General features: G+C 66.0%; 105 protein-coding genes and 4 pseudogenes (2 of these 109 cut by a window edge). 76 read left to right on the forward strand and 33 right to left on the reverse strand.

Annotation, left to right across the window (positions count from 1 at the left end; translation table 11 throughout):
- The 18 genes and pseudogenes from M1M07_RS01360 to M1M07_RS01440 form a co-directional block, all read left to right on the forward strand.
- Positions 1 to 929: the 3' portion of a MaoC family dehydratase N-terminal domain-containing protein gene (locus tag M1M07_RS01360; protein WP_248673063.1), read on the forward strand. 352 nt of this gene lie to the left of the window's left edge; the window shows 929 of its 1281 coding nt (coding positions 353-1281); its start codon lies off the left edge, out of view; its stop codon occupies positions 927 to 929.
- 98 nt (positions 930 to 1027) lie between these two features.
- Positions 1028 to 1774, forward strand: a complete 747-nt coding sequence (locus tag M1M07_RS01365) for an enoyl-CoA hydratase/isomerase family protein (protein ID WP_248673064.1) — start codon at positions 1028 to 1030, stop codon at positions 1772 to 1774.
- A gap of 168 nt (positions 1775 to 1942) precedes the next feature.
- Positions 1943 to 3136, forward strand: coding sequence for a thiolase (locus tag M1M07_RS01370; protein ID WP_248673065.1), 1194 nt, complete (start codon positions 1943 to 1945; stop codon positions 3134 to 3136).
- On the forward strand, positions 3133 to 3564 hold the full coding sequence (locus M1M07_RS01375) for a Zn-ribbon domain-containing OB-fold protein (RefSeq protein WP_248673066.1): 432 nt from the start codon (positions 3133 to 3135) through the stop codon (positions 3562 to 3564). The genes M1M07_RS01370 and M1M07_RS01375 overlap by 4 nt, the downstream gene beginning before the upstream one ends.
- Positions 3565 to 3836: 272 nt before the next feature.
- Complete coding sequence (locus tag M1M07_RS01380; protein WP_282581725.1) at positions 3837 to 4772, forward strand: ABC transporter permease; 936 nt, start codon at positions 3837 to 3839, stop codon at positions 4770 to 4772.
- Complete coding sequence (locus tag M1M07_RS01385; protein ID WP_248673068.1) at positions 4769 to 5659, forward strand: ABC transporter permease; 891 nt, start codon at positions 4769 to 4771, stop codon at positions 5657 to 5659. Before M1M07_RS01380 ends, M1M07_RS01385 begins: the two co-directional genes overlap by 4 nt.
- Positions 5656 to 6678 (forward strand): ABC transporter ATP-binding protein, encoded by a 1023-nt coding sequence (locus M1M07_RS01390; protein WP_248673069.1) that lies wholly within the window; start codon positions 5656 to 5658, stop codon positions 6676 to 6678. Before M1M07_RS01385 ends, M1M07_RS01390 begins: the two co-directional genes overlap by 4 nt.
- Positions 6671 to 7558 (forward strand): ATP-binding cassette domain-containing protein, encoded by an 888-nt coding sequence (locus M1M07_RS01395; RefSeq protein ID WP_248673070.1) that lies wholly within the window; start codon positions 6671 to 6673, stop codon positions 7556 to 7558. The genes M1M07_RS01390 and M1M07_RS01395 overlap by 8 nt, the downstream gene beginning before the upstream one ends.
- Before the next feature lie 15 nt (positions 7559 to 7573).
- Complete coding sequence (locus M1M07_RS01400) at positions 7574 to 8002, forward strand: MaoC family dehydratase N-terminal domain-containing protein (protein ID WP_248673175.1); 429 nt, start codon at positions 7574 to 7576, stop codon at positions 8000 to 8002.
- Positions 7954 to 8418, forward strand: a complete 465-nt coding sequence (locus tag M1M07_RS01405; RefSeq protein WP_282581726.1) for a MaoC/PaaZ C-terminal domain-containing protein — start codon at positions 7954 to 7956, stop codon at positions 8416 to 8418. The genes M1M07_RS01400 and M1M07_RS01405 overlap by 49 nt, the downstream gene beginning before the upstream one ends.
- Before the next feature lie 361 nt (positions 8419 to 8779).
- Positions 8780 to 10165, forward strand: a complete 1386-nt coding sequence (locus M1M07_RS01410) for an ABC transporter substrate-binding protein (RefSeq protein WP_248673072.1) — start codon at positions 8780 to 8782, stop codon at positions 10163 to 10165.
- Between the two features lie 71 nt (positions 10166 to 10236).
- Positions 10237 to 11094: an SDR family NAD(P)-dependent oxidoreductase gene (locus M1M07_RS01415; RefSeq protein WP_248673073.1), complete on the forward strand. Its 858-nt coding sequence runs from the start codon at positions 10237 to 10239 to the stop codon at positions 11092 to 11094.
- 194 nt (positions 11095 to 11288) lie between these two features.
- A complete protein-coding gene (locus tag M1M07_RS33170) occupies positions 11289 to 11570 on the forward strand; it encodes an LLM class flavin-dependent oxidoreductase (protein ID WP_368862554.1) in 282 nt (93 codons plus the stop codon).
- Positions 11537 to 11830 (forward strand): hypothetical protein, encoded by a 294-nt coding sequence (locus M1M07_RS32650; RefSeq protein ID WP_308200758.1) that lies wholly within the window; start codon positions 11537 to 11539, stop codon positions 11828 to 11830. Before M1M07_RS33170 ends, M1M07_RS32650 begins: the two co-directional genes overlap by 34 nt.
- A gap of 150 nt (positions 11831 to 11980) precedes the next feature.
- The gene (locus tag M1M07_RS01425; RefSeq protein ID WP_248673074.1) at positions 11981 to 13075 is read left to right on the forward strand and encodes an ISAs1 family transposase; all 1095 of its coding nucleotides are present in this window, start codon (positions 11981 to 11983) and stop codon (positions 13073 to 13075) included.
- A gap of 63 nt (positions 13076 to 13138) precedes the next feature.
- Entirely contained in the window at positions 13139 to 13405 is a 267-nt protein-coding gene (locus M1M07_RS01430) for a hypothetical protein (RefSeq protein ID WP_248673075.1), read from the forward strand.
- 243 nt (positions 13406 to 13648) lie between these two features.
- Positions 13649 to 15027, forward strand: a pseudogene (locus tag M1M07_RS01435) (ABC transporter substrate-binding protein).
- A 135-nt stretch (positions 15028 to 15162) separates the two neighbouring features.
- Positions 15163 to 16341: a helix-turn-helix domain-containing protein gene (locus M1M07_RS01440; protein WP_248673076.1), complete on the forward strand. Its 1179-nt coding sequence runs from the start codon at positions 15163 to 15165 to the stop codon at positions 16339 to 16341.
- A gap of 5 nt (positions 16342 to 16346) precedes the next feature.
- On the opposite strand, the pseudogene M1M07_RS01445 reads toward M1M07_RS01440, so the two are convergent.
- Together M1M07_RS01445 and M1M07_RS01450 are read right to left on the reverse strand one after the other, a co-directional pair.
- Positions 16347 to 16880: pseudogene (locus M1M07_RS01445) on the reverse strand (VOC family protein); the annotation flags it as partial.
- An 82-nt stretch (positions 16881 to 16962) separates the two neighbouring features.
- Positions 16963 to 17238, reverse strand: a complete 276-nt coding sequence (locus M1M07_RS01450; protein ID WP_308200759.1) for an ATP-binding protein — start codon at positions 17236 to 17238, stop codon at positions 16963 to 16965.
- Positions 17239 to 17244: 6 nt separating this feature from the next.
- Here M1M07_RS01450 and M1M07_RS01455 point away from each other — a divergent pair.
- Positions 17245 to 18455, forward strand: a pseudogene (locus tag M1M07_RS01455) (IS3 family transposase).
- A gap of 53 nt (positions 18456 to 18508) precedes the next feature.
- On the opposite strand, the pseudogene M1M07_RS01460 reads toward M1M07_RS01455, so the two are convergent.
- Both M1M07_RS01460 and istA read right to left on the reverse strand, forming a co-directional pair.
- A pseudogene (locus tag M1M07_RS01460) lies at positions 18509 to 19039 on the reverse strand (ATP-binding protein); the annotation flags it as partial.
- 47 nt (positions 19040 to 19086) lie between these two features.
- Positions 19087 to 20637, reverse strand: a complete 1551-nt coding sequence (gene istA / locus M1M07_RS01465; RefSeq protein WP_248673077.1) for an IS21 family transposase — start codon at positions 20635 to 20637, stop codon at positions 19087 to 19089.
- A gap of 259 nt (positions 20638 to 20896) precedes the next feature.
- Between istA and M1M07_RS01470 the strand changes: the two genes are divergently transcribed.
- Positions 20897 to 22459: an ISL3 family transposase gene (locus M1M07_RS01470; RefSeq protein ID WP_248673176.1), complete on the forward strand. Its 1563-nt coding sequence runs from the start codon at positions 20897 to 20899 to the stop codon at positions 22457 to 22459.
- Here M1M07_RS01470 and M1M07_RS32965 read toward each other — a convergent pair.
- The 4 genes from M1M07_RS32965 to M1M07_RS01490 form a co-directional block, all read right to left on the reverse strand.
- Entirely contained in the window at positions 22421 to 24748 is a 2328-nt protein-coding gene (locus M1M07_RS32965) for a tyrosine-type recombinase/integrase (protein WP_248673078.1), read from the reverse strand. The two genes, M1M07_RS01470 and M1M07_RS32965, sit on opposite strands and share 39 nt — an antisense overlap.
- Positions 24745 to 25815, reverse strand: a complete 1071-nt coding sequence (locus tag M1M07_RS01480; RefSeq protein ID WP_248673079.1) for a site-specific integrase — start codon at positions 25813 to 25815, stop codon at positions 24745 to 24747. The genes M1M07_RS32965 and M1M07_RS01480 overlap by 4 nt, the downstream gene beginning before the upstream one ends.
- A gap of 408 nt (positions 25816 to 26223) precedes the next feature.
- Positions 26224 to 28665, reverse strand: coding sequence for a CaiB/BaiF CoA-transferase family protein (locus M1M07_RS01485; RefSeq protein ID WP_248673080.1), 2442 nt, complete (start codon positions 28663 to 28665; stop codon positions 26224 to 26226).
- Between the two features lie 465 nt (positions 28666 to 29130).
- Positions 29131 to 30660, reverse strand: a complete 1530-nt coding sequence (locus M1M07_RS01490) for a class I adenylate-forming enzyme family protein (RefSeq protein WP_248673081.1) — start codon at positions 30658 to 30660, stop codon at positions 29131 to 29133.
- 254 nt (positions 30661 to 30914) lie between these two features.
- On the opposite strand from M1M07_RS01490, the gene M1M07_RS01495 reads away from it, so the two are divergent.
- Together M1M07_RS01495 and M1M07_RS01500 are read left to right on the forward strand one after the other, a co-directional pair.
- Positions 30915 to 31775: an NAD(P)-dependent oxidoreductase gene (locus M1M07_RS01495; protein ID WP_248673082.1), complete on the forward strand. Its 861-nt coding sequence runs from the start codon at positions 30915 to 30917 to the stop codon at positions 31773 to 31775.
- A gap of 94 nt (positions 31776 to 31869) precedes the next feature.
- The gene (locus tag M1M07_RS01500) at positions 31870 to 32385 is read left to right on the forward strand and encodes an acyl-CoA thioesterase (protein ID WP_248673083.1); all 516 of its coding nucleotides are present in this window, start codon (positions 31870 to 31872) and stop codon (positions 32383 to 32385) included.
- 94 nt (positions 32386 to 32479) lie between these two features.
- Here the strand turns inward: M1M07_RS01500 and M1M07_RS01505 are convergent, their stop codons facing one another.
- Positions 32480 to 33472, reverse strand: coding sequence for a hypothetical protein (locus M1M07_RS01505; RefSeq protein ID WP_248673084.1), 993 nt, complete (start codon positions 33470 to 33472; stop codon positions 32480 to 32482).
- Between the two features lie 114 nt (positions 33473 to 33586).
- Between M1M07_RS01505 and M1M07_RS01510 the strand changes: the two genes are divergently transcribed.
- Entirely contained in the window at positions 33587 to 34981 is a 1395-nt protein-coding gene (locus M1M07_RS01510; protein ID WP_248673085.1) for a phosphotransferase family protein, read from the forward strand.
- Positions 34978 to 35733, forward strand: coding sequence for an SDR family NAD(P)-dependent oxidoreductase (locus M1M07_RS01515; RefSeq protein ID WP_248673086.1), 756 nt, complete (start codon positions 34978 to 34980; stop codon positions 35731 to 35733). The genes M1M07_RS01510 and M1M07_RS01515 overlap by 4 nt, the downstream gene beginning before the upstream one ends.
- Before the next feature lie 56 nt (positions 35734 to 35789).
- Here M1M07_RS01515 and M1M07_RS01520 read toward each other — a convergent pair whose 3' ends face one another.
- The gene (locus M1M07_RS01520; RefSeq protein ID WP_248673087.1) at positions 35790 to 36689 is read right to left on the reverse strand and encodes an NAD-dependent epimerase/dehydratase family protein; all 900 of its coding nucleotides are present in this window, start codon (positions 36687 to 36689) and stop codon (positions 35790 to 35792) included.
- A gap of 87 nt (positions 36690 to 36776) precedes the next feature.
- Here M1M07_RS01520 and M1M07_RS32660 point away from each other — a divergent pair, with 87 nt between their 5' ends.
- The 11 genes from M1M07_RS32660 to M1M07_RS01570 all read left to right on the forward strand — a co-directional run bounded on the left by M1M07_RS32660 (position 36777) and on the right by M1M07_RS01570 (position 50201).
- A complete protein-coding gene (locus tag M1M07_RS32660; RefSeq protein ID WP_282581727.1) occupies positions 36777 to 37109 on the forward strand; it encodes an SDR family NAD(P)-dependent oxidoreductase in 333 nt (110 codons plus the stop codon).
- Positions 37015 to 37560 (forward strand): SDR family oxidoreductase, encoded by a 546-nt coding sequence (locus M1M07_RS01525; protein ID WP_282581728.1) that lies wholly within the window; start codon positions 37015 to 37017, stop codon positions 37558 to 37560. The genes M1M07_RS32660 and M1M07_RS01525 overlap by 95 nt, the downstream gene beginning before the upstream one ends.
- A 30-nt stretch (positions 37561 to 37590) precedes the next feature.
- The gene (locus tag M1M07_RS01530) at positions 37591 to 39228 is read left to right on the forward strand and encodes a thiamine pyrophosphate-binding protein (RefSeq protein WP_248673088.1); all 1638 of its coding nucleotides are present in this window, start codon (positions 37591 to 37593) and stop codon (positions 39226 to 39228) included.
- Positions 39229 to 39314: 86 nt separating this feature from the next.
- Positions 39315 to 40097, forward strand: a complete 783-nt coding sequence (locus tag M1M07_RS01535; protein ID WP_248673089.1) for an enoyl-CoA hydratase/isomerase family protein — start codon at positions 39315 to 39317, stop codon at positions 40095 to 40097.
- 1 nt (position 40098) lies between these two features.
- Positions 40099 to 41289: an acyl-CoA dehydrogenase family protein gene (locus M1M07_RS01540; protein ID WP_248673090.1), complete on the forward strand. Its 1191-nt coding sequence runs from the start codon at positions 40099 to 40101 to the stop codon at positions 41287 to 41289.
- Positions 41290 to 41525: 236 nt separating this feature from the next.
- On the forward strand, positions 41526 to 43040 hold the full coding sequence (locus tag M1M07_RS01545; protein WP_248673091.1) for a class I adenylate-forming enzyme family protein: 1515 nt from the start codon (positions 41526 to 41528) through the stop codon (positions 43038 to 43040).
- 28 nt (positions 43041 to 43068) lie between these two features.
- The gene (locus tag M1M07_RS01550) at positions 43069 to 44223 is read left to right on the forward strand and encodes a thiolase family protein (protein ID WP_248673177.1); all 1155 of its coding nucleotides are present in this window, start codon (positions 43069 to 43071) and stop codon (positions 44221 to 44223) included.
- A 13-nt stretch (positions 44224 to 44236) separates the two neighbouring features.
- The gene (locus M1M07_RS01555; RefSeq protein WP_248673092.1) at positions 44237 to 45034 is read left to right on the forward strand and encodes a crotonase/enoyl-CoA hydratase family protein; all 798 of its coding nucleotides are present in this window, start codon (positions 44237 to 44239) and stop codon (positions 45032 to 45034) included.
- A gap of 190 nt (positions 45035 to 45224) precedes the next feature.
- The gene (locus M1M07_RS01560) at positions 45225 to 47504 is read left to right on the forward strand and encodes a CoA transferase (RefSeq protein WP_248673093.1); all 2280 of its coding nucleotides are present in this window, start codon (positions 45225 to 45227) and stop codon (positions 47502 to 47504) included.
- Positions 47504 to 48517, forward strand: a complete 1014-nt coding sequence (locus M1M07_RS01565; protein ID WP_248673094.1) for a DUF2889 domain-containing protein — start codon at positions 47504 to 47506, stop codon at positions 48515 to 48517. Before M1M07_RS01560 ends, M1M07_RS01565 begins: the two co-directional genes overlap by 1 nt.
- Before the next feature lie 127 nt (positions 48518 to 48644).
- A complete protein-coding gene (locus M1M07_RS01570; protein WP_248673095.1) occupies positions 48645 to 50201 on the forward strand; it encodes an ABC transporter substrate-binding protein in 1557 nt (518 codons plus the stop codon).
- 422 nt (positions 50202 to 50623) lie between these two features.
- Here the strand turns inward: M1M07_RS01570 and M1M07_RS01575 are convergent, their stop codons facing one another.
- From M1M07_RS01575 to M1M07_RS01585, 3 genes are all read right to left on the reverse strand, one after another.
- Complete coding sequence (locus M1M07_RS01575; protein WP_248673096.1) at positions 50624 to 51373, reverse strand: enoyl-CoA hydratase-related protein; 750 nt, start codon at positions 51371 to 51373, stop codon at positions 50624 to 50626.
- A gap of 354 nt (positions 51374 to 51727) precedes the next feature.
- The gene (locus tag M1M07_RS01580) at positions 51728 to 51937 is read right to left on the reverse strand and encodes a hypothetical protein (protein ID WP_248673097.1); all 210 of its coding nucleotides are present in this window, start codon (positions 51935 to 51937) and stop codon (positions 51728 to 51730) included.
- An 84-nt stretch (positions 51938 to 52021) separates the two neighbouring features.
- A complete protein-coding gene (locus M1M07_RS01585) occupies positions 52022 to 53176 on the reverse strand; it encodes an amidohydrolase family protein (protein WP_248673098.1) in 1155 nt (384 codons plus the stop codon).
- A gap of 174 nt (positions 53177 to 53350) precedes the next feature.
- Here M1M07_RS01585 and M1M07_RS01590 point away from each other — a divergent pair, with 174 nt between their 5' ends.
- Positions 53351 to 53959 (forward strand): TetR/AcrR family transcriptional regulator, encoded by a 609-nt coding sequence (locus tag M1M07_RS01590; RefSeq protein WP_248673099.1) that lies wholly within the window; start codon positions 53351 to 53353, stop codon positions 53957 to 53959.
- Between the two features lie 68 nt (positions 53960 to 54027).
- Here the strand turns inward: M1M07_RS01590 and M1M07_RS01595 are convergent, their stop codons facing one another.
- Positions 54028 to 55083, reverse strand: coding sequence for an acyl-CoA dehydrogenase family protein (locus tag M1M07_RS01595; protein WP_248673100.1), 1056 nt, complete (start codon positions 55081 to 55083; stop codon positions 54028 to 54030).
- Positions 55084 to 55274: 191 nt separating this feature from the next.
- On the opposite strand from M1M07_RS01595, the gene M1M07_RS01600 reads away from it, so the two are divergent.
- The 19 genes from M1M07_RS01600 (at position 55275) to M1M07_RS01690 (ending at position 70506) form a co-directional block, all read left to right on the forward strand.
- Positions 55275 to 55865 carry a PaaI family thioesterase gene (locus M1M07_RS01600; protein WP_248673101.1) on the forward strand — a complete coding sequence of 197 codons (591 nt, stop codon included), beginning with the start codon at positions 55275 to 55277 and terminating at the stop codon, positions 55863 to 55865.
- A 57-nt stretch (positions 55866 to 55922) separates the two neighbouring features.
- A complete protein-coding gene (locus M1M07_RS01605) occupies positions 55923 to 56399 on the forward strand; it encodes an enoyl-CoA hydratase-related protein (protein WP_248673102.1) in 477 nt (158 codons plus the stop codon).
- A 284-nt stretch (positions 56400 to 56683) separates the two neighbouring features.
- Entirely contained in the window at positions 56684 to 57457 is a 774-nt protein-coding gene (locus M1M07_RS01610; RefSeq protein ID WP_248673103.1) for an enoyl-CoA hydratase/isomerase family protein, read from the forward strand.
- Between the two features lie 31 nt (positions 57458 to 57488).
- The gene (locus M1M07_RS01615; RefSeq protein WP_248673104.1) at positions 57489 to 58310 is read left to right on the forward strand and encodes an acyl-CoA thioesterase II; all 822 of its coding nucleotides are present in this window, start codon (positions 57489 to 57491) and stop codon (positions 58308 to 58310) included.
- 10 nt (positions 58311 to 58320) lie between these two features.
- Positions 58321 to 58926 carry a PaaI family thioesterase gene (locus M1M07_RS01620; RefSeq protein ID WP_248673105.1) on the forward strand — a complete coding sequence of 202 codons (606 nt, stop codon included), beginning with the start codon at positions 58321 to 58323 and terminating at the stop codon, positions 58924 to 58926.
- Positions 58923 to 59573 (forward strand): PaaI family thioesterase, encoded by a 651-nt coding sequence (locus M1M07_RS32970; RefSeq protein ID WP_248673106.1) that lies wholly within the window; start codon positions 58923 to 58925, stop codon positions 59571 to 59573. Before M1M07_RS01620 ends, M1M07_RS32970 begins: the two co-directional genes overlap by 4 nt.
- Entirely contained in the window at positions 59570 to 60241 is a 672-nt protein-coding gene (locus M1M07_RS01630) for a hotdog domain-containing protein (protein WP_248673107.1), read from the forward strand. The genes M1M07_RS32970 and M1M07_RS01630 overlap by 4 nt, the downstream gene beginning before the upstream one ends.
- Positions 60242 to 60251: 10 nt before the next feature.
- Positions 60252 to 61223, forward strand: a complete 972-nt coding sequence (locus M1M07_RS01635) for an aldo/keto reductase (protein WP_248673108.1) — start codon at positions 60252 to 60254, stop codon at positions 61221 to 61223.
- A gap of 237 nt (positions 61224 to 61460) precedes the next feature.
- On the forward strand, positions 61461 to 62198 hold the full coding sequence (locus M1M07_RS01640) for an SDR family oxidoreductase (protein WP_248673109.1): 738 nt from the start codon (positions 61461 to 61463) through the stop codon (positions 62196 to 62198).
- A gap of 294 nt (positions 62199 to 62492) precedes the next feature.
- The gene (locus M1M07_RS01645; RefSeq protein WP_248673110.1) at positions 62493 to 63020 is read left to right on the forward strand and encodes a DoxX family protein; all 528 of its coding nucleotides are present in this window, start codon (positions 62493 to 62495) and stop codon (positions 63018 to 63020) included.
- Between the two features lie 2 nt (positions 63021 to 63022).
- Positions 63023 to 63217, forward strand: coding sequence for a hypothetical protein (locus M1M07_RS01650; protein ID WP_248673111.1), 195 nt, complete (start codon positions 63023 to 63025; stop codon positions 63215 to 63217).
- Positions 63214 to 63948 carry a tyrosine-protein phosphatase gene (locus M1M07_RS01655; protein ID WP_248673112.1) on the forward strand — a complete coding sequence of 245 codons (735 nt, stop codon included), beginning with the start codon at positions 63214 to 63216 and terminating at the stop codon, positions 63946 to 63948. Before M1M07_RS01650 ends, M1M07_RS01655 begins: the two co-directional genes overlap by 4 nt.
- Complete coding sequence (locus tag M1M07_RS01660; RefSeq protein WP_248673113.1) at positions 63945 to 64760, forward strand: enoyl-CoA hydratase-related protein; 816 nt, start codon at positions 63945 to 63947, stop codon at positions 64758 to 64760. Before M1M07_RS01655 ends, M1M07_RS01660 begins: the two co-directional genes overlap by 4 nt.
- Positions 64761 to 64814: 54 nt before the next feature.
- Entirely contained in the window at positions 64815 to 66440 is a 1626-nt protein-coding gene (locus M1M07_RS01665) for an AMP-binding protein (RefSeq protein ID WP_248673114.1), read from the forward strand.
- Positions 66437 to 67429 (forward strand): nitronate monooxygenase family protein, encoded by a 993-nt coding sequence (locus M1M07_RS01670; RefSeq protein WP_248673115.1) that lies wholly within the window; start codon positions 66437 to 66439, stop codon positions 67427 to 67429. The genes M1M07_RS01665 and M1M07_RS01670 overlap by 4 nt, the downstream gene beginning before the upstream one ends.
- Entirely contained in the window at positions 67426 to 67866 is a 441-nt protein-coding gene (locus M1M07_RS01675) for a PaaI family thioesterase (RefSeq protein WP_248673116.1), read from the forward strand. Before M1M07_RS01670 ends, M1M07_RS01675 begins: the two co-directional genes overlap by 4 nt.
- Positions 67863 to 68678: an enoyl-CoA hydratase/isomerase family protein gene (locus M1M07_RS01680; RefSeq protein WP_248673117.1), complete on the forward strand. Its 816-nt coding sequence runs from the start codon at positions 67863 to 67865 to the stop codon at positions 68676 to 68678. The genes M1M07_RS01675 and M1M07_RS01680 overlap by 4 nt, the downstream gene beginning before the upstream one ends.
- On the forward strand, positions 68675 to 69463 hold the full coding sequence (locus M1M07_RS01685) for an SDR family NAD(P)-dependent oxidoreductase (protein WP_248673118.1): 789 nt from the start codon (positions 68675 to 68677) through the stop codon (positions 69461 to 69463). Before M1M07_RS01680 ends, M1M07_RS01685 begins: the two co-directional genes overlap by 4 nt.
- Before the next feature lie 113 nt (positions 69464 to 69576).
- Complete coding sequence (locus M1M07_RS01690) at positions 69577 to 70506, forward strand: hypothetical protein (RefSeq protein WP_248673119.1); 930 nt, start codon at positions 69577 to 69579, stop codon at positions 70504 to 70506.
- 20 nt (positions 70507 to 70526) lie between these two features.
- Here the strand turns inward: M1M07_RS01690 and M1M07_RS01695 are convergent, their stop codons facing one another.
- Positions 70527 to 71261 carry a TetR/AcrR family transcriptional regulator gene (locus M1M07_RS01695; RefSeq protein WP_248673120.1) on the reverse strand — a complete coding sequence of 245 codons (735 nt, stop codon included), beginning with the start codon at positions 71259 to 71261 and terminating at the stop codon, positions 70527 to 70529.
- Positions 71262 to 71502: 241 nt separating this feature from the next.
- Between M1M07_RS01695 and M1M07_RS01700 the strand changes: the two genes are divergently transcribed.
- The 10 genes from M1M07_RS01700 to M1M07_RS01745 all read left to right on the forward strand — a co-directional run bounded on the left by M1M07_RS01700 (position 71503) and on the right by M1M07_RS01745 (position 82542).
- Positions 71503 to 71691, forward strand: coding sequence for a ferredoxin (locus M1M07_RS01700; RefSeq protein ID WP_248673121.1), 189 nt, complete (start codon positions 71503 to 71505; stop codon positions 71689 to 71691).
- A gap of 125 nt (positions 71692 to 71816) precedes the next feature.
- On the forward strand, positions 71817 to 72677 hold the full coding sequence (locus tag M1M07_RS01705) for a mycofactocin-coupled SDR family oxidoreductase (RefSeq protein ID WP_248673122.1): 861 nt from the start codon (positions 71817 to 71819) through the stop codon (positions 72675 to 72677).
- Positions 72678 to 72708: 31 nt separating this feature from the next.
- The gene (locus M1M07_RS01710; RefSeq protein ID WP_248673123.1) at positions 72709 to 74175 is read left to right on the forward strand and encodes an aldehyde dehydrogenase family protein; all 1467 of its coding nucleotides are present in this window, start codon (positions 72709 to 72711) and stop codon (positions 74173 to 74175) included.
- A 38-nt stretch (positions 74176 to 74213) separates the two neighbouring features.
- Positions 74214 to 75434: a cytochrome P450 gene (locus M1M07_RS01715; protein ID WP_248673124.1), complete on the forward strand. Its 1221-nt coding sequence runs from the start codon at positions 74214 to 74216 to the stop codon at positions 75432 to 75434.
- Between the two features lie 55 nt (positions 75435 to 75489).
- Complete coding sequence (locus M1M07_RS01720; RefSeq protein WP_248673125.1) at positions 75490 to 76668, forward strand: amidohydrolase family protein; 1179 nt, start codon at positions 75490 to 75492, stop codon at positions 76666 to 76668.
- Positions 76669 to 76750: 82 nt separating this feature from the next.
- On the forward strand, positions 76751 to 76993 hold the full coding sequence (locus M1M07_RS01725) for a hypothetical protein (protein ID WP_248673126.1): 243 nt from the start codon (positions 76751 to 76753) through the stop codon (positions 76991 to 76993).
- Between the two features lie 38 nt (positions 76994 to 77031).
- Positions 77032 to 78699: an OB-fold domain-containing protein gene (locus tag M1M07_RS01730; protein WP_248673127.1), complete on the forward strand. Its 1668-nt coding sequence runs from the start codon at positions 77032 to 77034 to the stop codon at positions 78697 to 78699.
- Between the two features lie 51 nt (positions 78700 to 78750).
- Entirely contained in the window at positions 78751 to 79980 is a 1230-nt protein-coding gene (locus tag M1M07_RS01735) for a CaiB/BaiF CoA-transferase family protein (protein ID WP_197255059.1), read from the forward strand.
- 88 nt (positions 79981 to 80068) lie between these two features.
- Positions 80069 to 81604, forward strand: a complete 1536-nt coding sequence (locus M1M07_RS01740; protein ID WP_248673128.1) for an acyl-CoA synthetase — start codon at positions 80069 to 80071, stop codon at positions 81602 to 81604.
- Between the two features lie 86 nt (positions 81605 to 81690).
- Positions 81691 to 82542, forward strand: a complete 852-nt coding sequence (locus tag M1M07_RS01745) for an SDR family oxidoreductase (protein WP_197255063.1) — start codon at positions 81691 to 81693, stop codon at positions 82540 to 82542.
- A gap of 63 nt (positions 82543 to 82605) precedes the next feature.
- On the opposite strand, the gene M1M07_RS01750 is transcribed toward M1M07_RS01745, so the two are convergent.
- The gene (locus tag M1M07_RS01750; protein ID WP_231611268.1) at positions 82606 to 83313 is read right to left on the reverse strand and encodes a TetR/AcrR family transcriptional regulator; all 708 of its coding nucleotides are present in this window, start codon (positions 83311 to 83313) and stop codon (positions 82606 to 82608) included.
- Positions 83314 to 83410: 97 nt separating this feature from the next.
- Here M1M07_RS01750 and M1M07_RS01755 point away from each other — a divergent pair, with 97 nt between their 5' ends.
- The 3 genes from M1M07_RS01755 to lpdA all read left to right on the forward strand — a co-directional run bounded on the left by M1M07_RS01755 (position 83411) and on the right by lpdA (position 86674).
- A complete protein-coding gene (locus M1M07_RS01755; protein WP_197255072.1) occupies positions 83411 to 84370 on the forward strand; it encodes an ABC transporter ATP-binding protein in 960 nt (319 codons plus the stop codon).
- Positions 84367 to 85191: an ABC transporter permease gene (locus M1M07_RS01760; RefSeq protein WP_197255073.1), complete on the forward strand. Its 825-nt coding sequence runs from the start codon at positions 84367 to 84369 to the stop codon at positions 85189 to 85191. Before M1M07_RS01755 ends, M1M07_RS01760 begins: the two co-directional genes overlap by 4 nt.
- A gap of 82 nt (positions 85192 to 85273) precedes the next feature.
- Positions 85274 to 86674 (forward strand): dihydrolipoyl dehydrogenase, encoded by a 1401-nt coding sequence (lpdA, locus tag M1M07_RS01765; RefSeq protein WP_197255074.1) that lies wholly within the window; start codon positions 85274 to 85276, stop codon positions 86672 to 86674.
- 119 nt (positions 86675 to 86793) lie between these two features.
- Here lpdA and M1M07_RS01770 read toward each other — a convergent pair whose 3' ends face one another.
- A complete protein-coding gene (locus tag M1M07_RS01770; RefSeq protein ID WP_231611269.1) occupies positions 86794 to 87444 on the reverse strand; it encodes a metalloregulator ArsR/SmtB family transcription factor in 651 nt (216 codons plus the stop codon).
- Between the two features lie 179 nt (positions 87445 to 87623).
- Here M1M07_RS01770 and M1M07_RS01775 point away from each other — a divergent pair, with 179 nt between their 5' ends.
- Positions 87624 to 87980, forward strand: a complete 357-nt coding sequence (locus M1M07_RS01775; protein ID WP_248673129.1) for a cupin domain-containing protein — start codon at positions 87624 to 87626, stop codon at positions 87978 to 87980.
- 7 nt (positions 87981 to 87987) lie between these two features.
- Here M1M07_RS01775 and M1M07_RS01780 read toward each other — a convergent pair whose 3' ends face one another.
- A complete protein-coding gene (locus M1M07_RS01780) occupies positions 87988 to 88386 on the reverse strand; it encodes a helix-turn-helix domain-containing protein (protein ID WP_248673130.1) in 399 nt (132 codons plus the stop codon).
- A gap of 88 nt (positions 88387 to 88474) precedes the next feature.
- Between M1M07_RS01780 and M1M07_RS01785 the strand changes: the two genes are divergently transcribed.
- Complete coding sequence (locus tag M1M07_RS01785; protein ID WP_197255077.1) at positions 88475 to 89320, forward strand: SDR family oxidoreductase; 846 nt, start codon at positions 88475 to 88477, stop codon at positions 89318 to 89320.
- Between the two features lie 170 nt (positions 89321 to 89490).
- Positions 89491 to 90384 carry a hypothetical protein gene (locus tag M1M07_RS01790; protein WP_197255078.1) on the forward strand — a complete coding sequence of 298 codons (894 nt, stop codon included), beginning with the start codon at positions 89491 to 89493 and terminating at the stop codon, positions 90382 to 90384.
- Positions 90385 to 90444: 60 nt separating this feature from the next.
- Here M1M07_RS01790 and M1M07_RS01795 read toward each other — a convergent pair whose 3' ends face one another.
- From M1M07_RS01795 to M1M07_RS01855, 13 genes are all read right to left on the reverse strand, one after another.
- The gene (locus M1M07_RS01795; protein ID WP_248673131.1) at positions 90445 to 91152 is read right to left on the reverse strand and encodes a hypothetical protein; all 708 of its coding nucleotides are present in this window, start codon (positions 91150 to 91152) and stop codon (positions 90445 to 90447) included.
- Positions 91149 to 92750 carry a serine protease gene (locus M1M07_RS01800; RefSeq protein WP_248673132.1) on the reverse strand — a complete coding sequence of 534 codons (1602 nt, stop codon included), beginning with the start codon at positions 92748 to 92750 and terminating at the stop codon, positions 91149 to 91151. The genes M1M07_RS01795 and M1M07_RS01800 overlap by 4 nt, the downstream gene beginning before the upstream one ends.
- Positions 92747 to 93682, reverse strand: coding sequence for a hypothetical protein (locus tag M1M07_RS01805; protein ID WP_248673133.1), 936 nt, complete (start codon positions 93680 to 93682; stop codon positions 92747 to 92749). Before M1M07_RS01805 ends, M1M07_RS01800 begins: the two co-directional genes overlap by 4 nt.
- A gap of 15 nt (positions 93683 to 93697) precedes the next feature.
- Positions 93698 to 98065, reverse strand: coding sequence for a TIR domain-containing protein (locus M1M07_RS01810; RefSeq protein WP_248673134.1), 4368 nt, complete (start codon positions 98063 to 98065; stop codon positions 93698 to 93700).
- A gap of 127 nt (positions 98066 to 98192) precedes the next feature.
- Positions 98193 to 98771 carry a carboxymuconolactone decarboxylase family protein gene (locus M1M07_RS01815; protein WP_248673135.1) on the reverse strand — a complete coding sequence of 193 codons (579 nt, stop codon included), beginning with the start codon at positions 98769 to 98771 and terminating at the stop codon, positions 98193 to 98195.
- Between the two features lie 5 nt (positions 98772 to 98776).
- Complete coding sequence (locus tag M1M07_RS01820) at positions 98777 to 99463, reverse strand: GntR family transcriptional regulator (RefSeq protein ID WP_248673136.1); 687 nt, start codon at positions 99461 to 99463, stop codon at positions 98777 to 98779.
- On the reverse strand, positions 99463 to 100155 hold the full coding sequence (gene urtE / locus M1M07_RS01825) for an urea ABC transporter ATP-binding subunit UrtE (protein WP_197255086.1): 693 nt from the start codon (positions 100153 to 100155) through the stop codon (positions 99463 to 99465). The genes M1M07_RS01820 and urtE overlap by 1 nt, the downstream gene beginning before the upstream one ends.
- A complete protein-coding gene (gene urtD / locus M1M07_RS01830) occupies positions 100155 to 100934 on the reverse strand; it encodes an urea ABC transporter ATP-binding protein UrtD (protein ID WP_248673137.1) in 780 nt (259 codons plus the stop codon). Before urtD ends, urtE begins: the two co-directional genes overlap by 1 nt.
- The gene (gene urtC, locus M1M07_RS01835; RefSeq protein WP_248673138.1) at positions 100931 to 102049 is read right to left on the reverse strand and encodes an urea ABC transporter permease subunit UrtC; all 1119 of its coding nucleotides are present in this window, start codon (positions 102047 to 102049) and stop codon (positions 100931 to 100933) included. The genes urtD and urtC overlap by 4 nt, the downstream gene beginning before the upstream one ends.
- Complete coding sequence (gene urtB, locus M1M07_RS01840; protein WP_248673139.1) at positions 102049 to 102933, reverse strand: urea ABC transporter permease subunit UrtB; 885 nt, start codon at positions 102931 to 102933, stop codon at positions 102049 to 102051. Before urtB ends, urtC begins: the two co-directional genes overlap by 1 nt.
- A 38-nt stretch (positions 102934 to 102971) precedes the next feature.
- On the reverse strand, positions 102972 to 104240 hold the full coding sequence (urtA, locus tag M1M07_RS01845) for an urea ABC transporter substrate-binding protein (RefSeq protein ID WP_248673140.1): 1269 nt from the start codon (positions 104238 to 104240) through the stop codon (positions 102972 to 102974).
- A gap of 310 nt (positions 104241 to 104550) precedes the next feature.
- Positions 104551 to 105963 carry an acetate metabolism transcriptional regulator RamB gene (ramB, locus tag M1M07_RS01850; protein WP_197255102.1) on the reverse strand — a complete coding sequence of 471 codons (1413 nt, stop codon included), beginning with the start codon at positions 105961 to 105963 and terminating at the stop codon, positions 104551 to 104553.
- A gap of 53 nt (positions 105964 to 106016) precedes the next feature.
- Entirely contained in the window at positions 106017 to 107222 is a 1206-nt protein-coding gene (locus M1M07_RS01855) for a globin domain-containing protein (protein WP_248673178.1), read from the reverse strand.
- Between the two features lie 515 nt (positions 107223 to 107737).
- Between M1M07_RS01855 and aceA the strand changes: the two genes are divergently transcribed.
- The 4 genes from aceA to M1M07_RS01875 all read left to right on the forward strand — a co-directional run bounded on the left by aceA (position 107738) and on the right by M1M07_RS01875 (position 113706).
- Positions 107738 to 109027 (forward strand): isocitrate lyase, encoded by a 1290-nt coding sequence (aceA, locus tag M1M07_RS01860; protein ID WP_197255104.1) that lies wholly within the window; start codon positions 107738 to 107740, stop codon positions 109025 to 109027.
- A 236-nt stretch (positions 109028 to 109263) separates the two neighbouring features.
- Positions 109264 to 110160: a 3-hydroxybutyryl-CoA dehydrogenase gene (locus tag M1M07_RS01865; protein ID WP_197255106.1), complete on the forward strand. Its 897-nt coding sequence runs from the start codon at positions 109264 to 109266 to the stop codon at positions 110158 to 110160.
- A gap of 113 nt (positions 110161 to 110273) precedes the next feature.
- Positions 110274 to 112583 (forward strand): 5-methyltetrahydropteroyltriglutamate--homocysteine S-methyltransferase, encoded by a 2310-nt coding sequence (gene metE, locus M1M07_RS01870; RefSeq protein WP_248673141.1) that lies wholly within the window; start codon positions 110274 to 110276, stop codon positions 112581 to 112583.
- An 82-nt stretch (positions 112584 to 112665) separates the two neighbouring features.
- On the forward strand, positions 112666 to 113706 hold the full coding sequence (locus tag M1M07_RS01875; RefSeq protein ID WP_248673142.1) for an NAD(P)-dependent alcohol dehydrogenase: 1041 nt from the start codon (positions 112666 to 112668) through the stop codon (positions 113704 to 113706).
- Between the two features lie 7 nt (positions 113707 to 113713).
- On the opposite strand, the gene M1M07_RS01880 is transcribed toward M1M07_RS01875, so the two are convergent.
- Entirely contained in the window at positions 113714 to 114499 is a 786-nt protein-coding gene (locus M1M07_RS01880) for a SigB/SigF/SigG family RNA polymerase sigma factor (RefSeq protein WP_308200755.1), read from the reverse strand.
- The gene (locus tag M1M07_RS01885; RefSeq protein ID WP_248673143.1) at positions 114496 to 114924 is read right to left on the reverse strand and encodes an ATP-binding protein; all 429 of its coding nucleotides are present in this window, start codon (positions 114922 to 114924) and stop codon (positions 114496 to 114498) included. The genes M1M07_RS01880 and M1M07_RS01885 overlap by 4 nt, the downstream gene beginning before the upstream one ends.
- 127 nt (positions 114925 to 115051) lie before the next feature.
- Here M1M07_RS01885 and M1M07_RS01890 point away from each other — a divergent pair, with 127 nt between their 5' ends.
- Positions 115052 to 115343 carry the 5' end (the start) of a GAF and ANTAR domain-containing protein gene (locus M1M07_RS01890; RefSeq protein ID WP_248673144.1) on the forward strand. It continues 431 nt past the right edge of the window, so only the first 292 of its 723 coding nucleotides appear in the window; the start codon lies at positions 115052 to 115054; its stop codon lies off the right edge, out of view.

Below are 115343 nucleotides of genomic sequence, written 5' to 3' on the forward strand. Positions count from 1 at the left end.
GGTACCGGCCGGTGTACGACGGCGACACTCTCTACTCGTTCCAGGGGTTCGACAAGGTCGAGGAAAAGCAGTCCGAGTTCGCGGGCCGCTCGCTCATCGTCACCCGCATCCACGTCCAGTTCAACCAGCGCGCCGAGGTCGTGCAGACGCAGCGGGTGATCACCATCCACACCGAGCGTCACGAGTCGAAGAAGCGCAAGAAGTACGACGCCATCGAGCCCGCGTCCTACACTTCCGAGGACATCGCGAAGATCGACGAGATCTACGCGGCAGAGCAGGTTCGGGGCGCGAACACCCGCTACTGGGACGACGTCGAGGTCGGCGACAGCCTCGGGACCATGGCCAAGGGACCGCTGACGACCACCGACATGGTCGTCTTCCATTCGGGCGGATACGGTTTCGCGCCCTACACGCCGTCGGCGAGCCGCCTGAGCTACAAGAACCGTCAACGCATCGCCCCCTTCTACATCCCCAACGAGCAGGGCATCCCCGATGTCGCGCAGCGCATCCACTGGGACAGCGACTACGCCCGGTCGATCGGCCTGCCGGCTGCATACGACTACGGCATGATGCGCGACTGCTGGCTGACCCACTTCCTCACCGACTGGATCGGCGACGACGGCTGGCTCGAATCCATGTCGAGCCAGATGCGCAAGTTCAACTACATGGGCGACACCCACACCTTCACCGGTGAGGTCGTCGGCAAGCGTGTCGAGGGCGATCGTCATCTGATCGACATCGAGCTGCGTGGTACCAGCCAACGTGGCGAGGTCACCTGCCCCGCGACCGCCACGATCGCGTTGCCGAGCAGGGAAACCGGCCTCGCTGTGCTGCCCACGGCACCGGCCGAGCTCGAGCGAGTCGCCGCGAAGATGCTCAAGCGCAACGGTGAGCTTCGTGCGGAACGGCGTCGCGCAGGCCAGGCCTGATCATCATTTCGAACGGATCCAACCCGCCGGGCGTGTCTGTCGCTCCGCTTGGCGGGTTGTGCCGTTCTCGGACCACTCATCACAGCGAGGACCATCCCATGCCGGTAACCACCGAAATTCGAGACGGTGCAGTGATCGTCACCCTGCGCTGGACCGACAAGCGCAACGCCCTCTCCGCCGACGACGCCGATCTCGTCGCCGAGGCCATCACCGGAGCCGGGGCCGAATCGGCCGCCCGGGCACTCGTTCTCGCGGGCGAGGGCCAGTTCTGCGCGGGTGGTGATCTCCCCTTCTTCGCGGAGCTGGGCCGGACCTTGACGCCGGAGGAGATCCACCGAACCATCTACGGTCGGGTCCAGGCGATGGTGCGTGCCCTTCGCGACTGCCCCGTCCCCACGATCGCCGCAGTCGACGGTGCCGCTGTCGGTCTCGGAATGGACCTGGCGCTGGCGTGCGATATGCGATTCGTGGGTCCGAAGGGCTTCCTCATGCAGGGCTGGGCGCGGGCGGGATTGATTCCTGGCACGGGAGGGACCGCTCTGTTGCACCGCGTCGCCCCCGAGCGACTGTGGCAACTTCTCGCGACGCAGGAGCGTGTCTCGGCCGAGCGTGCAGTCGAACTCGGTCTCGCCGAAAGCGGTGAGCCCGACGCTCTTACGGCGGCTCTCGCCCGGGTAGAGGCACTGTCGTACATCGATCGCCGGGTGTTGGGGGATTATGCCGCCCTTGCCCGCCGGGCGGCGTGGCCGGACGAGGAGAACTTCGACCAGGCCGGTGCTCGGCAGGGCCACCTGTTGACTTCGCAGCACTTCCGGGACCTCACCCGGCAACTGCTCGGCAAGTAGCAGGGCAACGCCTGGTATATGAAGTCTTCATAGATTACTATGTGATACATGTCATGTGTGGGTATTCGCGCATGACACGAGCGTGAAGCCGTAACGACTCCGGTGGTGCCCCGATCGCGGGACCCCGGAGTACGTCGGCCGACCGGATAACCGAACGGAGAAGCTGTCTTGAGCAACGGACTGCGGGATGTCGCCATAGTCGGTGTCGGCGCCACCCCCTATTACAAGCGCGGAGGTTCCGCGCCTCAGACCATCACCGAACTCGCAGGCAAGGCAATCCTCGCAGCATGCGAGGACGCGGGCATCTCGGTGAAAGAGATCGACGGCTTCGCCTACTATTCCGGAGCCGGCGCGGGGTACGGCGACAAGATGGACACCGCCGACTTCATGGAGACGTTGGGCATCCCGGAGGTCACGTTCACGGCATCGCTGACTTCCGGCGGTGGTGGATCTGCCGGTTCCATCGGGCTTGCGCGCGCAGCAATCGTTTCAGGTCAGGCGACGACCGTCGTAACCGTCATGGCGTTGCAGCAGCAGAAGCAGCGTCTGGGTACCGTTTTCGCGGCGAAGGCCCCGGATCCGCTGAGTTCGTTCCTGCAGCCTTCGGGTCTCGCGGGCCCCGGCCACCTGATGTCGGTGCTCGCACGTCGTCACATGCACATGTACGGCACAACGCGTGATGCATTCGCCGAGATCGCGATCTCCGAGCGGCAGAATGCACTCAATCGTCCCAAGGCCATTCAGAAGACACCTCTCACCAGGGAGGAATACTTCAACGGTCGCATGATCGCGGACCCGTTGTGCCTGTACGACTTCTGCATGGAGACCGAAGGTGCGGTCGCGGTGATCACCACGAGTTCGGACCGTGCGAAGGATCTGCGGCAGAAGCCGGTGCCCGTGGTGGCGGTTGCACACGGTGGCCGTCGTGAGTGGGGTCGCGCGTTCGCGTGGTACGGCATGCCCGACGAGTATTTCGCATCTGCGGGCAACGCCCCGATCGCCAAGCGTTTGTACGAGCAGTCGGGGCTGACTGCCAAGGATATCGATGTCGCACTGCTCTACGACCATTTCTCGCCCATGGTTCTGATGCAGCTCGAGGACTACGGCTTCTGTGAGCGCGGCGAGGGCGGCGCGTTCGTCGAGAGTGGCGCGATCCGGTACGACGGCGGCTCGATCCCGGTGAACACCCACGGTGGTCAGCTGTCCGAGGCCTACATCATCGGAATGACACACATCATGGAGGCGGTGGAGCAGATGCGAGGCACTGCGATCAATCAGGTGAAGGATGCCGAGTTCGCCCTGGCGACCGGCGGTCCCGCGTCGCTGCCCGTCAGTGGCCTGATCCTGGGACGTGCGGCATGAGCGACATCGTGGCAACGCCGCTGCCCGGCGACGCCGTCCAGATCACGACCGATCCGCACACCGAACCCTTCTGGCAGGCAGCCAAGGAGGAGCGACTCGTCGCGTGCCAATGCGCAGATTGCGGGCACTTCCGGATGCCTCCGACCCCCTTCTGTCCGGAATGTCAGTCCACCGAGAAGAAGTGGCCGGAGCTCTCCGGGCGTGGCACCGTGTACAGCTTCGCCGTCGTCCACGGTTTCCCGGGATTGCCCGACATCACCGTCGTCGGCGCCGTGATCGACCTCGAAGGTGCCGCCCCGGCCCGGTTGGTCACCAATGTCGTGGACGTCGACCCCGACGAAGTGGCGATCGGAATGGATGTCGAGGTGTGCTTCTCGCCGATCTCCGATGGGTGGAAGCTGCCCGTGTTCCGTCCCGTGACCGACTGAATCGGACTGCACCACAGCCGAATAGCTCACACTGCCTGCAGCCGGTGCTGCGGACACTCCGGTGCCCGCAGCACCGGCTGCTGCGCGTGCAGATGAAGTGCACATAGTTAACTAAGTAGTGTTGACAACCTAAGTGGCGCGCCTCACAATGAACAGGACCGTGGCGTGCACGCCCGTACTCGGGCCCGGTCGGTTGTCGCTTCTTCCCGGCCTCACCGGACGCGTCCACACCGCATGCCCAGCCGAACGAAGGGTTTTCCATGTTGCGGTTCATGGCATCACGACTGTTGACAGTTGTGCCGATGCTTCTGATTCTGACCGTCATCGTGTTCCTGCTCGTAGAAATCGCCCCCGGCGATCCTGCCGCGATCATCGCCGGCGCCGACGCATCGCCCGAGGCGATCGCCGCGGTGCGCCAGCGACTCGGCCTCGACCAACCGGTATGGCATCAGTACCTGTCCTACGTCTGGAATGCACTGCAAGGTGATCTCGGGACGTCGTTCGCCACCAACGAACCGGTCACCGAGGTGATTGCCCGCCGGCTCCCGAGGACCCTGTCGATCGGTCTGTTCGCGATGCTCATGGTCGTCATCCTGAGTATTCCCCTCGGAATACTCGCCGCGGTCAAGCGCGACAGCCTGTTCGACCGGATCCTCACCGGGACCTCGGTATTCCTGCTCGCTGTCCCGCCGTTCGTGCTCGCCGCGATCCTGGTGAAATGGTTCGCGCTCGGCGGCCTCCAGATCTTCCCGCCCACCGGGTACGCCCCGCTCAGCGACGGTGTGGGGGAGTGGTTGATGTATGCGACGCTCCCCGCGATCGCGATCGCCACCATCAGCCTCGCCGAGCTCGCCCGGCAGGCGCGCGGCGCCATGATCGACGCGCTCGAGCAGGACTACATCCGCACGGCCCGAGCCAAGGGTCTGAGCAAGATGGCACTCGTCTGCAAACATGCTGCGAAGAACGCAGCGGTCCCGTACATCACGGTGCTGGGACTGAACGTCGGCCGCGTCGTCGGCGCGGCGGTGATCATCGAGGCAATCTTCAACATCCAGGGATTCGGCCAGCTCGGCGTCACCGCGGTCATCAACCGTGACATCCCGACCATGCAGGGTGTGGTCCTGGTCAGCGGCGTGATCGTCCTGCTCGTCACCCTGCTCGTCGACATCTCGTACGGCTACCTGAACCCGAGGATCCGAAACAAATGACCACTACAGTGACGAACGCGAGAAGCGTCAAGACGCTGTTCTCGTACACTCCGGGCCGCACGATGAAGCGGCTTCTGCAGGATCGTGTGGGGATGTTCTGCCTCGTCGGGCTGACATTCCTGGTGCTCGTCGGCGTTGTGGCGCAATTCTGGACGCCGAAGGATCCGGCGGCGCAGAGCCTGCTGAATCGACTCGAAAGCCCCAGCAGTGAATACTGGCTCGGTACCGATGCGGTCGGGCGCGACATCCTGAGTCGGCTCATGGTCGCCACCGGAGTCGACCTGGCCGCGGCCGCACTCGCTGTGGGTATCGGCATCGTCGTCGGGGCGAGCCTGGGCCTGATGGCCGGCTACCTCGGCGGTCTGCTCGATTCCGTCACCAGCCGGGTGTCCGATGTGTTGTTGTCGCTGCCGCCGCTGCTCTTCGCAGTGGCGATCGTCGGAGCCCTCGGACCGAGTCTGACGAACGCAATGATCGCGATCGGCGTGCTTCTCGCCCCTCGATTCTTCCGCCTGGTGAGGGTCAGCACCCGGGAAATCGTCAACGAGGACTACGTGGAAGCCGCCCGCTCGGGCGGTGCCGGGCCGATCCGAATCATGACGCGTCACGTGGCACCGAACATCATCTCCCCGCTGTTGATCCAGATCTCCTTCGGCGCCTCCGTCGCGATCGTCGCCGAGTCCGGCCTGAGCTTCCTCGGGCTGGGTGTCCAACCACCGACGGCCAGTTGGGGGTCGATGGTGAAGGAAGGATTCGACAATCTTGCAATCAACGGCTGGACCATCATTCCGTCCAGTGTCGTGATCGTCGTCACGATCCTGATGTTGTCGCTGTTCGGCGACAGTCTGCGGGATGCAGTCGGAAGCCAGGGCGGGAGCAAGGCATGACCATCACCACGGAAAAGGCACTCGAGCAGGACGTCGTCCTGAAGGTCGACGACCTGTGTGTCGACTTCAAGACCCCGGACCACGGGTGGACCCGCATCGTCGACAACGTCGCCTTCAGCGTCCGCAAGGGCGAAACATTGGGGCTGGTCGGTGAATCCGGGTCCGGCAAGACGGTCACGTCCCTCGCCATCATGCACCTGCTGGCGCGTAATGCCCGCGTCTCCGGTTCTGTCGTCGTCAATGACCGGGATCTCAATGCGTTGCCGGAGAAACAGCTCGACGAGGTGCGAGGCTCCGAGGTCGCGATGATCTTCCAGGAGCCGCGGCGCAGTCTCAATCCGGCGTTCACAGTGGGCGATCAGGTCGCCGAGGCGGTACGTCGGCACCGCAAGTGCTCGAGAAAGGACGCGTGGGCGCGCGCGGTCGAACTGTTCGACCGGGTCGGGATTCCGGAGCCGGCGAAGCGTGCACACGCCTATCCGCACGAGTTCAGTGGGGGCATGTGCCAGCGTGTCATGCTGGCGATGGCACTGTCGTGCGATCCGGATGTGCTCATCGCGGACGAACCCACCACGGCTCTGGATGTGACCGTGCAGCGGCAGGTGCTCGGCCTGATCCACGAACTGCAGCTCGAACTGGGCCTCGGCGTATTGCTGATCACTCACGATCTGAGCGTTGTCGCCGAGGTGTGTGACCGGGCCGCGGTGATGTACGCGGGCCGGATCGTCGAGGACGCGCCGATCCTCGAACTGTTCGACAACCCGGGTCATCCCTATACCGCTGGTCTACTACACGCAATGCCCGACCCGGTCAGGCATGCCGAGAAGATGGGCGTCATCCCGGGCCGTGTGCCACCGCCGCACGAATTCGTGGAGTCCTGCCGATTCGCGCCCCGCTGCCCGTATGCCCGGGAGGAGTGCACGTCGGGTTACATCCCGTTGTCGACCGTCGGAACCGACCATCTCGTCCGCTGCGTCCGCACCGACGAGATTTCGCTGGAGGACGCTTTCTATGCCTGACACGACCGCAACTGCTGCACGTACCGACACCCGGCAGAACACAGGCGATCCGGCTCTGATCATCGAGGGTCTGACCAAATCGTATCCGGCAAGACGCAATTTGATCGGACGCGTCACCGAGACCGTCGACGCGGTGCGTGGGGTGAGCCTCGAGGTTCGACGCGGCGAGACGCTCGCGCTCGTCGGCGAGTCCGGTGCCGGCAAGTCGACGGTGGGACGTCTCGCGCTGCGGTTGATCGAGCCGGACGCCGGGACGATCAAAGTGCTCGGCGAAGACATCACGGCAATGGGACGGTCGGATCTGCGCAAGGTCCGGGGCCGGGCGACGATGATCTTCCAGGACCCGTTCAAGTCGCTCAATCCCCGTGCACCGATCCGGTATTCGATCGCCGAGCCCATGTTCTCGCAGGGGGGTTACAGTGCCGCGGATCGCGACAAGCGGGTCGCCGCGCTGCTCGACAGGGTCGGGCTGACCGCGCATCACCTCGATCGCTATCCGTACGAGATGTCGGGTGGTCAGCTCCAGCGTGTCGCCATCGCCCGTGCGCTGGTGACCGACCCGGAGATCGTGGTGTGCGACGAGCCGGTCGCGGCGCTGGACATGTCCATCCGATCGCACGTCGTCAACCTGCTGCGCGAACTGCAGAAAGAGCGAAACCTCGCTTATCTGTTCATCTCTCACGACATGTCCCTCGTGCGGGTCATCGCGGATCGCATCGCGGTCATGAAGCGTGGCGAGATCATCGAGTGCAACGACGCAGCCACGCTGTTCGCCGATCCCACACACGAATACAGTCGCACGCTGTTGTCGGCGATTCCGGCCGCTCATCCGAGTCTTCGCACCTTCCGGCCCGCGCCGGCCGGCCGGACGGTGGGGTAGGCGACCATGGCAGTGATGCCGATCGAACGTGGCAAGATCCGTGAGTACGCTGCGGCGACGGGCGCCTCCCGCGCCGAGTACCTGGACGACCCGTCCGCCCCGATACCGCCGACCTTCCTCGCCACAGTCGTGTTCTGGGACAATCTGTCGCGGGTCTTCGATCTCCCCGAAACCCGTGCAGGATGCGCGGCAATCGGAGTCGTTCCCGATGTCCGCCGACTCCTGTCGCTCGAGCAGGAGTACGTCTTCCACGGCGATATCCTCCACGCCGGTGAGACGGTGACGACGCAACTGGGGCTCGACTCCGTCGAATTGAAGGAAGGGCGGTCGGGATCGATGGCACTGGTGCACTTCACCGTGAGCTTCACCGACACGGATGGTCGACTCAGGGCTGAATGTTATTACACTTCTGCCTTTCTCAATCCGATCGGAGGTGGGGAGTGACTGCTTCGAGTGTGGGTGTCCAGCCAGGACAGACCTTTCCTCCACGCAAGTTCGGGCCCATTTCCATGACGGACGTGGTGCGGTATCAGGGTGCGAGTGGGGATCTGAACCCGATGCACCACGACGACGAAATGGCTCGGGCGGCGGGGTATCCCGCGTCGTTCAGTGTCGGCATGCTCGGTGCCGGATATCTGGCTGCCTACTGCACGGAGCTCTTCGGGGTCCGTACGGTGAGGCGATTCCGGACTCGATTCCGCAAGGTCGTCTATCGCGGTGAGGTGCTCACCGCGCGAGCTGTAGTCCGTGGGATCCGGCGGAGTGGGGACACCGCATGTGTCGAACTCGGTCTCGAACTCGTCGATTCTACCGGCGCGGTCGTGGTGGACGGCTCGGCCGAGTTTCTCGCAGAGTCGTAAAACGACTGTAGGAAAACAATGTTGGCGGACGAGATTGCAGTCTCGAGATTGTGATGTGGGCCACCACAAAGTAGTGTCCGTGTTGTAGGTCATATCCCCTCGGGTGTCGTCTTTGCCTGCAGTCCCTCTCCGCGCCGTCAGGCAGTAGCCGTGCTCCGGTGTTCGAACCCGATCCGTGAAAGGACATTCCATGTTCCGAAGTCGCTGGGCAGTCACCGCGGTTGCGTGTTTGGCTGTCGCCGCTCTGGTTTCGTCGTGTGGTAGCTCCGGCGCCTCCTCCGATGCAGGGCAGGGAGCGGTCGACACGAACGCCACCCTGTCGGTCGGCTGGACGCAGGCGGTCAGCACGCTCGATCCGCACATGGCCACCTCCGAAATCGCATCGTTCCGTTTCGGACTCAACAACGTCTACGACCGGCTGTTCACCGTCGATCACGACGGTGTAACCAAGGGCATGCTGGTCACCGACTGGTCCTACAACGGCGACGGCACACAGCTCGTGTTCCATCTCCGCGAGGACGCATCGTTCCGGGACGGCACGCCGCTCGACGCCGTCGTCGTGAAGAAGAACCTCGATCGCGCGCGCACTCTCGAGTCGCCGGTGGTCAAGCGCTCGCTGTCGGCGATCGCCGAGGTGACCGCTACGGGGCCGTACGAGGTCACTGTCACTCTCGCGAAGCCCACCGACCAGATGCCGTACCTGCTCGCCGGGCCCGCCGGCCTGATCATGAACCCACCCCTGTTCGAGGCCGGTGACCCCGGTACGACGGCGGACGGATCCGGCGCCTACAGCGTGGAATCGTGGGCTCCGAACGAGAAGCTTGTCCTGGTGCGCGACCGCGACGACTACTGGGACGCCGACGCCGCCAAGCCGGCTCGCATCGAACACACGGCAATTCCGGACTTCCAGGCATTCACCAACGCCGTCGCCGGTGGTCAGATCGACATCGGACAGTTCCAGCCGGGCAACATCGCAGCAGTGGAAGGTCGGGACGGCCTCGTCACGGTTCCGGTGGCGCACGGTGTCGGTATGGAACTCGCCATCAACCGCAATGCGAAGCCGCTCGACGACCTGCGGGTGCGACAGGCCCTCAATCACGCGATCGATCGGGAGACGATCACAGAGGCTCTGTACCCGGGGTCCCGCGTGCGGTGGCAATTCGTGCCCCAAGGGCTGTCCGGGTTCGACGAGAGCCTCGAGGACATCTACCCGTACGATCCCGAGAAGGCCAAGGCGCTGCTTGCGGAGGCTGGTTATCCGGACGGCATCGATCTCGGGGAGATCGCGGTGTCGTCGGCGACGACACCGGGCCTGGTCGACGTCGTGCAGGAGCAGTTCGCTGCCGTGGGTGTCCGGTTCCAGCCCCGTGTGCTCGACGGCGTCGAGGTGTACACCCAGTTCGCGTCCGGTCGTTATCCGCTTCTCGTCGGGTTCTCCTCGGCAGGAATCAGTTTCGCGGCCGGCCTCAATACGCGAATCGGGCCGACCCAGAACCCGGCGGGCACGACCCCGGAGTACGACGCATTGATCGCCGACGTGACGGATTCGCGACGCACCGAGGACGAGCGCACTGCCAGCAAGGTCGAGCTGAACAAGTACCTCACCGAGCAGGCCTGGGGTGTCCCGATCGTGTGGATCACCTACCCGTGGGTGATGAGTGACAAGGTCGGCAACTTCAGTACGGACATGGACTACGCGACGACCTGGGGGCCGTACGACCTTCGTGACCTTGCGATCACCGAATGACAAAGTAGCATCGAGCCCGCGCCGCCCACCGAAACCGGTGGGCGGCGCGGGCTTTCGAAGGAGAGGCGGACATGGCTGGTATGACCGTGGACCTGACCGGACAGGTCGCGCTGGTGACAGGCGGTGGCGGCGGGATCGGGCGGGGGATCGCGCTGGCGCTCGCCGAGGCCGGGGCGGACATCGTCCTCGCCGAGGTCGATCCACAGCGTGCAGAGCAGACCGCCGGGCTGATCCGTGAGCGCGACCGCAAGGTGCTGGCGGTGCAGACCGACGTGATGGACACCGAACAGGTCCGTAGTGCCGTCGAACGTGCCGACCGCGAATTCGGACGCCTCGACATCCTGGTCAACAACGCCGGCGGTGTTCGCGGTGGAGCGTTCGCCGAGCAGAGCGAGCGCAGTTGGCGGCGGCACATCGACATCAACCTGGTCAGCATGCTCGCAGCGACCTCGGCCGCTGTTCCGCTCATGAGGCGCGGTGCCGCGGGCGGCTCGATCGTCAACGTCAGCAGCATCGAGGGAACCCGGGCCGCACCGAACTTCGCCGTGTATGCCGCGTGCAAGGCGGGCATGCTCAGCTTCACCCGCACAATGGCGTTGGAGTTGGCCGCGGACGGTATCCGCGTCAATGCGATCACGCCCGATCAGACCGTGACGCCCGGCAACCACGGGCAGCGCACCGGACCGATCGACGAAGCCGCCTACCTGGTCCGGGAGCCGGCACTTCAGGATGCGATGGACCGGTACATTCCGGTCGGACGCGAAGGAGACATCTCCGAATGCGGTGCGGCTGTGGCATTCCTGTGCTCACCCCTCGCGTCGTACATCACGGGTGCGACTCTTCCCGTGGATGGTGGAACGTGGGCTGCGTCGGGCTGGTCGCGGGGGACCGAAGGTACGTGGAACCTGGGAGACTTTCCTGTCGGTTGAGGAGTCGAACTGATACAGCTGCAGGCATTTTGGGAACTTCAGTAGTTCCGGAATTGGTGGATGTTCACTGAAGTGTGGCATTCCTCCGAGCGCCGAGGTCTGATTGTGCAGATTCGCGGACGACAACGGTGACCGGAATCGATTTCTCTTCGATTGGTCGAGGCCTTCCATCGAGTGCTGCTGCAACGGTTCCCATGGCCGGGCCGGATCGAGAGATCATCGCAGGCCTCGGAAACTCCAATCCCATCCAGACCGAAGGCTGGCATGGGCGCCCGTGGGATGCACCGTACTGGCGTATGCGCGACTACGTGGCCATCATGCGGAAAGCGTTTCACGGTGAATCGGTCGAACACGAAGGCAGAGCCATCGCGATCCCGTACCGAGCACCCGGTGAAGAGCCGAAGTACCCCCGAGCAGGCCCCTCCTTGAAACCGATCCCGGCATTCCCATCCTGTTCGGCGGTGGTACCGAACTGATGCTCACGCACGCCGCAGATATCGCCGACGGTCTGCTCACGAACGGGAGTTGGGCACCAGGAGTGATGGACGTCTACCGACCCATGCTCGAAAAAGGATTCGCCAAACGGAAAACTCCGATGACAATCGAGAACGTTCCGATCTGGGCCCACGTCGATGTCCTGGTGACCGACGATATCAAGGGCGGGTTCGCCGAATTCAAGGAATATGCCGCCCGCTACGTCGGGGGCTATGGCGGCAGGGCCCCGGCAAAGTCGTGAGTGATGCGCGATGAGCTGCGGTTTCGGGTGGGATGACGCCGGATCGAGGGGCGCAGATCAGGGCGGGCACGACCGTCTCGGCGATGATTCAAGTTCCTACACCAGCACCACAACCAGGAACGAGTCGTGCCCGCAGTCCCATCTTCTCCCATGCCCACCCGAGTGTCCGACACCGGGATCCTCGAGGTACTCGGTCAGGTACCCGATCCACGAGCCCGGCGCGGGGTCCGGCACCGGCTCACCGCAATCCTGGCCGTGACACTGGCTGCGGTGTGCGCCGGTGCGAGATCGTTCACCGCGATCGCCGAATGGGCCGACGCGCCGGCCGAAGCCCTCGGGAGACTCGGGGTGGCCGCCCCGGTGCCATCTGAGTCGACGATCCGCCGCACACTCGGACGTGTCGATGCAGCCGTGTTGGACCAGGTCATCGGCGTGTGGGCATGGTTGCGGACCCGGGTGGTCGACGGCCGCCGGGTGATCGCCGTCGACGGCAAAACCCTGCGCGGGGCGAAGGACACTGCCGGACATCTCACCCATCTGCTCGCGGCGCTCGACCACGGCAGCGGAGTCGTGCTCGGGCAGGTCGAGGTCGGCGCGAAGACCAACGAGATCCCGCTGATCACCGACCTGCTCGGCATGCTGGACCTCACCGATGTGGTGGTCACCGCGGATGCCTTGCACTGTCAGCGAGCGACCGCCGAGTACATCGTGGGCCGCGGCGGGCATTACGTGTTCACGGTGAAGAACAACCAGCGTGCTCTACGGAACCTGTTGAAAGCGTTGCCCTGGAATGAAATTCCGGTCTCCTCGTCGATCGCAGGAGCTGGTCACGGGCGACTCGAACGTCGCACGGTCAAGGCCACCGAAGTCGGTGCCGGACTTGGATTCCCGCACGCGACGCAGGTGTTGCAGGTCCGCCGCACCGTCACCCGGAACGGCCGCAAGAGCGTCGAGATCGTCTACCTGATCACCTCGATGCCCATGACTGCCGCAGCTCCGACGCAGATCGCGACCTGGATCCGTGGACATTGGGGCATCGAGAACCGGCTCCACTGGGTCCGGGACGTCACCTTCGACGAGGACCGCTCCACCATCCGCACCGGCACCGGCCCACAGGTCATGGCTGCCATCCGAAACACTGCCATCAGCATCCTGCGACTGGCCGGCCACACCAGCATCGCCGTGGGATTACGGCACCACAGCCGTGACCCACACCGGCCGATCGATCTACTTCATGCCGCCTGACATGCAGCTATGCGACTTTGCCGGGGCCCTGGCTATGGCGGTAAGGGCGGTCTCCACGACCTGATGTGCTGGCGCGGTTATTCCGAAGTCGCAGATCGGGTCGTCGAGCTTTACCAGGCCGGTTTCATCGCTGAGGCCGAAGCTGCTATCCCGGACGAATACATCGACGAATGCTGGCTGGTCGGCCCGCTTCCTCGAATCGTCGCACGCTGGCGATCCAAGTGGATCAACGATGGATGCAACCTCATCGTGCGTACCGACAACTGGCCTTCTGCGAAACCGTCGGACAACGCCGTCTACGAACCGTTGTTGCGAGCCCTTCGCGACTGACCTGCGTGAATCGTTCGCGCGCTTCACTTTTCGGCATCGTATTCCAAAGGCCTCGATCGCACAGGAGACAATATGAAACGCAGGGACTTTCTTTTCGGCAGCGTGCTGGCCGGCGCAGCTTTGGTTTCCACCGCCTGTGGTCAAGGAACCTCGGTTGGCGGCGCCGGAACCGACCTCACCGTCGACCCTGATGGTACCTTGCGGTTCGCCTGGGCTGTCGGACCCGCGAACCTGGATCCGCACATGGCCACCAGCGAAGCCGTCTGGTTTCGCTACGGTCTCCCTTCGGTCTACGACCGCCTCTTCACCGTCGACGCTCGAGGCCAGGTCCACGGGCGACTCGTGCGCGAGCATTCCTACAGTAGCGATGGATCGACCCTATTCCTGACATTGCGGGACGATGTTACGTTCCGTGACGGTCGAGCACTCGACGCAGAGGTAGTGAAGCTAAACCTCGATCGTGCCCGAACCCTCGACAGTCCCGTCACAGAACGAGAGATGAGTCAGGTCAGCGATGTAGCTGTTCTCGGCTCGTATCGTCTTGCGCTAGCGCTGTCCACTCCCACGCCATTCGTTCCATACAAGCTTGCTCAGATGGCGGGACTTATTATGCACCCGGACCTGATCCTTCACGGCGATCCCGGGGTCGAGACCAACGGTTCGGGTGCTTACGCACTCGAGAGTTTCGAACCGGGCGAATCTCTCATTCTGGTCCGTGACCGTGACAACTATTGGGATCCTGAGGCAGCGCGACTGGCGCGCATCGAGCACCGGACATTCTCCGATTACCAAGCTCAGATCAACGGCGTTATCGGAGGTACTGTGGACCTGATCTCGCTGTGGCCAGACCGGCTGGCCTCGGTCGAAGGGCGACGCGGTATCAAGATAGTCCGGGAACCGAGTGGGATGGCGCTCGATCTATTTCTGAATCCGAAACACGGCGCACTCGAGTCCCTCCAGGTCCGCAAGCAGTCAACTACGCTTACGACCGTACAACCATTTCTCAGGCAGTGTTTCCAGGCTCGACGCCCAAGTACCAGCACCAGCGTGACGGTCTACCCGGCTACGATCCACGGCTCGAAGGGGTGTACGCCTATGATCCAGCCAAAGCTACGGCTCTGCTTGCCGAGGCCGGATACGCCGACGGGGTCGACCTCGGCGACGTTCTGATGCCGGTTACTACCCCCAAGGCGGTCGGTGAAGCGATGCAGCAGCAACTCGAGACTGTGGGTATCGGCTTCAATCTTATGTTCATCGATGCTGTGGAGGCGCTCACTCGGTGGCGAAAGGGTGAAAGTGCCGGCATGCTGCATACGCCGTCGACCGGCGTCGAGTTCGGTGTCAGGTCCGAATTCCGCTGGGGCGCAGCCATGAACCCGGGCGGAACCACACCTGAGTTCGATCAGTTGTTGGCAAGGGCAATCGACAACCGTCTCACAGCAGAGGACCGCAACCTTCGGTATCAAGCGGTGAACCGGTACGTGGTCGAACAAGCATGGTCCGCGCCGATTCTATGGGTGAACTTTGGCAGCGTAATGAGCGATCGCGTGATGCACTTCGATGATCGGATGGACTACATCACCACATGGGGCCCCATTCGACAAACGTGCGCTGGCTATTGATGGCGCTCATTGAATCTGCTCAGTCCTGCTCACCGAAAGTGCTCACCCGTGTGGCTCCGCCGATGAGGGCGGGTCTCCTCCGATGCTGGTGGTCTCTGACCACGCACCGGCTACTCGAAGGAGACCCGCTTTCTCATGTTGACATGGGAGGAAGACGTGGAGATCCACGCACTGCACAAACGAGGCTGGACGATCGCGGCGATCGCCCGGCACACCGGCAGAAACCGGCGCACCATCCGCAACTACCTGAACGGCACCACCACCCCCGGCGTCCGCAAACCCGCTGGTGAGGACCCGTTCGAGCCGTTCGTCGCCTATGTGACGGCCCGCCTGCGCGAGGATCCGCACCTGTGGGCGCGGACCTTGTGCGACGAACTCGAGGACCTCGGCTACACGGCCTCGTACCAGACGCTGACCCGCCAGATCCGACAACGAAAGCTCCGGCCCGTCTGCGAGTCCTGCGCCTGCGCGACCGACCGGCCGAACGCGGTCATCGAGCACCCACCCGGCGAGGAAACCCAATGGGACTGGGTCGAACTACCGAACCCACCCGAGGCCTGGGGATGGGGCAAGACCGCCTACCTGCTCGTCGGCTCGCTCGCGCACTCCGGCCGGTGGCGTGGGGTGCTCGCCCCGGCAATGACCCAGCCGCATCTGATCGACGGCCTGGACCGGATCTGCCGCAAACTCGGCGGCCTGACCCGCACTTGGCGGTTCGATCGGATGGCCACGGTCTGCCACCCGGACAGCGGCAAGGTCACCGCCTCCTTCGCCGGCGTCGCCAAGTACTACGGTGTCGTGCCGGCGATCTGCCCGCCACGGTCCGGGAACCGCAAAGGCGTTGTCGAGAAGGCCAATCACACTGCAGCACAGCGGTGGTGGAGGTCCGTGGCCGACGAGTTGACCGCCGAGCAGGCACAGGCGAGCGTGGACAAGTTCTGCACCCTGCGCGCCGATGCCCGGATGCGCGCCACCGCCGACGGCAAAGCCTCGGTGCTGACCGTCGCCGCCCGCGAACCCCTGGCACCGATGCCAGCCAATCCGTATCCGGTGGTCATCAGCGAACCGCGGACCGTCTCCCGGCAAGCGTTGGTGGCCTACCGCGGCAACCGCTACTCGGTGCCCCCGGAACTGGCGGCAGCGCAGGTGCACGTCACCCGCAGGCTCGGCGGCGAGGTGATCGACATCGTCACCGCCTCGCAGTACGGCGTGATCTCCTCGTCGCCTGGCGTCTGTTCGCCATTTCGCCACTGTGGGGAACCGCGTTCGAGGATCTCGAGATACTCGGGCTGTTCCTTCTTGACGGTTTCGTAGACAGCCAGGGAACTGGCGAAGAAGCTGTGTCCACCGATCTTCGCGGGGTGCATACACATCAGGCTGAGGATGTCGATCCTATCGCTGTGGACACGACAGAATTCCATCCGATTGCCCACGGGGTCATAGAACCAAAAGAAGTCGGCATCTCGTCCGACACGTATCCCGTCCTTGTTGGCGGGGAAATCGTCGACATGTTCGGCGTTGTCGAAAATGGCTCCGCGGGAAGCTAATTCATCATGTACGTGCTTCAGTTCACGCGTGGTCATGAAGACCAATGTCGAATGTGTCGGGCGTGCTGCTCCCTGAGACTCGGACGGACGCTTGGCGGGACTGAGGAAGACCTTCAGTCCGGCCAGCCGGAACGCAACGACAGTCGTGGCAGCTCCTTCGAGGCTGCGGTCCGTCCCTCGGTATATGGGATCACACCCGAAGACGGCCGAATACCATTCGGCTGCAGAATCCACATCTTGCACGTACAACGTCAGTGATGCTCGGCTTCCCGTGAGGATGTCCCCGCCGGATGTGTCGACGGTCACGTAATTCCCCAGGGGTATCCGTCAAGGAATTCCCCATGTCCGGGCGTGCTGGAGTGAGCGTAACCCGGCGGTCGGGTTGGGGTCAGGCGGTGCCATCGGGAATGCGGCCGGGGCGCTTGCGGGGCCGGTAGGACGGACCGTCCATCAGGACCTGGTGACTGGTGTTGATCAACCGATCGAGCAGAGACTCGGCCACGACCGGATTCGGGAACAGCGGGTACCAGTCCTTCGGGGCCCTGTTGCTCGTCAAAATCAACGGCTTCCCGGCGATCGCCCGATCGGAGACCAGATCGTAGAGTGAGGCTGCCCCCTCGGAGTGGACACCCTGACAATGGTTCGCAGAAGAACCAGGAGGGATGTTCACATGGGACGTCAGTCTCAGTACACGGAAGAGTTCCGCCGGGACGCGGTTGCGTTGTATCGCGCCGGTGGCGGCACCCGCACCTACGCGGCGGTGGCCTCGGACCTGGGCATCAGCGGCGAGACCTTGCGGACCTGGGTCCGCAAGGACAACGCCTCGGACCAGGGCTCAGCGGCCGTTGGCGGCGAGACTGCAGCCGATGAGTTGGCGCGCTTGCGGGCAGAGAACGCCCGGCTGCGCAGCTCGGAGAAGGAATGGCAGCTCGAACGTGAGATCCTGCGCCGGGCAGCCGCCTATTTCGCGCAGGAGATGAAGTGAAGACCTGCCGCTGGGACTTCATCTCCACCCACCGCGACGAGTTCGGCGTGCAGCGGCTGTGTCGGGTCCTCGGTACCTCCCGGTCCGGCTATTACCGGCACCTGGCCACCGCCGATGCTCGTGCCGAGCATGCCAAGCAGGAGGCTGCGACCGTCGCACAGATCCGCCGGATCCACACCGAGCATCGCGGTGCCTACGGTGCACCTCGCATCCACGCCGAACTGCGGGAACTCGGGGTGTGCATCAACCGCAAAAAGGTCACGCGGTTGATGCGTGGCCACCGCATCGTCGGTCGGCATCTGCGGCGTGGCCGGCGCACCACGATCCCCGATCCGCAGGCGTCGGCGGTACCTGATCTGATCGGTCGCGATTTCACCGCCGACGAGCTCGACACCCGGTGGTGCGGCGACATTACGTACATTCCGGTGGGGTCGTCGTGGTTGTATCTGGCGACGGTGATCGACATCTGTTCACGTCGGGTGGTGGGGTGGTCCATCGCCGAGCACATGCGTACCGAGTTGGTCACCGACGCGCTCGCGATGGCTGTCGTCACTCGCGGTGGCAGTGTGGACGGCGTGATTTTTCACAGCGATCGCGGAGCGCAGTACACTTCGGCGGAATTCGCGACATTCTGTGCCGCGCATGGGATTCGAATGAGTCGGGGTCGTGTGGGGTCAAGTTACGACAATGCTTTGGCGGAGTCGTTCTTTCAGGGTTTGAAGCGTGAATGGCTGCATGGTCGTGCCGCGATGTCGAAGGCGCGGACGCGTCTGGAGTTGTTCGGGTGGTTGTCGTACTACAACCGGCGGCGGCGTCATTCCTCGTTGGGTTATCTGGCACCGATCGAGTTCGAACGACGATTGACCGCATCGGCTACGCTCGCACTCGCCGCATGAAATCCGGTGTCCACTCTCGAGGGGCAACCTCAGTGATCATCGGACTGGGTGGTGGTGTGCTCGCGCATCGCGAAGTCGTCGATGATCAACACCGCCGGCCGGGCGTATTCACGCATGCGTTGGCCGATGGTGCGATCGGCGTGTCCACCGGCCAGGTCGGCGAGCATCCGGGAACACTTGACGAACCGCACATCCCCACCCCGGCGGGCCACATGATGCCCAAGTGTTTGTGCCACATGGGTTTTCCCGACACCGACGGGGCCGTAGAGGATCACCGACTCGCCGGCGTCGAGCCACCGCAGTGCAGCGAGGTCCCGCAGCATCGCGGCCGGGAGTTTCGGGTTGGCGGTGAAATCGAAGTCCTCGAAGGTGGCCTGCTGCTCGAACTTGGCCCGGCGCACCCGCCGGGCCAGGGCGGCGGTTTCCCGGCGGGCGATCTCGTCCTCGCAGAGCACCTGCAGGAACTCGAGGTGCCCGAGCTGCCCGTCGCGGGTTTGCGCCAGCCGAGCGTCGAGCGTGTCGAGCATGCCGGTCAGCTTCAAGGTTTTCAGCGCAGCACGCAGACTGGGATCATGAATGGTCATGACAGGAGTCTCCTGAAGAAGGGAAAGAGGCAGTCGATCAACAGATCTCACGCGGAGCGTTCGGTATCGAACGCTTCGGGTCCGCGCAGCAACGCCGGGACGGTGACACTGGCATCGGCGGTGTCGTGCTCGTCGCACTCGTCGTGTTCGGTGCCGGCGGCGAGGATGCCCTTGACGGTGCGATAACGCGGATCACCGACCTCGAGGGCGCGGGCGCAGGCCGCATCGACCCGGGCATCGTCGTAACGCGACCGCAACCGGACGATGCCCTGGATCGACCGCAGCCGGTGGATCGCGTTGACCTGTGACAACTCGTCGACGATCGCGACCGCACCGGGCCCGATCTGCTCGGCCTGGGCCCGGCACCACACCACGGTCTGCAACGTGAACGCGGTCTTCGCCGGCGGGTAGTGCTCGGGATTCGTCGCCCGCCCCGACAGTCGGCGCACATGGGTGGCCACGACCTGCTCGTCGTGGAAGATCTGCACCACATCGCCGCTGGTGCGCACCAGCAGTTGCCGGCCGATCAGCCGCCACGGCGCCGAATACAACGCTTTGCCGGCCTTGACGTGGCAGTCCGGGGCGAGCTTGCCGGTGGAGTAGACCACCGGCTCGAACGGCCGCGGCGGCAACGGCGTCAAGGCGTGCTTCTCGACGGCATCGAACACCACCGCCGGGTGCGCACCGTCGAGGCCGCGATGCTGGTGCCGGCCGTAGACGTCGGTGCACCATGTCAGCGCGGCGGCCTGCATCTGCGCCAGCGAGGTGAACTCACGGCCCCGGAAGAACGAGTCCCGGATATAGGGCATCGGCCGCTCGATCCGGGGTTTGTCCTTGGGTTTGCCGGCCCGGGCCGGATCGATGAGCACCTGATAGAACCCGGCGAGTTCGGCATAGGCCCGGTTGATCTGCGGATCGTAGAGATCTGGGCGGTCGACCCCGGTTTTGAGGTTGTCGCACACCATCCGTGCAGGAGCGCCACCGAAGAACTCGAACGCGGCCACATGCGAGGCGCACCATGAGGTTTGATCCATCCGCAGCACGGGCTGCACGAACAGCATCCGCGAACACGCCAGGATCATCGCGAACGCCCACACCGCCACCCGCCGGTCCGTCGCCGGATCGCGCCACATCCCCAGCTTGCCGTAGTCGACCTGCCCCTCGTCGCCCGGCGGGACCGGTCCGCGGGGCATCGTGGCCTTCGACGCCGCGACCCGGTCGGCGAATTGCGTTGCGATATACCGACGCACGGTCGATTCGGACACGGCGACGTGGTGGTCGTCGCGTAGGCGTTGGGCAATGGTCGCCACGGTCACCGACTCGTCGAGTTGCCCTTCGATCCACCTGTGATGGGCGGCGATCGCCGGCCAGGTCACCGCCCGCGCCGTCGGGTCCACCACTTCCGGGAACCAGGCCGCGATCAACTCGCGCCAGAGATTCTCGTCGAACTTGTTGCCCTCGCCCGGGCTCAACCCGGCCGCCAGCGCCGGGGCCAGGTACTTCCGGATGGTCTTGCGGTCGAGTCCCAGGGCTGTCGAGATCTGCACCTGGGAGCGGCCGGCATGCCAATGCCGGAACAACTCCATCAGATCGGTCATCGTCCACGTTCTCCTTGCCACCGTCGGGCTCCTTCCCAGGCCCTCGGTGGACCTCGAGAAGAAGCGAACCTGCAGCAGCACCCACACCCCGGCCGACACGCCCCGAAGGTGGGGAATTACGTGACGGCCGGGTGAGGAATTACGTGGATCTGTCGCACTTTCCGTGAAGGTCCTAACGGCCTCCTGATCAGGGATGATTCGGTAGCAACCAAGATCATCATGGTGTGACCTCGCGCCCCTGACGGCCCTGCTGCCGCATCTGACCGACGTCGTAGTCGACGCCGTCCGCCTCGCCGGCTCCACGATCCGGATCCACGCCCACCCTCACCGCAACCAGGCGCAGTGCCCGAAGTGCGACACCTCGTCGAGCCGGGTCCATTCCCGGTACCGCCGCCGACCGGCCGACACCGCGATCGGTGCCCGCCCGGTCGTACTCGAACTGACCGTCCGTCGATTCTTCTGCGTCAACACGCACTGCACGACAATCACATTCGCCGAACAGATACCCGGTTTGACGAAACGGTTCGCCCGCCGCACAACCGTGCTCGACGCGGTACTCGAAGCGATCGGGCTGGCGCTGGCCGGCCGCGCCGGCGCCCGCCTGGCAGCCCGGCTCGGGATCGAGGTCGGCCGCGACACCCTGCTGCGGGCGGTGCGTGCGATCCCGGACCGGCCCATCGAGCAGACCCCGATTCTGGGTGTCGATGATTTCGCGATCCGCCGCGGCCACCATTACGGCACCGTCGTCGTGGACCTGACCACGAGCCGGCCTATCGATCTGCTGCCGGACCGCACCAGCGGCACCGTCGCCGCATGGCTGCAGGAACACCCCGGCGCCGAGGTGGTGTGTCGTGACCGTGCCGGTGCCTACGCCGAAGCAGTGCGCACCGGCGCACCGGATGCGGTGCAGGTCGCCGATCGGTGGCATCTGTGGCACAACCTCGTCGGCGCGGTGGAGGACACGGTTGTTCGGCACCGCGCCGATCTTCGTCCACCACCCGAACTCACAGACCCCAACGCGACGGACCAACATACCGAGAGCAATTGCGGTACAAGTCCTTCAGGCGCAGAGATGCCGGACGGCCGGTTGGTCTCCCGGACCAGGGAACGGCACACAGCCGTGCATCAACTCGTTTCGAGCGGGATGACGATCTCGGCGATCAGCAGGGAACTGCGTCTCGACCGCAAGACCGTGCGTCGCTTCGCCCGCGCTCGTACCGTCGACGAGCTGTTGACCACCACTCGGACGGCAGGACCCACCCTGCTGAGTGAGCACGAACCCTACCTGCGAGAACGCTTCGCTGCGGGATGCACCGACGCCGCCCGCCTGACCGCGGAGATCACCGAACGCGGCTACCGAGGCAGCGCCAAGACCGTCCGCAGGTTTCTGCAGCCACTCCGCACAGAACACAGGATGCGGCCGGCACCACCGCAGGCACCGTCCGTCCGGCAGGTCACCGGATGGCTGACCTGCCGACCCGACCGCCTCACCGACGCCGACAGCGGCCGCCTCACCGACATCCTCGAACACAGTCCGGCGTTGACCGCCCTGCGCGAGCACGTGCGCGGCTTCGCGCAGCTCATGACAGAGCGGCGCGGACGCGAACTCGCCGACTGGATGAACGGCATCGACGCCACCGGATCACCGGCCCTGCGGTCCTTCGCCGCGGGTCTGCGCCGTGACCTCGATGCCGTCACCGCCGGACTGACCCTCGAACACAACTCCGGGCCGGTCGAAGGCCATGTGAACCGGATCATTATGTGGAATCTGGGTGTGTCAAGTTCATTTGCGTGTGGGCTGGTTGACCGAGGTGATCGGTAGCAGTGTGGCGGTCGCTGGAACACCGATGTCTCGTGGCGTCGTACCGGTCGGCGTCGGAACGTCGACCAGCCGCTCCAGGAGGTTGTCGAGGGCGCGCTGGCCGTCGTCGACGGCGGCGCGTTCGTCGTCGCTGAGTGGGATCGCGACGAGCATGCGCTGCAGGTTGTCCTTGGCTTCGAGCAGCTGAGCTTTGCCGGATGCCTTGGGTGCGTAGAAGTCGCAGCGGGCGCAGGCCATCCTGTGCGGGCATTGCTCGAAGAAAGTGTAGGTGCAGTATCCGTGCCCGAGATCGTAGTACTGCCATGGTGTTTCATCTCCGACTGTGTTGGAGGTGACGGCGTCGCGGTCGATGAGGACCTCGATGGTGCGGACGTTGCGGGAGAAGTAGCCAGCGTCGGTGTAGGCCCGTGTCAGCGCGGTCGGGGTGATCTTCGCGTAGTACTGCGTCGATTGTGGAGAGCGGTGGCCGAGCCAGGCCTGCAGCTCGAACAGGGTCATGGGCTCTTTGGCGTTGTAGAGCTGGCTGGCGATCGTGGATCGGGCCCGGTGGCTGGTGATATTCCCGCGGACGTCGGCGGTCGGGACACCCGCCTTATGGCAGAGCAGCGGGATGACCGTGTTGTTGATGTAAGACGAAGAGATTCGGCGGGCGCGGAAGGCGAACAGTACGTCGACTCGCTCGCCGCTGCGGCGGTCGTGAAACTGCGGTTGGGAGGGGCGCATCGCCTGCCACGTGTCGAGGGCCTGGCCGAGGATCGGGTCGACAGGCTTGGTGAACGCGGTGCCGGTCTTGTGCGCCGGAACATCGAGCAGGCAGACCGCATCGCGGGCAAGAATCTGATCGGAGTCGCCGTCGATGGGGGTGTCGTCATGTTGCCAACGGATGCAGCCGACCCGCAGGCGGGCGATCTCGTCGCTGCGTAGTCCGGAGAACAGCCAGGTCAGGGTGATCGCGTGGACCAGTTCGAACGGGTAGAAGTGACCGGATCTCGTCTCGGGGAGATCGGCCTGCGACAAGTTCAGTCCCGCCCACAGCAGCTTGGCCCAGATGTCGTCGGCGATCACCCTCGGGTTCGGGCCGAGGAGGGCGGTGATGCTGCGCGGAGTGGCCAGCGCCCGCCCCGGATCGAAACGACGCGGCAGCCACTCCCATTCCTGACAGTCGGAAAAGAACCTTCGGATCGACGACAGGTGACCATCTTTGGTCGAGGCCTGCAGCGGCTTACCAACGCGTTCGTCGAGTCCGGTGGTGCGGTGCACGTAGTCGCCGACATTCATCCGGTCCACTGCGGCGACCCAGGCCGCACACGTCTGCCTCGTCCACGCCGCCGGATCTGCGGCGTCGGGATGCTCGGCTGCGATCCAGCGGCCGACCTTGACCAGGCGGGACCGGACGTTGCCGCGTGCCCGCGGCGTCAATGTCGAGGTCGCGTACCAGCGGTCGACCCACTGCTGCCAGACCTGCGGACCGCCGACCGCTCGAGCCGAGCGACGATCGTGGCTGCGTGGTGGAGGGTCACAGAATCCCAGGGCATTCACGGCCCGCTGCACGGCATGGACCGTGTTGAGCCGGGCACCGCCGAGCAGACGGTCACGGCGGATCCGATCGAACAGGTCGGTGCCGAGGTCCTCGATGTGTGGGCTGCGGTTGAGCAGGAACAGCTGGCTGAGCACCATCGGTAGCAGCGTGTCGCCTTCGCGGCCAAGGCGGTAGCCCCACACGGCGAGAACTGCACGGAGCCGGCCGATTTCGCCGTTGACTCGGTCGCGCCCGAAGATCCGCCAGGACAAGGTCAAGCGCTGGAAGCTGCCGAGCCGATGGAACTCGGTGAACGAGCCCAGCAGGTAGGCGTGCGCGGCGAGGTAGGGGCGGACCTCGTCGCCGGCCCAGGCGGGTGCGTTCCGGCGGAACTCGGCCTGATCGCGGCCGAGCAGTTCGACCCATTCCTGCGTGCTCCAGCCCCAGAAGGTCTGCTCCATCTCGGCGCATCGCACCAGCAGCACCGCGACCGCATCGGCCATGGTTCGCCGTCGATGCGCGGTGGCAGGTGAATCCAGTCCTGCGTTGACTGCCTCCAGCGGTCGCAGCAGTCGTTCGATCAGGAGCCATCCCGGCGCGTGCGGATCGTGATCGTGCAGTCGCCGCAGGTTGCGCACGCCGAGTTCGTCGATGGCCCGCACCTCATCGTCTCGGACCTCGAGTGTGGTGTCGAATCCATACGCGACGAGCGGTGAGCACCAACGTGATTCGGATCCAGGTTCGGGTGTCCCCGGCAGGGGCGCGGTCACCGCGGCGCTCCCGCCGTCGCGGCATCCATGCCGGTGAGCATCGAAATCCGCCAGGCATGAATGTGGTCCATGCCGCGGCCGAGCTTGTCGGCCAGGTCCCGCCCCGACAGGTGGATGTATCGCAGCGTCGAGTCCGTGTGGCGATGACCGGCGAAGGCCGCAATCGTGTGCAGCTCCCTGCCCATCCGGGCCAGATCGGTCAGACACAGGTGCCGGGTGGTGTGCGTGGACAACCGCGGAACATCGGCGGCCAGGGCGATGCGTCGCACCACCTTCGACCACGTCCACAGGGTCAGCGGTTGGGCGTGATTGCGGTGGGACTCCGACAGGAACAGCGGTCCGCGGGCTCTGCTCAGGCTCGCCCGGTGCGTCAGATAGTCCGACAGCAACACACCGGTCGCGGCCGAATACGGCACGACCCGCTCGAGCCGGTTCTTCGTCGTCTCCGCTCGGATCCGCAGGGTGCGGTGGGCGGGGTCGACATCGTCGGTGCGGAGCGAGCACAGCTCCTCACGGCGCAGCGCGGCATCGTAGGCCAGGGCAAGCATCACCCGGTTGCGGACCGGTTCCGCGGCGGCGACGGCCAAGATGTCCACCCACTGCTCCTCGGTGGGAATCCAGGGCAGCTTCGTCAATCGGGGCACCAACCCGCGCTGGTGCCCGCCACCGCGTTGACCTGGCGTGAAACGGCCCCGGCCAACGGGATTGGACTCGCGCAGGCCCTCCTCCATGAGGTGGTCGTAGAACAACCGCACCGACACGAGACGTTGTTGAATGGTGGCATTCGCCAGGCCGGAGCCGGAGTCGATCGAGACCACGTTCGCGCCGCGACGACTTGGCCGTTCGGTCAACTCCCGCACATAGATCCCGACATGCGCCTTACTCGCCGTGAGCGGGTCGACGCCCTCCCGTTCGCACAATTCCAGGTACTCGGCGAGCCCCCGGGCGTAGGCGTCGATCGTCCGCGGCGCCCTCCCGAGATCGGTCCATACCCGCAGCCACCCGGCCGCCTGCGCATGCCGGCCCAGCACCGGCCACTTCTCCTCCAACACCACCGTGCCGTTCAAGCCGTCTCCTCAGTTCCGTGGTCGACACCGAGGAGACATGATCATCTCCGCGGGCCAGATTCCACGTAACTTCTAAGATGCTCAAACGGCAGATGTACGGGCGAGCCAACCTCGACCTGCTCCGCAAACGCGTCATCCACCTCGAATAGCGAAGCGTGGCAGCGACTTCACGGAAAGTGCGACAGATCCAATTACGTGACGGACCAACCCCTCAACCTGGGGAATTACATGACCGCTGACAGATGTGGTATCGGTCATGGATCGATCGCTCATTGCTCTGTTCTCGTCAATCTGAACTCGGTCGAAACAAGGCATACCCATGAACGCCACGACACGGGGGTGGGCTCCCGTGGAACCCACCCCCCTGTGCAATATCAGGTCGCGGTGCGCGTTCGGTCTTCGTTGCGGTCAGGCCACGATGTTCTTGCTCCGTAGTTCCGCGATCCGCTCGGTGGACAGTCCGATCTCGGCCAGGACGGAATCTGTGTGTTCTCCGATCGTGCAACCGGCATCCGCCTTCACCGCCGAGCGTGAGAACCGCGTGAGCGGTGCGAGCCGGCGATGCTCGTCGAAGATCGGACTGTCCGCGATCACCGTGTATCCGGCATCGAAGTACTTATCCTCCTGAAGGTGTGCCTCCGGGGTCTTCTCTGTCACGGCAACGCATCCGACATCGGCTGAGGTAAGTTCTTTCTCCCACTCCGACTTCGATCGGGTGCGGAGAACCTCGGCGAGCGCTTCGGTCAGGCCCGCGTCGTTGGCCCGGCGGAGTTCCGCCGTCGCATACTCGTGCTGGTCCAGATCCACATACGACTTCATCGCATCGACGAGAACTGCCCATTCGGACTCCTGCGGAGCGGCAAGGAAGATCCAGCCGTCGTTCGTCTCGTAAAGACGGTAGAGGGCGTCGAGTCCGTACAGGTCAGGACCGGCAGCCGGTGTTGTGGGTTTGCCGGCGTAGTCGATGTTGCGATCCATCAACACGTGGGTTGCGCTCGCCAGCATCGTTGTGGTCATCTCGCCGACTGGACGTCCCCGCTTGCGGGCCAGCAACCCGAGAAGAAGCGCTGAAGCGACGCCGAGGGCAGCGACGCCGTCGGCCTGAACCGAGGGACTCGCGCCTGCGGCTTGGAAGAGTGGGACAAAGCGCTTGATTTCGTCGAGGTTGGAGCCGATGAGATCGTTCCGTCCGAGATCGCTGATGGCCAACCCGCTCGCGGCACCGATGGACGGTGCATAGGCGGGGCTCTTCCCGAACGGTCCGTCGGTACCGTATCCCGGGGCGTTGAGGTAGATCAGATCAGGATTGAGCGCGCGCAGGGTTGCTGCGTCTACTCCGATCCGTTCGGCCGCCCCCGCACGATAGCTCTGCAGGACCAGGTCGCACTTCTTCGCGAGGTCATGAACGATCGAGAGGCCCTCGGGTGTGTTGATGTCGAGAGCGACAGATTCCTTGCCTTGGAGAACCTTGGCGCCGCCGGCTTCGGGGAACGCCATGAGTGACCGTATCGTGTCACCCGCGAGAGGCTCGATTTTGATGACGCGGGCGCCGAGGTCTGTCAACAGGGTCGCTCCGTAGGGAGCTGCAAACATCGAACCGAGTTCGAGGACGGTGACGTCGGCGAGTGGAAGTGCCGAACCAGCAGCGTTGCTTTCGCGAACTGACGGGACGGACACCATGGCGTCGAGTGACGGTTCTGTGTCACCGAGGCGGGGCGCGGGTCGAAGTTCTGTCAGCGGTGCTCCGTCGACGTGGACGAGAGTTGACGGTTGCCGAACTGCTCCAAGCTCGGGGTCGTCGACAACCACCACACGACCGTCGTGAACGAGTTGCGGATGATCGAGTGCCGATTCTGGAGTATTGAGGATCTCTGCTGTGACGTTCGGGTTCTTGTCGAACACGTCCTGCCACTCGGCGAGGGTGCGCTCCCGTACCTTTTCGAGCATCAGCTCCCACAGTTCGACCCGACGCTCGACGTCTTCGAACAATGGAATTCCCTGCCAGTAGGGATCGGTGAAGACATGGGCGAGTCCGAATTCGGTCATCATCGCGTGGAAGAGCCGTGGTTCCGTCTGTGCGAATTGGAGCCAATGATCATCCTTCGTCTGTGCAACGAGCAGCGGATAGATCAGTGGAGCACTGGGTCGGCCTTCGTCGTCGAATGCGTACCGGGGCTGGTACGCCTCGGGCCAGCGCCTGCAGACGAGTTCGAAGAACCAGTTGTATGGATCCATCGAAGCGGTGCCCCGAAGCAGATCCGCCTCGACGTGCTGGCCGATACCGCTGCTCTCGCGTTCGTACAACGCTGTGAGGATGCCGTGTACTGCGGTGTGTGCGGCACCCCACGAGGGCCACGGGGTGGCCAGGAATGCAGGACCTGGACGCGGTGTCATCCGGGCCTTTCCGTGGAAGACACCCATCCGGGCGAGGACAAGTGCTTCGTATCCCTTGTCGTTCGCCCACGGTCCGGTGCTGCCCCAGCCGGTGATCGAGGCGCTGACCAGTCGCGGGTTCAAGTCGCCGAGACGTGCGGGCCCGAGCCCCAGGCGTTCGAGCGCCGCGGGCCGAGACGTCGTGACGAGGACATCTGCGCTGCGGAGCAGGTCTTCCAATCGAGCACGGCCGTCATCGGTATGCAGGTCTAATACGACGCTCTTCTTGCCACGGGCGAGAGCAGGCCAACCGGCAACTTCGCGCAAGGGGCTGCCTGTCGGCGGCTCGACCATGAGGACGTCGGCACCCGCGTCGGCGAGAAACACGCTCGCGTATGCGCCGGGAGTGGTGGTCGACAGATCGATCACGCTCAGACCATTGAGGGGTGAGGAGGATCGGGGATCGGTGGCGTTCACAGGGGACCTTTCGAGGAGGGGTCGGCGAACGAGGTAGGTGAGAACCTTATAACTAACTAAGTGAACTATGTGTAGTGTCACAGTGCCGCTCGCCGGATCGCCCGCACGCGTACGTGAGATTGAGGGAAAGGCTGTTCGCGTCGAGTTCGTCTGCGCTCTCGGTCGCAGTGGCCACCGCTTCGCACTCCCTCTGGGGTCACGTATACCGCGGTCTACCAGGTATTCTACAGGCCACTTATGTTACTTGGTTCTCTTCGGTATGTGCCGCCCCTTCTGTGGCACGTCGGCGACACCCGGTGCTTGCCGAGTTCGGGACCGCGCGGCTGCCACGCCGGCGCGAAGGCGCGAAAGAGCTCGGCCGGAGCCGGTCCGATCATCAGACGGTCCGGCAGGACACGCATCGCCAGGGTCTGCGACGTGTATTGGCCGATCCGCGGGAGTGCTGGCGCTGCTGAGTCCTGCGAGTCAGCGTCGCCGGCTCGGAGGGCTCCACGCGCCGGTCAGGTCGATGGCGCCGAGCAGTCCGCTCTTGAGAACCTTGTTGGTCGGGGTGCGTGGCAACGCGTCGGTCAGGGTGAGGTACTTCGGCAGGCTGTGCTTGGGTAGGCGACTTGTCAGCCACTCGTAGAGCGCAGGCTCGTCCAGTGTGGAGTTCGCGACGACCTCCGCGGCGATCAAAACCTCTTGTCCTGCAATGGAATCGGGAACTCCAAGTACCGCGCATCCGGAAAGCTGCGGGTGCTCGTCGATCACTGCCTCGACGGCGGTGGTCGAAATGTTCTCGCCCATCCGTCGAATCGTGTCCCCGGCCCGATGCAGAAACTCGAAGTTGCCGTCGGGATGGCGAATGACGACATCGCCCGTGTGATACCAGCCGCCGTCCAGGGCACGTGCGGTCGCCTCCGGTTGGTTGAGGTAACCGACCATGATTATGAGTCGGTCGTCGGGCCGGATCCAGAGCTCGCCCGGTTCGCCGTCGGCGACGGGGTGCCCCTCCTCGTCCACCACCTGTGCCCGATAGCCGTCGCGGACGCGTCCGCACCACGTGTGCTCGAGATCGGGCGGGTCGCTCAGGACGAGCGGGAAGCCGACTTCGGTGGAACCGTAGAGGTCGTAACACCTCACGGCGAATCGCTTCGCGAATTCCGCAGCGAGAGCGACATTGTGTCCGGCGAACACGGCCTCCAGTGGGTTGTCGGCGTCGTCGGCCCGCGGCGGCAAGGCCAGCAGGAGAGAACTGAGGAAGGTGCCCGTGGTGCATCCGAACCTACGCACGTCATCCATCGTGGCCTTGGCCGAGAACTTCTCGCGGAAAACGACTCTGCCACCTGTGTTGCACATGGTGACCAAGGGGCTTCTTCCGGTCACATGAAACATCGGGTGGCAATCGTAGGTCACATCGTCCGGGCCGAGGGGAATCCGGTCGATGGTGGTGGCGAACTGCGCCCAATCCAGCACCACTCCCTTGGCCGGACCTGTGCTGCCGGAGGTGTAGATCACGCACGCGATGTCGCTCGGTCTCGGCAGTACCTGGATTTCGGTGGTGGCCGCAGCCAGTGTTTCCCACGCGCCACGCTCGACAGCCCGAACCGGTAAGGCGGGTCGGGTGTCTCGAATGCGGTCGACGAATTCTGGTCGCGCCAGGCACAGCATCGGCGCGGCATCGTCGAGGACATGCTCGAGGAATGCGCCGTTCAGATCGGGGTTGACCGGTATCTCCACCGCACCCAGGCAACCGAGGGCGATCCACACCATCGCGGCATCGATCGAAGGTGGCAGCCAGGTCGCGACGTGGGAGCCGGGCCCGACACCGAGGCTTCTCAGCTGCTCGGCCCACTTGCATACGCCGTCCCATGTCGCGCCGTAGGTGGCGCTACCGCCCGTCACTTCCAGCAGAAACGGTCGATCGGGTTCCGATCGGGCGCGCGAGCGTAGCTGGACCGGCAGTACCGAGGCGGGGTCGGTGGCCATGGCGACGAGGGGTGATGCGGACACTTGCTGTTCCTTTCCTCAACGTCGTTGCCGGGCAACCTGGGTTCGCGTCGCAGGTTCGGGCAACCTAAGCACTCGACAGTATTGCTCTCTTCTCTCCGCTGCGTGCATAGCCGGGAAGGAATGGTCGGTGCGGCATCCTCGACCGCTCATCGCGATTCGACGTGACCGCTGCTTCGGGGACATGATGGCACGTAGGAGAGCGGTAGATTACTAGGTGATACAAGATATCAACGGACTGCGATGACAGGAGCGACATGACGGGGCGGGTGGTGGTAACGGGTGGCAGTGGGAAGTTGGGCCGTGCGGTGGTGGCAGATTTGCAGCGTCACGGCTGGAAGGTGACGAGCATCGATCGCATCCGGCCCACAGATTCCTCTGCTCCGACCGTGATCGCCGACTTGCGTGATCTCGGTCAGGCCACCGACGCGATGTCGTCCGTGGACAGCAGATATCGCCGAGTGGACGCGGTCGTCCACCTGGCTGCTATTCCCGGGCCCGGGTTGGCTACCGACTCGGAGACTTTCGAGAATAACCTGATGACCACCTACAATGTCTTCACGGCCGCGATCCGCGCCGGGGTGAAGAAGGTGGTGTGGGCGTCGAGCGAGACGTTGCTCGGCATCCCGTTCACTACACCACCGCCGTACCTTCCGGTGGACGAGAATTATCCAGCGCGCCCGGAATCGTCGTATTCACTCGCGAAGCATCTCGAGGAGACTATGGCAACCGAGTTGGCTCGGTGGAATCCGGACTTGTCGCTGACCGCTCTACGGTTCTCGAACGTTCTGGATGAGGGCGACTACGAGCGGTTCCCGGAATACGACACCGATCCAACGCTGAGGCGTTGGAACTTGTGGGCGTACATCGATAGTCGCGACGGCGCGCAGGCGGTGCGCAAAGCGCTCGAGCGGGATAACACGGGCCTCGACACCTTCGTGATCGCAAACGCCGACACGGTGATGTCCAGGTCGACCACCGACCTTGTCGCCGAGCAGTTTCCGGGTGTGCCGACCCGCCGCGTCTTCCATGAGAACGAGACGCTTCTATGCATCGACAAGGCTCGCCGGGTGTTGGGATACGAACCGCAATTCGGTTGGCAACGGAATAGGCGATGACCCCGTGGACCCGGTCCGGACGGCCGCCGGCCGGCGGTGAACCGCTCACGGCGCTGCCTACCAGGCAACATTATTGATTTCCGATCACGGCGAGATGAAAGAAGGCAAGACCATGAGCAGTAGCGTCGAATCCGTTGATGCGCTGGTGGAAACCACCGGTCGGCCGCATCCGGCCCGTTCGCGCCCCGACCTGTATCCCCTTGTCGGGAAGGTGCAGGCTCGCTACGCCGACATGGATGCAAATGCACACCTGAACAATCTCGCCCTGGAATCGATGCACGAGGATGCTCGTGCGGTTTTGAATGCGCAGGTCTTCCCAGGTGTGTACGACTCGGGAATGCGTCCACTGCGGTTGGTCACGTCCCAGAACGCCGTCCATTTCCTTGCCGAAGCGCATTGGCCCGCCGTCATCGACACCGGCGTCGGCGTCGGCCGGATCGGCCGAACCTCGTTCGTGGCGTCCTCGGCACTCTTTCGTGACGGAGTGTGCATCAGTGTTTGCGACACCGTACTTGTCGCGGTCGGTGACGGCGGCCCTGTTCCGATACCGGACTTCGCTCGAAAAATGCTGCGCAACCTACAGATCGGGCACAGTTCACCATCCCACTGAGGTTCCCTACCGGCGTGCGTGCCCTGTCCGGCCCGTATCGCGCAGGGCACGCATGAGCTCGGCCAAGTGGTCGGGCTTCCACCCGTCCTGATCTTCACCCCAGCCGATCTTCCCGTCGAAATCCCAGCGCATCAGCGCGTTGGCGCCGGTGCCGTGTTCGCACATGTGGCTCACGGCGAAACCCTCGGCATCCATGGTGCGACCCGTGACGTCGACGAGCTGCACCTCCATGTGAGCGCTCCACGGTACGGGGGTCGCGATAGTTCCGCATGCGGCTACGTGTCTTGTCGAGACGCTCGAACCGTCCATCCTTCAACAGCCAGCCGACATTGAGCGGCGAGAATCCTGCGGCGTCGCCGTCCTGGGGACGAACAAAGCTCAGGAAACCGGTCTCGGCGCCGGCGTGGCCGAAGATGTACTGGATGCGGCCGCGGCCGCGTTGCCGCTCGACCTGCCGCCACGACGGTCCACCGGGTTCGCGAACCGTGTATTGGCCACGCAGATGTTCGGGCTTGCGACTCTGCAGGTGCGCGCCGCCGCGCGGACCCCACGTACGGTCCCGGACGGAGTGACAGTCGATCTCGATGCGCTCGCCGTCGAGTACGAGTTCGCCGGTGAGGTGACCGAGTTGATCGAAGTGGGGATTGAACATCGCGGGCGCCTCACCGGGTGTGAACCGCTGCGCCGGGTGCGCGCTGCGGTGTTCGAACTCGATGGCGAACTTTGCTGCCGGATCGGAGTAGGCGATGTGGTAGTCCATGGTCGGCTTCAGGGCTTTGACGCTGAAACCGCCCGCAGGGAAAGTGATGTCGCGGAGGTCGGGATTGTCGATCATCGGAGCCGGCCCCGAGTTGCGGAAGTACGCGAGGCGTCCGGGGTCGGCTCCGCGCGGGTTCCACGCGAACACACGCCACCTGACGGTGCCCTGGTTGGGCAGATGCGCGGCGTGGAGCCACCCGCCGATCCGGCGTTCGGGCACGTTGAACGACCACCACGTCGTTTCGGTTTCGTAGGGGTCGTCGCTGAGTCGGTGGTAGGTGTCGTCTTCGGGGAGGAATGGTGCGTCGGCGACGGTGTTCGAGGTCATGGGCACGCTCCGGGATCGATGTGATCTTGCGGAAAGAGAACTAAGTGATATAAGTGATCTGTACCATAGTTGGGGGGTGCGGTATACGTGACCGCCCGAGGTCAGGACGAAGTGATGGCGACTGCGACACAGAGCACGACCGATCTTGAAGCGAGCAACCTTTCCCGCGATCTCGTGAAATGGATCGGCGAGACGGCGAACGGCACCGTGGTTTCGGCCGACCGGCGCCCGGGTGGCGGCCGGAGGGAAGCGTGGGTGGTGGAGGTGCGGGGTGAGGACGGCGTGGTCCGCCCTCTGTTCCTGCGCTACGACCGTCTCGACCCCGTGGAGAAGGGTGACAATTTCACCTTGCACCGCGAGGCGGCATTCTTCCGGGCGCTGAGCGGCACCGCGGTCCCGGTCCCGGAGGTGGTCGGAGTGCATCCGACCGAACAGGCGATCCTGTCGGGACTCGTCCCTGGGCAGCCGTGGTTCTCCCGACTGCACGACGAGGGCCAACGAGTCTCCGTCGCATCGGATTTCATGCGCATCCTCGCCGAGATGCACCGGGTGGATCCGCACCGGCTCGGGCTGCCCGACCAGGACCCCGGCGCGGATCTGCGGGTGCTCGTCCACCGCGAGATCGACACGTGGGAAGAGATCTACCGCGACTCCGGGACCAGCGATCCACTGATCGACCTCGGGCTCGACTGGGTGCGCAGCCACGTGCCGGACGTCGACGGACCCGTAGCGATCGTGCAGGGGGACACCGGTCCGGGAAACTTCCTCTACGAGAACGGCAAGGTCACCGCCGTCCTCGACCTCGAGCTGGGACACCTCGGCGACCCGCACGACGATCTCGCCTGGGTCTCGGTCCGTGCGGTACAGGAACCGTTCACCGACCTGATGGAGCGGTTCGACGACTACGCACGTGCAGCCGGAACCACCGTCGATCTCGACCGGATACGTTACTACCGGGTGCTCGCCGAACTGCGCATCGTGATCCTCGGGCACCGCACGCGCGCGGAGCCCGACCTGCTGGGCGAGGTGGGTAACGGTCTCGTGTACGGACTGCTGCACCGGAGGCTGTTCCTCGAGGCCCTGGCCGACGTCGTGGGTGTGGAGATCGTCGACGTCGATCCGGTGCCGTCGACTCCGGGAGAGCGGGACTGGCTCTACGACGCCGCGCTCGAGCAGATCCGGCAGATCATCGTTCCGCGGAGCGAGGATCCGTTCGTGATCCAGCGCAGCAAGGGCCTGGCGAGGATTCTGAAGTACCTGCGTGAGGCATCCTCTGTGTCGGCGGCTGTCGAGCAGCGAGACTTGGACGATCTCGAAGCGGTGCTCGAGTACAGGCCGTCGTCCGTGGCGGCGGGTACTGCCAAGCTGGTGAAACGGTGCCTCGAAGGCTCGGTGCCGCTCGGGGTCGCGGTGGGTGTTCTCCTGCGCCAGGTTGCCGGCGAGACGCAGGCGCTGCGCCCTGCGATGGGTGTACTCGCCGACCGGCACTTCGATCCCCTGGAGCGATGACGGAGGCGCGGGGGGTCGAGGGCAGAATCGCCGTCGTCACGGGTGGCGCCAGGGGTATCGGGCGCGCCGTCTGTGAGAACCTCGCAGCTGCTGGAGCTCGGGTCGCGGTGGGATATCGTTCCCGGGCCGGCGAGGCGGACGCTACGGTCGTCGGCATCCGCGACCGCGGCGGAGAGGCCGTCGCCGTGCAGGTCGATGTGGCGGATCAGGAATCCGTGACGGAGTTCATGGCCACCGCGCGCCGTGAACTCGGCGGACCTGTCGGGTTTCTCGTGAACAATGCTGCCTACTCGCGATTGCTGGAGGTCGACGAACTCACCCCCGGGCGGTGGGATCTGCTGTTCCGCACGAACGCCGGCGGGCCGTATCTCACGACGTGGGCGGTCAAGGACGAGATGATCGCGGCGGGAGGCGGTGCAATCGTCAACATTTCGTCGATCAGCGGTGTCTCGGCAAACGCGTCGACGATCGCGTACGGGGCGACGAAGGCAGCGTTGAACAACTTCACTCGCGGGTGCGCCCTCGCGTTCGCGAAGCACGGCATCCGGGTCAATGCCGTCGCTCCCGGTCTTGTCCTGACCGAGCAATCGCAGACGGTGACGGCAGAGCAGCGCGCCGCGATGGTCGGGACGGTCCCGCTGGGTCGTGGTGCGGCGCCGGCGGAGATCGCGTCCGTCGTGCGATTCCTGTTGTCCGACGAATCGTCCTACATCACCGGCGAGACTCTCGTGGTCGCCGGCGGGCGTCACTGACTGTCGGCACTGTCCGCGCGTCGCACCCGATCCTTGTGGACCGGGTGCGACGGCCGTCAGATCACACTCGTCGGAACGTCGATCTCGGCGACTACATCGAGCCGTTCGGGATGGGGCTGCCAGCCAAGTTCGCGCCGGGTGCGGGGTGCGCGCGTGCGACTGCAGGTCGAGAAGACGATCAGTGCGGCGAAGGTGCCCCAGATGTCCACTCCCTCGGCGAGGTCGATGCTCCGGGCCGTAACACCGTGCCGCCGGGCGAGGGCCTCGGCGAGGGTGCGGAAATTCGTCTCGCCCGAGACTGCATGGTAGAGCGCGCCGGTGACGCCCTTTTCCGCCACGAGGTGGTAGATCTCGGCGACGTCGTCGACGTGCACGTTCGAGTACAGATTCAGTCCGCGACCGATGTAGCAGACCGAACCGGTCTTCTCGATCGCGGTGCGGAAGCCGTCGAGCATGGGGGAGCGGCCGTGGCCCCAGATCATCGAGGGTCGCACGACGATGCCCCGGATGCCCCGTGCGCCGGCGGCGCGCACGAGATTCTCGGTGTCGACGCGGGCACCGATGTACTTGGATCGGACGAACTCGTCGTCCTCGGCGAACGTGTCTTCGCTCCACTCGCCGTCGGTGCGCTGTGAGAGCACTCCTGTGCCAGAGGTGAAGATCAGCGTCTTTCCCGATTCCGCGAGGTGATCGATCAGGGCCTCGATGGTGTGCCGCTCGGGTTCCAGGAGAAGTTGCGCGGCGTACACGACGACATCTGCGTCGATCGCGAGTGCGACGGTGCCCGCGGGATCGGAGAGCAGGTCGCCGAGCACGGGCTCGGCGCCCTCCTTACGGAGTGCGGCAGCCGCGTCTTTGGTGCGGACCAGGCCTCGTACGGTGTGTCCTCCTGCAAGGAACCGCCGGACGAGCGCGGAGCCGAGGAAGCCTCCCGCACCGTAGATCAGAACCTTCATGGTGTCCTCCGTTGACTGTCGCCAACCCGCCCAGTGTATTATAACCCAGATTACATAGTTTACTAAGTAGATGCATGAAGGAGCCGTATGGATCTCGGCCTGCAGGGCAAGGCTTTCCTCGTCACCGGCGGATCCGACGGCCTCGGATACGCGACAGCCGCGGCTCTCGTTGTGGAGGGCGCCGACGTGACGATCTGCGGTCGCAATGCCGAGCGTCTCGACGACGCCGTACGGACCCTGTGTGCCCTCGGCGGCGGCTCCGCGGTGGGGGTGCGAGCCGACGTCACGGTCGCCGCCGACCTCGACGGACTCGTCGAGCAGACCCATGCGCGGTGGGGCCGGCTCGACGGGCTGGTCAACTCGGCCGGGGTGCACACCGGCGGGGGGGTTCGAGGAGCTCACCGACGAGGCCTGGTATGACGATTTCGACCTGAAGTTCCTTGCGGCGGTGCGCGCGAGCCGCGCGGCAGTACCGTACCTGAAGGAATCGAAAGGCGTGATCCTCAATGTGCTCAGCACCGGTGCGCGTGCCCCGGGCGCCGGTGGTGGCATGCCGAGTTCCCCGCTGCGCGCGGCGGGTCTGAGCCTGACCAAGGCACTGGCCAACGAGTTCGGCCCCGACGGGGTTCGGGTGGTCGCGATACTCGTCGGCATCATCCGTAGTGGCCAGATTGTGCGTCCGGCCGTCGAGGCGGGCCGCGACGTCGAGGAGTACCTCGCCACGGTCGCCGACCGGATGAAGATCCCGCTCGGCCGGGTGGGCGAGCCCCGTGAGTTCGGTGATACCGCGGCGTTTCTGCTCTCTCCCCGGGCCGGTTACCTGACGGGCACGGCCGTGCACGTCGACGGCGGCTTCTGTCCCGCCATCTGACCGCACATCCCGATCCTGGAGGAGCTCCTTGTGAAGACCTATCAACTTGCCGCGCAGGCGCTTTCCGAGTGTGGAATCGGTACCGTGTTCGGGCTCATGGGGGACGCCAACCTCGCGTATCTCGGCGACTTCGTCGAAAACCACGGCGGCGAGTTCATCGCGGCCGCGGTCGAAGGCGGTGCGGTGTCGATGGCGGACGGCTACGCCCGCATGACCGGCCGGGTGGGTGTCGCGTCGGTGACGCACGGTCCGGCGGTGACGAACTGCACGACCGCGCTGGTGGAGGCGGTGCGCTCGCGCAGCGCCGTGCTGTTGCTGACCGGCAGCACCCCGGACGTGCGCGATCATTTCCAGGACTTCGACCTGGAGGGGTTCGCCAGACTCGCCGGTGCCGAGTACCGCCGGGTTCGCAACGCCGACGCCGTCGCGTGCGACATCGCGGGTGCGCTGGCGCGGGTGACCGCCACCCGGGTTCCGCTGGTGCTCGATCTGCCCTACGACCTGCTCGAGGTCACCGTGACAGGCGAGTCGCCGCGTGCGGTGCCCGCACCGCCGGTACCCGGTGCGCCGGACCCGGAGATGGTCGACGAAGCGCTCGGCGCGTTGCTGGGCAGCGCGCGACCGCTGATCCTCGCCGGCCGCGGCGCGGTGCTGTCCGGGGCCCGCGAGAACATTCTGGCTCTGGCGCGGGCACTCGACGCGCCGGTGATGACGACGCTGCTCGCGAAGGACCTGTTCGCCGGGGAGCCGGAGGACCTCGGTGTGCACGGCTCGCTGTCGCATGCGGTGGCGATCGAGGAGCTCGGCCGGGTGGACTGCGTGCTCGCCGTCGGTGCCTCCCTGTCGTCGTTCACGACCGACAACACGGCGCTGCTCGCCGGGAAGTTCGTCATCCAGGTCGACGATCGGTCGAATGCGTTCGGGCGGTTCGCGCCGGTCGATCTGCCGATTTCCGGCGACGCCGCGGGTGTGGTGCGCGCGTTGTACGAGCGGCTGACGGAGGCGGGTGACTCTGCCCGGTCCGGTCGTCGGGTCGCGCAGCTCGCCGCGGCGGTGCGCGCGGTGGGGGAGACGGGCTACCGCAGTATTTCCGGTGGCGGCACCGTCGATATGCGCGATGCGATGGTCCAGCTCGGCGGGATACTCCCCTCGGGAGTGCAGGTGGTCACCGACATCGGGCGATTCTCGTTCGCGGCGTGGAAATATCTGCGGGTCGATCCGGGTCGCTTCGCGGTGCCCGGCGCGTTCGGTTCGATCGGGCTGGGTATCGCAACGGCGGTGGGTGTCGCGGCAGGCCGGCGCGAGGTGCCGACGGTGTGTGTGGCCGGGGACGGCGGCGCGATGATGGGGTTGGTGGAGTTGAGCACGGCGGTGCGGCATCGGCTGCCGCTGGTGCTGGTGGTGCTCGACGATCACTGCTATGGCGCCGAATATCTCAAGCTGGAAGGCCTGGGTCTGTCGCCGGTGCACTCGGAGGTCGACTGGCCCGGGTTCGCCGAGACGGCGCGGGCGCTCGGTGCGCGCGCGGTGACGGTGCGGGATGTCGGGGAGTTCACGCAGGTTGCGGCGCTGGTAGAGGACGGGTCCTACCCTCTGGTCGTGGAGGTGAAGGCCGATCCCGCCCGGCGACGACCGGCGATGGCCGCTGCTGCTACCCACGCGCGTTGACGTGTACCGACCGGGAGACTGGACGCGAACATGGATGACTTAGTAATATTTGTGAGGGCGCACGCCCGTATTTTCCAGGAGGAACTGTGGATCTGAGCGGCTTGACCACGGTGATCGCAGAGCTGAAAGACCATGTTCTGACGATCACGCTCGACCGGCCCGACAAACTGAACTCGTTCACCGACACGATGCGGGCAGAGTTCGCGGCGCTGTGGGCCTACGCACGCGAGGAAGACGACGTTCACGTCATGGTGCTGCGGGCCAACGGAGACCGCGCCTTCTCGACCGGCGTCGACGTCAAGGAGGGCACATTCCTTTCGGACAATGTCTTCATGCGCCGCGATCCGGGCATCGATCTCTCCCCCAAGCACAACGGGTGCTGGAAGCCGCTGATCTGCGCGGTGCACGGAATGGCAGCGGGCGGTGCACTCTACTGGCTCAACGAGGCCGACATCATCATTGCCAGCGAGGACGCCCAGTTCTTCGATCCGCACGTGTCGTACGGCATGGTCGCTGCACTCGAGCCGATCGGCCTGGCGCATCGCATCCCGATCGGCGAGGTGCTCCGCATGGTCCTGCTCGGCCTCGACGAGCGCATGTCTGCCAAGCGGGCGCTGGAGATCGGGTTCATCAGCGAGATCGTGACCCGGGACACCTTGTGGGACCGGGCGCAGGAACTCGCGGAGCGGATCGCCGCGAAGCCTCCGGCTGCGATCCAAGGAAGCCTCCGGGCGATCTGGGAGTCCAAGAACACAGGCCGCACCGCGGCGCTCGCCACCGGCATGTACTACACCGATCTCGGAAACCCGATCGGCAAGGCGCAGGTCGTCCGTTCCGAGGTGCCGACCCGCAACTACGAGGTGCGCTGACATGGACTACGGAATGACTCCGGAGCTCGAGGAATTCCGGGCAGAGGTGCGCGAATTCGTCGCCGCGAACAAGCCGCCGGTCGCCGTCAAGGCGGGTGTGCGCAGCGCGGAGGACGCAGAAGAACTGGCGTTGCTCAAGCAGTGGACCGGCAAGCTGTTCGCGGCCGGCTACGTCGGGGCGGACTGGCCCGAGCAGTACGGAGGCAAGGGCTCCGGGCATTCGTCGGAGAAAGATGTCGTCGTCGGGGAGGAACTCGCGCGTGGGCGCGCCCCGGCGGCGATCCAGGGGGCCGCGCATCTCGTGTCGCACGCCCTGATCGATTTCGGCACCGAGGAGCAGCGGCAGAAGTACCTGCCGGGCATCCGTTCCGGCGAGCTCATCTTCTGCCAGCTGTTCAGTGAGCCGAGTTCGGGTAGCGACCTCGCGTCGCTGCGCACCAAGGCCGTGCCCACCGAGGGCGGTGGGTTCCGGGTTACGGGTCAGAAGGTATGGACGACCAACGGACACTGGGCCGACTACGGTTATCTTCTCGCCCGTACCGATCCGGACGCGCCGAAGCACAAGGGAATCAGCGCCTTCATCGTCGATATGCGACTGCCCGGTGTCGATGTGCGTCCGTTACGCGAGATGACCGGGACCTCGGACTTCAACGAGGTGTTCCTGGACAATGTCGAGCTCGGGCCCGACGCGTTGATCGGTGAGGTCAACCAGGGTTGGGGAATCGCGAATTCGAGTCTCGCGCACGAGCGCAGCGGTGTGGCGACGAGTGCTGTGCGGTTGCAGCAGAACGTCGAGGCGCTGAAAGATCTGGCGAAGAACGTGATCCGCAACGGACGTCCGGCAATCGAGGACGGCGCAGTTCAGGAGCGGATCGGCGAGTTGTCGGCGGCGGTCGCTGCACTATCGGCGATGGTGTACGCGAATATCAGCCGATGGTCACGCAAGACCGAACGGCCCTACGACGCACCGATGGCCAAGCTGATGTTCAGTGAGCTCGGTGTGGACATCGCACGTTTCGCGCTCGAGCTCGCCGGTGAGGCCGGGATTCTCGTCGAGAGTGATTCGGGGGCAGTCGATCACGGGCGGTGGCAGGACGAGTTCCTGTACGCGCGGGCATACACGATCGCCGGCGGCAGTTCGGAGATCATGCGCAACCTCATTGCCGAGCGCGGGCTGGGGATGCCGCGCTGAATCCGCTGGACCGAGCGGGGGAGGACCGGAAGGTCTTCCCCCGTTTTCGTGCTCGGATGCGACACCGTGTCGGAGACATCGAATGCAAACCAGATTGACGTAGTTAACTATGTGATCTATCTTTGGGTGAGACGTTTCGCTCGGTGTCGCCGGATGCGGTACGCGAAACGTCATGAACCGGTACCGATGCAGGAAGAACGCGGATTTTTCCCGTCGGCAGGAGTGGGAGGTATCGAATGACGGGTATCAGGGAAGCGTTGGGCTTGCTGTGGTCGGCATCCGACGACGCGAAGATGGTCCAGGAGGGCAAAGCGTGGCACACGTGGGGTGAAGTCCGTTCCCTCGCAGAAAGAATCGACTCCGAACTCACCCGCGTCGGCTGCGGGGAGGGGGCACGTATCGGCGTCGTGCTCAGCAATCGGACCGAGTCCATTTCGTCCCTGATCGCGATCCTCGGTAAGGGCCGCACGATCATCACCCTCAACCCCATGCAACCGACCGCGCGGGTCGCCGCGGACGCGGTGGCATCTCGTCCCCAGGTTGTCCTTGCCCCGGGAACATGGTGGGAAGAGGCCGAATTCGCAACCGCCATCGCCGAGGCCGGCATCGTCGGCTTCTCTGTCGACGGGATCGAAGTCGAGCAGCGCGCCGGGGGGCCGGAGGTCACCATCGAGGTCGCGACGGACGAGAAGGATCCGGTCGCGGTCGAGATGTTCACCTCGGGCACCACGGGGCCGCCGAAGCGCATCCCGCTGACCTGGCGTCAGCTGGAAGCCGCTCTCGACGCCGTGCACGGCCATACCGGCAAAGGGGGTGACGGCCGTGAACCCTTGACCGGCAGGGTCTCGCTCGTGTCGCTCGCGATCGTGCACATCGGTGGACTCTGGGGTGTCGTCCAGGCTCTTTCCGAGGCGCGCCCGATCGTGTTGCTGCCACGCTTCACCGTCGAGGGCTGGGTCGACGCTGTCTACGAGCATCAGCTGCGCGTAGCCGGTCTGCCGCCGGCCGCGATGCGCTCGGTACTCAATGCGGAGGTGCCCAAGGAGAAACTCGCGAGTCTGCGGGCGGTGACTGCGGGCACGACCTTCGTGAGCCCCGACCTCGCCGACGAATTCACCGAACGGTACGGCATTCCCGTGATGATCATGTACGGCGCCACGGAGTTCGGTGGTGCAGTCGCTGGGTGGACCAAGCCGCTCATCGGCGAGTGGTGGACGCGCAAGCGCGGCAGCGTCGGCCGTCCCTTCCCCGGTGTGAAGATGCGCACGGTCGACGAGAACGGAAAGGTGCTGCCTGTCGGCACGACCGGTCGCCTCGAAGTCAATTCGCGTCAGACCGGTACCGGGACGGACGAGTGGGTGCGCACGAGCGATCTCGCCCATCTCGACGAGGACAACTTCCTGTACATCGACGGTCGCGCCGACGACGCGATCATCCGTGGTGGGTTCAAGGTGCAGCCGGAGACCGTGTGCAACGCGTTGCGCGCGCACGGTTCGGTACTCGATGCCTCGGTGTACGGGAAGCCTGACGAGCGGCTCGGCCAGGTGCCCGTCGCCGTGATCGAACTCGCCGAGGGCGCGCAGCCGGTCGACGAGGCCGAGCTCAAAGAGTTCGTCCGCAACCAGCTGACCGGCTACGAAGTGCCGGTCGCCATTCACACTGTGGATGCTCTGCCGCGCAGTGTGTCCCTCAAGGTCGATCGGCGGCGCCTGCTCGAAATGGTCGCCGAACTCGAATCCACGCGGGTCTGACCCTGCAAACGCCGACTAGAAGGAGTACATCGTGACTGCAGTAATCGTGGAGGCCGTGCGCACGCCGGTCGGTAAGCGCAACGGCGGATTGTCCGGGATTCACCCGGCCGATCTCTCCGCGGTTGTGCTCAACGCGCTCGTCGAGCGTGCGGGTATCGACCCGGCAGTAGTGGACGACGTCATCTGGGGCTGTGTCCAGCAGGTGGGGGAACAGTCCCAGGACATCGCCCGCACCGCGCTGCTCGCGGCCGGATGGCCCGAGACGGTCCCGGGCGTCACCATCGACCGCCAGTGCGGTTCGTCGCAGCAGGCATTGAACTTCGCGGTCGCGAGCGTCGAAGCCGGCCACTACGACGTCGTCGTCGCCGGTGGAGTCGAGTCCATGTCGCGCGTCCCGATGGGCTCGTCCGTCCAGGTCGCCGGCAAGCCCTACAGTAAATCGTTCCTCGACCGCTACGACGGTGTCGCGCCGAATCAGGGGATCGGTGCCGAGATGATCGCCGAGAAGTGGGGTATGAGCCGCACGGAGGTCGACGAGTTTTCCGCTCGCTCGCACGAGCGTGCCGCGGCCGCACAGGACGCCGGGCTCTTCGACGCCCAGATCGTGCCCGTGACGGCTCCCGACGGCACAGTCGTCTCGAAGGACGAGGGCATCCGCCGGGGCACGTCGGTCGAGACGCTCGCCAAGCTCAAGCCGGTGTTCAAGGAAGACGGTGTCATCCATGCCGGCAACGCCTCGCAGATCTCCGACGGCGCGTCGGCGCTGCTCATCATGAGCGAGGAGGCGGCCGCAAAGTACGGTCTGACGCCGATCGCCAAGATCCACACCGCCACCGTCGTCGGCGCCGACCCGGTGATCATGCTCACCGCGCCGATCCCGGCCACGGCAAAGGCGCTCGAGAAGTCCGGCCTGAGCGTCGACGACATCGGTGTATTCGAGGTCAACGAGGCGTTCGCGCCCGTCCCCCTCGCCTGGCTGAAGGAGATCGGCGCCGACCCCGAGCGGCTCAACCCCAACGGCGGTGCGATCGCCCTCGGTCACCCGCTCGGCGGATCTGGTGGCCGCATCCTCACCGACATGGTGTATCACATGCGCCGCAACAAGATTCGCTACGGCCTCCAGACGATGTGCGAGGGTGGCGGCCAGGCCAACGCCACGATCCTCGAGCTGGTCGAGAACTGAGAAGGAGTCGACGATGACCGAGGTGACCCCGGCAGGCGCGCTCGTCGAGCGCGTGGGCAATGTCATGGTGATCACGATCAACCGTCCAGAGGCGCGCAACGCGGTGAACTCGTCGGTGAGCATCGGAGTGGGCGGTGCCCTCGAGGAGGCGGCGAACGATCCCGAGGTCCGGGCGATCGTCATCACCGGTGCCGGTGACAAGTCGTTCTGCGCCGGTGCGGACCTCAAGGCGATCTCGCGCGGCGAGGGCCTGCACGCTCCCGGACATGAGGACTGGGGCTTCGCGGGTTTCGTCAAGCACTACGTCGACAAGCCCACCATCGCCGCGGTCAACGGCACCGCGCTCGGTGGCGGGACCGAGTTGGCCCTGTCGGCGGATCTCATCGTGGCCGCGGAGAACGCCACGTTCGGCCTGCCCGAGGTCAAGCGCGGCCTGATCGCCGGCGCGGGAGGTGTGTTCCGGCTGCCGGCGCAGATCCCGCAGCGTCTCGCGATGGAGATGATCTTCACCGGCGAGCCGATCTCCGCGGCTCGCGCACTCGAGGTCGGCCTGATCAACCAGGTCGCCCCCGAAGGCAAGTCCGTCGAGGCGGCGATCGATCTCGCCCAGCGTATCGCCGTGAACGCGCCGTTGTCGGTTCAGGCCAGCAAGCGCGTGGCATACGGCGTCGTGGACGGTGTCCGTGCCGATGAGAACTCCCGATGGGCGCTCTCCGCTGCGGAATGGGACCGCCTCGCTCTCAGTGAGGACGCCAAGGAAGGGCCGCTCGCCTTCGCTGAAAAGCGCGAGCCGGTCTGGAAGGCGCGCTGACGCGCTGGAGATGCGTCGGTGACACAGCCCGGGCCGTTCCCGGAGGGGAAGCGGCCCGGGCTGCCTCGTATCCAGTCAAGGTTAACCAAGTAGGTCAGGTTGCCTTATGTGTATTAGTGTTGTGTCGGACGTCACAAGCACCATTGTGTGGCCGGCATGCGCACGGCAGTCAGGAAAGGTGGATACATCCATGTCCGATCGGATTCTCGACGGGATACGCATCGTCGAACTCGCTTCTGGACTGGCCGTCCCGGTTGCGTCTCGGATGCTGGCGGAAGCCGGAGCAGACGTCGTCAAGGTCGAACCTCCGAACGGCGACCCGGTCCGCAGGAGTGCGGCTTTCGCGTCGTGGAACCGGAGTAAGCGGAGTGTCGTTCTGGATGTCGCCGACGACGAAGGAGCGATCCGACTCGGTGAACTGCTGGACACTGCCGATGTGTTCGTCCACGACCTCTCCCCGTCGCGGGCCGCCGAACTCGGCCTCACCGACGCCGCCCTGCACTCGCGGTACCCGCACCTCATCGTGTCCTCGGTCACCGGATACCCCATCGACCACCCGGACCGTGACCGCCCGGCCCACGACCTGCTCGTCCAGGCCCGTTCCGGGCTCATGGGCGAACTCTGGGGCTACCGCGAGGGCCCGATCGCCATGCGCTTCCCGCTGCCCAGCTGGGCAGCCGCTTCGCTGGCTGCCGCGGGCATCGTTGCCCGACTCATTCAGCGTGACCGTACCGGCCGGATCGGGGCAGTGCACACCTCGCTCCTGCAGGGCATGCTCAACACGGCTTCACTCGCCTGGAACAACGCCGAGAACCCGATCCCGGAACTGATTCTCAACAAGTACGAGGCGCCCCCGCAGCTCGCGATGTACCAGTGCAGCGACGGTGTTTGGCTGCAGATGATGAACCCCGGTGAGCGCATCGACGTGAGCGCCATACCGCTCGTTCGAGAAGTTGCCGCGGAACTGGGCCTCGGCCTGACCGACCTGTCCAGAAACGCCAGTGACGACTTGCGTACCGTCATTGCGCAACGGCCGAGCGCCGAATGGCTGCCCGTCTTCCGGGCTGCAGATCTTGCGATCGAGCCGGCATTGGCCATGGGTGAGCTGTTGCGAGACCCGGAGGTCATGGCCAACGGTTACGTGGTCGAGGTCGACGATCCGACGTACGGAAAGACTATCCAGGCCGGCAACCCGTTCGCGATCGAGCCCGAATGCGCCGTCACACGCCCTGCGCCGCTTCTCGGCGAGCACACCGACGAGGTCTTCGCCGAACTCGAATCCTCGCGGACCGGCTCCGAGATCCCCGCGGATGAGCCTGCCGATCCACGCCCGCTCGCGGGCTTGAAGGTCCTGGACCTCGGAAGCTTCCTCGCCGGCCCGATGGCCCCGATGTTGATGGCGGACCTCGGCGCCGAAGTCATCAAGGTCGAGCCCGTCGTCGGCGACAGGCTTCGGTACAAGCCCAGCTATTGGGAAGCCTGCTCCCGCAACAAGCGCTCACTCGCGGTCGACCTCACTACCGAGCAGGGCCAGGAGGTGCTGCGCAGGCTGGTCGGATGGGCGGATGTCGTCCACCACAACCAGCGGCCCAAGGCGTCCGCCAAGCTCGGCATCGACGAATCCGGGTTGCGCGCGATCAAGCCCGATGTCGTCCTCGGTTACGTGACGAGCTACGGCGAGAAGGGCAATCGCGCCGACAGTCCCGGCTTCGACTCGATCTTCCAGGCCCTCGGGGGCTGGGAGGTCGAGAACGGTGGAGTCGGCAATCCTCCGCAGTTCTCCCGGTTCGGCGTTCTCGATGTCCAGACGGCCCTTGGCTCCCTCATCGGAACTCTTCTCGCGGTGTACTACAAGCAACGTACCGGCCGCGGAACCAAGGCGTCGGGCTCGCTGCTCGCGTCGGCGACCGTGACGCAGAGCGAAACGCTGATCCGGCTCGCCGACGGTGATATCGCCGAGTACCCACGATTCGACGCCACCCAGACCGGATACGGGCCGGGCCATCGAATCTACGAGGTTGCGGACGGGTGGGTTGCCATCGTCACCGAGGGCGAGGAGCAACTGGCCGCTCTGCGTGCATTGGCGGGTGCGACCGACGACGAGGGAATCGAGGCCGGTCTCGCCGCGTTCGAATCCGAGAAGCTACTGGTCGAACTGGCATCTGCCGGAATCGCGGGCGAGCCGGTCCGGGAAGAGTATGGATTCGAATTCTTCGACGACGAAGCAAACCGCACCGGACAGCTCATCGCTTCCTACGACCATGCGCACTTCGGCCGGATGGAACAGCCCGGTGCGTACTGGAACTTCGACGACCTCACCCTCACGTTCGATCGCGCCGCCCCGGTGATCGGTCAGCACACCCGGGAGATCCTCTCCGAGCTCGGCTACTCCGACGAGGCGATCGAGGCGATGTACGCAGATCGGGTCGCCGGCGGCCCCTCGGTTCCGAAGTTCTGGGAACACGACTGATGGCAATCGACATTCCGTTCGGATTGGCAGCGCGGGGCCCGTCGGGTCCCGCGCCCGAACGGCGTCCGAACTCGGTGCGCCGCACCTCCACGATCGACATGCGCTGGCCGGCCGGGCCCGGCACGCAATTACGGCTGACGGGCCGTGCGCGGGATCTTCTCACTCCTGGCGACGGTGGATCACCGGTCGTCCTGGCATGCGACTCGATGTCGGTCGGGGTGGACCCGGGAACTCGCACGATCGAGGAGATCACCGCGGATCCGCCGCGTCCCGCGGTGGTGGGAATGGTGGGAGCGCGCGGCGGAGGGAGTTCGCGGACGGTCCTCGCCGAGGTGATGGCGGAGGAGGCCGCTGCAGGGACGCCGCTCTATCTGCTGCTCGACGACATCGCGGGCGCGACACTGATCGCCGGTTTCGCCTACTCGCGGTGGGTGCCGGTGGAGGAGCTGATCGCTGCCGCCGGGGGAACGCCGCGTCGCAACATGGAGGGCATCTGTACGGGATTCCAGCCGGGTTCGGGAGCATTGATGCCGGACGGGTCGTCGAAGTGGAACCACCTCGTCCAGCCGGTGGGCCCACTGCCACGCGACGACGATCCGATCGGATGGCACGAACTCGATGAGATCACCGAGATCTCGATGCGGCGCGCTCGGCGAATCGACGTGACGATCGGCGACGTCATCGAGATCGACTCGATGTTCCAGGATTCGTCCACCGTTCCGGAAGGAGGACGCGTTGTCGTCCACGAATACCGGGTGACCGCGACGGCCGATCCTATGACGGGCGAAATCTTGACGATGTCCGCCGACCCCAGGGTTCTGCCCTACCGGGAATGTCCACTGGCCTCGCTGTCGGTCGATCGGATCGTGGGGACGCCGCTTCGTGCACTGAGAGCTGCTGTGCTGGAGACGTTTCCGGGAACGGCGGGTTGTACGCACCTCAACGATGCAATGCGCGCGATGGCGGAGGTGCCGGTGCTCGTCGAGTATCTGAACGGCAAACGCGATACGTGAAACTAAACGTAGTAATACAAGTGGTATACGTTTACTAAGAAAAATGTTAGCCTGAGCACATTCCGGTCCCGCGGTGTGTTCGCCAGGGGGCTGGAAGGTTCCATGTCCCCTGTAGGAAGGCTCCATCATGTTTCGACGGCACACCCTCCGTGCCGCCGCTGCGATCGCCGCAGTAGGGCTGCTGGCGGCATGCGGTACAAGCGACTCCGGTTCGACTGCATCGGGCTCGGGCGCCCCGGATGTCGAGGGCACCCTGAGCACCGGTTGGACCACCGGAATCACCAGCCTCGACCCCCATATGGCAACCAGCGAGATCGCCTCGTTCCGCTTTGGGCTCAACGAGATCTACGACCGGTTGTTCACCGTGAAGGCGGACGGCACGGTGGACGGAATGCTCGTTCAGGACTACTCCTACTCGCCGGACGGCCTGGGCCTGATCCTCAACCTGCGTGAGGACGTCACCTTCCGTGACGGGACGCCTCTCGACGCCGAGGTCGTCAAGGTCAATCTCGACCGGGCGCGCACCGTCGACAGCCCGTCCGTGAAGTCTCGCATGGCGCCCGTGGTCGACGTTGCCGTAACCGGCCCCTATCAGGTGACGCTGACCTTGGCCGAGCCGACCGTGGTCGTGCCCTACGTGCTCGCCGAGATGGCCGGCTTCGTCATGCATCCCGACCTGATCGCCAATGGCAATCCGGCGACGGAGACCAATGGTTCAGGCGCGTACTCGGTCGAGAGCTTCGCTCCCGGTGAGGAGCTCACGATCGTGCGCGACCGCTCCGACTACTGGGACGCCGACGCGGCGAAGCTCGCGAAGATCGAGTACAAGGCCATCTCCGACACCCAGGCGTTCACCAATGCCATGGCCGCCGGTCAGATCGAACTCGGCCAGTTCCTGCCGGGTACCGTGAACGCCGTCGAGGGGCGCAAGGGCCTCACAACGGTCGACGTGCCCACCGGCACCGGCGTCGAGCTGTTTCTCAACCGCAACATCGCGCCCCTCGACGATGTGAAGGTCCGCCAGGCGATCAACTACGCGTACAACCGTGACGAGATCATCGAGGCCCTGTACCTGGGATCGGAAGTGCGCCACCAGTACTCGCGCCCCGGATTGCCTGGATACGACGCGGAGCTCGACGAAACCTACACCTACGACCCGGCCAAGGCGAAGCAGTTGCTCGCCGAGGCCGGGCATCCGAACGGCATCGATCTGGGTGAGGTCATCATCACCAACGTCATCACCCCGGGTGTGGGGGATGCGATGCAGGAGCAATTCGCTCAGGCAGGTATCAAGATCACGCCGATCGTGAAGGACGGCCTCGAGGGTCCGACATCGTTCGGGCGCGGTGAGGCGTCAGCTCTGCTGCACTACTCGCCACTGGGTACCAGTTTCACGTCCGGTTCGTCGTATCGGTGGGGTCCCCGGCTGAACCCCGCAGGTGTGACCCCCGAGTACACCCAGATGCTCGCCGCGGCAAACGATTCACGTCGATCGGAAGGCGAGCGTGAGGCGTCCGCTGCCGAGCTCAACCGCTACCTCGTCGAGCAGGCGTGGGGCGCACCGTTGGTGTGGATCACGTACCCGTGGGTCATGAGCGACAAGGTAGGCAACTTCAGCACCGACATGGACTACTCCACGACTCTCGGTCCCTTCGACTTCCGGTACCTGACCGTCTCGGAGTGAGTTCCGCTCAGTTCCACCAAGTGCGGGTCCGGAGCCTGAAAACGGCTCCGGACCCGCACTCTTGGTTCCGGATTCCTTCGGAAATCCCAACTCGGGATCGAACTCGGAATCACACGAAGCCACGCGTGTCTTCCGTCTGCGGCGAATCGATCGGTATCGGTGTACTTGCGAGCAAACAGCAACTCGGGAACGACAAGAACATCGTCCGGATCCGATCTGCGAGGTACATAACCCACAGCCTTGGCGGTCCCCCGAATCTCGACGCCACGCAGCTCCGCGAATCCCTCGCCGGCGTCGACCACGATTGCGATAGATTGTCGCTACACGGCAGGTCTTTTCCTGCTCCAGGAAGGCGTCGACCTCCTGTGGTGTCATCGCGATCGCGCGTCCACGCCTCTGCTATCTCGTGGTGCTGTTCGCCGTCATCGTCCTCTCCATTCCGGGATGCGGCGTTCGAGAAATGCTTGTACCCCTTCCTTCAAGTCGTCCGAACCCATCACTGTGTCGATTGCGCGACCGGTTGCAGCCCACCCCTTTTCGTCTGCCACCTCGAACTGTTCCGCAAGAGCGACGAGGGTTTCCCGGACTGCGACAGGGGACGACAGACAGATGTCCTCGGCCATTGCCAACGCTTCACTCATCGCGTTGCCCGGTTCGGTGATCGCATTCACGAGACCGAAGTGATACGCCCTTTCCGCGGACAGTCCGAAACCGGTGATGAGAAGCTGTTTCACAACCGGCAGCGGTAGCACTCGCATCGCCCGGAAGAGCGCACCGGAGGTCGCGATCACGCCGCGGCGCGTTTCGGGCAGTGCGAACCGAGCGGTAGTCGAGGCCACCACCAGGTCGCACGCCAGGACGATTTCGAAGCCGCCGCCCAGCGCGGGTCCCTCGACAGCGGCGATCAGCGGCTTTCGTCGCTGTCGTCGGATCACCCCGTACTCGCCGCCGCGTTCGGTCTTCGCTTCGCCGCCGCTCGTCAGGTCCGAACCCGCGGAGAACACCGTGTTCGTTCCCGTGATGATGCCGACCCGCAGGTCGTCGTCGTCCTCGAGTCGGTCGAGCGCCGAACCGATCCTCTCGGACATCGCCCGGTCGACGGCATTGCGTTTCGCCTCGCGCTCCATGTGCACGACAAGTGTTCGCCCGTGGACGGTTTCGCGTACGGTCATGATGTCGCTCCTCGTTCTGTGGAAACTGCGGGGACAACCGGTCCCGGACCGTAGTGGTTCCAGTCGTCGGGGTCGTGGTTGATCCACACGTGTGCCGCGTGGGATTCGTCGAGTCGCCTGATCCCGGTGGAGGAATTCGACCGCCTGGTTCGCGCGAAGCCGCAGAACAGAATTCCCCGGACGCGGTGCGGACGAGCCGTGCCGTGTTCATCGACGAACTCCTCCTGTCGGTGACCCAGCTGCTCCTGGGAAGGAGATGACGGTCTCCGAGTAGAGTTCGGCCGGAACGCTATTCGGGTCCGGAGCCTGAATGTGGCTCCGGACCCGAATGTTGCATGTGGAAAGGCTGATCGACTACTGGGCTTCGGTCTCGGCCGTGTGTGCCCGCGCAAGGGTCAATCCCTCGTCGCGCGTCGAGACGGTGGTATGCCACCGGCCACAAGTGCAGAAGGCGATGTAGTGATCTTCCGTCGGAAGGACCGCCTGGGCATCGCAGTACCCGGAGGCCTCGGCCATCGAGGAGACGAACTCGCCCGGCAGATCGTAGAGAACGCTGTCGCTCATCGGAGTGCTCTTTCAGGAGATGAAGTGGGTCGGCCGGCCCGCACGGGTTTCGATGCGGACCGGCCGAATGGTCACCGGTGCACGTCAGACGGTTGCGGTCGCCGGCTTTTCGGTGCCGGCGGCGGGGATCTTCGGGGCGTCCGGGAACAGCTCCTGGAACGTGCCGTGCATGATCCGGTCCTTGACCCGCTGGTCTTCCTTGTCGAACAGGTTGTGGAGGGTCATCTGGGTGTGGCCGAAGGTGCCTTCCATGTGCGGGTAGTCCGAACCCCACATCACGTTGTTGTAGCCCATGGAGGTCAGCGCCGCGACAGCCGACTCGTCGTGCTGGAACGAGGCGTATACCTGGGAGTAGATGATCTCCTTCGGGCTGCGCTTCAGCTTGGGGCGCACGGCCATCGAGTGCTGGCGGTAGCCCTCCTCCATGCGGTCGGCGACGAACGGAACCCACGTCGCGCCGCCCTCGGAGACCAGGACCTTCAGATTGGGGTGACGATCCAGCGCGCCCGACGCGACAAGCTTCATGACGGCACGCTGGCCGCCGAAGGTCGTCTCGGTGTAGTTGAGGACCGCGCCGCCCGGGCCGCGGTATACGACGCCGGAGGCGCCGCCGGTCGCGAAGTCGATGGGCTCGGTGCCGATGTGGAACGCGATGACCATGCCGATGTCCTCGGCGAGCGCCCAGAAGGGCTCCCACTCGTCGCGGTTGTAGTCCTTCTGCGCCGGGTGGGGAGCGACCGGCATGAACACGGCCTTGTAACCGATCTCGCCGCAACGCTTGAGCTCGTCACAGGCGTCCTGGATGTCGAGTGTCGAGACCTGGGCAGTCGGGATCAGGCGCGGCGAGTAATCCATGATCGTTTCCTTGGCCCAGTCGTTGGACACGCGCAGTGCCTCACGCAGGACCTTCGGAGTGCGGAACGAGCTGGACCACATGCCGAGGGACGGAAAGATGAGCTCGGTCCAGATGCCCTCCTCGTCGAGGTCCTTCAAACGCAGCTCGACGTTGCTGGCACCGGGCGCGCGGTGGCTGGCTGCGTAGAACTCCTCCTGGGCGATGCTCGGCAGCCGGCGACGGAACGCCTGGCCGTCGACGAACACCGTCTCCCACTTGCCGTCGGGATCCTTCTCCGACCGGGGAACGAGCTCGGCCAGATCCCTGGGCAGACGCGACCGCCACAGGTCGTCGGGCTCGAGGAAGTGCGAATCACCGGAATTGGCCCACAGCTTCTCGGACACTTCGGTCTCCATTCGTTGGTGCGGTGTTGCGGCGAGGGGATATGTGCCGAGCGGGGTTTCTGCTGGCACCACGCCTTGTTGGAAGAAATTCTAGAATCCCGTTTTAGGATGTACAGTGATTATGGCCACGACGGGGAGGTAAGTCAACCCGGGCAGTGCAACGACGGAGGAACGATGCTGCAGAGCAAGGGACGTGCGCGCGCCCGTACGTGGACGAGCACGTCGGCGACGAAGGAGAAGGTGCTCGACGCGGCCGTCGAGGTCTTCAGCGAACGGGGGTTCTCGGCGGCGACCATGGCCGAGATCGTCGAGCGATCGGGCGTCAGCGTCGGCAGCATCTACCACCATTTCGGCGGTAAGGCCGAAGTCTTCAATGCCATCTGGCAGGACTTCGTCGGGCTTCTGCGCAGCCGGGTCGACGAGGTTGTTCGAACGGCCCGGGACGAGGGAGAGACCGATGGCTTCGAGTTGTTCATCATCGGCACCCGCGAATACCTGTCGTTGATTTGGGAGAACCGTGCCCAAGCCCGGGTCGTCGCGATGGGGGACACGCCACCCGGGTTCGACGCTCAGCGTCGCAGGGCGAGTCGGGTGGGCAGCGACAGTGAGATCGCGATCCTCGGTCTCGGACCCACGCGCAGGGAACGGCTGTTCGGCGACTTCCTCATCGCGATGCGCAACGAAGCGACGATCGCGTTGTTCGGCACCGAAACCGAAGCCGAGGCCGATGCCCTGATCGCCGAAACCGAGAAGTACTTCCGCCGACTCGCAGACGGCGCCTGACGAGCGCAAAAACAAAAGGCAGGCAACGGTTTCCGGAACCGTTGCCCGCCTCTTGGGTCGGCCGCTGCTCAGGCGGTGACGAGTCGCCGCCGGTGATACGACACCGATCCGTCGAGAAGCTCGTCGACTTTGATGCGGCGGATGAGCAGATGCACATCGTGTTCCCACGTGAAGCCGATGCCGCCGTGAACCTGGAGCGCGGTCTGTGCGGTGGTGCTCGCGCCCTCACCTGTGAATGCCGCAGCGGCCGAGACTGCGCGAGTGCGGGTGTCCGCATCGTATCCGTCCAGCGCGACCGCCGCTGCCCACAATGCTGCGCGCGAAGCCTCTACGGACAGAGCCATGTTCGCGCAATGATGTTTGACAGCTTGGAAACTTGCGATCGGACGATCGAACTGGGTGCGTTGCCCGGCGTATTCGACGGTGAGGTCGACGAGCCGCGCGGCGGCGCCCAATGCATCCATGGCTCTGAATGTTGCCAGGGCATCGTGCAGGTATGCGGCGGTGCCGGACGGCAGTGCCGACCAGGCGCCGGCATCGAGGGTGGCGTCCACGTCGGCGACCGACCACGAACGGGTCAGGTCGAGGTTCTCGAGGGTGCGGACGGACACCGTATCGATGGGCAATACGGCGGCAACTTCGGCCCCGCTGTCCGTCGTTGCGACGATCAGGACGCTGTGTGCGTCGATCAGCCCGGTCGCCGGTGCCGTGGTGCCGCTCAGGCGCAGTGCGTCGCCCTCGAGTTGCGCGTGCAGCGCGGGGTTCTCGATGGAGGCGAGTGCCGGCACCACGATCTCGATACCCGATTCGGTGGCGCCGAAAGCGGGATGGTCGAGCTGTTCGAGCAGACGTGCCGCGACCGCGAGTTCCGCGACCGGCAGCGCACTACCCGCGCGGCCGTGCTCTTCGACGAGTACGGCAAGGTCGACGTGTGTGCCGCCCATATCCGTTGTGAGGAGTCCGATCAGGCCGGATTCGGCGAGGTGTCGCACCCCTGTGGGGGTGATACGGGCCGGGCCGTCGTCGATTCCCGGTCGTCGGGCTGCGATCGGGTCGTTCTTGGTGAGCCAGGCGCGCTCGGCCTCGGCGAGGGCTTCTTGTTCGTCGCTCAGCGCGAAGTCCATGACACTCCTCCAACGTCGTGATTACTGACGTAGTTAACCATGTCACCTACGTTTTGGGTAGCGCCCGACGCTCGTCTCCTGGGATTCTAGGTTCGGATCGAGCGGCCATACGAGCACGGAGGTAAGGAATGTCCAGGAATCATCCCGACGCTGCAGTCGAGAGTACGGACGTCGGAGGTGGCTGGAGTTCCGTGAGTCACCGCGGGTTCGACGCCGGCGTCCACCGTGAGCGGCCCGGCCCGTACGACGCCATGATCGCCACTGCCCGGGCCATGCTCGACGATCTGGCAGGAGCAAACCCGCCCCTCGACGTCGTCGAGAAGGTTGCGACTCACTTTGCCGATGTGCAGGCACTGGTTGCCGACTATCAGGTGTCCGAACGTCATCGCCCCTTCGGGCACCTCGACGTACCGGGACGTGCACAGTGCATGTCGCCGCCGATACTGGCCGCTCGATGGGACCGTGACGGTCTCGCCGGCACGGTCACCTTCGGCAGGTACTACCTCGGAGGAAACGGAGCCGCACACGGCGGCACGATCCCGCTGATGTTCGACGAAGTGCTGGGACGGCTCGCGAGTACCGACCGCACGCCGTGTCGTACGGCCTATCTGCATGTGGACTTCCGTTCGATCACACCCATCGACGTCGAGCTGACCGTCGCCGGGTGGTTCGAACGGGAGGAGGGGCGCAAGCGATTCCTGCGAGCCGAGCTTCGTCACGGTGACGTCCTGTGTGCCGAAGCCGAGGGCTTGTTCATCGAACTCAAGCCGGGGCAGCCGTGACGGATGCGGGGCATCCCTGGTCACCTCACGCGGGACGGGCATGTTCTCGTCGTCGAGATGCGTCGCAGCTCAAAGCGTAACGCGGCCGACAGGGCACTCGCCGACGAGATCAATGCTGCATTGACCCTGTTCGACGAAGACGACGATCTGTGGGCCGGGGTTCTCGCCGCGGCAGGATCTGTCTTCAGCGCCGGCAGTGATCTTGCCTCGGGCGGTGACTACTTCACCGAACGCGGCGGTGGGTACGGGATCATCCGACGCAACCGGACCAAGCCGCTCATTGCTGCTCCGGACGGGCCTGCGTTGGGTGGTGGGTTCAAGATCGTGCTCGCGTGCGATCTCGTCGTCGCCTCGGATGCTGCCGTCTTCGGTCTCCCTGAGGTGGCACGCGGACCGGTCCCCACGTGCGCGGGCTGTTCCGCGCGCCACGCTGCCGCTGAATCTCGCGCGCGAACTGATTCTCACCCGCGAGTCCGTTTGCGCATCGCGCGCCTGCGCGGCAGGTTTCGTCAACGTCCTCGTCCGCGCTGGTGAAGCGCGCACGGAAGCGGTACGCCTCGCGCGGGGAATCTGCGCGAATGCCTCCGTGGCGGTGCGGGCATCACTGGCTGCCGTCAACGAGGCGGCTGCGGCAGCGGACGAAGCCGGGTGGGAGTCGACCGAGCGGGCGAAGTGCGCAATCGCCGGTTTGGAGGATGCTACCGAAGTGTGCGGGCCTTCTTCGAGAAGCGTTCGCTTGAGTGGACAGGATGCTAGCCACGGCCACATAAATAACGTAGTAAACTACGTTGACTGCAACGTGTGAGGGGAGTTCATCCGTGGAGACTTTGAAGGTGGACCGTCACGACGGTGTCGTGACGGTAACGATGTCCCGCCCGGAAAAAAAGAATGCGGCCGACGAGACCATGTGGCGCGAGCTGGCCGAGACTTTCGCGGACGTCCGCCGCAACGAACAGGACCGGGTGCTCGTACTCACGGGAGCAGGGGGAGACTTCTGTTCCGGGGCCGATCTCGCGGGCATGCGGGAGGACGCTCTCCGTTACATGGCCGATGCGGGCGAGGCTGCCCGTTCCTTGCACGCCTTGACGATTCCCACCATCGCGAAGGTCGACGGTGTCGCTGTCGGCGCCGGCTGGAATCTCGCACTCGGATGTGATCTCGTGGTCGCCACCCATCGTGCCCGTTTCTCGCAGATTTTCGTGCGCCGGGCATTGTCGGTGGACATGGGCGGGTCGTGGCTCCTTCCCAAGCTCGTCGGCATCCAGAAGGCCAAGGAAATCGCGTTCTTCGGTGACATGTACTCGGCGGCCCAGGCTGCCGAACTGGGACTGGTCACCCGCCTCGTGTCACCCGACGAACTCGACGAGGTGGTCACGGGGATGGCCCGCCGCCTTGCAGACGGGCCTGCTCAGGCGATTTCACTCACCAAGCAGCTGCTCGACGCGAGCGCGGAAGGCGGCGGTATGGAAGCTGCGCTGCAACGCGAAGCGCACGCACAGGCCAACAACATCACCGGCGCAGACGCCAAGGAGGCCAAGGCTGCCTTCCTGGAGAAGCGCGAGCCCGTCTTCCGCCACGCAGAGCGGCAGTGATGTAACGGACGCTCTAGGTGGAAGGACCGCCATGACCAAAGCCTGTACAAGTAGAACCGAAGTGGAAGACCGCACGACGCTGCTGGACATCCTGACTGTCGAAAACCTCGACCGGGATCTGTTTCGCGCCCTCCCCGTACATCACGACGGTAGGCCCCTCTTCGGTGGCCAGATCGCAGCTCAGTGTCTACTTGCTTGCGGTGCAACAGTTCCTGAGGGTCGGGAACCGCACTCGCTGCACGGCTACTTTCTGAGACGCGGTGACTCGTCGCAGCCGGTGGTCTACCGGGTGGAACGCGATCGGGACGGCAGGAGTTACTCCGCGCGACGCGTCGTCGCCCTGCAAGGTGGGCAGGTTCTCTTCAACATGGCAGCATCGTTCCGCCTCCGTGCCGATGGTGCAGAACTGGCAGGGAAGCAACCTCCTCCGATGTCTCCGCCGGAGAACTGCCGCGACATACCGAGTGAGTTACCGCTGGAAGTGCGAGTCGACGAGTGGCCGAACCGCACACAGTTCTTCCCGACACGATTTCATGTCCGGCCGATCGGCGGCTTGCCGGAGAAGGACGTGCTCGTTCACGCGGCAGCGTTGACGTACATGTCGGACTTCTCGGCGGGACTTCCGAAGCATCTCGGCGGAGAAGTTCTCGGCCCGAGTCTCGATCATGCGCTGTGGTTCCACGACGTGCCCGAGTGGGACGGGTGGCTCCGGGTCGACTACGAACCCGGAGCGGCCGGCGGCAATCGCGGTTGGTACTCCGGGACGATCTTCAACGCGGCGGGCAGACGCATCGCGAGCCTCGCACAGGAGATGGTCTACTTCGATGACGATCCTGCAATCACGGCGGGATGAAGGGAACTCGATGAACGAGGTCGATTCGGCACCCTGTGATCCGCGTGCTGTCGAGGTCGCTGCTCGAGCAGTCCGTCGGCTCACCACCGCGATACTCGATGCCCGAGTGCGCGGTGCAGCGAATCCTGATATCTCGAAGAAGATCTCGGCGCTCGCGGACCGTCTGCAGGACGTGGCAGCAGAGCCCCGTGAATGCGTCACCGGCGAAACCGGATCGCAGGACGGAGTGCTCGCACGCAGTCCTGTGAGCGGTTCGAAGAATCCTGTCGCCGTGCCGCTCCACTTCGAGCAGTGCGAGGACGGATCGTCGCTGGCACACGCCGAATTCCCTCGGCAGTACCAAGGCCCACCCGGGATCGTGCACGGTGGTGTCTCGGGTCTCGTGCTCGACGTCGCGATGGCGGTCGCAAACCGTGCGGCGGGTCGAGCCGGGGTCACCGCGGAGATGACGCTGCGCTATCTGCGGCCGACACCCCTGTATACGGAGGTGACAGTGCGCGGACGACACGTGCGTGCCGAGGGGCGCAAGGTCTGGTCGCAGGGGACACTGGAAGTGAACGGCGAGCCGACCGTGGTCTGCGACGGCCTGTTCATCGCGAAGGAGCCCGGTCTGTGACTGTCGTCGACAATCTCTCGTTGCCGGTCACGGATGTGGAACTCGCGTACGCCGGTGCCCTCGAACGCGATGCCGCGCAGTTGCGCCGAATTGTGGATCTGCTCCTGCGCGTCGACGTCGACGACCCGCTGCTTCTCGACGTCGCCGACGAGCTGGATGTGCTTTCCGAACATCTGGAGAACCCGACCCGCACGGTGACCGAAACTATCCGCAATCCCGGTTGGCGGCACGACCCGGTCAGCGGAGTCGAGAATGCGATAGCGCCGCCGATCGTACTCGAGGCCGGCCCCGACGGAACCTTGACAGCAGAAGTCGAATTCGGACTCCCGTATCAGGGACCCAACTCCTTCGTACACGGTGGCATCTCGGCGATGGTCATGGACCACGTGCTCAGCGTGGCCACCGCCCCGAATGGCGGAACAATCTTCACTGCGCAGCTCACTGTCCGGTACCACCGTCCCCTGCCGCTGTTCGTTCCCGTCGCCGTGGTGGCACGCCTGAAGGAACGCGAGGGACGCAAGCTCTGGGCTACCGGAGAAATCGTGGTCGACGGGAAGGTCGCAGTGTCGGCCGAGGGGTTGTTCATCGAACCGCGCCCGACGCCTGCACAGGCACCAGTTGGATCGGATGGTCGGGAGGACTCGTGATCACATGGAAGATTCCGGAAACGCGAAAGGACCTGTCGCGGTTCTACACCGGTGAGGAGGAGTGCCTGACGGCCCTCCCCGGTGAGTCTCGGCTCGACGACACTGCGGGCCAGCTCCGCCGCATCGTCGAAGCGTTGTCGCTGACGAATCCCGACGCGGATCATCTTCCGTCGCTTACCGAACAGCTTCGGGGTATCGCCGACGAGCTCGAAGCGCGCACGGAGTCGCCGTCCGAGCGACTGACAGAGATGTGGGAGGGCGACGGAGTGGCCCGGCACGACCCGGTGACCGGACCGGAGAACACCCTCGCTCCACCTCTGGTCATGCACGTCGTGGAGGACGGATGGGTCGAGGGTGAGGTCACTCTCGGCCTGCCCTACCAGGGGCCACCGGCTGCGGTGCACGGCGGCGTCTGTGCCGCACTGCTCGACGCCGCGCTTGCCGTGGCAAACCATCGCGCCGGAAACAACGGTATGACCGCGAAACTCGAAATCAGCTACCGGCGACCCACCCCGCTGTATCGCCCCATCACCGTGCGTGCCAAGCAGCTGAGATACGAAGGCCGGAAACGATTCACGATCGGGGAGTTGGTCGCCAACGGGGAGGTATGTGCTTCTGCCGAAGGACTCTTCATTGCTCGGCGTACCCCGAGCGGCACCGACGGATAAGAGGAGCGACATGAAGTACGTCCGACTCGGCAACAGCGGACTTCAGGTTTCCCGGCTGGCGCTGGGGTGCATGAGCTACGGCACCCCCGGCGCGGGACAACACGCGTGGACACTCGGCGAAGACGCCGCAAAGCCCTTCATCCGCGCCGCGGTCGAGGCGGGCATCAACTTCTTCGACACCGCGAACAGTTACTCGGGCGGGACCAGCGAGGAGATCGTCGGTCGGGCTCTGAAGGAATACACCACGCGTGAGAACGTCGTGATCGCGACGAAGGTGTACGGACGGGTTCGTTCCGGCCCCAACGGAAGTGGCTTGTCGCGCAAGGCGATCATGACCGAAGTGGAAGCGAGCCTGCGCCGCCTGGGTACCGACTACATCGACCTCTACCAGATCCACCGCTGGGACGGTCGCACCCCGATCGAGGAAACACTCGAGACACTGCACGATCTCGTGCGGTCCGGCAAGGTTCGTTATCTCGGTGCGTCATCGATGTTTGCGTGGCAGTTCGCCAAGGCGCTGTACACGGCCGACCTGCACGGTTGGACCAGATTCGTCTCGATGCAGCCCCACTACAACCTTCTCTATCGTGAGGAGGAACGGGAGATGCTGCCACTGTGCGCAGACCAGGGAATCGGGGTTCTGCCGTGGAGTCCGCTTGCCCGGGGCCGGCTGACGCGACCCTTCGGTGAGTCGAGTGTGCGGGCCGAGAGCGACGAATTCGGCAAGGGGTTGTACGACGAGGGCGACCGGTCGATCGTCGACGCCGTCGGCCGCATCGCGGACGAACGGGGAGTGGAGCGCGCACAGGTGGCGCTCGCGTGGGTGCTCCGGCGCTCGGCGGTAACGGCGCCGATCGTGGGCGCCACCGAATCCAAGCACCTCACCGATGCACTCGGGGCGCTCGAACTCGAATTGACGGACGAAGAGTGCGCAGTACTCGAGTCGTCCTACCATCCGCGGCCGATCGCCGGCTTCGCCTGAGAACTGCTTTGTACAGCAGCGCATCGGCAGACGATGAGCCCGGTTGGTGCCGGCCCGACTGCCTGCTTCGTTGATCGACGATGAGCGAATCGAGAAGGCGGCTCCAGATTCGAATGCAGTGAGTAGTCATGTGACGGGTGGGGTCACCTGATGGCTGGGCGGTCCGCGGACGTGTGGGACGCGAGCGCTGATGTCTTCAATTGAGCCTTGGTGGGCAAGACCGAGAGAAGGATTGCTGTGAAACGATTCGAAGGACGCGTGGTGATCGTGACCGGGGCAGCCCGAGGGCTCGGTCGGGACTACGCCCGGTATTTCGCCCAGGACGGCGCCAACGTCGTGGTTGCGGACGTGCGCGATACCCGGTCGGCTGCCGCCGAAGCGTCGTCGGAAGGTCCGCATTGTGTCGGGATCGAAGTCGACGTGACCGACCGTGGAAGCATCGAATCGATGATCGGAAAAGTGCGGGCGGAGTTCGGCCGCCTCGACATCCTGGTGAACAACGCCGGATTGTGGCGTGGACTTGCCGAAGCCGGCTTGATCAACTGCCCCGACGAAATGTGGGACGCGGCATGGGCTGTCAATGTCACCGGCACGCTGAAGTGCTTCCAGGCTGCTGTCCCGATCATGCGGGAGGGCGGCTTCGGACGCATCGTGAACGTTTCGTCGATGGCTTCCCGTAACAGCGGAAATGTATACGGACTCACCAAGAACGTGGTCGAGCGAATGACCCAGGGCATGGCACGCGAGGTCGGCGACTGCGGGATCACGGTCAACTGCATTGCGCCTGGTATCTCGGCTTTCGAAGCAGCGCAAGGACAGCTCGAGGCCGCCGAGGCGATCGTCGCCGGCAACGCAATCAAGAGAGTCGGCACCAGTCGCGAACTGTACGAGGCGATCGCGTACCTGTGTGGGATGGGTGGCGACTGGATCACCGGCCAGACCGTGCGTGTCGACGGGGGCGCCGGCATCGGCTGAAACAACCCTTTCGTAGCGAGCAATCGAGAATCGACATGGACCCGGGACCGCGAGCCGAACGCTGTCGACGCCATGCGGAAGTCGCAGAAACCGTCGCTGGGGTGGGTTTTCGGTGAACGAATCGTAGTCCCCCGACGGCAGGTCGATGATGACCGCGGGACGTCCCGCGCAATGACGGCCCCGGTGGTGGCCTTGCCGACAACCTAGTTATACAGGTAAGACTTGTGTATCGGGATTGGCGTGACGCAGGCAGCAGCACCCTATCCCCGACGCCTTAGAGGGAACGGAGCTGAAGTGGACACGATCGACACCGGCCTGGTGATACTGCGCGTGCTACTGGGGTTGACGATGGCGGCCCACGGATACGGCAAGCTCTTCCGGGGCGGTCGCATTCCGGGCACGGCCGGCTGGTTCGACAGCATCGGCATGCGACCCGGCAGGATGCACGCGTGGCTCGCCGCTCTCACCGAAGTGGGTGCGGGCGTCGCGCTTGCGCTGGGTCTGCTCACACCGTTCGCCGCCGCCGGATTCGTCTCGCTCATGTTTGTCGCCGCGTGGACAGTGCACCGAGGCAAGGGCTTTTTCGTCGCCGCCGACGGCTGGGAGTACAACCTCGTGCTCGCCGGGGGAGCTGTGGTCGTGGCGATCATGGGCGCCGGCAGCGCCAGCCTCGACCAGCTGATCTTCGGTGAGAATCTGCTCGATGGCTGGGCGGGCGGCGGTATCGCGCTGCTCGGCGGGCTGGCTGCGGCCGGTATCCTGCTCGGAACCTGCTACCGGCCGGCACCGAAGGAGAGCGACGAGTCGGTGACCGTGTCGTGACGATGAACCTTACGGAATTGCACGCCCGCGAATGTGTCCGCGGCACGGTTGCCCGGAACACGCAAGACGGTGACCGCGGCAAGCTCGCCGAGCTTGCCGAGTGCTTCACGCTGGACGGAAAACTCGAGATCAACCGCATCGCTGCGGTCGACACGATGGCACCCGACTCTTTCCTTGCAGCACGGTGGTCGCAGTGACCGCACGCGGATTCGCCAATCTCCGGGACGTGGGCGGACTACCACTCGTGGGCGGTGGGATGACCGCCCACGGAGTGCTGTACCGCGGCGATGCGCCGTACCCGGGCGACTCGGTGGTACCCGATCTCGATCCCTGGCCACCCCGCATCGTCGTCGATCTGCGCGGCGAATCCGAACGTGAGAGGTTCGCCTACGACTGGCCGAGCGGCACCGTGGTGAACCCCCTGCCCCTGTTCGACTCGGCGGCGCCGGGAGCTCGACCGGTCGATCTGCAGTCGCTCTACGCGCGCATGCTCCACTACAACGAAACCCGCGCAGGGGAGATCCTCGAACTCGTTGCCGAACCCGAGGGTCCCGTGCTGCTGCATTGCACAGCAGGTAAGGACCGCACGGGCGTCCTCGTCGCCGTACTGTTGCTGGCCGCGGGCGTCGAACCGGACGCAGTCGTCGACGATTACGTGCGTAGTGAAGAAGCGCTGTTCGATCTCATCGACCGGTGGCTCGAGGTGGGCATTCGCACCCGCAACTCGCCTCCGCTCGCCGAACAGTTCCTCCGCGCCCCGGCGGATGCGATCACACCGATCGTCGAGCAGCTCACGTCGGCACCGGGGGGACCGGTGCAGTGGATGCTCGACCGCGGTGCGAATCCGGCTCGTCTCGAGACGTGGCGAGCCCGGATGAGGGGAGTCCACGCGTCGGCTATGTACAGGACGGAGGACGAGACGCTGTGACCTCGACACGAACCGACCTCGCCGCCCCGGCGGTGCTGACCGAACTCCGCGGGGAAGTCCTCGTCATCACCCTCAACCGGCCCCGTGCCCGTAACGCGATGAATGCGGACATGGCCGAACAGGTCGGGGACGCTCTCGAACGCGCCCACCACGATCCGGCGGTGCGGGTCGTGATCCTCACCGGCGCCGGCGACAGAGCGTTCTGCGGCGGCGGTGATCTCGTGGCGATGTCCGAAGGGCAGTCTCTTGAACCCGACGATCCCGTCAAGGCGGCGTGGGGTTTCGGCGGAGTGTGCCGCCACGCCATCGACAAGCCGATCATTGCCGCGGTCAACGGTTTCGCCGTGGGCGGGGGAGCGCAGATGGTGCTCGCGTGCGATCTCGTCGTCGCCGACGAGAACGCAGTGTTCTCCCTTCCCGAGGTCGGCAACGGCCTTCTTGCATCGTCCGGGGCAGGAGTACGTCTACCTGCCTGGGTGCCCAGGCCCGTCGCCATGGAACTCCTGTTGCTGGGTCGCCGCTTCACCGCTGCCGAAGCGCATTCGTGGGGGCTCGTCAACCGTGTCGTGCCTCCCGGCAGTGCCCTGGACGAAGCACTTGCGATGGCCGAGATCGTCGGCCGGCAGGCTCCGCTTGCAGTGCAGGCCACCAAGCGGATGGTGGCGGGAATCGTCGACCGCGAGTTCGTCACCGAACATGAGGCATGGGATCGGAACCTGATCGAAGTGACTGCGAACCGGGCCACGAAGGACGCTGAAGAAGGTCCCCGCGCGTTTGCCGAGAAGCGACCACCCGTCTGGCGGGGTCGGTAGTTCCCATCCACTGCGGCGTCCATCCGTCCACCAACCGAACCGAGGCGTCACGAAATGACAGCACCAGAGATCACCACCTACGACCCCGATGCCCTACGGGAACTGTGGTATCGCGAAGGCTTCTACAGCGACCGTACGTGGCCCGATGTGCTCGCCGAAAGCTGCGCGACAGGGGCGTCCACCACTCTCGTCTACGCCGGAGGCGAGGGCGAACAGCTCGTCACAACCGTCGGTGACATCTACGCCCGTGCCCGGTGCGTGGCCGCGGCCCTGCAGGAACGGGGTATCGGCCCCGGAGATTCGGTCGCGGTCCAGTTGCCCAACCGGATCGAAGCATCCATCGCATACGCGGCGGTGCTGCTGGCCGGTGCGGTCCTGGTTCCGATCGTGCACATCTACGGGCCGAACGAGGTGCGGTTCATCCTCGAGCAGTCGGGTGCCAAAATGCTCATCCAGCCCGACCGCTGGAGGTCGATCGACTATGCCGACCGCGTCGCTGCATACGCCGACATCACCACACTCGAACACGTCGTGGTGGTCGGCGACACCGTAGCCCACGGCGCATGTTCGTGGGACGACCTCGCCGCCACCACCGCGGAATACACGCGGCCCGCAGTTCACGCCGACGACGTCGCACTGCTCATCTACACCTCGGGCACCACGTCGGCTCCCAAAGGTGTTCAGCACAGCCATAATTCGCTGCTCGCCGAGCAGCGATCGGCGCCGCAGTACCTGGGTTCGGGGGACGACGCCGTGCAGCTCGTGTCGTTCCCGCCCGGACACATCGCGGGCGTCGGCAGCGTGCTGCGGCCGCTGCTGCACGGTCAGGACACGGTCTACATGGACACGTGGGATCCGGCGCTGGCCGTCGATCTGATCGCGCAGCATCGTGTCACCGCCACCTCGGGCACCCCCTTCCACCTCACAGGCATGCTCGACCTCGGGGACGTCGCGGGAAAGCTCGCGACGATGCGAGAATTCCTCATCGGAGCAGCCACGGTGCCCGAGGACCTGGTCCGCCGCGCGGCAGACATGGGTATCAGCACGTTTCGGTGCTACGGATCGACCGAACAACCCACCGTCACGTCCAGCACTGCCGGCGATCCCGAGGCTGCGCGTCTCGGCACCGACGGTGCGCCGCTACCGGGCGTGCGGGTCCGCATCGTCGACGAGACCGGTGCCGACGTACCCGTCGGTGTCGACGGCGAGGTCGTGACTCGCGGACCCGACCAGTTCGTCGGCTACCGGGACGAGAGCCTCAACGCTGCGGCGTTCACCGCCGACGGGTGGATGCGCACCGGCGACCTGGGTCATCTCGACGCGGACGGTCGTCTCACGATCACCGATCGCATCAAGGACGTGGTGATCCGCGCGGGAGAGACCATCTCGTCGGGTCAGCTCGAGGATGTTCTCACGACGCACCCGGCCGTGGCCGAGGGCGCGATCGTCGCGGCACCCGACCCCCGATACGGGGAAGTCGTTGCTGCGGTGGTCGTCCCGGTGCAGGGTGCCGACATCGATCTCGACAGCATTCGGGAGCACTTCGCGAAATCCGGTCTGGCGAAGCAGAAGACCCCCGAGCGACTCGCCATCGTCGAGGCGCTGCCGCGGACGGCGCTCGGCAAGATCCGCAAGGCCGAGCTTCGCGCCGCGCACTTCCCGAAGGCCGGCAGCCGATGAACGTGCGCTGGGAAGACCTGCGGCTGCCGGTGATGGCAGCACCCATGTTCATCGTCTCGAATCTCGATCTGGTGATCGCAGCGTGCCGCGCCGGTGTCATCGGAGCGTTCCCGTCCGCGAACCCGCGGGCTCCCGAGACGCTCGACGGCTGGCTCGGCGCCATCCGTGCCGCCGAACGCGAGAGCGTCGATTGTGGGAAGCCGTTTGCACCGTTCTGCGTGAACATGCTCGCGTCGTCCGCGCTCGACAAGGACAAACGCGACCGTGCGCTCGCGACCGTCGCAAAACACGAGGCGCCGCTGATCCTCACCAACATGGGCGATCCGAAGGAGGTCGTCGACGCCGCGCACGGCTGGGGCGGAACGGTCTTCCACGACGTGACGACCATCCGGCACGCCGAAAAGGCGATCGAAGCCGGGGTCGACGGGCTCATGCTCGTCTGCGCAGGTGCCGGTGGACACGCGGGCACGTTGTCACCGTTCGCCTTCCTGCCGCAGGTGCGACGTATGTTCGACGGACCCATCATGCTGGCCGGCGGCATCGCGGACGGCAACGGCATCGCGGCGGCTCTGACGCTCGGCGCCGACGTCGTGGTGATGGGCACACGGTTCATCGCCACCCTCGAGTCGGGAACGGTCGACGACCACAAGAAGATGCTCGTCGATTCGCGCAGTGAGGACGTGGTGTTCACCGATTCCATCGCGGGCCTGCCGGCAAGCTTTCTCGCGCCGTCGATCGCCGCGAACGGGCTCGACCCTGCCGATCTCCCGAAACCGCTGGCTCGGCATCGGCCGAACCTACCCGCCGGGGTGAAGCCGTGGAAGACGGTGTTCAGCGGCGGACATTCGACCGGACTGATCCACGACATTCCACCGGTGGCGGGTGTGGTCGACAGGCTGGTCCACGAATTCGATACTGCCCGCGAAGCGATCGATTGGCGAACCGCGCTCGCCGAGTCGGTGGCGCGCAAGAAAGCGAAACAAGCATGACGAACGTCCTGGACCCACGCACCCTCAGCGGTTTCAACTCGCGTCTGGGCATGACATTGACCGAAGTTACCGCCGACCGTGCAGTCGCGACGATCGTGATCGCGGAGGAACATCTACAGCCCGCCGGGATCGTTCACGGTGGCGTGCACTGTGCGATCGTCGAGACGCTGGCGAGTATCGCTGCCGGCGAATATTTCTCGGGCCCCGGCCGCAGCGTTGTAGGGGCGAACAACTCGACGGACTTCATACGCGCGGTGGGCGTGGGAAGTGTACTGACCGCAGAAGCGACGCCCATCCACCGCGGCCGGACCCAGCAGTTGTGGCAGGTCCGGATCGTCGGATCCGACGGCCGGCTCGTGGCCCGGGGCAATGTGCGGCTGGCAAATCTCGAATCTCGAGAAGACGATCGATCTGTCACGGAACCGAGGAAATCATGACCGACGTGTTGTCCATCGAGCATCCGCGCGATGAAGTCAAGGTGCTGCGGATGGATCGTCCGGACAAGCTCAATGCACTGGACCTCGAACTCGTCGCGGCACTGCACCGTGAATTCGACGCGCTCGCGTCGGACCGCACGACCCGTGTGGTCGTCCTCGCCGGGACGGGCCGTGGGTTCTGTGCCGGACTAGACCTCGACGGTTACGGTGACGTGCCGGGTACCGAGCAGACCGGTCCTGTACACCGGACGATGGCCCGCCAGGAGGACATCGCTTCGCTCGTGCAGAAGATGCGGAGGCTGCCGCAGGTGTTCGTCGCGGCCGTCAACGGACCGGCCGCCGGCGGTGGGCTCGCCCTGGTGTGTGCAAGCGACGTGCGTATCGCCGCCGAAAGTGCGGTGTTCGCGGTGTCGTTCATCAAGGTCGGCTTCTCCGGCTGCGATATCGGCACCTCGTGGATGTTGCCGCGGATCGTCGGTGCAGGCCGCGCGCACGAGCTCATGCTCACCGCACGCAAGTTCGGCTCCGGCGAGGCCTTGCGGATCGGCCTGCTCGCGGATGTCGTTCCGGACGACCGACTCGATGAACGTGTCGACGCCTGCATCGACGACTTGCTTGCGGCGCCGCCGCTGTCGCTGACGCTGACCAAGCGCGGCATGTGGCTGTCGCTCGAGATTCCCTCGTTCGACACCGCCGTGGAATTCGAGAACCGGCAGCAGGCACTCACGTCCGTGACCGCCGACCAGTCCGAGGCGATGACAGCTTTCGTGGAAAAGCGGTCACCCGTCTACGGGAACCGGCGATCGCGATGACCGACGAGAACACGACAGAACAGACCCCCGTCGCCTTGATCAGCGGCGCGGGTCGCGGGACCGGTCGCGCCATCGCGCTACGGCTGGCCCGCGAGGGATTCGATATCGCGGGGCTGTATGCGCGCGACGATGCCGCGGCCGACACCACCCGGGCCGACGTGGAGTCGGCCGGTGTGCGATGCCGGATGTACCGGTGTGATGTGGCGGACGCATCGGCTGTTGCGGAATGCGTGGCCGAGGTCGTCGCCGACTTCGGGCACCTCGATGTGCTGGTCCACAACGCCGGAATTGCCAGTCGCGGAAAGACCGTGGCGGATACGGACCCGGCGGAGGTGACCCGCGTAGTCGGGGTGCACGCCTTCGGGGCGTTTCATCTGCTCTCGGCGGCGATACCGTCGCTGCGCAAGTCCGACCGGGCAGCGGTGGTTCTCGTCTCCAGTACCGCCGCGGCGACTCCCGCCCCCGGCAACGGGCCCTACACTCTCGGAAAAGTGGCGCTCGAGGCACTGGGAAGGACTGTCGCTGCCGAGGAGGCCCGCCATGGGATCCGAGTGAACATCGTGGCTCCCGGGTTGATCGTCACCGAGATGGGGGATCGTCTGGCCCGTGCCGTCACCGGTGCCGCGGATGCTGCGGAGCTCGATGCGCGCATGCCCTTCGGGCGCGTCACCCGACCGGAAGACGTGGCGGAGACTATTGAGTTCCTCGTTTCGGAGCGGGCCCGGCAGATTACCGGCCAGCGGATAGAGGTGCACGGAGGTGTTCCGGGCGTCCCGAAAACCTAGGGGCGTCGAACAGAACTCCAGGAACGTGTCCGTCGCGTATCCTCACCGAGATCTGCAGTAGCACAGTCATATCAACTGACAGGGTGTCGACGACGTTAGCGAAAGGCGCCATGATGACCGCACAGGAAATCGGTTTCGTCGAAGCCGACGACTACCTGCATCCGGTCTCCGACAACTTCTACGAGAACGAGACGTTCTGGTTCTCCTTCTTCGTCCCGGAGCGCAATATCGGCGCGTGGATCTACGTGGGGGTGCGGCAGAACGCGGGAATCACGCACGGCGGGCTCTGGATCTGGGACGACACCGCGGTGGAGCCGTGGGATCTGCCCTTCTACGAGGGTTTTTCGGCACTGAAGATGCCGACCTTCGACGGACCGAAGCTGATCAGCCCGACCGGCGCGACGATCGCAGTGATCGAGCCGGGGGAGGTCTACGACGTCCGCTACGACGATCGGAACCGGATCTCCGTCGAACTGTCGTTCCGAGGATTCGAGCGGCCCGTTCCGCTTCTCCGGGGAGCCCCGCCCTATCCGGCGGCGTCGCACTACGACCAGACCGGCCGGGTCACCGGGCACCTGATTCTCGACGGCGAACGAATCGAGGTCGACTGCTGCGCGATGCGGGACCGATCGTGGGGTCCGCGCACCGAGCGGGGATACGGTCGCGTGGGATACACCTGGCTGGCCGACCCCGAGTGCAGCCTGCTCACCTATTCGGTACCCACCGACACGACCGACAGCGTGCACACCGGGTATGTGCGTCGCGGCAACGAGGTCTCGCGCCTGGTGGGCGGCGAGCGGACGGTGGTCCGGGATCCGGCTCGTGCCTGGGTGGACAGGCTCGAGATCGCGGTGACCGACGAGCACGGGGGCGAGGTCGTTGCCACCGGGACCGCTCGGAGCCGGATGATCCTGCCCGGTGCGACCAACGTGTGCATCAATACGCTGCTCGAATTCGAGATCGACGGCCGGACCGTCTACGGGGAGGACCAGGACGTGTGGTCGATCGAGTTGTTCCGCCGGGCGCGTTCGAACCGGTCATGAGTCGGCACGCCGGCGGGCGATCAGCGGTCGCCGAACCGCTCGTCGATTCCCTCGAGGCGGAAACGGATGCGTACCGCCGCGTCCCGGGCGGTGGCGATCGCGTCGGCGGCAGCGGAGAGGGCCCGATCGAGTTCCGCATTCGGGTGCAGCGGTGGCCCGGCTGTGGTGTCGGACGCGGGCTGGGGGCGCAGGGCCGGCGCGACGAACGTCCGGAACCGATGGCGCGCGGCCTTTTCGGAGCGGTCCGGATATTCCGCCGCGAGATAGGTCTGCTCGAGGAGGAAGTCGATCATCTCGCGGACGGGGATATCGGTGCGGATGATGCCGGCGGCTTGACCGGCGAGCAGGACCGGACCGGAGATCTCGTCGGTCAGCGACCGGATGTCCTCGTCCAGCACGGCAGCGGAGTGCTGCGCAACCAATGCCCTGATGACCGGGTCCTCGGGCAGTTCGCGTGTCGTGTAGACCAGGACGTCTTCGATCTTCCCGAGGATGTCGGGTTGCGCCGCGATGATCTCGCGGGTACGGGCGATGTGGTTCCGGGCGCGGTGGATACCGACCAGGATGATCATGCGGGACGTGTTGCCGAGCTGACGGAACGCCGTCGCCCGCGAGACCCCTGCCCGCTCGGCTACCGCCGCCATGGTTATCGCCGTGGTGCCCTGGATGCGCATCTCCTCGTCGGCTGCCCGTACGAGCCGTGTCCGCACGCTCTCATCGCAGTCGGGGAGCGAGTTGGATGTCTGCGACGGCATGCGGTCACTCTAACGGCGGAAGCGGCGGAACGTCTGCTCGACGCGAAGAGTGTGTGGGGTCACTACCTATCTATCTATGTGACCTAAGTCTCGACAATATGGACGATTCTCGCTACGATCGACCATGAAAGTCTCAAGCTGTGCGATCTTGCGTGGTTTGAGTCTCACGATGAGTCGGATTTCTCGCGGTCGTGTGTCTTGCTCGCTGCGCGCACCGCCCACGTCGAAACGGCAGGATCCAATGAAGCTCACGGTCGACACGAAGAAATGTTCCGGACATGCCCGCTGTTACGCCGTGGCTCCCGAAGTGTTCGATATCGACGATCTCGGCTACGCCCTTCCGCTCGACCGCGAGGTCGAGGAACCGATCGACGAGCGGATCGCCGCGGGGATCGCGGCATGCCCCGAACGCGCCATCCACCTCCACTGATCCATCTCCCGCCGGGCGGCGACACCGGCTCATCGCCCCGGTTCCCGGCCCATCGGACTGCAGTGCCCCGTCTCCAACCGCCAGTGTCTTTCGAACCCACCGTAATCCGAACAAGGACAACAACTATGGGACGTGTACAGGACAAGGTCGTCTTCATCACCGGCGCTGCCCGCGGGCAGGGCCGAGCGCACGCCGTCCGGCTCGCGCAGGAGGGCGCGAAGATCGTCGGCGTCGACTTCTGCGAGGACATCAAGACCAACGCCTACTCGATGGCGACGCCGGACGATCTCGCCGAGACGGTGCGACTGGTCGAAGAAGCCGGAGGCCGCATGCTCTCCACGATCGCCGATGTGCGTGACCGCCAGGCGCTGACCGCCGCGGTCGAGGCGGGAGTCGCCGAGTTCGGCCGGATCGACGGTGTCGTCGCGCAGGCCGGCATCTGCCCCCTCGGAACCGACGATCCGCAGGCCTTCCTCGACGCGTTCACGATCGACTTCGTCGGCGTCGTCAACGCCGTCGAGGCCGCCCTCCCGCACCTGGCCGACGGTGGTTCGATCGTCGCGACCGGCAGCCTCGCCGCCCTGCTTCCCGGGTCGACCGACAACCCGACGAACGGGGCCGGTGGCCTCGGATACGCGCTCGCCAAGCGCTCGATCGCCGCCTTCGTGAACGACCTGGCAGTGGTCCTCGGCCCCAAGGGAATTCGCGTGAACGCGGTCCATCCGACCAACGTCAACACCCCCATGCTCCACAGCGAGATCATGTACCGGCAGTTCCGTCCGGATCTCGAGTCGCCGACGCGCGAGGACGCCGAGCCCGTCTTCCCCGTGATGACCAACATGGGTGTGCCGTACGTCGAACCCGAGGCTGTCGCCGAGATGGTGCTGTACCTCCTCTCCGATGCGTCGCGCTACGTCACCGGCATGCAGATGCGCGTGGACGCCGGCGGCTACGTCCGCAACCGCCCGCAGCAGCCCTCCTTTTGAACGAGATCCACCGAGAATCCGGAGAACTCCCGTGGCACAGAACATCTCGAAGCTCTACATCGACGGCCGGTGGGTCGACAGTGAGTCGGATGTCGTCCTCGACGTCCTGAATCCGGCGACCGAGGAAGTGATCGGCCGGGTTCCGCAGGCCACCGTCGGAGAGGTGAGCCGCGCCATCGACGCCGCGCGGCGCGCATTCGACGAGGGCCCGTGGCCGACGATGTCGCCCCGCGAGCGGGCTCAGGTGATGCTGAGAATGGCCGACGCGCTGGACAAGCGTCGCGCCGAGCTCGTGGAGCTGAACATCGCAGAGTCCGGCTCGACCCGGATGCTCGCCGAGTACCTGCAGGTGGGCATTCCGCTGCAGCACTTCCGCGACATGGCCGACCGCATCCTGCCGACTTTCTCGTTCGAGCGCGGGGTTCTGCCGACCATCGGTGACGGGATCGGTCAGGGCATCGTGGTCCGCGAACCGGCGGGGGTCGCGGTGCTCATCTCGGCGTACAACTTCCCGCTGTTCCTCAACATCATGAAGCTCGCCCCGGCCCTCGCCGCCGGCTGCACCGTGGTTCTCAAGCCCGCCCCGACCACCCCGCTCGAGGCCTTCGTCCTCGGTGAGATCGCCGACGAGGCAGGCCTTCCCGCGGGCGTGCTCAACATCGTGACGGGCGACATCGACGCCGGCCGGGAACTGACCACGAATCCGAAGGTCGATCTCGTCAGCTTCACAGGCTCCGACACCGTCGGTCGCCAGGTCTACGAGCAGGCCGCGCCGAGCCTCAAGAAGGTGGTCCTCGAACTCGGTGGCAAGTCCCCGAACATCATCTGCGAGGACGCCGATCTCGCCGCCGTCACCACATCCGTGATCGGCAACATGATCACCCATGCGGGACAGGGTTGCGCGCTGTTCACGCGCACCCTCGTGCATCGCTCCCGGTACGACGAGCTCGTCGCGGCCGTCAGCGCAGGACTGTCGATGGTCAAGGTGGGTGATCCCGCCGAACCGGACACCGTGATGGGGCCGCTGATCAGCGAAGCCCAGCGCAGCAAGGTCGAAGCGCTCATCGCCAGGGGTGTGGAACAGGGCGCCGAGATCGCGTTCGGTGGTGGTCGCCCGGCGCTCGAGAAGGGCTTCTTCGTCGAACCGACGCTGTTCGTCGACGTCGACAACTCCATGGACATCGCCCGCAAGGAGTTCTTCGGCCCGGTCGGCGTCATCATCCCGTTCGACGACGACGACCACGCGGTGCGCCTCGCCAACGACAGCGAGTACGGCCTCGGCGGCAGCGTGTACGCCTCCGACCCCGTACGGGCACTCGCCATCGCCCGGCGGATTCGTACCGGATTCGTCTCGCTCAACGGCGGTGGTGGGGGAGTCACCCCGCACATTCCGTTCGGGGGATACAAGCAGTCCGGCCTGGGTCGTGAATGGGGCGAGGCCGGCCTCGAGGAGTACCTGCAGACCAAGGCCATCACCTGGAGCGCAGCCCGCGGCTGACGGCCCGCGCTCTCGTCGACTTCCACCTAAGGACGATCATGACCCAGACGGAACCCACACCCACGACGCCACCCGCGGGCAGGTGCCCCGTACACAACTTCAACTACGCCGAGTACAAGCCGGTGGGCGAGTGGTTCGCCCGCTACGACGAGTTCCGGGAGAAGTCGCCGATCTTCCGGAACGAATTCGGACCGGGGTACTACACGGTCTCCAACTACGAGGGCATCCTCAAGGTGATGCAGGACGCGGAGACGTTCTCCAACAGCGTCGTGACCCCGCTCGAGCCCAATCCGCAGTTCAAGTGGATTCCGGAGATGCTCGACGGTGACGAGCATCTGCAGTGGCGGAAGCAACTCGGTCCGCTGTTCTCCCCGAAGACCACCGAGAAGCTGGACGCGAAGGTGCGGGAGCGGGCGATCGAGCTCGTCGAAGGGATCCAGGCGAAGGGCGGCGGCGCGACCGAGTTCATGGCCGAGTTCGCCCAGCAGTTCCCGACTTCGATCTTCCTGGAACTGATGGGGCTCCCCGTCGAGGAACTGCCGCAGTTCATGGAGTGGGAACACGCGATTCTCCACGCCTCGGACGACGATCTCGCAGCGCGCGAGGCCGCTCAGGTCGCGGCGATGCAGGCCGTGATGGGACGGTTCTACACGACCATCACCGAGCGACGTGCCGAGCCGAAGGACGACATCGTCAGCAAGGCACTCGAATTCGAGATCGACGGCAAGCCCGTCAGCGACGAGGACCTGCTCTCGTTCTGCCTGCTGATGTTCATGGCCGGTCTCGACACCGTGTCGGTGACGCTCGGCTGGGCGTTCTACCACCTCGCGACGCATCCGGAGGATCGTGCCCGCATCGTCGAGGATCCCGAACTGATCCCGGATGCGGTCGAAGAGATCCTGCGGGCGTACGCCATCGTGGTGCCGGCGCGGAAGGTCATGAAGGACACCGAGCTGCTGGGCTGCCCGTTGAAGGCCGGCGACATGGTGAATTTCGCACTCGCCGCGGCGAATCGCGACGAGGCCGTCTTCGAGAACGGCACCGAGGTCGACATCACGCGGTCGCCGAACAATCACATCGCCTTCGGTGCGGGCCCGCACCGTTGCCTCGGTTCGCATCTGGCGCGGCGCGAGCTGCGTATCGCACTCGAGGAATGGCACAAGAGGATTCCGGACTACCGGCTCGCTCCGGACGCGGAGCTCTTCGAAACCGGTGGTCAGCTCGGTCTGACCTCGCTCCCACTCCTGTGGGACAGCTAGTCCGACTTGCCGTGCCGTTTCCACCAGCTCACCTTTCGAACCCGGGAGACGCATCATGCCACTGCAAGATCACATGCATTTGATTTCCACCGACGATCACCTGATCGAACACCCGCGATTGTGGTCGGACCGCTTGCCGTCGAAGTTCCTCGAGGCCGGCCCGAAGATCATCGAAAAGGCCATGCCGAGCGGTCTTTTCCCGGTCCCCGGCGCACCCGCCGGAACCCGGCTGGCGGAGGTATGGGAGTACGAGGGCCGGATCTACCCGTACATCGGCCTGAACGCGGTCGCGGGTAAGAAGCCCGAACAGTACGGCGTGGAACCCACACGCTACGAGGACATGCTTCCGGGATGCTACGACCCGAGCGCACGTGTGCTGGACATGGACATCGACGGAGTGCAGGCGGCACTGGCGTTCCCCTCGTTCCCCCGGTTCGCGGGCACGGTGTTCCTCGAAGGCGAGGACAAGGAACTCGCCCTGCTGTGCGTCAAGGCATGGAACGATTACATGCTCGACGAGTGGTCTCCGACCGCCCCCGACCGGCTGATCCCCATCGTGATGCTCCCGCTGTGGTCGGTGGAGGAATGCGTGCGCGAGATCGAGCGGACGGCGGCCAAGGGAGCGAAAGCGATCACCTTCCCCGAGAATCCGGTGCCGCTGGGATTGCCGTCGTTCCATACCGATCACTGGGATCCGGTGCTGTCGGCAGCGGAGGCGGCGGGAATGCCGCTGTGCATGCACTTCGGCACGTCCGGTCAGGCGCCGATCACCGCTCCCGAGGCCCCGATGGCCGTGATGATCGCACTGTTCGGGTGCAACTCGATGTACGCGACGGCGGATCTGCTGTTCTCCCCGGTCTTCCACAAGCACCCGAACCTGAGGGTGATGATGTCCGAAGGCGGAATCGGCTGGGCGCCGTACCTGCTGGAGCGGATGGATCAGACCTGGGAGAAGCACCGGTTCTACCAGAACATCGACCAGTCGGCACGGCCGTCGGAGTTGTTCGCCGAACACATCTTCGGCTGCTTCATCGACGATCAGTTCGGGATCGACAACCGGCATGCCATCGGGATCGACAACATCACCTGGGAATGCGACTACCCCCATTCCGATTCGAACTGGCCGAACAGCCGCAAGCGCGTGCACGACGCCATGCTCGACGTTCCGGACGAGGACGTGCACAAGATGGTCGAACTGAACGCCCGCCGACTGCTGAACTTCCCCCGTCTCTGAATTTCCGCCGGTGTGCCGAAACGGCGGCTCCCACCGCCACAAAGGCACACCGGCGCGTCCCGCGCACTTTCGGAGGATCGACATGGCCGAACGGATCGACCAGCTGCCGGAGGACGACTGGGTCGACCAGGACCTGCTCACGCGGAACCTGGCCGGCGAGTTGCTGGACGAAGAGATCGCCGCCGAACGCGACCGGCTCGCACGGCTGGACAGGGGAGAGGGTGGGGACGACATCCACATGTCCCGCGCCGATATGGAAAGGCGGCTCGCGGCGATGATCGAAGTTCGAAAGCGCGTCAGCGCACCGAATTCCGTGGAATTCTGACGACCGTGCAGTTCCGACAACCGGGTGATGGAGAATACGTGAGCCGAAGTACCGTCGTCGCCACAGGACGGCCCCTGCCGCAGCCGACCCCGGCGACGTCCGAGTTCTGGGCCTCGGGAGCCGACGGGGTGCTGCGAGTGGCGCAGTGCGGCACGTGTGGCAAGAGAATGCACCCGACGACGGTGCTGTGTCCGGAGTGCAGGGGGCGCGACATCTCGCTGCAAGCGGTCTCGGGCCGCGCGGTCGTGGTGGGTGTGACGATCAACGTGCAGCAGTGGCTTCCGGATCTCCCACCTCCGTACGTCATCGCGATCGTTGCGCTCGAGGAGGATTCGAGCGTCCGCCTGACGACCAACATCGTCGGGTGCGAACCCACGGACGTGTCCGTGGGTACCGGGGTGCGGGTCGTGTTCGAGCAGATGAGCGACGAGATCTGGCTACCGCTGTTCGAACCGGACCCGAACGCGGACGGTGAGCCCGGCCCGCTGCCGGAACCGGAGAACTACCGGGCCCGGTTGCGCCCGCCGGTCACCTCCGGCAAGTTCGAGGACCGTGTCGTGATCTCGGGGGTCGGGCAGTCGAGGATCGGCCGTCGGCTCATGGTCGATCCGCTGACGCTGACGGTCGACGCGTGCCTGCAGGCCATCGCGGATGCGGGCCTGTCCGTCGACGACATCGACGGACTGTCCACCTATCCGGGTGCCGCCGTCGGCGGTATCTCGGAGGGTGGAATCATGCCCGTCGAGCAGTCCCTGCGGATCCGCCCGACCTGGGTCAACGGCGGCGGCGACCTGCCCGGGCAGAACGGGTCCATCGTCGCCGCGATGCTGGCTGTCGCGTCGGGACTGTGCCGGCACGTCCTGTGCTACCGCACCGTGTGGGAGTCGACCCATTCCGAACTGGTGCGGTCCGGACAGTGGGAAGCCGGAATCGGGCGGGCGGCGGGCATGTTCGAGTTCCGCCATCCGTTCGGTGCCATCTCGGCGGCCAACTGGATCGCCTGCCAGGCGTCGCACTACTTCCACCGCTACGGCGACGCGAAAGAGACGCTCGGCGCAATCGCTGTCAACGCGCGAACCAGTGCGGGCTCGAATCCCGAAGCGGTCTATCGTGATCCGATCACGATGGCCGATTATCTCGGCGCCCGAACGGTTTCCACGCCGTTCGGGCTGTACGACTGCGACGTCCCGGTCGACGGTGCGGTCGCGGTGATCGTCTCCGCCGCCGAGACCGCCCCGGACCTGCCCCACGCACCGGTGTTCGTCGAGGCGGTGGGCACCCAGATCCTCGAGAACCTGTCGTGGGATCAGGGCACGCTCACGCACCTGCCGCAATCCCTCGGTCCGTCGGCGCACCTGTGGAGTCGCACCGACCTGCGTCCCGAGGACGTCGACGTCGCCCTGTTGTACGACGGATTCACGTTCAACGCGTTGTCGTGGCTCGAGGCACTGGGATTCTGCGAGTTCGGCGGTGCCCGGGACTTCGTCGACGGCGGGCGTGGCATCGCGATCGACGGACGCCTCCCGCTCAACCCGCACGGTGGGCAGTTGTCCGCCGGCCGCACCCACGGCTACGGCTTCTTCCGGGAAGCTGTGCTGCAACTGCGAAGGCAGGCGCCGGGACTGCAGGTCGCCGACCCGGAGGTCGCAGTCGTCACCGCCGGCGGCGGCGTGCCGTCGGGCGCCGTCCTGCTCCGCACCGGCTAGATCGCCTCACCACCCGGCCACCATTCCACCCATCCACGATCAGGAGTCGTCATGGACCGTCCCCTGGAGGGCATCCGAATCCTCGAGGTCGCCCAGTTCACCTTCGTTCCGGCCGCCGGAGCGGTACTCGCGGACTGGGGCGCCGACATCATCAAGGTGGAGCATGCCGAGACCGGCGACGCGCAACGCGGTCTCGTCCGTGTGCTCGGACTCGCCGCGAGCCAGGCCGGTTCGTCGTTCGCGCCGATCATGGAGGGCCCGAACCGCAGCAAGCGCAGCATCGGACTCGACCTCGCCAAGCCCGAGGCGCGACCGATCCTCGAGAACCTCGTCCGCAGCAGCGACGTGTTCCTGACCAACTACCTGCCCGGTCCGCTCGCCAAGCTCCGCCTCACCGTCGACGACATCCGCGCCATCAATCCCGACATCATCTACGTCACCGGCAACGGCTTCGGCTCCGAGGGACCGGACGCGGACAAGGGCGCCTACGACGCAACCGCGTTCTGGGCCCGCGCCGGCAGTGCCGACGGCGTCATGCCGCCGGACACCGACCACATGGCGTTCATGCCGGCCGGTGCCTACGGCGACAACATCGGGGGAATGACGATCGCCGGAGGTATCGCGGCCGCGATCGCCGGGCGCGAACGCACCGGTGAGCCGTCCGTCGTGGATGTGTCGCTGCTCGCCGTCGGCGCATGGGCAACCCAGTTCTCCGTCAACCTGTCGCTGTTCCTCGGCGGCCCGCTACCCAAGGTGCGGCGCACGACGGCCGCGCCCGGCAACCCGCTGAGCGGTTCGTACCGCACCTCCGACGGCCGGTGGCTGCAGTTCTCGATGCTGCAACCGACTCGCTACTGGAACGAGTTCGTTGCCGCGCTCGGTCGCGAGGACCTGGTCGACGACCCCCGATTCGCCACGATGGAAGCGATTTTCGAGCACTCCCAGGAGATCGGCGATTGGTTCGCCGAGGCGATCGCGAAGCGAACCTACGACGAATGGCTCGAGGTCTTCCGCGACATCTCCGGACAATGGGCCCCGGTCCAGGACGGCTGGGAACTCGGACACGACGAGGCGCTGATCGCCAACGGACGGATCGTCGAGATCACCGACGCGGACGGCAAACCGCAGAAGCTGGTCGCGAGTCCGGTCAAGTTCGACAACGCGCCGGTGAAGATGTCGCGGGCTCCGCAGTTCGCCGAGCACACGGACGAGATCCTGCGGGAGATGGGACTCGACGACGAGCAGCTCATCGAACTGAAGATCGCGGGTGCCGTCACTTAGGTACATCCCCGCTTTCCAACTGTCCTGAGTGCGTGTTCCGGCCGACCGTCACGACGGCGGCCCTCGTGAAGGGATTGCCGTGACGGCGATGAACCTTACGGATCTGGCGGCGGCCGAGGAGAACAAGCCCGCGATCGTGATGGCCGGCAGTGGCGCGACACTGAGTTACCGCGAACTCGAAGACGCGTCCAACCGCATCGCCCACCTCTTCCGGCAGAGGGGGCTGCAGGCGGGCGATCACATCGCGATCCTCATGGAGAACTGCCTGGAGATGTTCCCCGTCGTCTGGGCGGCGCAACGAGCGGGGCTTCTCTACACGCCCGTCAACTGGCACCTCGCCGACGACGAAGCCGCCTACGTCGTCGAGAACTGCGGTGCCCGCGTGCTGGTCCACTCCGAACACCTCGACCGGCTCGCGTCGGTCGTCGACTCCGGAAACCCTGCTGTGGAAACGCGATTCACGGTGGGGTGGAAGTCGGCGACCGGAGCCGAGTCGCTCGCAGACGCGGCAGCCGCGCTGCCGGTGACGCCGATCGACGACGAGGTCGAGGGCTACTACATGTTCTACTCGTCCGGAACCACCGGGCGGCCCAAGGGGATTCTGCCCGAGCTGACCGGTGCGCCCTTCGGGGCCGGGCTGGGCATCGATGCGGTGATGCGGAACGCATTCGGATTCGGTTCGGACAGCGTGTATCTGAGTCCCGGGCCGCTCTATCACGCGGCCCCGCTCGGATGGTCCATGGGTACCGTCCGCAACGGTGGAACCGCGATCGTCATGGAACACTTCGACGCCGAGGGCGCGCTCGCCGCGATCGACCGGTACCGGGTCACCCACACCCAGGTCGTGCCGACGATGTTCGTCCGCATGCTGAAGCTTTCCGACGAGACGAGGGCGCGGTACGACCTGTCGAGCCTGCGCGTGGTGATCCACGCGGCCGCACCGTGTCCGGTCGAGGTCAAGGAACGCATGATCGAGTGGCTCGGCCCCAAGATCCTCGAGTTCTATGCGGGGAGCGAGGGAAACGGGTTCTTCATGATCTCCACGCCGGAATGGCTCGCGCACCGCGGATCCGTGGGCCGGCCCACCGTCGGTGAGGTGCACATCTGCGACGAGGACGGACACGAACTGCCTCCGGGCGAGATCGGCACGATCTGGATGAGCGGTACCCCGAGGTTCGAATATCACGGCGACGCCGCGAAGACCGCCGGCGCGTACAACGACAAGGGCTGGAGCACGCTCGGCGATCTGGGGCACGTGGACGAGGACGGCTACCTCTATCTGTCGGCGCGGCGCACCGACCTGATCCTGTCCGGTGGGGTGAACATCTATCCGCAGGAGATCGAGGATGCGCTGACCATGCATCCGGCGGTCCTCGACGTGGCGGTCATCGGGCTGCCCGACGACGAGATGGGTCAGCGGGTGCACGCGGTGGTGACTCCGGCGGAGGCGACCGTCGCGAACGACGACCTCGCGGCCGAGCTGATCGGCTACGCGCGGGAGAGGCTCGCGCATTTCAAGGTGCCGCGCACCGTCGAGTTCGGTGAGGTGCCGCGCCTGCCGAGCGGCAAGATCCTCAAGCGTGCGTTGCTGTCCCGGTACGAGGGCACCGGCGTCGCGCAATAGGAACGTCATCCCTTGCGTACCGGCTGTCGGCAACGATCCGCCGGACGGTACCGTCCCTGGAAACCGAAGGCGACGAGGGGATGGTAATGGGCGTTTATGCGGTGACCGGTGCGGCTTCCGGGATGGGTAAGGCGAGCGCGGATCGTCTGCGGGCCGCCGGTCACACCGTGATCGGGATCGACCTGAAGGAAGGCGACGTCGTCGCGGACCTGTCGACGTCGGAAGGTCGCGCCACCGCGATCGCGAAGACACTCGAACTGGCGGAGGGGCACCTCGACGGTGCCGTCCTCGCCGCCGGGCTCGGTCCCGGGCCGGGTCGGGAGCGTGTCATCGCCGAGGTCAACTTCCGCGGTGTCGTCGAACTGCTCGAGGGCTGGCGCTCGACCCTCGCCGCAGCCGGAAACAGCAAGGTCGTCGTCTTCGGGTCGAACTCGACGACCACGGTTCCGGCCGCCCCGATGTCGGCGGTGAAGGCATTCCTCGCCGGGGACCTGGAGAAGGCCGTCAAGCGGGCGTGCCGGATCAAGCCGGCCGGCCCGACGTTCACCTACGCGGCCTCGAAGCTCGCGGTCACCCACTGGGTGCGCCGCGCGGCCGTGACTCCGGAGTGGGCCGGCGCGGGGATCCGCCTCAACGTGATCGCACCCGGGGCGATCGAGACACCGCTGTTGACCGCCCAGCTCGACAGCCCGGAAGCCGACCGCGTCCGGGACTTCCCGGTGCCGATCGGCGGATTCGGTCGGCCGGAGCAGATCGGGGAGTGGGTCGAGTTCATGCTGTCGCCGGCCGCGGACTTCCTCTGCGGGTCGGTCGTCGTCGTCGACGGCGGCAGCGAACCCTTCTTCCGCGGCAGCGACTGGCCGCGTCCGGTGCCGATCCGGAAGGTTCCGGCCTACCTGCTTGCGATGCGCCGGTTCAACAACGCGAAGAAAAAGTAGCCCGCGTCTCCGGAAGTGCCCCTGAGTGACGGTCGGTGTACCGATATTTCGGTACGCCGACCGTCATTTCCGTTCCGGCCGAGGCGGTTCGGTTCGGGACGCGGCGGGCGCGATTCCGAACAGCATGGCGTCGAGCCCCGCGACGAACGCGGCGTCGTTGTCGAGGGTCGTGGCGGCGCCCGAGGAGTCCGAGGTGAACAGGGCCCTCAGGTGCGGATAGTCGCCGTGCGCGAGCATCTCGGACATGTGCGCGGCACCGCCGCCGCTCGCCGAGGCCGTCTCCCCGGCCGATTCCTGCGCCGCGAAATTGGTGACCCAGCCGCTGATCAGGGCGACGCCCATCATGGTGGCGGTCGCGTCGAGCCCGGCCGGTGCCAGTGCGCCGACGAGCCGGTCGAGGTAGCGGATGCTGTTCGGGCCGAGGTCGGTGGCCGGCGTGTCCCGTAGCCACGGATGACGCCGATGCAGGGATCGGGACTGCTGGGCGATGGCGAGTACATCGGTGCGGACGTCACCGGTGAGCGGGGGGAAGTCGAACTCGGCGGCGACCCGGTCGGCCATCAGCGCGAGCAGATCGTCCTTGCCGGCCACGTATCGGTACAGCGATGCCGCCGAGGTGCCGAGCGCGTCGGCGACGCGCCGCATCGAGAGTGCGCGCATGCCTTCACTGTCGACCAGCCGGACGCAGGCCTCGCCGATGTCGTCGAGGGTGTACGTCGGGCGGGGCCCGCGCTTGCGTTCGTCGGTGCGCAGCCACAGTGAGGTCGGCATGACCCCCAGCATGCCTCGAGGAAAGAGTTGCGAACGCTGTTCTCATTTATCTACCCTCTAATTGCGAACATTGTTCACAGTTTGAGGGGGAGGGCGCATGAACGTGCTCGAAGCCGACGGCCTGACCCGGGCGTTCGGAGACCGCAACGTCGTCGACGCAGTGCACCTGAGCGTTCCCGCCGGGCACATCCATGCGCTGCTCGGCCCGAACGGCTCGGGGAAGACGACCACCGTCCGCATGCTCGCCACGCTGCTGCGGCCGACCGCCGGTCGTGGCCGCGTCTGCGGCTTCGACGTCGTGCGCGACGCGGCCCACGTGAAACGACGCATCGGGTTGGTCGGGCAGTTCCATGCGGTGGACCCCCGGCTGACCGGTCGGGAGAACCTGACGATGTTCGCGCGGCTGCACGGACTCGACGGCCGCTCGGCCCGGGTCCGCGCGACCGAGCTGCTCGACCGGTTCGATCTCGCCGACGCCGCCGCCCGCCCGGTGAGCAGCTATTCGGGAGGTATGCGCCGGCGGCTGGACCTGCTCGCCGGGATGGTCGTGCGGCCCGAAGTGCTGTTCCTCGACGAACCGACCACCGGCCTCGACCCGCACAGCCGCAACGAGATCTACCGGCTGGTGCGCGAACTCGTGGGGGAGGGCACCGCCGTGCTGCTCACGACGCAGTACCTCGACGAAGCCGACCGCCTCGCCGACAGCATCACGATCCTCGACGCCGGCGTGACGATCGCGACCGGAACCCCGGCGCAGATCAAGGAGGCGGTCGGAACCGGAGTCGACCTCGCCCTGCCCGCCGCCGCGGACGTCACCGAGGCGATCGGCGTGACCGCCGCATTCGGTCTACGGCACATCGCCACCGACGCCGCGTCCGAAACCGGCACCGTCCGGCTGTCTTTCGCCACCGATGCCGATTCGGTGCCGCTGCTGCCGGTGCTACGCGCCCTCGACGAAGCGGGCGTGCCCGTCGACGACATCGGCCGCCGTCGCGTCGGGCTGGACGAAGCGTTCCTGACCTTGACCGGACACGCCCGTACGGAGGAGCCCGCATGACCACCGCCACCCATGGAAGCTCGGCACTCACCGGCACCCGGACGTTGTTCCATCGGATCGTCCTGACGTACCGGCACTCGCCCGCGCTGCTGCTCGTCACGCTCGCCGCGCCGCTGGGCATGGTGCTGCTGTTCGGATTCGTCTTCGGCGGCGCACTGTCCGGCGGTGACGCCGCCGCCTACCGCGCGTATCTGATGCCGGGGGTGCTGGTGCTCGTGGCCGCGATGGGCCTGGCGACCACCGCGGCCACCGCCAACGCCGACCTGCGCAGCGGACTCTCCGACCGGTTCCGGACCCTGCCCACCGCGCCGGTGTCGGTGCCCGCCGGGCTCGCCCTCGCCGAAACGGCCACCTGTGCGGTCGCGCTCGTGCCGATGGTCGGTGTCGGATATCTCGTCGGCTGGCGGATCGACGCAGGCGTCCGCGAGACTGCGCTCGCAGTGATGCTGCTGCTGTTCCGCTTCGCGCTCTCCTGGCTGGGCATCTGGCTCGGCTTCTCGATCCGGGACGAGCAGGTGCTGCAGCAGTGCGCGCCGATGATCTTCGGAACGATCATGTTCTCCAACATCTTCGTGCCCACCGAGACCATGCCCGCGGTGATCCGGACGATCGCGGAGTGGAATCCGGTCAGTGCCGTCGTGGCCGCCCTGCGCGAACTGCTGGGCGGTGCCGCGCCGACGGCCGTGGACGCGGCTGTGCCGATGGCCGCGGATGCGGCGTGGCCCCTGCAGCACCCCCTGTTCGCAGCCTTCGGCTGGTGCCTCGGAATCGTCGCTGTGCTGGTACCGCTCACGGTCCGCCGGTACGTCACCACCCGCTGATCGGGCGCCGATCCGACCGTTACCGACGAGTAACCGGACCATCGACAGACAGCGGAAACCGGCGGGACTACCCTGTATACCCGTGACCTCACACTATGACGTCGTTGTCCTCGGAGCCGGTCCCGGTGGGTACGTCGCTGCTATCCGCGCGGCACAGCTGGGATTGAGCACCGCCATCATCGAGCAGAAGTACTGGGGAGGTGTGTGCCTGAACGTGGGCTGCATCCCCTCGAAGGCACTTCTCCGCAATGCCGAACTGGCGCATCTCTTCAACAAAGAGGCCAAGACGTTCGGTATCTCGGGGGATGTCTCCTTCGACTTCGGTGCAGCCTTCGACCGCAGCCGCAAGGTGGCAGACGGTCGCACCAAGGGCGTGCACTTCCTCATGAAGAAGAACAAGATCACCGAGTACGACGGTAAGGGCTCGTTCGTCGACGCCAAGACCATCGACGTGGCGCTCACCAAGGGCGGCACCGACCGGGTGACCTTCGACAACGTCATCATCGCGACCGGTTCCGTCACGAAGCTGCTGCCCGGCACCTCGCTCAGCGAGAACGTCGTCACCTACGAGGAGCAGATCCTCACGCGTGACCTGCCCGGCTCGATCCTCATCGTCGGCGCCGGCGCCATCGGCATGGAGTTCGGCTACGTCCTGAAGAACTACGGCGTGGACGTCACCATCGTCGAGTTCCTCGACCGCGCCCTGCCCAACGAGGACGCCGACGTCTCCAAGGAGATCACCAAGGCGTACAAGAAGCTCGGTGTCACCATCAAGACCGGTGCCGCCGTGCAGACGATCGACGACGACGGCACCAAGGTGACCGTCTCGATCAAGGACAACAAGAGCGGCAACGTCGAGACGGTCGTCGTCGACAAGGTCCTGCAGTCCGTCGGCTTCGCCCCCCGTGTCGAGGGCTACGGCCTCGAGAACACCGGCGTCGCCCTCAACCGCGGCGCCATCGAGATCGACGAGCGCATGCGCACCAACGTCCCCGGCATCTACGCCATCGGTGACGTCACCGCCAAGCTGCAGCTCGCGCACGTCGCCGAGGCGCAGGGCGTCGTCGCCGCCGAGACCATCGGGGGCGCCGAGACGCTCGAGCTGGGCGACTACCGCATGATGCCGCGCGCGACGTTCTGCCAGCCGCAGGTCGCGTCGTTCGGTCTCACCGAGGAGCAGGCCAAGGCCGAGGGCTACGACGTGAAGGTCGCGACCTTCCCGTTCACCGCCAACGGCAAGGCCCACGGTCTCGGCGACCCGAACGGGTTCGTCAAGCTCATCGCCGACAAGACGCACGGGGAGCTGATCGGTGGCCACCTCATCGGCCCCGACGTCTCCGAGCTGCTGCCCGAGCTGACGCTGGCCCAGAAGTGGGACCTGACCGTCAACGAGCTGGCCCGCAACGTCCACACGCACCCGACGCTGTCGGAGGCGCTGCAGGAGGCCATCCACGGCCTCGCAGGACACATGATCAACTTCTGACACAGACCTCCGCGCGGGTAGATCCCCGCCCGGATGTACCGGCCTCGGCCCGTGGAGACTTCACCGTCACCACGGGCCGTTGTCGTTGTGGCGCCCCTGTCGTTGGGGTGCGGCTGGGGTTACGACGCCTCGGCGTCCCTGTCCGACTTCCGCAGTGCCAGGCGGATCGAGCAATTGCCGTCCTGCGGGTCCGGGAAGACCGCGGCGGTGTATCGGGCGCCGAACGTGGCCGCGTTGTCGTCGAGGAGCTGCTGGATGAGCCCGCGCTGGATGCCGCGCACGACCTCCGGGTTGGTGCGGGCGATCTCGACCAGGGGGCACGTGCACAAAGTGAGCTCGTGGTTTCCGAATGCGCTTGTTGCGGATCGGGTTTCGAATCCCAGGCGGGAGAGGGCGTCGATGACGAAGGCGCCCGCGTCGGCGGTGTCGGCAGGGGCGAAACCGAGCATGCCCGCCCAGTCGCGTCCCACCTCGCAGGCCGTGCGCTCCCGCTCCTCGGCGGTGCCGCCGAGCCGGGCCGCGAGCAGTGCGACGAGGTCCGTATAGGACGGTTTCGGCACGGCGGTGTATCCGAGACGCGGCCGGCCGACCTTCGTCGACTCGAGCTGCCGGGTCCGGACCAGGCCTTCCTCGATGAGCGAGTTGAGGTGGAAGCGGACGGTTGTGACGTGCAGGTCGAGGTCGTCGGCCAGCAGGTGGGCGTCGAGTGGCTCGGCCGACGTTTCGAGCAGGGCGAGAACGCGGTCCCGTTGCTTGACCTGTCGTGCCAATTCCTGCCCCTCTGCCGAACGCTCGGTGGGACTCCGGTGAGGCCCGCCGTATTCAAATGAGTAATTTCCTTTATAGTCGTCGCCGGTACAGCGCGACGATGTCAACGTTACGGCGACGGTCATCGGTTCCGGAATTGCGGTCGGGTCGCGCTCGGTCACTACGAAGGAGAGAGTCGAACATGTCGCAGAACCCGTCGGTGCACACCGCGCAGGACAGCAGCACCGCCGGTGTGACGCGCATCGAAGGACTCGCCGACCTGAACGTCCAGGACGGGCCCACACCCCGCATCGAACGTATGGCGGCCGGCCCCGGCGCGACCGTCGTGCGGTTGAGCTTCGCCGCCGGCCAGACCATGGAAGAGCACCGTGCGGGCTTCCCGATTCTCGTCTCGGGGGCGAAGGGTCACGTGACCTTCGAGGTCGGCGGGGAGTCGATCGAGCTGGTGCCCGGAACCGCCGTTCATGTCGAGGCGGGAATCATGCATCGCCTCGTCGCGCTCGAGGACTCGGTGGTGACACTCGTCGTCCTGCGGTGAGCTTCGCTCAGTCGGCGCTGACGAGCTTCGCTCGGTGGGCGCTGTCGTAGCGCTCCTGGGCTGCAATCACTTCCGGCATCGCGTCCTGCACGAGTTCGATCAGGCCGCGCAGGTGCTGCGCGAATCTCGAACCCAGCTCCGTGAGGCGGTATTCGACGTGCGGCGGAACCGTTGCCCGGACGTCGCGTGCGACGAAGCCGTCGCGTTCGAGCTGCTGCAGGGTCTGCGACAGCATGCGTTCGCTGACACCGTCGATCCGGCGCCGGAGTTCCCCGAACCGGTGGGTGCCGTCGCCGAGAGCGACCAGGACGAGGGTTCCCCATCTGCCGGTGATGTCCAGCATCGTCCGGCGGGATTCGCAACAGCGCGCGAACACGTCCGCTGCGAGCGCTGGGTCCGAGGCCATGGTGCGACGATATCGCGACCGTCTTGCACTTACTAATAGTTAGTGCTGTGATGGTGGAGAAGTTGAAGCATCAACAACAGGAGTCGACATGACCATTGCAGTGACCGGAGCGACCGGCAATCTCGGGCGCCTGACCATCGCCGCGCTCCTCGAGCGGGGTGTCGCCGCGGCCGACATCGTCGCCGTGGTCCGGGATGCTGCGAAGGCCGCCGAGCTCGCCGAAAAGGGAGTGCAGGTGCGCGTCGCCGACTACGACGACGCGGACGCGCTGCGCGTGGCGTTCGCGGGCGTCGACAAGCTGCTGCTCGTCTCCGGCAGCGAGATCGGCCGCCGCGTCCCGCAGCACACCAACGTCGTCGAGGCCGCGAAGGCCACCGGCGTCGGATTCCTCGCCTACACCAGCATCCTCGACGCCCAGAACAGCCCGCTGATGCTCGCCGCCGAGCACAAGGCCACCGAGAACCTCATCGCCGAATCCGGCATCGCTCACGCGCTGCTTCGCAACGGCTGGTACTGGGAGAACTACGAATCGGCCGTCGGCACCGCCCGCGAGACCGGGGTGCTGTTCGGTGCCGCGGGAACCGGCCGCGTCGCGGGAGCGGCCCGCAAGGACTTCGCCGAGGCCGCGGCCGCCGTGCTGCTCGCCGACGACGCCGCCGGCAAGGTGTACGAACTCGGTGGCGACCGGCTCACCTACGCGGAACTCGCCGAGGCGCTGTCCGGCGTCGTCGGGAAGCCGATCGTGTACAAGGACCTGTCGCGTGAGGAGTACACGCAGGTCCTCGAAGGCGCAGGGGTACCGTCCCAGTTCGCGGCGGTTCTCGCCGACTCCGACGCGGGCATCGCCGCCGGAGCCCTCGACACCGACAGCGGCGATCTGCAGCGCCTGATCGGACGCGACGCGACCCCAGTCGCGGACGTGCTGCGCGGCTGATCTGCGCGGTGATTCGGAATCCGCCCACGCTACAGGGTGGGCGGATTCCGAATCATGCGGCGCATCAACCGATCCGACGGTTGTGCACAGGCGCGTCGTTCATCCACAGAAGTCCTGATTTCGGCTCGGAGTGGGTGGTTCGGCCGGATGGGATCGGGCAGGGTCGCCTCATGACCGACCCTCGACCACTGACCCGAACGCACCTGCTCGCGACGGGCTTCTCGGACGACCACATTCGTGCCGCGGTGCGGGCCGGCGACCTCGTCGCCCTCACGCGAGGTGTGTACCTGTGGCGCGCCGATCATGACCGGCTGGACGACCCCGCACGTCACCGGGTGCGGGCGCGGCACGTCGCGTCGACGATGCCGCCCGGCGCGGTGATCAGCCATGTCTCGGCGGCAACGCTCCTGAACCTGGACGTGTGGAACATCGATCTCGCGCAGGTGCACGTCTCCCGCACCGGATCGCACGGTCGCCGCACCCGGCACCTGCACGTGCACGCGACCACCTGGACCGACGATGACGTCGTCGACGTGGACGGTCTCGCTGTCACCTCTCCCGCACGCACCGTCGTGGACCTCTCCCGGGCTCTTCCTCTGGACCAGGCAGTGGTCGTCGGGGACTCGGCCCTGCGGAACTACCCGGACACGCTGGATCTGCTGCCCGCGGCGTTGGCGTCGGCCCGCCATCGCAGCGGGATCGCGCGGGCCGCGGCAGTCGTGCCGTTCCTCGACGCGCGCAGTGAAAGTCCCGGGGAATCGCTGTCGCGGGTGCGGATCGCAGAGAGCGGACTGCCTCGTCCCGTGCTCCAGCATCCGATCGTGTTGCGCGACGGACGACGCGTCCGTCTCGACTTCTTCTGGGAGCGGCACGGGGTGGCCGGCGAGTTCGACGGGGCCGGCAAGTACGCCGACCGTCGCGACGTGTTCGCCGAGAAACTCCGCGAGGACGCGCTGCGCGATCTCGGTCTCGAGGTCGTCCGCTGGACGTGGGCCGATCTGACGCGGTTCGACGTCGTCGCACAGCGATTCGAGCGGGCAGTCGCCCGGCAATCCACGCGGTGAGTGCGAAGTCGCTCACGCGACAGCGTGGGCGGATTCCGAAGCGGTGAGCGCATTTCGCTGTCAGCCCAGCAGTGCGGCCTCGAGCGCCGTCCGCACTGCGTCGGGTTCGGGCGCGACGACCGTGACGAGCGGGGACACCGCGGTCGCGGCGAGCAGATCCGCGGCGCGGCCGGTGCCCGCCAGCACGAGAACCGGGCGCCCCTCGGCCAGCGACTGTGTGACGTCGTCGCGCGCGATCCCGCCGCCGTTCGCGAGCACCGTGACGACGGGCGATCCCGCTGCAAGGGTTTCGGCGACAGCCCCGAGCCACGGCGTTTCGTCGCCCCAGTGATCCCCCGCGACGGCGACGATGTGGGTGTGATTCGGTTCCAGCGCGGCCGAATCGGGCAGTGTCCCGTCGTGTCCGGGCCAGCGCACCGTTCCTTCCGCGACGATCCCGAGATGCACTCCCTGGGCGCCGCTCCGGCGGCGTTCCCGTCCGACCAGTCCGATCACCCCGGAGTCCGTGCCGCCGTCGATCAAGGTCGCGCCGAAGGATTCGATCATCGCGACGAGCGGGACGAACAGGCGCTCGCAGAGAGCGGCGTCCGACGGTGCCATACCGTCCGCACCCCCGACGAGGACCACTGCGGGGGCACCGGGGGACACACCGGTTGCTCGCAGCAGTGCGGTGAGTCGGTCTCCCGGTCGCGGCGGTGTACCCGGCGGGATACGGATCAGGGCCAGCTCCCGTCCACCCACCTCGACCACGTCGCTGCCGACCGTCACGCCACCTCCCTGGCCTGGGGTGCGCGGTGTGCGAGCGCCGCGCGGAGGGCACCGACCGTGATCGCCTCGTTCGCCGAGTACGTACCGCCCTTGTGGTTCAGTAGCGGGATGTCGACGCCGCCTGCGTGGTGCAACCCGATGAGCCGCCACTGGTCGTCGAACACCGGACTGCCGGAGCTGCCTCCCTCGGTGGGCGAACGATAGTGCACCCGGGTGTCATCGTAGTCGAGCACGATGTTGTCCTGGAGCGAGAACTGCGGCTGTTGGAGACCGCGCGGGTGCCCGATCAGATACGCACGGGGCGGACGGGGTTCGAGTGCGGGCAGGCGTGCCGCGACGGGCAACGGTTCGAGGTCGCCGGGCCAGCCGTCCAGTTCCAGGACGGAGGTGTCCAGCCCCGCGCCGTCGGACGGGGCGTACCACCAGCAGCGCACCGGCCGGAAGCGGTCCGTGCAGGCGTCCAGCGCATGGAACACGACCACCGCGTCGCCGGCGGCAACCCCCTCGGGCACGACATGTCCGTTGGTGACGAGCACCCGCTCCGGCAGGTCCGGATGCAGATCCCGGCCGTCGACGACGAACCCGGTCCCGACCCCGTCCTCCGACGGTGTGCACACCTGCGCGACCGCGCGGCACCGCGACAGCCCGTGGCGGTACCACGTCAACGACTGGTAGCGGTCGTGGCCGAACACCTTCTCGAGGTGGGCGAGCCGGGCCGTGCCGACATCGCGATCGCGGACCAGCACGCCGCCGCCGTCGCGATGCAGAAGCGCCGAGCGCAGCAGCGGCAGCATGGTGTCGCCGGGCGCGGCCGCGGTGGTCAGTTCCCACACCTCCACCAGCTGCCGCAGCAGCGCGGCGATCTTGAACGCATCGACTCCCGGATCGGCGAGAAACGCGTCGAGCCATGTATCGGCACCTGCAGGATCGCCGAGTGCGACCTCCGCTTCGCAGGCGGTGGCAGCGCCCCACGCGTCGGGTTCGGCCGCGGTCTCGATCGCACCGAGCACCTGGGCGGCGAGTGCGCGGGACAACACGGCGGGATCGGCGATTCCGGGGACGGCGAGGCCGTCCCGATGTGCGCGGGCGAGCAGGGCTGCCGCATTGATCGCGTGCCACGGCCGGGCCGGTGCCTCGTCACGCGCCGTCAGATACGCGTCGAGTGACATTCGCAGGTGGTGCGCCCGACGCGGGAGGTCGCCGGTGGTGAGGAACAACTGTTTGTGGCACCGGCCGATCCCACCGCGCGCCTCGATCCGCTCCGACGCCGGCGTGTCCGGATCGTCGGCCAGCTCGGAATAGAGATGCAATGCGGCCGCCGGCATACCCCGGTCGACGAGCGCCTGGGCGTACTGCCGCCGCACCGCAGGAAGGTCGAGTCCGCGACCCAGTGCGGCGTCCGCGACGGCAATCACGTCGTCGAATCTGCGGTACCGGCGCAACCCGGCGAGCATCCGCATGACCTCTGCCGGAGGCTGTTCGGCCGATCCGCGCAGGAATCGGCAGTACTCCTGGACGATTCGGCCCACCTCCGGCCAGTCGAAAGTGCCTGCAGAGCGGGCGATCCGGTCGATCCAGGCGACGTCGACGGTCGTCATTCGAGGACCTGACGCAGGAAATCGCGGAGTCGGGGCTGGCCGAGATACTTGCCGATGCTGTGCCGCCAACTGCCGGTGTTCGACACCCCGACATCGGCGACCTTCCGCTGTCCGGCATGCAGGAAGTCGCCCGCGATCTGCCGGTCGAGTAATCCGCAGACCGGGTCGAGCGGGTCGTATACGTTGGTCCATCGGCCGTCGCCGAGGCACCGCGCCGGCCAGCCGTCGTTGCGAGTCCACGGTGGCGTCAGCCCGTCCTGGACCTCCGAGATCCCCAACGGGCTACCGACGGTGAGCAGCGCATCCACGCGCGGGGCGTCGTTGATCGCGGTCAGGGCGTCGTAGGCGATGACGCTGCCCAGGCTGTGTCCGACGACGACGTGGGGTCCGGGCTGGGAATCGCCTTCCTGCAAGGCTTTCAAAGCTCGCTCGCGGATATCGCTGCGAATTCGGAAGGTTTCGCCCGGTCGCGGCGTGAACGAAGCGTCGTAGAGGAAATGATGCACGTCGCGCAGGAACACCTGCATCAGCCGCTTCTTCATCGCGGGTGGCAGCGGGATCGCCTCCAGTTCCGTGTCCGGCAGCACGAGCGTTTCGCACTCGCCGGGAACGGGTTCGACCGTGGCGACTCCGACCTCGCGGCCCAGACGTTCGACGAACTCCCGCTCGTCGTCGGGCAGTTCGCAGATCCAGCCCGGATCCTGGACCTCGAACTCGGCGGCATCGTCCGGCCCGAGGGTGGACTCGTGGGCGGTGAACGCGGCAGCGGGCTGCGCGTAGAGCATGTCCGCCCAGTACACCATCGACGAGGTGACACCCATGGCGTCGAGGTCGAGGCCGTCGTCGTCGAACAGCGCGATCCGCCATTGGTCCAGAAGTTCGTCGGGGGCGGGCTTGTTGCCGATGCCGTGGACAAACGTTACGTGAGGCATGGTGGTACTCCTTCGTCATTCGGTGTCGGTGCCGGGGGGAAGGTTCGGGCACAGCGGCTCGGGTTCGATGTCGGGGGAGATCCACTCGTGCCATTCCTCATCGGTCATGTTGCGGGTGAGTTTGGAACACAACATGTTCGACGCCTCCTCAGGGGTTGACGGTGGAAGGTTCCAGATCCGGAGGGTGCCATCTGTCCCGCCCGAGACGAGGCGCCTTCCGTCGGAGGTGAATGCGATGGCCGCTGCCCACCCCGCGTGGCCGGTCATGGGTACCGCGATCAGCCGTCCGGTCTCGGCGTCCCAGAGACGGATGTCGCCCTCGGAGCCGCCGGAGACGATGTAGCGCCCATCCGGGCTGTATTCGACGCCGGCCGCCCCGCCGCGGTGTCCGGGCATCTCCGGTCCGAGGAGCCGCCCGGTTTCGGTGTCCCACTGCCGCAACGCGGAGTCCGTTCCGCCGGCGACGATGCGAGTGCCGTCCGGACTGATTCCGACGGGGAACACGGCGGCCTTGTCCCCGGATTCCACGGTATCGATCGACTGTCCGGTTTCCGGATCCCACAGCTGGAGACCCTGGACGAACGAAACCGAGAAGATCCGGTGGCCGTGTGCGGCGAACCCGACCACCTGCACTTCGGGCCCGACTCGGATGGGATCGCCGATCGGTTGGCCGGTGTCGGCGTTCCACAGTCGAACGGTGCCGTCGTCGCCTCCGGATACCAGGCGGTGACCGTCGGGGCTGAAGTCGATTGCGTTGACTGTGCCCTCGTGCCGGGCCTGGACAGGATCGCCGATCGGTTGGCCGGTGTCGGCGTTCCACAGTCGAACGGTGCCGTCGTCGCCTGCGGAGGCGAGCCGGCGGCCGTCGGGGCTGAAGTCGACGGTCCGGACGGCACCTTGTTGTCCGGTGAGTGGAGCTCCGACGGGCAGGCCGGTGCCGATGTCCCACACTCGAACGGTGCCGTCGTCGCCGCCGGAGACGAGGCGGTGCCCATCGTCCGTGGTCGCAATGGCTTGAATGGCACCGTGGTGCCCGGCGAGGGTTCCCAGCGGTTTTCCGGTGTCGAGGTCCCACAGGCGCAGAGACTCGTCGTCCAGGCTCGCGGACACGATGCGGCGGCTGTCCGTGTCGGTCGTGATGCCGTAGACCATCCCGGCGTCGCCGGTCACCGGCAGTGCGGTGGTCGCGTCCCACGTCCGCACCGTCGCATCCCATCCCGCCGACAGCAACTGTCGGCCGTCCGGGCTGAATGCCATACCGGTCACGGGCCCGTCATGACCGGTGAGAGGTACGCCGATGGGTTGCTGCCGGTCGGTGTCCCAGGCGCGGATCGTCCCGTCGAATCCTCCCGAGACGACGCGTCGTCCGTCGGTGTCGAAGGCGACACTTGTCGCCGGACTCGGGGTAATCATGGGGTCGCCGATCTCACGGTGCGTTCCGACATTCCACAGTCGCACGGTGCCGTCGTCGCTGCCCGACACGATCTGCCGGCTGTCCGGGCTGAACGCGAGTGCCGTGACGACCCGAGTATGGCCCGTCATCGTCTCACCGACGAGGTCGTACCCAGGAGTGGACAGATTCCACAACCGGATTCCGTTGTCGGCGCTTCCGGTAGCGAGCCATCGTCCGTCCGGGCTGAACGCGGTCGACTGCACCGAACCACCGACGAGTGCGGTCACCGGTTCGCCGTCGAGCTGCCCGGTGTTCGGATCCCACCAGCGGAGCGCCCCATCGGATTGCGTCGAAAGGATCCGGGATCCGTCGTCGGTGAATGCCAGGCTCGACACCATCGCCGTCGGGTCGTTTGTCGGGCTGCCGATCGGTTGGCCTGTCGTGGAATCCCATACACGGACGACGCCGGCGTAGTCGCCCGATGCGATTCGCTTTCCATCCGGACTGAATACCGTCCGGAACACGCCCATGTCGCCGTGCTGCATCGGGTCGAGGACGGGCAGACCGGTTTGCGAATCCCACACTCGCACAGTGCCGGCATCGTCACCGGTGACGATGAGTGTGCCGTCGGGACTGTAGGTGGCGCTGTGGATCAACGCCGGAGCTTCGATGATCTTCAGGATGTCACGACGGGCGACGAGTGCGCCGAGCAGTGCACCGGAATCCGTTTCGGCGACATGGGGAGCGGCGAGCAGCTGATCGATCGCACGAACCTCACTCCCGATGCTGCCACCGGCGAGAACCGACTGAGCCTCGGCCACCAGCCGCGACGCGACCGCCTCGTCGCTTCGAGTGTCGGCGAGGCGCTCGGAGTGCAGCGCCCAGCCGGATGCAGCGGTTGCGGCGAGGGCAACGACGACCATCCCTGCAAGTACCGTCCGCAGCTTCCGCGACTGCTTCTGCAGGACGGTGGCGTATTCCTGAGCTTTCTGCCTCGCTTCCGTTTCCGCAACGGCCAGCGCTTCCGCCGCCTCTTGCTTCTCTCGCGCCGCCTCCAACTCCGCTTCGCGGCGGAGCTTTTCGTCGGCAACACGTTGGTCCTCCCGTTGCCGCGATGCGAGGAGGTACGGTCGAACCGGACTGAGGCGGTCCCGGAAGCCCTTTCGCGCAGACAAGGTTTCGGCGTCGGTCAGACGTTCGCCCTCGAGTAGCCACGCCTCTTGCCGATTGTTCTTCCGCCACGCCGCGGCAGCTCGTTCGAGCGCGTCGGCCTCCCGGAGGTTGTCGCGTTCCTCGTGGAGCCAGCCGGCGAGGTCGGTCCATTGCCGCAGCAGGCTTTCCAGGGCGACTTCGACGACGACGTCGCCGTCGCGCTCACCTTTGACGAGGAGCCGACGCGCGACCATCGCGTCGAGCAGCGGCCGGCTCTGCGCGGGTAGGTCGGACCAGCGGGCGAGGCGGCGCATCGGCTGGTCGGTGTACTGGTCGATGTTCGCCAGCCACGGGACGAACGCGGCGCGCAGGTGCTCGAGTTGTGTGCTGCGTTCGTCGGGATCGGAGGAAAGCAGGTTGTCGATCTCGGTCTGGACGACCGCGTGCATGCCACCCATCGCCGTGTATTCGGCGAGGGTGAGTCGCCCGGAGCTGCCGTAGTCCTCGTGCAGCCGGGCCATGGTGAGGGCCAGCAGCGGGAGGGTGTCGGCGCCTTGCCCGCACGCGGACAGCAGCCGGTTCAGCAGGGCGGGCTCGACCTCGAGGGGACGTCCCGCGGCGGTGGCGCGGGCCGCGGGACCGCACACGACTTCCTTGAACTCGGTGCGCGGCATCGGTTTGAGCTCGTTGAACAGTTCGGATCGCACGTCCGTCAGCTCCGGGACGGTTTGCAGCGTCTCGAAACGGTCGGAGCGAATCGTCGCTGCGACGAGTAGCAGGGGCTCGTCGTCGCCGGGGGAGTGACGTGTGATGCGGGCGAGCAGTGTCAGAAACTGCGACGCCTGGGGTCCCGCGTCCGCCGCGAACAGTTCTTCGGCCTGATCGACCGGCAGGATCAGGGTCGGCAGGGGTGTATTGCCGGTGTCATGGAGCAGCCGGTCGGATGCCTTCTGTCGAATCTCCCTCAGCCACTGGGTGACCCGTGCGGCATCGCCCGATCGACACGTCGCTTTGATCTCACCCAGCGGGGGTGCGGGCAACCCCAATTCGGTGCGTGTCGTATGAATCGCGCGGGCCAGTCCGTGCTCGCCGGTCAACGCGGCGCGCTCGGGGCGCACGATGCCCAGGGGGAGGAAGTGCCGGTCGTCGCGGCGCAACCGGGGGAGCAGGCCCGCTCGCAGAAACGACGACTTGCCCGCACCGGACGGCCCCAGCACGACGAACAGCGACGCGGACCCCGACGCCCGCATGCCCCGCAGTTTGTCGAGCCCACTGATGATCTGCTCGTCGCGGCCGAAGAAGACGGCGGCGTCCTGCTCTTCGAGAGGTTCCCACCCGCGGTAAGGAGCCCGGTCCGGGTCGCCGGGCGGTGGCCACGCGAAATGTTCGGCACCCACCCCGGCGTCGCGCAGGCCGCGCAGCAGCCTTCGCAGCCCCTCGGTACGGAACACGATCGGTTCGCCGTCGACCGTGATCTCGGTGGTCGGCCCGTCACCGAACAGGTCGCAATGTTGCCATTCGTGGGTGTACCGGCCGGCCGTCGCGTCGAGGCGGGCGCAGAAGATCCGTTTGTTCAGAGTTTCGGCAGTGCGGTATTCGTTGGTGCATTCCTGCGACGACTCCCAGTCGGTCGAGAGCAGGCACACGACGGCCTCGCAGCGTGCCGCGGTCCGGGTGAGCGCATCGCGCCACCGCACCCCCGGCGCCAGCCCGGTCTCCGGATCGATGTCGAGGAAGATCTCCCCGGCCAGGCTCGGTTCGTTCTCGACGAGCCAGCGCATGAGCGCGACCGCCTGCCGGCTGTCTCGGCTGGAATGGCTCAGGAATATGCGGGTCATCGTCCGCTCCGCTCGCTGCGGGGAAACTATGACCTCAGCGTTCCGCGCGGTGTCGTCGCAGGCACGAGTAGCCGACTACTCGATTTTCGCCGTCGCCTGCCGATCGACGCGGTGACTGCGAATCCGCTCACTCTGCAGTGCGAGCGGATTCCGAATCGGTGGGCGAGTTCGACGCGGGGAAATCGCGTTCGATGCGCAGGGTGCGGATCGTGGTCGCCAGACCGTCGTATTGCGTGATCAGCAGGCAGAATTCGATCAAGCGGCGGACGTCGAGGTGCTCGGCCAGCGCCGACCACGTCTCGTCGGTGAGGTCCTTGGTCGCGACCAGTTCGTCGACTGCGGCGAGCAGCGCACGGTGACGCGGGCTCCACCCCTCGGCCTGCGGCCCCTCGATGACACGCTGCAGGATCTCGGCGGTCACACCCGCGCGACGACCGAGCCGCACGTGGTGGTCCATCTCGTAGTCGCAGCCGCGCAGGTGCGCGACGCGCAGGATGACGAGTTCGGATTCGTGGCGGGGGAGCTTGCCGCCGGGCATCAGCTTGCCGGAGTAGTGCAGCCAGCCGCGGAACAGGCCGCCGGCGCGACCCAGTGTGCCGAACAGGTGCGCGTCCGAGGTTCCTGCCGCCAGTGACAGGACGCGCCAGGCGATCCAGTTGACCGGGCCGAGTTGACGGAACCGTCCGGGCGTGATGCGGGGCGTCATGCGCGCTAGTCTCGCACGGCCCGCGAGAGCCGGGCCATCGTCCGCGCCGCCTCGGTGCGTTGCACGATCGCCGCGCACGCGTCGACGATGTGCTCGCGCAGCCGGGTGTGCGCGTCGTCCAGTCTTCCGTCGAGTACCGCCTCCGCGACGGCGATGTGCTCCTCGACGGCGCGCTCCACCCGCTCCGGGACGAGCTCGTCGAACATCCGGACCGTGCGTACCTTCGCGTTGACCGAATCGAGCGCGTCGCACAGGGCGTCGTTCCCCGACGCGGCGAGCAGGGCCAGGTGGAACTCCTCGTCGAGCGTGACGAACCCCGAGTCGGGAGCAGGGGGGTCGTCGCGGAAACGGCGCCACCGCTCGAGTTCGGCCCTGAGCAGGTCCCGGTCGTGGACGACCACCCCGGACAATGCGCGCGTGATGCCGCGTAATTCGAGCGTGGCGCGCAGTTCGTAGAGGTCGCCGAGGTCCTCGAAGCGCGGACGGTACGGGAAGAGCCCGTGTTCGCGTCGCTCGACGAGACCCTCGGACACGAGGCGGGCCAGGGCCTCCCGCACCGGTGTGCGGGAGACCCCGTACAGCTCGGCGAGCCGTTCCTCGCTGAGTCGCTCGTCGGGGGAGACGGTGCCCGCTGTCAGATCGGCGCGCAGCGCCCGGTAGACGCGCTCCCGCCGGGTGCCGCCGGAGAACATCAGATTGCCATCGCGCTGCGAACGGTACGAGCGGCGTCGGCGCCTCCTTCGCCGGTCGCGGTGATGCGTCCCGATTCCAGGACGTAGTAGTGGCGGGCGTTGTCGAGGGCGAATCCGATGTGCTGCTCGACGAGCAGCACCCCGAGGTCGCCGCGCCGGCTCAGGTCCACGATCGTCTTCTCGATCTCCTGAACGACGGACGGCTGGATACCCTCGGTCGGTTCGTCGAGAATGAGCATCCGTGGACGGGTGATCAGCGCGCGGGCGATGGCGAGCTGCTGGCGCTGGCCGCCGGACAACAGGCCCGCGCGGCGATCGAGCAGCGGAACCAGCGCAGGGAACAGATCGAGCATCTCCGCGATCAGCGCCTTGCCGTTCTTGCGGCCGTCCGCGACCACCTGCAGGTTCTCGGCGCAGGTGAGCTGCCCGAAGGACTGCTGGCCCTGCGGAACGTACGCGAGGCCCCGGGCCACGCGCGCCGCCGGGCGCAACCCGGTGATGTCCTCACCGTCGAGCAGGATCTTGCCGGAGGCGACCGGCAGCAGCCCGACGGCGGCGCGCAGCAGGGTGGTCTTGCCGGCACCGTTGTGGCCCATGACGGCGACGACCCCGTCGGACGGGACCGTGATCGTGGCCCCGTGGATGATCTCGGTGCGTCCGTAACCGGTACGGACGTCGACGAGTTCGAGCATCAGATCGCCTCCTCGAGGCTCGCGGTACCCAGGTAGACCTGCTGGACCTGCGGATCGTTCTGCACCTCTTCGACGGTGCCTTCGGCGATGATCTTGCCGCGCGCGAGCACCGTCACCGAGGTCGCGAACGCGCGCATGAAGTCCATGTCGTGCTCGACGACGACGGTGCGCTCGGCGCCGATGCGGCGCAGCAGCTGCCCGGTCTCCTCGCGTTCGTCGTGGCTCATGCCGGCGACGGGTTCGTCGAGCAGCAGCACGTCGGAGTTCTGCACCAGGAGCATGCCGATCTCGAGCCACTGCTTCTGGCCGTGCGCGAGGATCCCGGCGGGGATGTCGCGATGGGCCGCGAGGCCGGTGGTTTCCAGTGCCTCCTCGATCTGCGGCAGCACGTCCTTGCGGCGGCGCAGCATCTGCCACGGGCTGCGGCCGGCGCCGGCGGCGATGTCGAGATTCTGCAGCACCGTCAGCTCCTCGAATACCGACGCCGTCTGGAACGTGCGGCCGACGCCGAGCCGGGCGATCTTGTGGACCTTCTTGCCGAGAAGTTCGACCCCGGACTTGGTGACCGACCCGGTCGCGGGGACGAGACCGGTGATGGCGTCGACGAGCGTGGTCTTCCCGGCGCCGTTGGGGCCGATGAGGAATCGCAGATCGCCCTGTAGCAGCGTCAGGTCGACACCGTCGACGGCGGTGAATCCGTCGAACTGCACTCGCAGATCACGGATTTCGAGGTATTGGCTGGACATTCCGGCGTTGCCGCCGAAGGTGGGTTCGGTCATCGTGCCGGCTCCATCTCGGTGTTCTCGGCGGTCGGTTCGGGATCGGGTTCCTCTGCGGGGGTGTCGCTTCCGGTGCGCTTGCGACGCCGGAACGCTGCGATCCCGGCGAGTCCGGCGGGGAAGAATCCGACGACGACGATGAACAGCAGGCCCTGCGCATACGTCCACGCGGACGGGAAGCTCTCCGACAGCGACGTCTGCGCCCACGCGACCCCGATCGCGCCGAGTACCGGCCCGAGCAGCGTGGTGCGGCCACCGATCGCGACGCCGATGAGGAACGCGATGGACGGCACGATGCCGATGTCCGCCGGGGAGATGATCCCGACGATCGGCACGAACATCGCACCGGCGATGCCGGCGAAGAACGCGGCGACCGTGTAGGCGACGACCTTGACGGTCGCGGGGTCGTAGCCGAGGAAGCGGACGCGCTCCTCCTGGTCGCGGACCGCGACGAGCAGTTCACCGTAGCGTGAGTGCATGAGCTGGCGGGTCCCGGCGACGACGAGCAGCAGGATCGCCGCGACGATGAAGAACAGCATCCGCTTGTTGACCGGATCGGACAGGTCGTAACCGAAGAACGTGCGGAACCGGTTGAGGCCGTTGGACCCTCCGGTGCTCTGCTGGCCGACGAGCAGGATCGCGAACGCCGCGGCGAGGGCCTGGGACAGGATCGCGAAGTAGGCGCCCTTGACGCGGCGCTTGAACACGCCGAGGCCGAGCAGCAGGGCCAGCAGTGCGGGCACGAGCAGGATGCCCAGCAGCGTCACGAGCGGCGACGTGAACGGCACCCAGTACGCGGGCAGTTCACGGATACCCGCGATCTGCATGAAGTCCGGCACGGTGTCGCCGCGCACCTCGGCGTCGGCGATCTTCAGGTGCATCGCCATCATGTAGGCGCCGAGGCCGAAGAACACGCCCTGACCGAGGGTCAGCATGCCGCCGCGGCCCCAGGCCAGGCCGATGCCGGCGGCGACGATGGCGAAGCACAGGAACTTCGCGAGCAGATTCAGGCGGAAGTCGGACAGGACGGCGGGGGCGAGACCGAACAGCACGAGCGCGGCGATCGCAAATCCCGCCCACGTGCGGACCGGTCCGGGCCGGGTGAGAACGGACATCAGACCAGGCTCCTTGTCTTGACCGCGAACAGACCTTGCGGGCGGATCTGCAGGAAGACCACGATGATCACGAACACGATCACCTTCGCGATCGACGCGGTGGTGGAGTATTCGATGAACGAATTGAGCAGGCCGAGCGCGACCGCCGCGATCACGGCACCCTCGATGCGACCGAGCCCGCCGATGACGACGACGAGGAACGCGTCGATCAGGTACGACTGCCCGATCGTCGGGCTCGTCGAGCCGATGAGGGTCAGCGCCACCCCGGCCAGGCCGGCGAGTCCGGAGCCGAGGAAGAACGTGGTGATGTCGGTGCGCCGGCTGGAGATGCCGACGGTCTCGGCGAGATCGCGGTTCTGCACGACCGCCCGGATGCGACGGCCCATCGGGGTGTACTTCATCGCCACGATCAGCGCGACGACGCACACGGCGGCCAGCACCAGGATGAACAGGCGGGTTTTCGGAACCACCGCACCCAGGATCTCGACACCGCCGGACAGCCATTGTGGGGCAACCACATTGACTGCCGGTGCGCCGAAGATGTCACGGGCGGCCTGCTGCAGCAGCAGGCCCACGCCGAACGTCACGAGCAGTGTGTCGAGCGGACGGTGGTACATGCGGCGGATGAGCGTGACCTCGAGCAGCACACCCATCGCGCCGCCGACCAGGAAGCCGACGAGCAGGGAGATCAGCAGCGAGACCCCGGCCGCGGAGATCACCTGCTGCACAACGTATGCGGTGTACGAACCGGCCATGATGAATTCGCCGTGGGCCATGTTGATCACGCCCATCTGGCCGAACGTCAACGACAGGCCCAGCGCTGCCAGCAGCAGGATCGAGCCGATGCTCAATCCCGTGAACAGCTGTCCTACCACGACATCCATATCGCCCCCTTTCTCGTCGGCTTCCCGGTCGTATCGGCTCAGCTACCGGACAGGCTCGAGGCCCAGTCGTAGCTCTTCAGGTACGGGTCCGGCTCGATCGGGGAGCCCGAGTCCCACACGGTGTAGATCAGTCCGTCGCCGCGGATCTCACCGATGCGTGCGGTCTTGGCGATGTGGTGGTTGTCGCCGTCGATCGTGACGGTGCCTTCGGGAGCGTCGAACGTGACGCCGTCGGCCGCCTCCTGGATGTCGGCCACGGCGAACGAGTTCGCCTTCTCGACGGTGTTCTTCCACAGGTAGACCGAGGTGTAGGCAGCCTCCATCGGATCCGAGGTCGGCTTGTTCGCGCCGTACTTCGCCTTGTAGGCGTCGACGAACGACTTGTTCTCCGGGGAGTCCACCGTCTGGTAGTAGTTCCACGCGGTAAGCTGGCCCTCGATGTTCTGGGCGCCGATGCCGACGACCTCCTCCTCGGCGATGGACACCGAAACCACCGGCATGTCAGCGGCTTTCAGGCCGACGTTGGCGTACTCGCGGAAGAATGCGACGTTCGAGTCGCCGTTGAGGGTGTTGAACACCGCGTCCGCGTCGGCGGTGCGGATCTTGTTGACGATCGTCGAGAAGTCGGTCGAACCGAGCGGGGTGTAGTCCTCACCCTTGATCTCGATGCCGTTGGCCTCGGCGTAGGCGCGGATGATGCGGTTCGCCGTCTGCGGGAACACGTAATCGCTACCGACGAGGTAGAGGGACTTGACGCCCTTCTCCTTCAGGTAGTCCAGCGCCGGCACGATCTGCTGGTTGGTGGTCGCGCCGGTGTAGAAGATGTTCGGCGACGATTCCAGGCCCTCGTACTGCACCGGGTAGTACAGCAGCGCGTCGTTGTCCTCGAACACCGGCAGCATCGCCTTACGGCTCGACGACGTCCAGCCGCCGAAGACCGCAGCGACACAGTCGGAGCTGATGAGCTTCTCGGCCTTCTCGGCGAACACCGTCGGCTCGGACGCTCCGTCCTCGGCGACGATCTGGATCTGCTTGCCGAGCACGCCACCGGAGGCGTTGATCTCCTCGACGGCCAGTGCGATCGAATCACGAACGGTGACTTCGGAAATTGCCATGGTGCCGGACAGGGAGTTCAGCGAACCGACCTTGATGGTGTCGCCGGAGGTGTCGACGCAGGATTCGCCGGTCGCGCCGGTCGCGGTGTCACCGGCCTTGCTGCCGCAGGCGGTGAGAAGCAGACCGGCAGCCGCGAGTGCCACCGGAACGGCGACGGCACGCTTGGCGATTGTGGACCTGGCAACTGACATGGAGATGCCCCCTTGTTTGGAAGATGAGAAGCCTCGGTTCCCCGGTGTATCCGGGCGCGTATACAGCGCTGTATTCGTCGGCCAAACAGTAAAGGGATCGTGTTGCGCAGGTATATCTGCTTGTGACAATTGGATGTTCGATGTTTCGCCTGTGTGAACTCGCCCGCGGGCGGCGCCCGGTGTCCGAGCGAATGTGCCGCTCGTCTCCTTCAATCGACCGAATGTGCCGCTCGCTCGGAAAGGGGGAGGGGGAGCACGCGACGACCCGGCGCCGCGCGTGAGTACGTGGCGCCGGGTCGGTGGGTGCGGGTCAGCGAATGAGGTAGGGCGAGACCGAGCTGCGGTGTTCGTTGATGTCCAGCTCCTTGCCGAGCGGTGGGAACGCGCGCTGCGGGCAGTTGACGCGTTCGCAGATGCGGCAGCCTGCGCCGATCGGGGTGCCGGGGTTGGACTCGTCGAGGTCGAGGCCGTCGGCGTAGACGAGTCGATGCGCGTGGCGCAGCTCGCAGCCGAGGCCGATCGCGAACGTCTTCGACGGCTGCCCGTAGCGGGCCGCGCGGCGTTCGACGGTCCGCGCGACCCACAGGTAGCGGCGGCCGTCGGGCATCTGCGCGATCTGCGTCATGATCTTGCCCGGGTACGCGAAGGTCTCGTAGACGTTCCACAGCGGGCAGGTGCCGCCGCTGGTGGAGAAGTGGAATCCCGTGGCGGACTGGCGTTTGGACATGTTGCCGGCCCGGTCGACGCGGACGAACGAGAACGGCACCCCTCGCAGTTTCGGTCGCTGGAGGGTGGAGAGCCGGTGGGCGATCGTCTCGTAGCTGACGCCGTAGAACGCCGAGAGCCGTTCGACGTCGTAGCGGAAGTCCTCCGCGATCTCGTGGAACTGTGTGTACGGCAGGATCATCGCCGCCGCGAAGTAGTTCGCGAGACCGAGGCGTGCCAGGGAGCGGGACGCGTCGGACGTGAAGATGGCGTCCTCGACCATCTTGTCGATGAGGTCACCGCATTCGAGGTAGGCGAGCTCGGTGGCGAGTTTGAAGACCTGTTGCCCGCTGGACAGCTGAGGGGCTATCTCGAGGGTGCGGGTCTCCGGGTCGTAACGGTGCAGGACGTTCTCGCCGAGATCGATGCGCTTGACGATCTGCACGTCGTGCACGGACGCCATCCGCTTGGCGATCTCGCCGCCGACGTCGCCGCGGTGGAACCGGATGCGATTGGCGAGTTCCTCGGCTGCGGTGTCGAGCTCGTGCAGGTAGTTCTGTCGCTGGTAGAAGTAGTCGCGCACTTCCTCGTGCGGCATCGTGATGGCCCCGCTGCCGCTACCGTCGCTGTACCTGTCCTCGGTCGCGGCCGCGAGCTGGGCGGTGGTGTTGCGGAACCGGCGGTGCATGTTCACCATCGCCCGGGCCAGCCCGGGATGCGCGGCGACCATCTCGGCGATCTCCTGGGCGTCGGCTTCGATGCCCATCTCCTGATCGAGCGCGACCTCCCGCATCTCGGCGATCAGGCGGGTGTCGTCCTGGGAGGAGAAGAAGGTGGTGTCGACGCCGAAGACCTCACTGATCCGCAGCAGTACGGGAACGGTGAGGGGACGGACGTCGTGCTCGATCTGGTTGAGGTAGCTGGCAGAGATCTCGAGGGTCTTGGCGAGTGCGGCTTGGCTGAGGCCCCGCTCGGTACGCAGCTGACGAAGGCGGGCTCCCACGAAGGTCTTGGCCATTCGCCCAGCGTACGACCAGCTGTAAAGCTTTGCAACGAGCCATTCGCAACGTGTTAATCGTGTCGGCCGGAAACGACCTGCTGGGGGCGGTCGACGCCGAGCCAGGATCCGGGCGCGAACGCCTCGTAGTGGATCGACTCGACGGGTACTCCGCGCGCGACGAGGCCGTCCCTGACCGTGCGCATGAACGCGACCGGCCCGTACACGTACACCCTGGCCCCCGCCGGGACGTCGAGATCGTCGACGGGCGACCGTCCATGCACGTCGAACTCCTCGAAATCGTTGTACCGCACCTGCATCCGCGCATTCTCCAGCCGAGAGACGAGGGCGGTGATGTCCGCACGGCGCGCATGGTCGTAGGGGGACCGGTCCACGTGCAACGCGACGACGGGCCGCCGCGGATCGGTCTCGGCGAGGCTCTGCAGGGCGGTCAGCGTGCTGGTGATGCCGATGCCGGCGGAGATCAGCACCAGCGGGGTGCTGCCGGCGTCGACGAGGAGGCTTCCGAAGGGGTGCGAGACGATCAGCTCGTTGCCGGGGCGGACGGTGTCGAAGAGGAACGAGGAGACCAGCCCGTCCGGGACCCGCTTGATCGTGATGGCCCACTCGCCCGGGACCCGCCCTCGCACGAGGGTGTACTGCCGGATCTGGCGGGTGCCGTCGGGAAGTCGCACGCAGATCGAAATGTACTGTCCCGGACTGAAATCGGGGAGCGGTCGCCCGTTGAGCGATCGCATCACGAAGGTCGCGACGTCGGCTCCGTCGTATTCGACCTCCGAGACGGCCACCAGTCGCCACACGTGTCCGTGGGGTACCCCGGCCGAGTCGTACAGCGCGGCTTCCTGCTTGATGAGCGAACCCGCCATGAGTGTGTAGACCTGGTGCCAGGCCGCTGCGACGGCCGGGGTCACCGCGTCGCCGAGCACCTCGGCGATCGCGGCGAACAGGTGGAAGCGGATCATTTCGTAGTGCCCGGCCTGGATGCCGATCGACGCGTGCTTGTTGGCGATCCGGGACATGATCGCGTCGATGTCCTGGGGCTGCTCGGTGATCAGGAGCTTGGCGAACGCGGCGACCGAACTCGCGAGTGCCTTCTGCTGCTCGCGGTTGCGCTGGTTCGTGCGATTGAACAGGTCCGTGCACAGCAGGGGTGCCGCGGTGAACAGGCGCTCGTAGAACCGTTCGGAGATCCGGCCGATGTGGGCCTCCACGGCGGGCAGCGTGGCCTCGATGACGTCGTACGACGTGGGAGAAAGGATGACCGCTCCTCTGCTCGTAGGGGGTGGGCGAGACACGAGCAGCTGCGCGGGCATGTGCGCGACGGGTCCAGCCCCGACCTGGTCGTCGCGAGTCATGTTACGGCCGGTCGCGGGAATCCTCCCGATCGACGGCTGCGGAAAATCCCTGCTCGAACCTCCCGGCCGGTGTGAAACCCCCCACATGCGCGGCCGAGGCGACTCCCGGGACGGCCGGTCCCACGGGTCCCGGTGTCAGGGAGTGCTCGCCGGGGGTTGCGCCACGAATGCCGAGGTAGAGCTACTCGTCAGTAACCAACGCGGCGATTTTGTGAAGTCGTTGGAACGGCCATTGATTTACAACCTTTGCAAAGCTCCCGCGAAAACTAGCCAAGGTTGGCATTTGCAACAGGTAGACGGCCTTTTTCGGCTGTGTCATTGTTTTGGAGTACATCCGAACGGCACGCGAAGGGTGTGAAGTCGTACGCACGTACTGCTGAACACCCGGAGCGGATTCGAATCTAGAGAGTGGAGCTTTGATGTCGACCACCGGCACCCCGCGGACCGCTGAAGAAATCCAGAAGGACTGGGACACCAACCCCCGCTGGAAGGGCGTCACCCGTAACTACACGGCCGAGCAGGTCGTGAAGCTGCAGGGCTCCGTCGTCGAGGAAGCCACCCTCGCTCGTCGTGGCTCGGAGATCCTCTGGGATCTCGTCAACAACGAGGACTACATCAACTCGCTCGGCGCCCTGACCGGCAACCAGGCCGTGCAGCAGGTTCGCGCCGGCCTCAAGGCCATCTACCTGTCCGGCTGGCAGGTCGCCGGTGACGCGAACCTCTCCGGCCACACCTACCCGGACCAGTCGCTGTACCCGGCGAACTCGGTTCCGCAGGTCGTCCGCCGCATCAACAACGCGCTGCTCCGCGCGGACGAGATCGCCAAGGTCGAGGGTGACACCTCGGTCGAGAACTGGCTCGCCCCGATCGTCGCCGACGGTGAGGCCGGCTTCGGTGGCGCCCTCAACGTCTACGAGCTGCAGAAGGCCATGATCGCGGCCGGTGTCGCCGGTTCGCACTGGGAGGACCAGCTCGCGTCGGAGAAGAAGTGCGGTCACCTCGGTGGCAAGGTGCTCATCCCGACCCAGCAGCACATCCGCACCCTGACCTCGGCCCGTCTCGCGGCCGACGTCGCGGACGTCCCGACCGTCGTCATCGCCCGCACCGACGCCGAGGCCGCGACCCTCATCACCTCCGATGTCGACGAGCGCGACCGCGAGTTCCTCGACGGCACCCGTACGGCCGAGGGCTTCTTCGGTGTCAAGAACGGCATCGAGCCCTGCATCGCCCGTGCGAAGGCCTACGCCCCGTACGCCGACCTCATCTGGATGGAGACCGGTGTTCCGGACCTCGAGGTCGCCAAGAAGTTCTCCGAGGCCGTCCGTAGCGAGTTCCCGGACCAGCTGCTGGCCTACAACTGCTCGCCGTCCTTCAACTGGAAGGCTCACCTGGACGACGCGACCATCGCGAAGTTCCAGAAGGAGCTCGGCGCGATGGGCTTCAAGTTCCAGTTCATCACCCTCGCCGGCTTCCACTCGCTCAACTACGGCATGTTCGACCTGGCCCACGGCTACGCCCGCGAGGGCATGACCGCCTTCGTCGACCTGCAGGAGCGCGAGTTCAAGGCGGCCAAGGAGCGCGGCTTCACCGCCATCAAGCACCAGCGTGAGGTCGGTGCCGGCTACTTCGACACCATCGCCACCACGGTCGACCCGAACACCTCCACGGCTGCTCTGAAGGGCTCCACCGAGGAGGGCCAGTTCCACTAGGAACAGGCTTCGAAGTCACACCGCGGCGGGATCCGTCCCGGACTCCCGCCGCGGTGACTTCACCCCAGCCGTACCGGCTGGACCGAGCTAGACCCTTACGACGATCCGGTCGGTGGATGATCCCCGCCGGATCGTCGTGCAAGAACCCCTCTACAGACTCCGTGCAGGACCACCTGTGCAGGACCCCCTGTGCAAGACCCTCCACGACCAACCCCACATGACGAGAAGGAGCTGACGTGACCAGCGAGAAGATTCAGCGCGTCGGCGTGATCGGCGCCGGGATCATGGGCGCAGGTATCGCCGAGGTGTGCGCGCGCGCTCATGTCGACGTACTGGTGTTCGAGCAGACCCGTGAACTCGCGGCTGCCGGACGTGCCCGCATCCTCCGGTCCCTCGACCGGGGCGTGAGCAGCGGAAAGATCACCGAACGGGAGCGGGAGCAGGCCGCGTGGCGCCTCCGGTTCACCTCGGACCTCGGTGACTTCGCGGACCGTCAGCTCGTCGTGGAGGCCGTCGTCGAGGACGAGAAGGTCAAGAGCGAGATCTTCGCCGAACTCGACAAGATCGTCACGGACCCGAACGCGGTGCTCGCGTCGAACACCTCGTCGATCCCGATCATGAAGCTGGGCATCGCCACCAGCGCCCCCGAGCGCGTCATCGGCCTGCACTTCTTCAACCCCGTGCCGGTGCTCCCGCTCGTCGAGCTGGTCACCACGCTGAAGACCAGCTCCACGGTCGCCCAGCGCGCCGAGGCCTTCGCCGCCGACATTCTCGGCAAGCAGGTCGTCCGCTCCTCGGACCGTGCCGGCTTCATCGCCAACGCGCTGCTCGTGCCCTACCTGCTGTCGGCGATCCGGATGGTCGAATCCGGCTTCGCGACGAAGGAGGACATCGACAAGACGATGGTGCTCGGCTGCGCCCACCCGATGGGCCCGCTCGCGCTGACCGATCTGGTCGGGCTCGACACCGTCAAGTCGATCGCCGACTCGATGTACGAGGAGTTCAAGGAGCCGCTGTACTCGGCCCCGCCGCTGTTGCTGCGCATGGTCGAGGCCGGCCTCGTCGGCAAGAAGTCGGGTGCCGGCTTCTACGAATACGCCGAAAACGGTCGGGCCTCCAAGAAGGCCAGCTAAGCAGTAGGTAGCACCACACCGTACTTCGGCGCCCGTGCCCGACAGCAGTGCCACCTGCGCACTGCTCGTCGGTGCACGGGCGCGAGGTGCATGAGGGAAAGGTCGATTCCGAGATGGCTACCAACGCCACCGGCTACGGATCCAGCATCCTCGGGTACCCGCGTATCGGTCCCCGCCGCGAACTCAAGCGTGCTCTCGAGTCCTACTGGCACGGCACCGGCACGCGCGACGAACTCGTCGCCGTCGCCCGTGAAATTCAGGAGGACACCTGGAGCGAGCTCGCGGCGACCGGTCTGACACAGGTCCCCGGCAACACGTTCTCCTACTACGACCACGTCCTGGACAACGCCCTGTTGTTCGGCGCGGTCCCCGAGCGGTTCCGTTCCTTGGTCGGCGAGCTCGACCCGCTCGACTTCTATTTCACCCTGTGCCGCGGCCGGGAGGACTTCCCGCCGCTGGAACTGGTCCGCTGGTTCGGCAGCAACTACCACTACCGGCAGCCCGAACTCGACGAGACCACCACGTTCGAGCTGAACTCGGCCGCCGTGCTCGACGAGTTCGAGCGGGCCAAGGCCAAGGGCATCGAACTGCGCCCGGTCGTGCTCGGCCCGGTGTCGCTGCTGCTGCTGTCGAAGATCTCGCCGACGTCGCAGCAGGAGGGGTTCTCCACGCTCGACCTGCTCGACGCGCTGCTGCCCGAGTACGAGAAGCTCTTCGAGCAGCTCGCCAAGGCCGGCGCCACGTGCGTCCAGCTCGACGAACCGTCGTTCACCGAGGACCGCAGCGACGAGGAACTCGCGGCGCTCGAGCGGGCCTACGAGAAGCTGTCCCACGCGCCGCTGCGTCCGCGCATCCTCGTGACCGGTCCCTACGGTCATCTCGGCGCGGCGCTGCCGATCCTCGCGGCCTCGAAGATCGAGGCCATCGGCCTGGACCTGATCAACGGCCGGATCAGCGCCGAGGAACTGGCCGCCGTGCCGGGTCTGAAGCGCAAGCGGATCTACGCCGGTGTCGTCGACGGCCGCAACGTGTGGCGCGCCGACCGTCGTCGCGTGCTCGAATACCTCGACTCGATCGCGAAGGTCGCGCCCGACCTGGTCGTGTCGACCTCCTGCACGTTGCTGCACGTGCCCTATGACCTTCTCGTCGAGTACGACATCCCCGGTGACGTCGCCGACCGCCTCGCCTTCGCGAAGCAGAAGGTCGGCGAGGTGGTCTCGCTCGCCAAGGCACTGACCACCGGAGCCGAGGAGAAGTGGCGCGTGCCGCCGACGTCGGTGCACTTCAAGCAGAAGCACACCGTCCGCGCGCGGATCAACGCGCTCAAGCCCGAACACCGGGTGCGGGCACCGTACGAGGAGCGTCGCGCCGCGCAACAGAAGCGGCTGAACCTGCCGCCGGTCCCGGCGACCACCCTCGGGTCGTTCCCGCAGACCGACGAGATTCGCAAGATCCGTTACGACCTCGGTCAGGGCCGGATCTCGTACGACGACTACGTCAAGCGGATCCGCGAGGAGATCGAGTCCACCATCCGGTTGCAGGAGGACATCGGTCTCGACGTGCTCGTGCACGGCGAGCACGAGCGCAACGACATGGTCCAGTACTTCGCCGAGATGCTGGAGGGCTTCGCCACCACGCACTTCGGCTGGGTGCAGGCCTACGGTTCCCGGTGCACGCGTCCGCCGATCCTCTACGGCGACATCGTGCGGCTGAAGCCGATGACCGTCGAGTGGATCACGTTCGCGCAGTCGCTGACCGACAAGCCGGTCAAGGGCATGCTCACCGGACCGGTGACGATGCTGGCCCGGTCCTACATGCGCCAGGATCAGCCGCTGCACGAAACTGCCGATCAGCTCGCGCTGGCCATCCGCGACGAGATCGCCGATCTCGAGCGGGCGGGTATCGCGATCATCCAGGTCGACGAGCCGGCCATCCGGGAACTGCTGCCGCTGCGTCAGGACGGCCGCGCCGAGTACCTGGACTGGGCGGTCGACGCGTTCCGTCTCGCCACCGGTGGAGCGAAACCGGAGACGCAGATCCACACACACCTGACGTACTCCGGTCAGAAGTCGGTCGTCGAGGCGATCGAACGGCTCGATGCGGACGTCACCGCGATCGTCGCGACCCGGTCCATCCGCTGGGTCCTCGAGGCGATCAAGGACCACGCGCTCACCCACGGCGTCGGCCCCGGCGTGTACGAGAGCCGTTCGGCGCGGATCCCGGACATCGACGAGCTGGACGAACTGCTCACCGAAGCCGCCGAATCGGTGGACCTGGACCGGTTGTGGGCGAACCCGGACGGCGGGCTCAAGACCCGCCACCACTGGCAGCTCGAACCGTCGCTGCGCAATCTCGTCGCGGCGGCGCGCCGGCTGCGGCGCCGGGCCGAAGCCCAGCAGGCCGAAGCCCAGCAGGAGCAGTAGAACCATCCCGCCCGGCCGGTGCGCACCCGCGGACAGCCCCCGCGGGTGCGCACCGTCGTCTGCGCGGGTGTAGGCATGACGTATGACGATCGTTGCCGCCTACGCTGCCCCCGCCGCAGACGCACCTCTCGCCAAGACCACCATCGAGCGCCGGGAACCTGGTCCGCTCGACGTGCTCATCCGGATCGAATACGCCGGGATCTGCCACTCCGACATCCACACCGTCCGCAACGAGTGGGGTCGCACCCGATACCCGCTGGTTCCGGGACACGAGATCGTCGGCGTCGTCGAGGCCGTCGGCTCCGACGTCACGAAGCACGCGGTGGGGGACCGCGTGGGCGTGGGCTGCTTCGTCGCATCCTGCCGCGAATGCGACGCGTGCGAGGCCGGGGCCGAGCAGCACTGCGAGAACCGGGTCACCGGCACCTACAACGCCGTCGACGCCGACGGCCGGGTCACCCAGGGCGGGTACTCGACCCACATCGTCGTCACCGAGCACTTCGTGCTGAAGGTGCCGGCCGGGCTGGATCCCGCGGCCGCCACCCCGCTGCTGTGTGCCGGTATCACCCTGTACTCCCCGCTGCGCCGCTACGGTGCCGGCCCCGGCACCCGTGTCGCGATCATCGGGATGGGCGGACTCGGACACGTCGGCGTGAAGATCGCCGCGGCGCTCGGTGCCGAGGTCACGGTGCTCGGCCACTCCCTGTCGAAGAAGGACGACGGCCTGCGGTTCGGTGCCGTCGACTACCGGGCGACCAGCGACCCGAATCTGTTCAAGGAACTCCGTAACCGGTTCGACCTGATCCTCAACACCGTGTCGGTGAACCTCGACATGGACAAGTATCTGTCGCTGCTGCGGCTGAACGGCACCCTCGTCGAACTCGGCCTGCCGGAACACCCCCTGACGGTGCGCGCGTTCAGCCTCGGTGCCAACAACCGCGCGCTGGCCGGATCCAATGTGGGTGGCATCGCGGAAACCCAGGAGATGCTCGACTTCTGCGCCGAGCACGGAATCGGAGCCGAGATCGAACTGATCTCCGCCGAGCAGATCAACGACGCCTACGAACGGGTGGTCGCGAGCGACGTGCGCTACCGCTTCGTCATCGACGCGGCAACGATCTGAGGACCGTTCAGAACTGGTCGCCGAGTTGCTCGCGCAGCTGGGCGAGGGTCTTGGTGAGCAGCCGTGACACGTGCATCTGCGACACCCCGACCCGCTCGGCGATCTGCGTCTGCGTCATGTTCCCGAAGAATCGCAGCAGCACCACCGTGCGTTCGCGTTCGGGCAGTGCCGCCAGCAGCGGCCGCAGCGTCTCGTGGTTCTCCACCTCGGACAGTGCGGAATCGTATTCGCCGAGAGTGTCGGCGAGGGTGACGCCGTGCCCGCCGGAATCGGTCTGCGCGCTGCGGTCGACCGACACGGTCTGGTAGGCGTTCCCGGCGACCAGGCCTTCGGCGACCTCCTCGCGGTCCAGGCCCAGTTCGGCGGCAAGCTCGGGGACCGTGGGGGCACGGCCGAGCTGTTGCGACAGGTCGGCGGTCGCCTTGTTCAGCGCGATGTGGAGTTCCTTCATCCGGCGCGGAACCCGCACCGCCCATCCGGTATCGCGGAAGTGCCGGCGCACCTCGCCCATGATCGTGGGGACGGCGAACGACACGAAGTCCGAGCCGCGGTCCGGGTCGAACCGGTCCACTGCGTTGACGAGGCCGAGCCTCGCGACCTGGACGAGATCGTCGAACGTCTCCCCGCGTCCGTCGAACCGGCGCGCGATGTGTTCGGCGAGCGGCAGGCATCGCTCGACGATCTTGTCGCGCACCGCCGTACGGGCCGAGGCGTCCGCACCGTGCGACCGGAACTCGGTGAACAGTTCGATGACGTCGGCATACTCGTCGGGGTCGCGCTTGTTCCCGCTCACCGAGCGGCACTCCCCTCGGTGAGCGAGAGGTCGATGGTGGTGACGCTGCCGTCGGCGGTGTCGTCGACGCGCACCTCCACCGAGTCGGCGAGCGAGTTCAGGACGTGCCAGCCGAACGTGCGTGCCGAACTCGCGGGCGAGGGTCGGGTCGTGGCGGAGACACTGATGCGCAGCGTCGGCGCGATCGCCTGAAACCGGCACGTGACGTCGGTTCCGTCGACGGCACTCATGATCAGGCGCGTGGCTGCTTCGTCGACGGCGAGTTTCACGTCGGCGACGGTGTCGAGATCGAAGTCCTGCTGCAGCGCGATCGCGGCGGCGACGGCACGCAACACGGGGAGCTGTCCCGGATCGGCGCGGACGCGCAGTTCCACGATGGGATGCGTGTGCGCGCGGTCCGAGTCGATCGAAGCGGTCGTCGCCATGGGTTCGGGGCCCTTTCAGTCGGATTCTCGGTCGGTCGCCGGGTCGACACGATCCGGCACCTCCCGTTCGAGCGGAGAATACCCAAGAAGGTCGTGTATGAATCGTGACCGCGAAAGGTGAATTCGTATGAGCAACGAGGAGGCACAGCGCGAGGAGACAGGGGCCGTCTTCGCGCGGCTCGCGGAGATCGTGTACGGCCCAGAGGACTACGCGCAGATGTGCGCAGCGCTGTGCGTCGCGGCCCCGATGCTCGTTCCCGGTTGCGATCGAGCAAGTCTCGTGGTGCGGCGCGGGTCGTCGATGCGCACGGTCGCGGCCGGCGACGACACGGCCCGCCGAATCGACGCTGCCGAAAGGGAACTCGGCGAAGGCCCGTGCATCGACGTCCTGCACCACGACACGGCCGAACTCGATACCG

The sequence above is a fragment of the Rhodococcus sp. HM1 genome, from assembly GCF_023218075.1.
GTDB lineage: Bacteria > Actinomycetota > Actinomycetes > Mycobacteriales > Mycobacteriaceae > Rhodococcus.

Bases quoted from the DNA above. Each gene is read 5' to 3' on its own strand.
- M1M07_RS01745 (WP_197255063.1), top strand. From the start codon at position 81,691: ATGGGCGTTTATGCGGTGACCGGTGCGGCTTCCGGGATGGGTAAGGCG.
- M1M07_RS01780 (WP_248673130.1), bottom strand. From the start codon at position 88,386: ATGGCCTCGGACCCAGCGCTCGCAGCGGACGTGTTCGCGCGCTGTTGC.
- M1M07_RS01875 (WP_248673142.1), top strand. From the start codon at position 112,666: ATGACGATCGTTGCCGCCTACGCTGCCCCCGCCGCAGACGCACCTCTC.
- M1M07_RS01680 (WP_248673117.1), top strand. From the start codon at position 67,863: ATGACCGACGTGTTGTCCATCGAGCATCCGCGCGATGAAGTCAAGGTG.
- M1M07_RS01515 (WP_248673086.1), top strand. From the start codon at position 34,978: ATGACGGAGGCGCGGGGGGTCGAGGGCAGAATCGCCGTCGTCACGGGT.
- M1M07_RS01380 (WP_282581725.1), top strand. From the start codon at position 3,837: ATGGCATCACGACTGTTGACAGTTGTGCCGATGCTTCTGATTCTGACC.
- M1M07_RS01605 (WP_248673102.1), top strand. From the start codon at position 55,923: ATGCGTCGCAGCTCAAAGCGTAACGCGGCCGACAGGGCACTCGCCGAC.
- M1M07_RS01725 (WP_248673126.1), top strand. From the start codon at position 76,751: ATGGCCGAACGGATCGACCAGCTGCCGGAGGACGACTGGGTCGACCAG.
- M1M07_RS01615 (WP_248673104.1), top strand. From the start codon at position 57,489: ATGACCAAAGCCTGTACAAGTAGAACCGAAGTGGAAGACCGCACGACG.
- M1M07_RS01390 (WP_248673069.1), top strand. From the start codon at position 5,656: ATGACCATCACCACGGAAAAGGCACTCGAGCAGGACGTCGTCCTGAAG.
- M1M07_RS01540 (WP_248673090.1), top strand. From the start codon at position 40,099: ATGGACTACGGAATGACTCCGGAGCTCGAGGAATTCCGGGCAGAGGTG.
- M1M07_RS01575 (WP_248673096.1), bottom strand. From the start codon at position 51,373: ATGACCGTACGCGAAACCGTCCACGGGCGAACACTTGTCGTGCACATG.
- M1M07_RS01365 (WP_248673064.1), top strand. From the start codon at position 1,028: ATGCCGGTAACCACCGAAATTCGAGACGGTGCAGTGATCGTCACCCTG.
- M1M07_RS01675 (WP_248673116.1), top strand. From the start codon at position 67,426: ATGACGAACGTCCTGGACCCACGCACCCTCAGCGGTTTCAACTCGCGT.
- urtC (WP_248673138.1), bottom strand. From the start codon at position 102,049: ATGTCCGTTCTCACCCGGCCCGGACCGGTCCGCACGTGGGCGGGATTT.
- M1M07_RS01815 (WP_248673135.1), bottom strand. From the start codon at position 98,771: ATGACGCCCCGCATCACGCCCGGACGGTTCCGTCAACTCGGCCCGGTC.
- M1M07_RS01395 (WP_248673070.1), top strand. From the start codon at position 6,671: ATGCCTGACACGACCGCAACTGCTGCACGTACCGACACCCGGCAGAAC.
- M1M07_RS01810 (WP_248673134.1), bottom strand. From the start codon at position 98,065: ATGACCCGCATATTCCTGAGCCATTCCAGCCGAGACAGCCGGCAGGCG.
- M1M07_RS01755 (WP_197255072.1), top strand. From the start codon at position 83,411: ATGAACGTGCTCGAAGCCGACGGCCTGACCCGGGCGTTCGGAGACCGC.
- M1M07_RS01400 (WP_248673175.1), top strand. From the start codon at position 7,574: ATGCCGATCGAACGTGGCAAGATCCGTGAGTACGCTGCGGCGACGGGC.
- urtB (WP_248673139.1), bottom strand. From the start codon at position 102,933: ATGGATGTCGTGGTAGGACAGCTGTTCACGGGATTGAGCATCGGCTCG.
- M1M07_RS01790 (WP_197255078.1), top strand. From the start codon at position 89,491: ATGACCGACCCTCGACCACTGACCCGAACGCACCTGCTCGCGACGGGC.
- M1M07_RS01595 (WP_248673100.1), bottom strand. From the start codon at position 55,083: ATGGACTTCGCGCTGAGCGACGAACAAGAAGCCCTCGCCGAGGCCGAG.
- M1M07_RS01715 (WP_248673124.1), top strand. From the start codon at position 74,214: ATGACCCAGACGGAACCCACACCCACGACGCCACCCGCGGGCAGGTGC.
- M1M07_RS01570 (WP_248673095.1), top strand. From the start codon at position 48,645: ATGTTTCGACGGCACACCCTCCGTGCCGCCGCTGCGATCGCCGCAGTA.
- M1M07_RS01520 (WP_248673087.1), bottom strand. From the start codon at position 36,689: ATGAAGGTTCTGATCTACGGTGCGGGAGGCTTCCTCGGCTCCGCGCTC.
- urtA (WP_248673140.1), bottom strand. From the start codon at position 104,240: ATGTCAGTTGCCAGGTCCACAATCGCCAAGCGTGCCGTCGCCGTTCCG.
- M1M07_RS01555 (WP_248673092.1), top strand. From the start codon at position 44,237: ATGACCGAGGTGACCCCGGCAGGCGCGCTCGTCGAGCGCGTGGGCAAT.
- M1M07_RS01430 (WP_248673075.1), top strand. From the start codon at position 13,139: ATGTGCTGGCGCGGTTATTCCGAAGTCGCAGATCGGGTCGTCGAGCTT.
- M1M07_RS01385 (WP_248673068.1), top strand. From the start codon at position 4,769: ATGACCACTACAGTGACGAACGCGAGAAGCGTCAAGACGCTGTTCTCG.
- urtD (WP_248673137.1), bottom strand. From the start codon at position 100,934: ATGACCGAACCCACCTTCGGCGGCAACGCCGGAATGTCCAGCCAATAC.
- metE (WP_248673141.1), top strand. From the start codon at position 110,274: ATGGCTACCAACGCCACCGGCTACGGATCCAGCATCCTCGGGTACCCG.
- M1M07_RS01695 (WP_248673120.1), bottom strand. From the start codon at position 71,261: ATGCCGTCGCAGACATCCAACTCGCTCCCCGACTGCGATGAGAGCGTG.
- M1M07_RS01720 (WP_248673125.1), top strand. From the start codon at position 75,490: ATGCCACTGCAAGATCACATGCATTTGATTTCCACCGACGATCACCTG.
- M1M07_RS01500 (WP_248673083.1), top strand. From the start codon at position 31,870: ATGAAAGAAGGCAAGACCATGAGCAGTAGCGTCGAATCCGTTGATGCG.
- M1M07_RS01635 (WP_248673108.1), top strand. From the start codon at position 60,252: ATGAAGTACGTCCGACTCGGCAACAGCGGACTTCAGGTTTCCCGGCTG.
- M1M07_RS01670 (WP_248673115.1), top strand. From the start codon at position 66,437: ATGAACGTGCGCTGGGAAGACCTGCGGCTGCCGGTGATGGCAGCACCC.
- ramB (WP_197255102.1), bottom strand. From the start codon at position 105,963: ATGGCCAAGACCTTCGTGGGAGCCCGCCTTCGTCAGCTGCGTACCGAG.
- urtE (WP_197255086.1), bottom strand. From the start codon at position 100,155: ATGCTCGAACTCGTCGACGTCCGTACCGGTTACGGACGCACCGAGATC.
- M1M07_RS01525 (WP_282581728.1), top strand. From the start codon at position 37,015: ATGCGCGGTGGGGCCGGCTCGACGGGCTGGTCAACTCGGCCGGGGTGC.
- M1M07_RS33170 (WP_368862554.1), top strand. From the start codon at position 11,289: ATGGCCGGGCCGGATCGAGAGATCATCGCAGGCCTCGGAAACTCCAAT.
- M1M07_RS01750 (WP_231611268.1), bottom strand. From the start codon at position 83,313: ATGCCGACCTCACTGTGGCTGCGCACCGACGAACGCAAGCGCGGGCCC.
- M1M07_RS01665 (WP_248673114.1), top strand. From the start codon at position 64,815: ATGACAGCACCAGAGATCACCACCTACGACCCCGATGCCCTACGGGAA.
- M1M07_RS01405 (WP_282581726.1), top strand. From the start codon at position 7,954: ATGTTATTACACTTCTGCCTTTCTCAATCCGATCGGAGGTGGGGAGTG.
- M1M07_RS01565 (WP_248673094.1), top strand. From the start codon at position 47,504: ATGGCAATCGACATTCCGTTCGGATTGGCAGCGCGGGGCCCGTCGGGT.
- M1M07_RS01800 (WP_248673132.1), bottom strand. From the start codon at position 92,750: ATGACGACCGTCGACGTCGCCTGGATCGACCGGATCGCCCGCTCTGCA.
- M1M07_RS01760 (WP_197255073.1), top strand. From the start codon at position 84,367: ATGACCACCGCCACCCATGGAAGCTCGGCACTCACCGGCACCCGGACG.
- M1M07_RS01735 (WP_197255059.1), top strand. From the start codon at position 78,751: ATGGACCGTCCCCTGGAGGGCATCCGAATCCTCGAGGTCGCCCAGTTC.
- M1M07_RS01785 (WP_197255077.1), top strand. From the start codon at position 88,475: ATGACCATTGCAGTGACCGGAGCGACCGGCAATCTCGGGCGCCTGACC.
- M1M07_RS01820 (WP_248673136.1), bottom strand. From the start codon at position 99,463: ATGTTCTCCGGCGGCACCCGGCGGGAGCGCGTCTACCGGGCGCTGCGC.
- M1M07_RS32660 (WP_282581727.1), top strand. From the start codon at position 36,777: ATGGATCTCGGCCTGCAGGGCAAGGCTTTCCTCGTCACCGGCGGATCC.
- M1M07_RS01495 (WP_248673082.1), top strand. From the start codon at position 30,915: ATGACGGGGCGGGTGGTGGTAACGGGTGGCAGTGGGAAGTTGGGCCGT.
- M1M07_RS01620 (WP_248673105.1), top strand. From the start codon at position 58,321: ATGAACGAGGTCGATTCGGCACCCTGTGATCCGCGTGCTGTCGAGGTC.
- M1M07_RS01805 (WP_248673133.1), bottom strand. From the start codon at position 93,682: ATGCCTCACGTAACGTTTGTCCACGGCATCGGCAACAAGCCCGCCCCC.
- M1M07_RS01375 (WP_248673066.1), top strand. From the start codon at position 3,133: ATGAGCGACATCGTGGCAACGCCGCTGCCCGGCGACGCCGTCCAGATC.
- M1M07_RS01775 (WP_248673129.1), top strand. From the start codon at position 87,624: ATGTCGCAGAACCCGTCGGTGCACACCGCGCAGGACAGCAGCACCGCC.
- M1M07_RS01410 (WP_248673072.1), top strand. From the start codon at position 8,780: ATGGCCACCTCCGAAATCGCATCGTTCCGTTTCGGACTCAACAACGTC.
- M1M07_RS01685 (WP_248673118.1), top strand. From the start codon at position 68,675: ATGACCGACGAGAACACGACAGAACAGACCCCCGTCGCCTTGATCAGC.
- M1M07_RS01415 (WP_248673073.1), top strand. From the start codon at position 10,237: ATGGCTGGTATGACCGTGGACCTGACCGGACAGGTCGCGCTGGTGACA.
- M1M07_RS01740 (WP_248673128.1), top strand. From the start codon at position 80,069: ATGAACCTTACGGATCTGGCGGCGGCCGAGGAGAACAAGCCCGCGATC.
- aceA (WP_197255104.1), top strand. From the start codon at position 107,738: ATGTCGACCACCGGCACCCCGCGGACCGCTGAAGAAATCCAGAAGGAC.
- M1M07_RS01505 (WP_248673084.1), bottom strand. From the start codon at position 33,472: ATGACCTCGAACACCGTCGCCGACGCACCATTCCTCCCCGAAGACGAC.
- M1M07_RS01580 (WP_248673097.1), bottom strand. From the start codon at position 51,937: ATGAGCGACAGCGTTCTCTACGATCTGCCGGGCGAGTTCGTCTCCTCG.
- M1M07_RS01590 (WP_248673099.1), top strand. From the start codon at position 53,351: ATGCTGCAGAGCAAGGGACGTGCGCGCGCCCGTACGTGGACGAGCACG.
- M1M07_RS01885 (WP_248673143.1), bottom strand. From the start codon at position 114,924: ATGGCGACGACCGCTTCGATCGACTCGGACCGCGCGCACACGCATCCC.
- M1M07_RS01425 (WP_248673074.1), top strand. From the start codon at position 11,981: ATGCCCACCCGAGTGTCCGACACCGGGATCCTCGAGGTACTCGGTCAG.
- M1M07_RS01560 (WP_248673093.1), top strand. From the start codon at position 45,225: ATGTCCGATCGGATTCTCGACGGGATACGCATCGTCGAACTCGCTTCT.
- M1M07_RS01545 (WP_248673091.1), top strand. From the start codon at position 41,526: ATGACGGGTATCAGGGAAGCGTTGGGCTTGCTGTGGTCGGCATCCGAC.
- M1M07_RS01690 (WP_248673119.1), top strand. From the start codon at position 69,577: ATGACCGCACAGGAAATCGGTTTCGTCGAAGCCGACGACTACCTGCAT.
- M1M07_RS01650 (WP_248673111.1), top strand. From the start codon at position 63,023: ATGAACCTTACGGAATTGCACGCCCGCGAATGTGTCCGCGGCACGGTT.
- M1M07_RS01700 (WP_248673121.1), top strand. From the start codon at position 71,503: ATGAAGCTCACGGTCGACACGAAGAAATGTTCCGGACATGCCCGCTGT.
- istA (WP_248673077.1), bottom strand. From the start codon at position 20,637: ATGACCGATCTGATGGAGTTGTTCCGGCATTGGCATGCCGGCCGCTCC.
- M1M07_RS01440 (WP_248673076.1), top strand. From the start codon at position 15,163: ATGTTGACATGGGAGGAAGACGTGGAGATCCACGCACTGCACAAACGA.
- M1M07_RS01705 (WP_248673122.1), top strand. From the start codon at position 71,817: ATGGGACGTGTACAGGACAAGGTCGTCTTCATCACCGGCGCTGCCCGC.
- M1M07_RS01510 (WP_248673085.1), top strand. From the start codon at position 33,587: ATGGCGACTGCGACACAGAGCACGACCGATCTTGAAGCGAGCAACCTT.